The sequence below is a fragment of the Azospirillum sp. UENF 211521 genome, assembly GCF_058780535.1.
Genome location: NZ_JBSNCF010000005.1, coordinates 342898 through 453556, shown reverse-complemented (window position 1 = coordinate 453556; position 110659 = coordinate 342898). Strand labels below are relative to the sequence as shown.

Annotated in this window: 94 protein-coding genes and 1 pseudogene (1 of these 95 cut by a window edge); 37 read left to right on the top strand and 58 right to left on the bottom strand. The window is 69.0% G+C overall.

Annotated elements, in window-relative coordinates; genetic code table 11:
• A partial coding sequence (locus ACWPN5_RS31215) for an HAD-IC family P-type ATPase (protein ID WP_492299458.1) occupies nt 1-418 on the top strand: 418 nt, incomplete at its 5' end.
• 28 nt (nt 419-446) lie between these two features.
• Nucleotides 447-995 carry a signal peptidase II gene (lspA, locus tag ACWPN5_RS31210; RefSeq protein ID WP_492299457.1) on the top strand — a complete coding sequence of 183 codons (549 nt, stop codon included), beginning with the start codon at nt 447-449 and terminating at the stop codon, nt 993-995.
• A gap of 8 nt (nt 996-1003) precedes the next feature.
• Here lspA and ACWPN5_RS31205 read toward each other — a convergent pair whose 3' ends face one another.
• Nucleotides 1004-2401, bottom strand: coding sequence for an aminotransferase-like domain-containing protein (locus ACWPN5_RS31205; RefSeq protein ID WP_492299455.1), 1398 nt, complete (start codon nt 2399-2401; stop codon nt 1004-1006).
• A gap of 136 nt (nt 2402-2537) precedes the next feature.
• Between ACWPN5_RS31205 and ACWPN5_RS31200 the strand changes: the two genes are divergently transcribed.
• The 3 genes from ACWPN5_RS31200 to ACWPN5_RS31190 all read left to right on the top strand — a co-directional run bounded on the left by ACWPN5_RS31200 (nt 2538) and on the right by ACWPN5_RS31190 (nt 9224).
• Complete coding sequence (locus ACWPN5_RS31200) at nt 2538-3398, top strand: DMT family transporter (protein ID WP_492299453.1); 861 nt, start codon at nt 2538-2540, stop codon at nt 3396-3398.
• A gap of 367 nt (nt 3399-3765) precedes the next feature.
• On the top strand, nt 3766-4443 hold the full coding sequence (locus ACWPN5_RS31195; protein ID WP_145683745.1) for a hypothetical protein: 678 nt from the start codon (nt 3766-3768) through the stop codon (nt 4441-4443).
• 476 nt (nt 4444-4919) lie between these two features.
• On the top strand, nt 4920-9224 hold the full coding sequence (locus tag ACWPN5_RS31190) for a response regulator (RefSeq protein WP_492299452.1): 4305 nt from the start codon (nt 4920-4922) through the stop codon (nt 9222-9224).
• Between the two features lie 66 nt (nt 9225-9290).
• Here the strand turns inward: ACWPN5_RS31190 and ACWPN5_RS31185 are convergent, their stop codons facing one another.
• Nucleotides 9291-11660 carry a hypothetical protein gene (locus tag ACWPN5_RS31185; protein WP_492299450.1) on the bottom strand — a complete coding sequence of 790 codons (2370 nt, stop codon included), beginning with the start codon at nt 11658-11660 and terminating at the stop codon, nt 9291-9293.
• Between the two features lie 208 nt (nt 11661-11868).
• On the opposite strand from ACWPN5_RS31185, the gene ACWPN5_RS31180 reads away from it, so the two are divergent.
• Entirely contained in the window at nt 11869-12609 is a 741-nt protein-coding gene (locus ACWPN5_RS31180; RefSeq protein ID WP_492299449.1) for a GntR family transcriptional regulator, read from the top strand.
• A gap of 13 nt (nt 12610-12622) precedes the next feature.
• Here the strand turns inward: ACWPN5_RS31180 and ACWPN5_RS31175 are convergent, their stop codons facing one another.
• From ACWPN5_RS31175 to ACWPN5_RS31145, 7 genes are all read right to left on the bottom strand, one after another.
• Nucleotides 12623-13576, bottom strand: coding sequence for a glycosyl hydrolase family 18 protein (locus tag ACWPN5_RS31175; protein ID WP_200477735.1), 954 nt, complete (start codon nt 13574-13576; stop codon nt 12623-12625).
• Nucleotides 13577-13614: 38 nt separating this feature from the next.
• Nucleotides 13615-15198: an exopolysaccharide biosynthesis polyprenyl glycosylphosphotransferase gene (locus ACWPN5_RS31170; RefSeq protein ID WP_200477736.1), complete on the bottom strand. Its 1584-nt coding sequence runs from the start codon at nt 15196-15198 to the stop codon at nt 13615-13617.
• Between the two features lie 10 nt (nt 15199-15208).
• Nucleotides 15209-16042 carry a class I SAM-dependent methyltransferase gene (locus ACWPN5_RS31165; RefSeq protein WP_247888296.1) on the bottom strand — a complete coding sequence of 278 codons (834 nt, stop codon included), beginning with the start codon at nt 16040-16042 and terminating at the stop codon, nt 15209-15211.
• Between the two features lie 95 nt (nt 16043-16137).
• A complete protein-coding gene (locus ACWPN5_RS31160; RefSeq protein ID WP_186466077.1) occupies nt 16138-17475 on the bottom strand; it encodes a hypothetical protein in 1338 nt (445 codons plus the stop codon).
• On the bottom strand, nt 17472-18284 hold the full coding sequence (locus ACWPN5_RS31155; protein ID WP_145683761.1) for a WecB/TagA/CpsF family glycosyltransferase: 813 nt from the start codon (nt 18282-18284) through the stop codon (nt 17472-17474). The genes ACWPN5_RS31160 and ACWPN5_RS31155 overlap by 4 nt, the downstream gene beginning before the upstream one ends.
• Complete coding sequence (locus tag ACWPN5_RS31150) at nt 18281-19021, bottom strand: polysaccharide biosynthesis/export family protein (protein WP_247888297.1); 741 nt, start codon at nt 19019-19021, stop codon at nt 18281-18283. Before ACWPN5_RS31150 ends, ACWPN5_RS31155 begins: the two co-directional genes overlap by 4 nt.
• Nucleotides 19012-21084, bottom strand: coding sequence for a GumC family protein (locus ACWPN5_RS31145; protein ID WP_492299446.1), 2073 nt, complete (start codon nt 21082-21084; stop codon nt 19012-19014). Before ACWPN5_RS31145 ends, ACWPN5_RS31150 begins: the two co-directional genes overlap by 10 nt.
• A gap of 356 nt (nt 21085-21440) precedes the next feature.
• Here ACWPN5_RS31145 and ACWPN5_RS31140 point away from each other — a divergent pair, with 356 nt between their 5' ends.
• Nucleotides 21441-22271 carry an FkbM family methyltransferase gene (locus ACWPN5_RS31140; RefSeq protein WP_145683765.1) on the top strand — a complete coding sequence of 277 codons (831 nt, stop codon included), beginning with the start codon at nt 21441-21443 and terminating at the stop codon, nt 22269-22271.
• A 29-nt stretch (nt 22272-22300) separates the two neighbouring features.
• Here the strand turns inward: ACWPN5_RS31140 and ACWPN5_RS31135 are convergent, their stop codons facing one another.
• Entirely contained in the window at nt 22301-22681 is a 381-nt protein-coding gene (locus ACWPN5_RS31135; protein ID WP_492299444.1) for a hypothetical protein, read from the bottom strand.
• Nucleotides 22682-22779: 98 nt separating this feature from the next.
• On the opposite strand from ACWPN5_RS31135, the gene ACWPN5_RS31130 reads away from it, so the two are divergent.
• The 3 genes from ACWPN5_RS31130 (at nt 22780) to ACWPN5_RS31120 (ending at nt 24828) form a co-directional block, all read left to right on the top strand.
• On the top strand, nt 22780-24099 hold the full coding sequence (locus ACWPN5_RS31130) for an oligosaccharide flippase family protein (protein ID WP_492299442.1): 1320 nt from the start codon (nt 22780-22782) through the stop codon (nt 24097-24099).
• A 61-nt stretch (nt 24100-24160) separates the two neighbouring features.
• Nucleotides 24161-24442 (top strand): type II toxin-antitoxin system Phd/YefM family antitoxin, encoded by a 282-nt coding sequence (locus tag ACWPN5_RS31125; protein ID WP_492299440.1) that lies wholly within the window; start codon nt 24161-24163, stop codon nt 24440-24442.
• Complete coding sequence (locus ACWPN5_RS31120) at nt 24442-24828, top strand: type II toxin-antitoxin system VapC family toxin (protein WP_200477743.1); 387 nt, start codon at nt 24442-24444, stop codon at nt 24826-24828. Before ACWPN5_RS31125 ends, ACWPN5_RS31120 begins: the two co-directional genes overlap by 1 nt.
• Nucleotides 24829-25013: 185 nt before the next feature.
• Here ACWPN5_RS31120 and ACWPN5_RS31115 read toward each other — a convergent pair whose 3' ends face one another.
• Nucleotides 25014-26096: a LacI family DNA-binding transcriptional regulator gene (locus ACWPN5_RS31115; RefSeq protein ID WP_492299438.1), complete on the bottom strand. Its 1083-nt coding sequence runs from the start codon at nt 26094-26096 to the stop codon at nt 25014-25016.
• A 209-nt stretch (nt 26097-26305) separates the two neighbouring features.
• Here ACWPN5_RS31115 and ACWPN5_RS31110 point away from each other — a divergent pair, with 209 nt between their 5' ends.
• The 6 genes from ACWPN5_RS31110 (at nt 26306) to ACWPN5_RS31085 (ending at nt 34443) form a co-directional block, all read left to right on the top strand.
• On the top strand, nt 26306-28150 hold the full coding sequence (locus ACWPN5_RS31110) for a glycoside hydrolase family 2 protein (RefSeq protein ID WP_492299436.1): 1845 nt from the start codon (nt 26306-26308) through the stop codon (nt 28148-28150).
• Nucleotides 28151-28164: 14 nt separating this feature from the next.
• Nucleotides 28165-29157, top strand: a complete 993-nt coding sequence (locus tag ACWPN5_RS31105; RefSeq protein WP_492299435.1) for a TRAP transporter substrate-binding protein — start codon at nt 28165-28167, stop codon at nt 29155-29157.
• Between the two features lie 46 nt (nt 29158-29203).
• Entirely contained in the window at nt 29204-29713 is a 510-nt protein-coding gene (locus tag ACWPN5_RS31100) for a TRAP transporter small permease (RefSeq protein ID WP_492299433.1), read from the top strand.
• A gap of 31 nt (nt 29714-29744) precedes the next feature.
• Nucleotides 29745-31046 carry a TRAP transporter large permease gene (locus ACWPN5_RS31095; protein WP_492299431.1) on the top strand — a complete coding sequence of 434 codons (1302 nt, stop codon included), beginning with the start codon at nt 29745-29747 and terminating at the stop codon, nt 31044-31046.
• Nucleotides 31047-31113: 67 nt separating this feature from the next.
• Nucleotides 31114-33492 (top strand): glycoside hydrolase family 31 protein, encoded by a 2379-nt coding sequence (locus tag ACWPN5_RS31090; protein WP_492299429.1) that lies wholly within the window; start codon nt 31114-31116, stop codon nt 33490-33492.
• 276 nt (nt 33493-33768) lie between these two features.
• Nucleotides 33769-34443: a TerC family protein gene (locus ACWPN5_RS31085; RefSeq protein WP_492299427.1), complete on the top strand. Its 675-nt coding sequence runs from the start codon at nt 33769-33771 to the stop codon at nt 34441-34443.
• An 83-nt stretch (nt 34444-34526) separates the two neighbouring features.
• On the opposite strand, the gene ACWPN5_RS31080 is transcribed toward ACWPN5_RS31085, so the two are convergent.
• The 11 genes from ACWPN5_RS31080 to ACWPN5_RS31030 all read right to left on the bottom strand — a co-directional run bounded on the left by ACWPN5_RS31080 (nt 34527) and on the right by ACWPN5_RS31030 (nt 43983).
• Entirely contained in the window at nt 34527-34874 is a 348-nt protein-coding gene (locus ACWPN5_RS31080; protein WP_014199022.1) for a RidA family protein, read from the bottom strand.
• A gap of 42 nt (nt 34875-34916) precedes the next feature.
• A complete protein-coding gene (locus ACWPN5_RS31075; protein WP_137143624.1) occupies nt 34917-35696 on the bottom strand; it encodes a transporter substrate-binding domain-containing protein in 780 nt (259 codons plus the stop codon).
• 35 nt (nt 35697-35731) lie between these two features.
• On the bottom strand, nt 35732-36094 hold the full coding sequence (locus tag ACWPN5_RS31070; protein WP_492299425.1) for a RidA family protein: 363 nt from the start codon (nt 36092-36094) through the stop codon (nt 35732-35734).
• 38 nt (nt 36095-36132) lie between these two features.
• On the bottom strand, nt 36133-37260 hold the full coding sequence (locus tag ACWPN5_RS31065; protein ID WP_492299424.1) for an NAD(P)/FAD-dependent oxidoreductase: 1128 nt from the start codon (nt 37258-37260) through the stop codon (nt 36133-36135).
• A gap of 17 nt (nt 37261-37277) precedes the next feature.
• Nucleotides 37278-38696 (bottom strand): FAD/NAD(P)-dependent oxidoreductase, encoded by a 1419-nt coding sequence (locus ACWPN5_RS31060; RefSeq protein WP_492299422.1) that lies wholly within the window; start codon nt 38694-38696, stop codon nt 37278-37280.
• Nucleotides 38693-38989, bottom strand: a complete 297-nt coding sequence (locus tag ACWPN5_RS31055; RefSeq protein ID WP_035681439.1) for a (2Fe-2S)-binding protein — start codon at nt 38987-38989, stop codon at nt 38693-38695. Before ACWPN5_RS31055 ends, ACWPN5_RS31060 begins: the two co-directional genes overlap by 4 nt.
• Nucleotides 38970-40103 carry an NAD(P)/FAD-dependent oxidoreductase gene (locus ACWPN5_RS31050; protein WP_492299421.1) on the bottom strand — a complete coding sequence of 378 codons (1134 nt, stop codon included), beginning with the start codon at nt 40101-40103 and terminating at the stop codon, nt 38970-38972. The genes ACWPN5_RS31055 and ACWPN5_RS31050 overlap by 20 nt, the downstream gene beginning before the upstream one ends.
• 8 nt (nt 40104-40111) lie before the next feature.
• The gene (locus ACWPN5_RS31045; protein ID WP_040137502.1) at nt 40112-40912 is read right to left on the bottom strand and encodes an ABC transporter permease; all 801 of its coding nucleotides are present in this window, start codon (nt 40910-40912) and stop codon (nt 40112-40114) included.
• Nucleotides 40909-41841 carry an ABC transporter permease gene (locus ACWPN5_RS31040; protein WP_492299420.1) on the bottom strand — a complete coding sequence of 311 codons (933 nt, stop codon included), beginning with the start codon at nt 41839-41841 and terminating at the stop codon, nt 40909-40911. The genes ACWPN5_RS31045 and ACWPN5_RS31040 overlap by 4 nt, the downstream gene beginning before the upstream one ends.
• A complete protein-coding gene (locus ACWPN5_RS31035) occupies nt 41838-42881 on the bottom strand; it encodes an ABC transporter ATP-binding protein (protein ID WP_492299418.1) in 1044 nt (347 codons plus the stop codon). Before ACWPN5_RS31035 ends, ACWPN5_RS31040 begins: the two co-directional genes overlap by 4 nt.
• Nucleotides 42882-42948: 67 nt before the next feature.
• Nucleotides 42949-43983, bottom strand: a complete 1035-nt coding sequence (locus tag ACWPN5_RS31030) for an ABC transporter substrate-binding protein (RefSeq protein ID WP_492299416.1) — start codon at nt 43981-43983, stop codon at nt 42949-42951.
• Between the two features lie 167 nt (nt 43984-44150).
• On the opposite strand from ACWPN5_RS31030, the gene ACWPN5_RS31025 reads away from it, so the two are divergent.
• Nucleotides 44151-45056, top strand: coding sequence for a LysR substrate-binding domain-containing protein (locus tag ACWPN5_RS31025; RefSeq protein ID WP_492299414.1), 906 nt, complete (start codon nt 44151-44153; stop codon nt 45054-45056).
• 20 nt (nt 45057-45076) lie between these two features.
• On the opposite strand, the gene ACWPN5_RS31020 is transcribed toward ACWPN5_RS31025, so the two are convergent.
• The 5 genes from ACWPN5_RS31020 to ACWPN5_RS31000 form a co-directional block, all read right to left on the bottom strand.
• The gene (locus ACWPN5_RS31020; RefSeq protein ID WP_145683805.1) at nt 45077-45841 is read right to left on the bottom strand and encodes an amino acid ABC transporter ATP-binding protein; all 765 of its coding nucleotides are present in this window, start codon (nt 45839-45841) and stop codon (nt 45077-45079) included.
• Nucleotides 45842-45893: 52 nt separating this feature from the next.
• Entirely contained in the window at nt 45894-46556 is a 663-nt protein-coding gene (locus tag ACWPN5_RS31015) for an amino acid ABC transporter permease (RefSeq protein WP_137106964.1), read from the bottom strand.
• Nucleotides 46557-46664: 108 nt separating this feature from the next.
• Complete coding sequence (locus ACWPN5_RS31010; RefSeq protein WP_145683806.1) at nt 46665-47519, bottom strand: transporter substrate-binding domain-containing protein; 855 nt, start codon at nt 47517-47519, stop codon at nt 46665-46667.
• Nucleotides 47520-47664: 145 nt separating this feature from the next.
• Complete coding sequence (gene dapA / locus ACWPN5_RS31005) at nt 47665-48564, bottom strand: 4-hydroxy-tetrahydrodipicolinate synthase (RefSeq protein WP_492299411.1); 900 nt, start codon at nt 48562-48564, stop codon at nt 47665-47667.
• 393 nt (nt 48565-48957) lie between these two features.
• Nucleotides 48958-50106, bottom strand: a complete 1149-nt coding sequence (locus ACWPN5_RS31000) for an alpha-hydroxy acid oxidase (RefSeq protein WP_492299410.1) — start codon at nt 50104-50106, stop codon at nt 48958-48960.
• Between the two features lie 252 nt (nt 50107-50358).
• Between ACWPN5_RS31000 and ACWPN5_RS30995 the strand changes: the two genes are divergently transcribed.
• The 4 genes from ACWPN5_RS30995 to ACWPN5_RS30980 are packed head-to-tail and all read left to right on the top strand — an operon-like array spanning nt 50359 to nt 53150.
• Nucleotides 50359-51795: an FAD-binding oxidoreductase gene (locus ACWPN5_RS30995; protein ID WP_492299408.1), complete on the top strand. Its 1437-nt coding sequence runs from the start codon at nt 50359-50361 to the stop codon at nt 51793-51795.
• On the top strand, nt 51792-52484 hold the full coding sequence (locus ACWPN5_RS30990; RefSeq protein WP_492299406.1) for a helix-turn-helix domain-containing protein: 693 nt from the start codon (nt 51792-51794) through the stop codon (nt 52482-52484). The genes ACWPN5_RS30995 and ACWPN5_RS30990 overlap by 4 nt, the downstream gene beginning before the upstream one ends.
• 50 nt (nt 52485-52534) lie before the next feature.
• Nucleotides 52535-52789 carry a type II toxin-antitoxin system RelE family toxin gene (locus ACWPN5_RS30985; RefSeq protein ID WP_145683815.1) on the top strand — a complete coding sequence of 85 codons (255 nt, stop codon included), beginning with the start codon at nt 52535-52537 and terminating at the stop codon, nt 52787-52789.
• A complete protein-coding gene (locus tag ACWPN5_RS30980; protein WP_145683817.1) occupies nt 52782-53150 on the top strand; it encodes a helix-turn-helix domain-containing protein in 369 nt (122 codons plus the stop codon). Before ACWPN5_RS30985 ends, ACWPN5_RS30980 begins: the two co-directional genes overlap by 8 nt.
• Here ACWPN5_RS30980 and ACWPN5_RS30975 read toward each other — a convergent pair.
• The 9 genes and pseudogenes from ACWPN5_RS30975 to ACWPN5_RS30935 all read right to left on the bottom strand — a co-directional run bounded on the left by ACWPN5_RS30975 (nt 53143) and on the right by ACWPN5_RS30935 (nt 63256).
• Entirely contained in the window at nt 53143-53562 is a 420-nt protein-coding gene (locus ACWPN5_RS30975) for a TonB family protein (RefSeq protein ID WP_492299404.1), read from the bottom strand. The two genes, ACWPN5_RS30980 and ACWPN5_RS30975, sit on opposite strands and share 8 nt — an antisense overlap.
• A 494-nt stretch (nt 53563-54056) precedes the next feature.
• Nucleotides 54057-55310 carry a TonB-dependent receptor plug domain-containing protein gene (locus ACWPN5_RS30970; RefSeq protein WP_492299402.1) on the bottom strand — a complete coding sequence of 418 codons (1254 nt, stop codon included), beginning with the start codon at nt 55308-55310 and terminating at the stop codon, nt 54057-54059.
• Between the two features lie 412 nt (nt 55311-55722).
• A pseudogene (locus ACWPN5_RS30965) lies at nt 55723-56127 on the bottom strand (TonB-dependent receptor plug domain-containing protein); the annotation flags it as partial.
• Nucleotides 56128-56166: 39 nt separating this feature from the next.
• Nucleotides 56167-57600 carry a di-heme oxidoreductase family protein gene (locus ACWPN5_RS30960; RefSeq protein WP_492299400.1) on the bottom strand — a complete coding sequence of 478 codons (1434 nt, stop codon included), beginning with the start codon at nt 57598-57600 and terminating at the stop codon, nt 56167-56169.
• Between the two features lie 3 nt (nt 57601-57603).
• On the bottom strand, nt 57604-58890 hold the full coding sequence (locus ACWPN5_RS30955; protein WP_492299398.1) for an ABC transporter substrate-binding protein: 1287 nt from the start codon (nt 58888-58890) through the stop codon (nt 57604-57606).
• 364 nt (nt 58891-59254) lie between these two features.
• Entirely contained in the window at nt 59255-60469 is a 1215-nt protein-coding gene (locus ACWPN5_RS30950; protein ID WP_145683825.1) for an ABC transporter substrate-binding protein, read from the bottom strand.
• 41 nt (nt 60470-60510) lie between these two features.
• Nucleotides 60511-61290: a 3-hydroxybutyrate dehydrogenase gene (locus ACWPN5_RS30945; protein ID WP_492299396.1), complete on the bottom strand. Its 780-nt coding sequence runs from the start codon at nt 61288-61290 to the stop codon at nt 60511-60513.
• A gap of 46 nt (nt 61291-61336) precedes the next feature.
• Nucleotides 61337-62287: a 3,5-dioxohexanoate:acetyl-CoA acetone transferase gene (gene kce, locus ACWPN5_RS30940; RefSeq protein ID WP_145683829.1), complete on the bottom strand. Its 951-nt coding sequence runs from the start codon at nt 62285-62287 to the stop codon at nt 61337-61339.
• Nucleotides 62288-62344: 57 nt separating this feature from the next.
• Nucleotides 62345-63256, bottom strand: a complete 912-nt coding sequence (locus ACWPN5_RS30935) for a 3-hydroxyacyl-CoA dehydrogenase family protein (protein WP_492299395.1) — start codon at nt 63254-63256, stop codon at nt 62345-62347.
• Nucleotides 63257-63531: 275 nt separating this feature from the next.
• On the opposite strand from ACWPN5_RS30935, the gene ACWPN5_RS30930 reads away from it, so the two are divergent.
• On the top strand, nt 63532-64959 hold the full coding sequence (locus ACWPN5_RS30930; RefSeq protein ID WP_492299393.1) for a sigma-54 interaction domain-containing protein: 1428 nt from the start codon (nt 63532-63534) through the stop codon (nt 64957-64959).
• Nucleotides 64960-64987: 28 nt separating this feature from the next.
• Here the strand turns inward: ACWPN5_RS30930 and ACWPN5_RS30925 are convergent, their stop codons facing one another.
• From ACWPN5_RS30925 to ACWPN5_RS30900, 6 genes are all read right to left on the bottom strand, one after another.
• Nucleotides 64988-68131 (bottom strand): efflux RND transporter permease subunit, encoded by a 3144-nt coding sequence (locus tag ACWPN5_RS30925; RefSeq protein ID WP_492299391.1) that lies wholly within the window; start codon nt 68129-68131, stop codon nt 64988-64990.
• 6 nt (nt 68132-68137) lie between these two features.
• Entirely contained in the window at nt 68138-69280 is a 1143-nt protein-coding gene (locus ACWPN5_RS30920) for an efflux RND transporter periplasmic adaptor subunit (RefSeq protein WP_492299389.1), read from the bottom strand.
• A gap of 228 nt (nt 69281-69508) precedes the next feature.
• Entirely contained in the window at nt 69509-70042 is a 534-nt protein-coding gene (gene infC, locus ACWPN5_RS30915) for a translation initiation factor IF-3 (protein ID WP_145675403.1), read from the bottom strand.
• 92 nt (nt 70043-70134) lie between these two features.
• On the bottom strand, nt 70135-70338 hold the full coding sequence (gene rpsU / locus ACWPN5_RS30910) for a 30S ribosomal protein S21 (RefSeq protein WP_492299387.1): 204 nt from the start codon (nt 70336-70338) through the stop codon (nt 70135-70137).
• 57 nt (nt 70339-70395) lie between these two features.
• Entirely contained in the window at nt 70396-70548 is a 153-nt protein-coding gene (locus ACWPN5_RS30905; RefSeq protein ID WP_186464827.1) for a hypothetical protein, read from the bottom strand.
• Nucleotides 70549-70861: 313 nt separating this feature from the next.
• Complete coding sequence (locus tag ACWPN5_RS30900; protein WP_492299385.1) at nt 70862-72595, bottom strand: sensor histidine kinase; 1734 nt, start codon at nt 72593-72595, stop codon at nt 70862-70864.
• Nucleotides 72596-72834: 239 nt separating this feature from the next.
• Here ACWPN5_RS30900 and ACWPN5_RS30895 point away from each other — a divergent pair, with 239 nt between their 5' ends.
• Nucleotides 72835-73221, top strand: coding sequence for a response regulator (locus ACWPN5_RS30895; RefSeq protein ID WP_492299383.1), 387 nt, complete (start codon nt 72835-72837; stop codon nt 73219-73221).
• Nucleotides 73222-73251: 30 nt separating this feature from the next.
• A complete protein-coding gene (locus ACWPN5_RS30890; protein WP_492299381.1) occupies nt 73252-74319 on the top strand; it encodes a metal-dependent hydrolase in 1068 nt (355 codons plus the stop codon).
• 13 nt (nt 74320-74332) lie between these two features.
• Here the strand turns inward: ACWPN5_RS30890 and ACWPN5_RS30885 are convergent, their stop codons facing one another.
• The 7 genes from ACWPN5_RS30885 to ACWPN5_RS30855 all read right to left on the bottom strand — a co-directional run bounded on the left by ACWPN5_RS30885 (nt 74333) and on the right by ACWPN5_RS30855 (nt 81607).
• Complete coding sequence (locus tag ACWPN5_RS30885; protein WP_492299379.1) at nt 74333-75043, bottom strand: ABC transporter ATP-binding protein; 711 nt, start codon at nt 75041-75043, stop codon at nt 74333-74335.
• Entirely contained in the window at nt 75030-75788 is a 759-nt protein-coding gene (locus ACWPN5_RS30880) for an ABC transporter ATP-binding protein (protein ID WP_145683846.1), read from the bottom strand. The genes ACWPN5_RS30885 and ACWPN5_RS30880 overlap by 14 nt, the downstream gene beginning before the upstream one ends.
• Entirely contained in the window at nt 75785-76798 is a 1014-nt protein-coding gene (locus ACWPN5_RS30875; RefSeq protein WP_492299377.1) for a branched-chain amino acid ABC transporter permease, read from the bottom strand. Before ACWPN5_RS30875 ends, ACWPN5_RS30880 begins: the two co-directional genes overlap by 4 nt.
• Nucleotides 76798-77667 (bottom strand): branched-chain amino acid ABC transporter permease, encoded by an 870-nt coding sequence (locus ACWPN5_RS30870; protein WP_014198978.1) that lies wholly within the window; start codon nt 77665-77667, stop codon nt 76798-76800. Before ACWPN5_RS30870 ends, ACWPN5_RS30875 begins: the two co-directional genes overlap by 1 nt.
• A 57-nt stretch (nt 77668-77724) precedes the next feature.
• Nucleotides 77725-78921, bottom strand: coding sequence for an ABC transporter substrate-binding protein (locus ACWPN5_RS30865; protein WP_492299375.1), 1197 nt, complete (start codon nt 78919-78921; stop codon nt 77725-77727).
• Between the two features lie 279 nt (nt 78922-79200).
• Entirely contained in the window at nt 79201-80565 is a 1365-nt protein-coding gene (locus ACWPN5_RS30860; RefSeq protein ID WP_492299373.1) for an MFS transporter, read from the bottom strand.
• 94 nt (nt 80566-80659) lie between these two features.
• Complete coding sequence (locus ACWPN5_RS30855) at nt 80660-81607, bottom strand: Gfo/Idh/MocA family oxidoreductase (RefSeq protein ID WP_492299371.1); 948 nt, start codon at nt 81605-81607, stop codon at nt 80660-80662.
• 505 nt (nt 81608-82112) lie between these two features.
• Here ACWPN5_RS30855 and ACWPN5_RS30850 point away from each other — a divergent pair.
• Genes ACWPN5_RS30850 through ACWPN5_RS30825 form a run of 6 tightly spaced genes read left to right on the top strand, consistent with a single transcriptional unit; the run spans nt 82113 to nt 86706 of the window.
• Nucleotides 82113-82847, top strand: a complete 735-nt coding sequence (locus ACWPN5_RS30850) for a PIG-L deacetylase family protein (protein ID WP_492299369.1) — start codon at nt 82113-82115, stop codon at nt 82845-82847.
• Nucleotides 82847-83518, top strand: coding sequence for a 4-carboxy-4-hydroxy-2-oxoadipate aldolase/oxaloacetate decarboxylase (locus ACWPN5_RS30845; protein ID WP_492299367.1), 672 nt, complete (start codon nt 82847-82849; stop codon nt 83516-83518). Before ACWPN5_RS30850 ends, ACWPN5_RS30845 begins: the two co-directional genes overlap by 1 nt.
• Nucleotides 83511-84569 (top strand): 4-oxalomesaconate tautomerase, encoded by a 1059-nt coding sequence (locus tag ACWPN5_RS30840; RefSeq protein WP_200477076.1) that lies wholly within the window; start codon nt 83511-83513, stop codon nt 84567-84569. The genes ACWPN5_RS30845 and ACWPN5_RS30840 overlap by 8 nt, the downstream gene beginning before the upstream one ends.
• Before the next feature lie 25 nt (nt 84570-84594).
• Nucleotides 84595-85470, top strand: coding sequence for an amidohydrolase family protein (locus tag ACWPN5_RS30835; protein WP_145683863.1), 876 nt, complete (start codon nt 84595-84597; stop codon nt 85468-85470).
• 41 nt (nt 85471-85511) lie between these two features.
• Nucleotides 85512-85859 (top strand): protocatechuate 4,5-dioxygenase subunit alpha, encoded by a 348-nt coding sequence (locus tag ACWPN5_RS30830; RefSeq protein ID WP_114857163.1) that lies wholly within the window; start codon nt 85512-85514, stop codon nt 85857-85859.
• Between the two features lie 4 nt (nt 85860-85863).
• Nucleotides 85864-86706, top strand: coding sequence for a class III extradiol dioxygenase family protein (locus ACWPN5_RS30825; protein ID WP_014198968.1), 843 nt, complete (start codon nt 85864-85866; stop codon nt 86704-86706).
• Between the two features lie 118 nt (nt 86707-86824).
• Here the strand turns inward: ACWPN5_RS30825 and ACWPN5_RS30820 are convergent, their stop codons facing one another.
• The 3 genes from ACWPN5_RS30820 to ACWPN5_RS30810 all read right to left on the bottom strand — a co-directional run bounded on the left by ACWPN5_RS30820 (nt 86825) and on the right by ACWPN5_RS30810 (nt 89640).
• The gene (locus tag ACWPN5_RS30820; RefSeq protein WP_492299365.1) at nt 86825-88030 is read right to left on the bottom strand and encodes an NAD(P)/FAD-dependent oxidoreductase; all 1206 of its coding nucleotides are present in this window, start codon (nt 88028-88030) and stop codon (nt 86825-86827) included.
• A gap of 38 nt (nt 88031-88068) precedes the next feature.
• Nucleotides 88069-88392 (bottom strand): 2Fe-2S iron-sulfur cluster-binding protein, encoded by a 324-nt coding sequence (locus ACWPN5_RS30815; protein WP_145683869.1) that lies wholly within the window; start codon nt 88390-88392, stop codon nt 88069-88071.
• 84 nt (nt 88393-88476) lie between these two features.
• On the bottom strand, nt 88477-89640 hold the full coding sequence (locus ACWPN5_RS30810) for a cytochrome P450 (RefSeq protein ID WP_492299363.1): 1164 nt from the start codon (nt 89638-89640) through the stop codon (nt 88477-88479).
• Between the two features lie 183 nt (nt 89641-89823).
• Here ACWPN5_RS30810 and ACWPN5_RS30805 point away from each other — a divergent pair, with 183 nt between their 5' ends.
• Complete coding sequence (locus tag ACWPN5_RS30805; protein WP_492299361.1) at nt 89824-90741, top strand: helix-turn-helix domain-containing protein; 918 nt, start codon at nt 89824-89826, stop codon at nt 90739-90741.
• Nucleotides 90742-90754: 13 nt separating this feature from the next.
• Here ACWPN5_RS30805 and ACWPN5_RS30800 read toward each other — a convergent pair whose 3' ends face one another.
• From ACWPN5_RS30800 to ACWPN5_RS30780, 5 genes are all read right to left on the bottom strand, one after another.
• The gene (locus tag ACWPN5_RS30800; RefSeq protein ID WP_492299359.1) at nt 90755-91675 is read right to left on the bottom strand and encodes an NAD(P)-dependent oxidoreductase; all 921 of its coding nucleotides are present in this window, start codon (nt 91673-91675) and stop codon (nt 90755-90757) included.
• Between the two features lie 142 nt (nt 91676-91817).
• Nucleotides 91818-93044: a LysR family transcriptional regulator gene (locus tag ACWPN5_RS30795; protein ID WP_200477071.1), complete on the bottom strand. Its 1227-nt coding sequence runs from the start codon at nt 93042-93044 to the stop codon at nt 91818-91820.
• A gap of 114 nt (nt 93045-93158) precedes the next feature.
• Nucleotides 93159-94097, bottom strand: a complete 939-nt coding sequence (locus ACWPN5_RS30790) for a hypothetical protein (protein ID WP_492299357.1) — start codon at nt 94095-94097, stop codon at nt 93159-93161.
• A gap of 520 nt (nt 94098-94617) precedes the next feature.
• Nucleotides 94618-102723: a DUF4347 domain-containing protein gene (locus ACWPN5_RS30785; RefSeq protein WP_492299355.1), complete on the bottom strand. Its 8106-nt coding sequence runs from the start codon at nt 102721-102723 to the stop codon at nt 94618-94620.
• A 618-nt stretch (nt 102724-103341) separates the two neighbouring features.
• Entirely contained in the window at nt 103342-104094 is a 753-nt protein-coding gene (locus tag ACWPN5_RS30780) for an SDR family oxidoreductase (protein WP_145683885.1), read from the bottom strand.
• A 423-nt stretch (nt 104095-104517) separates the two neighbouring features.
• Between ACWPN5_RS30780 and ACWPN5_RS30775 the strand changes: the two genes are divergently transcribed.
• The 4 genes from ACWPN5_RS30775 to tnpC all read left to right on the top strand — a co-directional run bounded on the left by ACWPN5_RS30775 (nt 104518) and on the right by tnpC (nt 108115).
• Nucleotides 104518-105444 (top strand): LysR substrate-binding domain-containing protein, encoded by a 927-nt coding sequence (locus tag ACWPN5_RS30775; protein WP_492299352.1) that lies wholly within the window; start codon nt 104518-104520, stop codon nt 105442-105444.
• A gap of 322 nt (nt 105445-105766) precedes the next feature.
• A complete protein-coding gene (gene tnpA, locus ACWPN5_RS30770; protein ID WP_492296865.1) occupies nt 105767-106120 on the top strand; it encodes an IS66-like element accessory protein TnpA in 354 nt (117 codons plus the stop codon).
• Nucleotides 106117-106470: an IS66 family insertion sequence element accessory protein TnpB gene (gene tnpB, locus ACWPN5_RS30765; RefSeq protein ID WP_492299350.1), complete on the top strand. Its 354-nt coding sequence runs from the start codon at nt 106117-106119 to the stop codon at nt 106468-106470. The genes tnpA and tnpB overlap by 4 nt, the downstream gene beginning before the upstream one ends.
• A 70-nt stretch (nt 106471-106540) precedes the next feature.
• Entirely contained in the window at nt 106541-108115 is a 1575-nt protein-coding gene (gene tnpC / locus ACWPN5_RS30760) for an IS66 family transposase (protein WP_492298002.1), read from the top strand.
• A 397-nt stretch (nt 108116-108512) separates the two neighbouring features.
• Here the strand turns inward: tnpC and ACWPN5_RS30755 are convergent, their stop codons facing one another.
• Nucleotides 108513-109016, bottom strand: coding sequence for a hypothetical protein (locus tag ACWPN5_RS30755; protein WP_492299349.1), 504 nt, complete (start codon nt 109014-109016; stop codon nt 108513-108515).
• 627 nt (nt 109017-109643) lie between these two features.
• Here ACWPN5_RS30755 and ACWPN5_RS30750 point away from each other — a divergent pair.
• Together ACWPN5_RS30750 and ACWPN5_RS30745 are read left to right on the top strand one after the other, a co-directional pair.
• Nucleotides 109644-110102 carry an Rrf2 family transcriptional regulator gene (locus ACWPN5_RS30750; protein WP_145683892.1) on the top strand — a complete coding sequence of 153 codons (459 nt, stop codon included), beginning with the start codon at nt 109644-109646 and terminating at the stop codon, nt 110100-110102.
• A protein-coding gene (locus ACWPN5_RS30745) for a class I SAM-dependent methyltransferase (protein WP_145683894.1) crosses the window boundary here: on the top strand, nt 110095-110659 show its 5' portion. 143 nt of this gene lie beyond the right edge of the window; the window shows 565 of its 708 coding nt (coding positions 1-565); the start codon lies at nt 110095-110097; its stop codon lies beyond the right edge, outside the window. The genes ACWPN5_RS30750 and ACWPN5_RS30745 overlap by 8 nt, the downstream gene beginning before the upstream one ends.

Below are 110659 nucleotides of genomic sequence, written 5' to 3'. Positions count from 1 at the left end.
GCTGCCGGAGGACAAGCTGCGCGCGATCGCCGGCCTGAAGGGGCAGGGGGCGATCGCGATGATCGGCGACGGCATCAACGACGGCCCGGCCCTGGCCGCCGCCGACGTCGGCATCGCCATGGGCGGCGGCACCGACGTCGCGCTGGAGACCGCCGACGCCGCCCTGCTGGGCAACCGCGTCGAGGGGGTGGCCGACCTTGTCACCCTGTCGCGGGCGACGCTCGCCAACATCCACCAGAACGTCGCCTTCGCGCTCGGTCTGAAGGCGGTCTTCCTGGTGACGACGCTGTTCGGCATCACCGACCTGTGGCTGGCCATTCTGGCGGACACCGGGGCCACCATCCTCGTCACGCTCAACGCGTTGCGCCTGCTCCGCCGCAACGGCGGCGGGCTCCCGGCTCCGCAGCCGGCCGTTTGAAGGAGAAAGACGTTTGAAGGAGAGAGATATGAGTGTGCCACGGTCGGCCCGGTCGGCCGGTTCGAGGGCCGCTGGTCTGAAACTGGCGGGCACCATTGGCGCCGTGATCCTGCTGCTCGACCAGCTCACCAAATGGGCTGCGCTGGACCAGCTCCTGGACCCGCCGCGGGTGATCGAGGCCGCGCCGTTTCTCAATTTCGTGCTCGGCTTCAACACCGGGGTCAGTTTCGGCCTGCTGGAGAACGACAACCCCTACGGCCCTTGGCTGCTCTCCGGCGCCGCGCTGCTCGTCGTCGCGGTTCTCGTGGTCTGGGCGGCCCGCTCGGACAGTCGCGCCGAGGCGGCGAGCTTCGGCGCGATCGCGGGCGGGGCGATCGGCAACATCGTCGACCGTCTCCGCCAGGGCGCCGTCACCGACTTCATCGACGTGCACGCCTTCGGCTGGCACTGGCCGACCTTCAACGTCGCCGACATCGGCATCACCGGCGGCGTCGGGCTGCTGCTGCTCTCGGGGCTGTGGCCGCGCAAGACGTCCGGCGGCGATGGGGCGGACGGAAGTGACGCTGCGCGCCGCTGACCCGGAGTTCACGGTTCCGCCGCGGCCACAGCGCGCTTCAGGACCTCGAAGACGCGCGGGTCGCCCATCTGAGCGACGTTGAAGCGCAGAAAGCCGGTGGCCGACTGGCTAGCGCTAAAGACGTTGCCAGGGGCCAGCACGACCTGTTCGTCGAGCGCCGCCCGCGCGACGGCCGCCGAGTCCCGGCCCTCCGGCAGGCGGCACCAGAGATAGAAGCCGCCGCGCGGCATCAGCCAGGGCTCCAGTCCGAGGGCCGCCAGCCGGTCCGCCGTCTCGCGCCGCGCCCGCGCCAGACGGCGGCGCAGCCCGTCGAGATGCTTGCGGTAGCCGCCGTCGCCGAGGATTGCCAGGACGAGGTCGGCGGCAATCGGGCTGGGGCCGCCGAAATTGGTCGCCACCTGCAGATCGACCAGCGCTTCCACCCAATCCGGCCGCGCCGCGAGGTAGCCGCAGCGCACCGAGGCGGAGAGCGTTTTCGAAAAGCTGCCGATCCGGATGACCTGGACCAACCCGTCCAGAACGGCGAGGCGTGGCGACGGGTCCGGCTCGAAGCCGGCGAAGATGTCGTCCTCGACGATGGTGACGTCGTGGGCGGCGGCGGCGGTGAGCAGGCGGTGCGCCGTCTGCGGCGACATCGTGGCGCCGGTCGGGTTGTGCAGCGCCGCGTTGGTGATGTAGAGGCGGGGCCGGTGCTCGGCCAGCGCCGCCGCGAACCGCGCGGTGTCGGGCCCGCTGTGCGTGTAGGGCACGCCGACGATGCGGACCTGATGGGCGCGCAGCAGGGCCTGGAAGTTGAAGTAGCAGGGGTCGTCGACCAGCACCGCATCGCCCGGGCGCAGCAGGAAGCGGCAGATCAGGTCGATCGCCTGGGTCCCCGACCCGGTCAGCAGGATCTGGTCGGCCCCCGCCGCGAGTCCCTCCTCCGCGAACTGCCGGGCCAGGAGCCGGCGAAGGGGGAGCGAACCGCGTGTGCTTCCGTAATCCGCCAACAGGGTGTCGTCGGCGTGGGCGAGACGGCGCAGGGCGCGGCGCAGAGCGGCGTTGGGCATCCAGTCCGCCGGCAGCCACCCGCAGCCGGGCTTCAGCATCTCCGCGCCGGAATCGAGCGACTGGCGCGACACCCAGAAGGGATCGATGGCGCGGTCGCGGCGCGGTTCGGCCTCGGCCAGGGCCAGCGGCGGCAGGGCGCCGGACACGTAGAAGCCGGAGCCCGGACGCGAGCGGATCACACCGTCCGCGGCGAGCCGGTCGTAGGCCTCGACCACGGTGGAGGGGGACACGCCCATGGCGGCGGCGAAGCGGCGGATGGAGGGCAGGCGTTCGCCCGGCGACAGCCGGCGGTCCGCCATCCTCTGGCGGATCGCGTCCATGACCTCCGTCGTCCGTGTGCCCGTTCGGTTCGTCATCGCCCGGCCCTCGGCAAGTGTATCGCACCCGGTACCAACACAGTTCGACGGAATTGTACGGGACCGTCGCTGTCTCCGCCAGTGCCCGCCGCGCTAGGGTCCTCCCGCACTGGGCATGGGATGGAAGGGGAGGGGCATGCGGTGGACGACGGCGGGTTGGGGCAGCGGGTTGCTGGGCGTGCTCATCTTCAGCGGATCGCTGCCGGCGACGCGCGTCGCGGTCGGCGGCTTCTCGCCGCTGTTCCTGACCTCGGCGCGGGCGCTGATTGCCGCCGCGCTGGCCGGTGCCCTGCTGGCCTTGCTGCGGCAGGCCCGTCCGCGGCGCAGCGATCTCCCGCCGCTCGCGGTGGTTGCGCTCGGCGTGGTCGTCGGCTTCCCGCTGCTCACCGCGCTGGCGCTCCGCCACATCACCTCCGCGCAGTCCGTCGTCTTCATCGGCCTGCTGCCGCTGTCCACCGCCCTGTTCGGCGTGCTGCGCGGCCGGGAGCGGCCGAAGCCGGTCTTCTGGCTGTTCTCGGGCCTGGGCAGCCTCGCCGTCGTCGGCTACGCCCTGGCGCAGGGCGGCGGCGCGTCGCTCACCGGGGCGGGGCTGATGGTGGCGGCCATCCTGCTCTGCGGGCTGGGCTACGCCGAGGGCGCGGTGCTGTCGCGCCGCCTCGGCGGCTGGCAGGTGATCTCCTGGGCGCTCGTTCTGACGACGCCGGTGATGGGCGGGCTGGCGCTGGCGACCCTGCCGGACGGCTGGGCGGGCATCGAAGCTCCGGCCTGGATCGGCCTCGCCTATGTTTCCGTCTTCAGCATGCTGATCGGCTTCGTCTTCTGGTACCGCGGGCTGGCGCTCGGCGGCATCGCCGGGGTCGGTCAGCTGCAACTGCTCCAGCCCTTCTTCGGCCTGACGCTGGCCGGGCTGCTGCTGAACGAGCCGGTGGCCTGGAGCATGATCGCCGTGACCGGGGTGATCGTGCTGTGTGTTGCCGGAGCGAAGCGCTTCGCGTGAGAGGTGATTCCGCCGCCTGCCGTTTCTGGCTTCGGGTTGAATGTCTCGGCCTTGCACCGCGTTGGCGATTCCCGCGAGAGGCGCTGCGTGAGGGCTGTTGCAGCGCTGATCATCAAACATAACCTTTGGCGCGCAATCGAAACTCGGTGGCCAACGCCGAAGAGGCGATGTCTGCACAATGCCTGCGAAGTACAGCATCTCCGCTGCATGTGCAGCGAGGTCCGGGGCTGGCCGAGGTGGAGCGGCTTGGCCGAAATGCTCAGTTCACGTCGTTCGATCCCAATTCGTCTGAAATGAAGTGCGCCATCGGCCAGCGTTGGTTTGTGGCGCCAAAAAAATCTTGCAGCCGAATTGATGGAGAACAGCTATGCCTCTCACCCAACAGCAGCTCAACACTCTCGACCAGTACTGTGTTGATAATCCCGCAGGCGTGCCGTTTTTAGGGGCTTTTGCAAGTCCAAACCTCGGGATTCCCGCTAATGAGTGCGCCTGCTGGCGCTGGACAACGGCCGGTCTGTCGGGAACTGTCGGCGTCATCAACGATCCTGCCCAGGCATTCACCGCCATCGCGTTGAACACGCCTTTCAACCAGGGCTCGATCTGGGAGAATGACAACTATGCGCCGGCATATGTTCAGCAAAACCACGCCACCTACATCCAATACGTAAACAACAATTATGCCTTATTGAATGGCGTAACGTATGATAATTGGTTCGCGGATGTAACCAACACTATTGTTGAGGCGACGTGCCGTATGGGTGGCTTGACCCCTGGAGCGGGGCTGCAAACCAACGGCGAGCGATATTATGTTTACATGCATTATGATCGTATGACGAATGGTGAGATCAACGCTCCCAATTACACTCACTGGTGGATCGGAATCGATCTTGGGAATAACAGAAATGTGAATATTGAAATGTTCCCAGGTTCTACGCAAGTCACCTTTCGTTTTAATAACGCCTATGCAGCGACCGACAATGCCATTGTTGAAGTGACCGACCTTACGCAAAATCATATGGCAATTCTGAACGCCATTCTGCCATAGGATTGGTTCACTTGTTTCCTTGTTCTGGCGTCTTTGATAGGAACCGACAATGGGGCGTGCGTGATTTCATTGAGCGTAAATACTATTTAACAGTGGCATTTGCGCTCGCCACCAAGTTTCTGGAATGGATGTCTCGCTTGCCGGCTTGCCGAACATGGATTTGCCTGATCGCCGGTGCGGTTGCCGTCCGAAGATCATCGGCTGTGAAATCGGAGGCCGCGTTACGGGTTGGGCATCGTGCTCATGCCCGGCACATTGCCATGCCAAACCGGCAGTCGCCGACCCGATGACACCGTGTGGGCTCGTCCCGCACAGCCGACATTGGATTCGCCAAAGCAGTGCTATTGCTATTGGACTAACAAATCGTTTCTCGCCGCCGCCCCTCCGATCAGCTTAAAGTGGCGTCCCGCTGTGCGGCAATGGCCGCGCCCCTGTTGTAGAGGGGGTTTGGAACAGGAAGGACGGGACGCCTGCGCATGTCCAACGAGACCGACGTCTCCACCGCCCCCGAATTCCTCGCCAGCGGCGGCGAGATGGGCGCACAGATGCGCGCGTTCGACTGGGCATCGACGGTGCTTGGTCCGCCCGAGGGCTGGCCGCGCAGCCTGAAGACGGCGGTGCGGATCATGTTGACCTCCCGCCAGCCGATCTGGGTCGGCTGGGGCCGGGACCTGATCTATTTCTACAACGACGCCTACAAGTCGATCATCGGCGGCAAGCATCCCTGGGCGCTCGGGCGGCCGACGTCGGTCGTCTGGCGGGAGATCTGGGGCGACATCGGCCCGATGCTGGCAACCGCCATGACAGGGGACGAGGGCACCTACGTCGAGGGGCAGCTCCTTCTCATGGAGCGCAACGGCTATCCGGAGGAGACCTACTACACCTTCTCCTACAGCCCGGTGCCCGACGACGACGGCAGCCCCGGCGGCATCATCTGCGCCAACACCGACGACACGCAGCGGATCATCGGCGAACGGCAGCTTACCCTGCTGCGCGATCTGGCCGCCGGCACCGCCGACGCCCGGACCCTGCCGGAAGTGTGCGAGCGCAGCGCCCAAGCGTTCGCCACCAACCCGCGGGACCTGCCCTTCGCGCTGCTCTACGTGGCCGAGCCCGACGGCGCCAGCGCCACCCTCGCCGGCTCCTGCGGCATCGAGCGGGGCCATCCGGCGGCGCCGGAGACGCTGGCGGTGGACGGCACGTCGGTGTGGCCCTTCACTCCCACGCTCCACGACCCGGCGCTGATCGGTGACCTGGAGGCACGATTCGGCACCGGCCTGCCGCCTGGCGTCTGGCGACGGCCCCCCGCCCAGGCCGCGGCGATCCCGATCCCGGCCAGCGGCGAGGCGGGGCGGGCCGGCCTTCTCGTCGTCGGCCTGAACCCGTTCCGCCTGTTCGACGACGATTACCGGCGCTTCCTGGGATTGGTGGCCGGGCAGATCGCCGCGGCCATCACCAACGTCCAGACCTACGAGGCCGAGCGGCGGCGGGCCGAGATGCTGGCCGAGATCGACCGCGCCAAGACGGTGTTCTTTTCCAACGTCAGCCATGAGTTCCGCACCCCGCTGACCCTGATGCTGGGGCCGTTGGAGGAGGTGCTGCAGGCGGAACCGGAGAGGATGCGGGACCATCGCGAGGACCTGGTGGTGGTCCATCGCAACGGGCAGCGCCTGCTCAAGCTCGTCAACGCGCTTCTGGACTTCTCGCGCATCGAGGCCGGGCGGGCCCAGGCGCGCTACGAGCCGACCGACCTCGCCGGCTATACGGCGGAACTGGCGAGCGGCTTCCGTTCGGCCTGCGAGCGGGCCGGGCTGAGCCTCGTCGTCGACTGCCCGCCGCTCCCCGGTCCGGTCCATGTCGACCGCGGCATGTGGGAGACGGTCGTCCTCAACCTGCTGTCGAATGCCTTCAAGTTCACCTTCCAGGGTGCGATCGCGGTGTCGCTGAGGCCGGTCGGCGAGGGCGCCGAACTCCGGGTGAGCGATTCCGGCACGGGCATCCTCGACTCCGAGCTGCCGCGCCTGTTCGAGCGCTTCCACCGGGTCGAGGGCGCGCGCGGGCGCAGCCACGAAGGCACCGGCATCGGCCTTGCCCTGGTCCAGGAACTCGTCAAGCTGCACGGCGGCACGATCCGGGTCGAGAGCGAGATGGACCACGGCTCGGTGTTCATCATCACCGTGCCGTTCGGCACCGCCCATTTGCCGCAGGAGCGCGTCCTGTCGGCGCCGACCGGCGCCGCGGCTGGCCTGCGCACCCAGACCTACGTCGAGGAGGCGCTGCGCTGGTTGCCCGACTCGGCGGTCCCCGGAGGCGGGGCGCCGGACCCGTTCATCGGCGGGTCGGAGACGGTCGTGGCGTCGGAGACGGGCGCCTGTCCGCGCCTCCTGCTGGCCGACGACAACGCCGACATGCGCGACTATGTGAGCCGCCTGCTGAGCGGCCGCTACATCGTCGATGCGGTGCCCGACGGCCAGGCCGCGCTGGAGGCGATCCGCGCGAACCGCCCGGATCTCGTTCTGACCGACATCATGATGCCCGTTCTGGACGGCTTCGGCCTGCTGCGGGCGATCCGCGAGGACGCCGGTCTGCGCGACCTGCCGGTCATCCTGCTGTCGGCCCGCGCCGGCGAAGAGGCGAGCGTCGAGGGTCTGTCGGCCGGAGCCGACGACTATCTGGTCAAGCCCTTCTCGGCGCGCGAGTTGATCGCCCGCGTCGATACCGCCCTCGCCATGGTGCGGCTGCGCCGCGAGGCGGACAACGCGTTGCGCGAGAGCGAGGCGCGGTTCCGCAATCTCGCCGACCATGCGCCGGTGATGGTCTGGGTCACCGAAACCGACGCCTCCTGCACCTACCTCAACAAGTCCTGGTACGAGTTCACCGGACAGACCCCCGAGACGGGGTTGGGCTTCGGCTGGCTGGACGCAACTCATCCCGACGACCGTCAGGCCGCCGCGGACGTGTTCCTGGCCGCCAACGCGAGGCACGAGGCGTTCCGGCTGGAGTACCGGCTGCGACGATCCGACGGGGTCTACCGCTGGGCGATCGACGCCGCAGCACCGCGCTTCGCTCCGGACGGCGCGTTCCTCGGCTACATCGGCTCGGTGATCGACATCACCGAGCGCAAGGAGGTCGAGGACGCCCAGAGGCGGCTCAACGACGTGCTGGAGCAGCGCATCGCCTTGGCGGTCGCCGAGCGGGAGCAGGCCGAGGCGCAGCTCCGTCAGGCCCAGAAGATGGACGCGGTCGGCAAGCTGACCGGCGGGGTGGCGCACGACTTCAACAACCTGCTTCAGGTGATCTCCGGCAACCTCCAGCTCCTGACGAAGGACGTCGCGGGGAACGACCGCGCCGAACAGCGGCTGCGGAACGCGCTGAGCGGCGTCAGCCGCGGGTCGAAGCTGGTCGCCCAGCTCCTCGCCTTCGGGCGTCGCCAGCCCCTGGCCCCCCGCGTGGTCAATCTGGGCCGGCTCGTCCGCGGCCTCGACGAGATGATGCGTCGTGTGCTCGGCGAGGGCGTCGAGATCGAAACCATGATCGCGGGCGGCCTGTGGACCACCTTCGCCGACGAGAGCCAGGTCGAGAACGCGCTGCTCAATCTGGCGATCAACGCCCGCGACGCCATGAACGGCCACGGCCGGCTGACCATCGAGGCCGGCAACGCCTTTCTCGACGACCCCTACGCCGCCCGGCACGCCGAGGTGGAACCCGGCCATTACGTCATGCTGGCGGTGACGGACACCGGCTGCGGCATCCCGCCGGACGTGCTCGATCACGTCTTCGAGCCGTTCTTCACGACCAAGCCGGAAGGGCAGGGCACCGGCCTCGGCCTCAGCATGGTCTACGGATTCGTCAAGCAGTCGGGCGGGCACGTCAAGATCTACAGCGAGCCCGGCCAGGGCACCACGGTCCGCGTGTATCTGCCGCGCGCGCATCAGCCGGAGGACGTCGTGACGGTGATCGACACCGGGCCGGAGACGGGCGGCTCGGAAACCGTTCTGGTGGTCGAGGACGACGACGACGTGCGGGCGACCGTGGTCGAGATGATGTCCGATCTCGGCTACCGCGTGCTCAAGGCGCGGGACGCGCAGAGCGCGCTGGCCATCGTGGAAAGCGGGGTGCCCATCGACCTGCTGTTCACCGACGTCGTCATGCCCGGACCGCTGCGCAGCCCGGAGCTGGCGCGTCGCGCCAAGGAGCGCCTGCCGGGGATTGCCGTCCTGTTCACCTCGGGCTACACCGAGAACGCGATCGTGCATGGCGGGCGGCTCGATCTCGGCGTCGAGCTTCTGAGCAAGCCCTACACCCGCGAGGCGCTGGCCCGCAAAGTCCGGCATGTCCTGCGCAACCAGCAGCAGAGGGCGAAGGGGATGTCCGACGAACGAGGAGTGGCCTCGAAGCCGACCGCTGAAGGCGGGCCGGCAAGGGCGGAAAGCCACCAGGGCTTGCGCGTCCTCCTGGTGGAGGACGACGCCTTGATCCGCCTCGTCACGGTGGAGATGCTGACCGGGCTCGGCCACTCGGTCGTCGAAGCCGGCAACGCCGAGGAGGCGCTGTCGATCGCCGAGACGGAGCTCGTCGACGCGCTGCTGACGGACATCAGCCTGCCGGGCATGTCGGGAGAGCGGTTGGCCGCCGCGCTGCGCGAACGCCACCCGTCCCTGCCGGTCGTCTACGCGTCGGGCGCCGACCGGGCGCCCGAGGGCGGCGTCCACCTGCCGAAGCCCTACGACGACGCGGGGTTGGCCGAGGCGCTGGAGAGGGCGGTGAAGCGGCTCGGTTGATCGCCGTTCCGGGCACGACAGCCTTGCCGAGCCCCGACGCATCAGCCGGGGCGCCGGGCAGGGGGCTTACGGCGTCAGGAACAGGGCCGAGGTCCAGACCCGCGACTGGTCGCGCTGGCGCGCGGTGAGGAACAGCGCGTGCTCCCGGCCCGGGGCGAGGCCGAGGTCGGCGAGCGGGATGCGCCCGGCGAGGTCGCGGAGCAGCGGCGCCTCGGTGACGCGCTCAACCGTCACCTCCAGCTCCGTGCCGGGCAGCACGCGGGTGACCCGCCCGGCGTCCGCGTCGGCCAGCAGTGCGTCGCCGTCGATGTCCAGCACCGCTTCCGGAGCGTGCGGGTTGGGCGGGGGGCTGAGCGGGTTGCCGACCTTCACATAGGTGCCGATGGCCAGACGCACCTGGATGCGCGCCCCGGCCAGACGCGACAGCGCCAGCTCCACCCCGTCGCTGTCGCCGTGGGTGACGGTGCGGATGGCGACGGTGGTGGCGTCGCGCCGCCAGCAGCCCTGCTCCGGATGGTCGAAGCCGAAAGGCTCGACCCGCTGCACGGCGGCGCCGGTGACGGTGATCCCGCCGTCCCAATAGGCGCCGCGGTAGCGGTCCTTGATGCGGGCGCCGCCCAACCGCAGGCGGATCTTCGTCTCCGACAGGCCCAATTCGCGGTGCAGGTCGCGCTCCCAGACCAGCCGGTCGCCGTCGAACAGGCGCAGATTCTCCCACCCCCGGTCGCCGAGCAGGCGGTAGTCCAGCGCCTCGCCGTCGGCGCTCGTAACCACCTCGCCCATCCAGCGCTCGCCCAGCCGCAGGCTGGCGAAGCTGCGCTCGCCGGTCGTCGCGAAGGTCCGCCGCGCCCGCAACGCCCGGCCCACCGAGGCGCGGTCAAGCCGGTCGGCGAAGACGCCGGTCAGCCCGCCGCGCGCCCCGAACACCGCGGTCGCCGGCGCCCCGCCGCCGCAGCGCCCCTGGTGCTCGTCGCTGCTCGCCGAGGCGCCGAGCCGGTAGCCGCGGGCCAGCGCCTCCGCATAGACCCAGTGGAACTGGCCCCAGGCGGACCCGATCTCGATCAGCCGTTCCAGCTCCGGGTGGTGCCAATCGAGGTTGCAGCGCCGCCCGCCGACATGGGGGATCAGCAGATGGCCCTCCGGATCGTCCCGGTAGGCGGCGTAGAGGTCGTCGAGCGGCCAGGCGCCGGGGCGCAGCGCGCCGCGGGTCGACTCGTTCCACTCGAAGGAGCGCACCGGCTGCCCCTGCCCGTCCGCCGGAAAGCGCGGCGGACCGTCGCGCAGGAAGATCACGTTGTGGTCGCCGCCCGCCGCGGAGTTGCCGCACCATTCCGTGCCGGGGTAGCAGACGAAACGGTCCGGCTCGTTGTAGCGGTCGATCAGGCCGACCGCCTCGGTCCAGGCGCGCTCCGTCACGTTGAAGTCGTTGGCGGTGTAGCCCAGCACGTCCAGCCCGGCGACGTCACGGCCGTAGGACAGGTTGTAGGCGGTGTCGTTGGTCCCCACCGTGTCGTTGGAGTGGACGTGCAGGTCGGCGTAGACGGCGCGCGGCGCCCCGTCCTCGGCGGTGACGAAGGCTTCGGCGGGGGCGAGGCCCGGCGCCGTCGCGGCGATCCGCCATTCCCCGGCGCCGAGGTCGAGCGCCTCGCGCCGGACCAGCCAGCCGTTCGCCTGCGGGTCGGGGGCCAGCGCGACCGTCCGTGCGCTTTCGCCCTCCGGCCCGGTGCCATTCGGCCCGGTGATGGCAAGGGCAGCGTCCAGCGTGGCGTCGAGGCAGCAGTTGCCCCAGGCGTCGTCGGCGCGCAGCAGCAGCGACGCCGGGCCGGGGGCGATCAGCCGCGGCGCGACCAGCCGCAGGGCGGCGGGGACGCCCGGCACGATGTCGATGGCGCAGTCGCCCGGCACCTCCGCGTATTTCTGGCTGCCCAGCGGGTCGATGAAGACGCGGAAGCGGAAGCCCTGCTCGACGAAGGTCTGCACCCGCGTGCCCGGTCCGCCCTGGCGCCGGTCGCCCAGCCGGATCGCGATGCGGTCGCCGGGATTCAGGTAGCCGTCGATCACATCGATGATGATGGCCTTCTGGTAGGGCCGCTCGTGCCCCTTCTGGTCGAAGCGCACCTTCAGCGCCTGCACGGTCGCCGGGCTCTGCCCCGGCACCAGCGGGCCGGCCTCGTACTCGGCGGAGACGAAGTTGGCCGCCGTGGGGTCGCTGGTCTGGAACAGCGCCCAGTCCGAATAGAACTTCATCGCCAGCTTGATCCCGGCCCCGTCGGCGAGGCCCGACCCGCCGACCTCGTAGACCAGCGTCACCTCGGTCCATTCGCCGGCCACCAGCCGCTGGTGGGAGCAGGTGGTGGCGCCAAGGAAGGGGCGGGCCTTGTTCCGCTCGTAAAGGCCGGCGGGGGCGATGTGGCCGGTGGGGACGGGATCGCTCATGGGACGGGACCTCGTGCAGGGGAGGGGCGGCGCGCCGCAACGGCTAATACATTGCATAACAAGTTTGATGATACAATATAAGACATGTGGAGAGGCCCACCGGGCACCGGTGCGGTGGGATGATGATGCGGACGCTTGAGCGCAGCGGGTGCCGGTGGCATCAAGGCGGGGATGCAGTCGCCACGGGCGGGAGGGAGCGGTGGCCCCGATGAGGGACGGTTCGGTGCGGGACGGTTTGGTGCGGGAGAACGCGACGGCCCTCTACCGGCAGATCGCCGACCGCCTGCGCGAGGAGATCGCGGCGGGCCGGTTCGAACCCTCGGGCCGCCTGCCGAGCGAGAGCGAGATCGGCATCCGCTTCGCGGTCAGCCGGGTGACGGTCCGCCTCGCGCTCGACCGGTTGGAGGCGGAAGGGCTGATCGAGCGGCGCAAGGGCAAGGGCACCTTCACGGCGGGCAAGCGGGTCCGCCACCCGCTGGACCGGCTGCGCAGCTTCCACGAATCCCTGCGGCTCCAGGGGCTGAACGCCAGCATGCGTCATCTTTCGGCGGGCATGACTGCCACGCCGCCGGCCCTGACGGACCAGTTCGGCCCGCGCTGCCTGGAGGTGCGGCGCCTGCATCTGGTGGACGGCGAGCCGGTGGCGCTGGGCCGCAGCCTGCTGTCTCCGGAGTTGGCGGGTGTCGATTGGGCGGCGGTCGGGCAGAAGCCGATCTACGTCATCCTGAGGGAAGTCACCGGCCAGCCGGTGGTCGGCGCCGACATCGAGGTCAAGGCCGAGGCCGCCGGCGCGGCGATCGCCGAACCGCTCGGCGGAGCGGCGGGGATGCCGCTGCTGGTGATGATCCGGCGTTCCGTCTTCGCGGACGGCGCCTGCGCCGACCACGCCGTCTTCCACGTCCGTCCGGAGCGTTACAGCTTCGTGCTGTCCCACCGCTGGGAGGGGTAAAGCCGCGGGCTGCTCAGCGCAGCGTCTCGGCGCAGCCGTCGAGGCCCAACCCGCGGCACAGCGCCTGGGCCAGCAGGCGGCCGTCCGGATTGTCCGGCCCGACGGTGCCGGGCGGTCGCCCGAGCAGCGGGTAGAGCATCATGCCGCCCTGCGGGTCCTGCGCGACGGCCTGGGCGAGCCGCTCGGCCAGCGGCACCGTGTAGGTCGGCCCGCCGAGCTGGCTCGGCGGCACCTGGACGCCGAGGGCGAGCGGCCCTTTCCAGACCTGCCGGTAGGCTTGGTACGCCTGCCAGGGATCGAAGGTCGGGCCGGCCTCATAGGCCATGATGGAGACGAGGTCGATCGCCTCGGCCTGCGGGGAGCGCAGCAGATTGAGGATCGACCCGGTGTGGGGGCCGCGCGGCTGGGCGTCGCGGAACGCGCCCTCGCCATAGGCCCCGATGCTCCAGCCCGGCACGGTCAGCAGCAGGGGGCGGGGGAAGGCGTCGCGAAAGCGCGCGACCAGATCCAGCCAGGCGGCATCGGACAGGCAGCGCACCCGCCCCCGGACGGAGCAGCCGGGGGACACCGGCTCGAAATCCAGATCGATTCCGTCGGCGCCCAGGTCCTGAACCAGCCGCACCAGCGCGTCGAGGTTCAGAGCGTCCCAATTGGCGTAGTTGGCCCCGCCGACGGCGAGCAGAACGCGCGTGCCCGGCTGGCGCTGCTTCAACAGCGCGATGGCGTCCCTCAGCACCGTGCCGGGAAAGCCATATTGCAGGCCGGTCCCCTTGAGGTCGAGACGGCCGGGATAGGCGGCGTCCGGCCGGACGAAGGACAGGGCGACCAGATTCATGTAGCCGGGGAGCGTCGCCAGCGTCGTGGCGGCCGGGCCGGTGGCCGGGCGCTCGTACCAGCTGTCGTGATAGACGAGGAGCGGGCGTGCCGGCAGACCCTGCGCGCCCGTGCCCGCTTTCGCGTCCGCCATGCCGCCGGCCAGAAGCCCGGCGACGAGGGCCAGGGCGCCTAGAACACGTCGCGCCCGAACAGGCCGGTGGTCACGGTGCTGATGATGATCTTCGCATCGAGCCATAGCGACCAGTTCTCGATATAGTGGATGTCCATGTCGACCCCGACGCGCGCCTTTTCGACGGTGTGGATGCCGCCGCGCATGCCATTGATCTGGGCCCAGCCGGTGATCCCCGGCTTGACGCGGCTGCGCGCCGCGTATTCGCGCGCCACCTCGGCGTAGCGCTGGTTGCCGACCCGCATGTTCGGGACGTGGGCGCGCGGGCCGACCACCGACATGTCGCCGGCCAGCACGTTGATGAGCTGGGGCAGTTCGTCGATGCTCGTCCGGCGCAGGAAGCGGCCGACGCGGGTGATGCGCGGGTTGTCCCGGCTGGTGCCGATGGCGCCGTCGTCGCTGTCGTCCACCTTCATCGTGCGGAACTTCAGCATCGTGAAGGGGCGGTTGTTGAAGCCGACGCGGGTCTGCCGGAAGATGATCGGCCCCGGCGAGTCCAGGCGGACCGCGATGGCCGCGGCCAGCATGAAGGGCGAGGCGACGAGCAGGCCGAGGCCCGCGACCACGACGTCCTCGATGCGCTTCACGACGATCTGCATGCCGCGCAGCGGCTGTCGCATCACCAGCAGGGCCGGGATGTCGCCGATGTGCCTCAGGTTGGCGAGCCGCAGCCGGATGCTCTCCTCGTCCAGCGGAATCAGGATGTCGAGGGAGATCATCTGGAGTTGCATGCGCAGGCTGTGGATGCGCATCGCCGCCCGCCAGGGCAGGGCGATGACGACCATGTCGACGCGGTTGTCCGGCAGGAAGCGCTTGAAGTCCGTCAGGTCGCCGGAGACCGGAAGGCCGGCCAGCGACGCCGGCCGGCGGTCGCTGTCGCGGTCGTCGAACAGGCCGAGGATGCTGTAGTTCGCCCGGTGCTCCGGCAGGGCCAGATGCGCGATCATCCGTTCCGCCACGTCGGTCGCGCCCAGTATGACCACCCGGCGGCGCAGCACCCCGCGCTCCTCCAAAAGGCGCACGCCCCGCGCCGCCAGGATGCGGCCCGCCCCGAGACAGGCGAGCGCCATCCCGCCCCACAAGGCGAGCATGTCCGAGGGGCCGACCTCCGGCTGGAAGGCCCAGACGAGGAGGGACAGGACGGTTCCGGCGGGCAGCAGGCCCCCGACCACGTCCAGCAGCGACTTTCCCCAGTGCCGGTAGTTCTCGACACGGTAGGCGCCGATGGTGGTCATGGCGCGCAGATAGACGCCGAGCGTGATGGCCGTGAAGATGAGCGCCTGGAGGAGCAGGCGGCCGTCGTCGAACGACGCCCCGTCCGTCCGGCGGGCCCAGGCGGCCCAGGCGGCGAGACCGGCGGCCGCCAGCAGGACGCCGTCCGCCCCCTTCACCAGCCGGTTGACAAGCCCATGCGTCCAGTGCAGCCAGCCGTCCCGCGAGCCGGCGAAGTCGCCGGAAGGCGGCGCGAAATCCGGTGCTGAGTCCGGCGCAAAGTCCGGTGGCGCGTCCGCTGGCGGCGCGGCAAGGTCCGGAACGGCGCTTCGCTCGTCTGCCGGAAAACGGACCTGCACGTCGTCGCGCATGGCAGTCTCTTTACCCCTGCACGAAGCGGCGGATGATCGGCTTCAGCGCCTGTCCCAGCGGATGGGAGCGAAGCCGGCGGGTCAGGCCAGTCTGCCGGATGAACTGCATCGGCGTCCGCGGCGTGCGGAACACGGTCACGGGCTGGCCGAACAGTTCGGTGTCACGCACGAAGTGGCGCGACGGCGTCGCCCCGACCAGCATGGCGCGGTAGCGCTCCGCCCAGTCCGGCCGGGCCAGAAGCAGCTTGTTGTCGCCGATGGCGAAGGGGGCGAGGGCTCCCGGCCGGTCGGCCATGAAGCGGCACATGCCCTCGGACACGGCGGGGAATTCCGGGTTGAAGTAGTCGTCGAGGACGATCACCCCGCCCTCGCCCAGGCTGTCGTCGGCGACGCCCAGATCATGGCGCGTGATGTCGGCCGTGTGGCCGCCGTCGATGCTGAACAGGCGGACCGCGGGGCCGAGCCGGTCGGCGAGGCCGCTCCAGGACAGGGCCAGCGAGTTGCCCTTGACGACCTCGACCGACGCCGGTTCGATTCCGAAGCGGACGAGGTTGCTGCGAAAGGCCGTTTCGTCGCCTTGCCCCGACTGGTCGACGTTGAACTGCTGGTCGTCGAACAGATCGATGGCGAAGGCCCGCTCACCCGGCCGGCGCACCAGCGCCAGAAGGATGAACAGCCGTCCGTGATGAACGCCGATCTCGCCGACGCTTCCCGTCACGCCCTCGGCGCTCTGCCAGACGCCGACGGTGGCGATCAGGCTGGCGTCCAGGCGCGACAGCCAGCCGTCCACGCGGCGATGGCCGCCCTGGACATAGCGGTGCAGCGGCGATGATGGCGCTATCATGGGTTGAGATGTCATGATGACCTATTACTACCACACTATTTAAAATGGATTAAGACAGCATTGGCGTCGCTGGCACGATAATTTTCGACAAAGAGTCACAATCGGCCTTTGCGATTTCGTTGCATTTTGAAGAATTCCGGTGAGCGGTTGACTGATGCTTCCGTTGCGCCAGCCTGTTGACGGGCGGTGCGCCAGTAGAGGGCGAGCGCCATCACGCTCGCGACCTCTCCGGGCGTGAAGACGACGGAGTAGATGGTGGAGGTCGCCAGGGCGAACAGGACGTAATCGCCCAACGCCTGGGTCATGGGGTCGCCAGGGACGACGGAGCGGCGGGCGCAGCGCAGCGCCGCGACGTAGAAGGCCGCGATCAGCACCGCGCCGATGACGCCGTATTCGAAGACGATGCCGATCCAGCCGATGTCGGCGAGATAGAACTGGTTGTTGCCCAGGATGTCGGCCAGGGTCACGTTGCTGAAGCGGGTGATGGCGCCCACCCCCAGCAACCAGCGCAACGGCGTCACCTCCAGGTAGTCGAGCGCCAGGACGATGGAGTTCTGGCGGATCGAAAGCGAGGCGCCGAGCATCTGCTCGGCCCGGCTGGCGAGGTCGGCGCTGTAGATGGCGGCCAGGACGATCGTGGACAGCAGGGCCATGCCGACCGCCAGGATCCGCCACCAGCCGCGCGCCGAGGTGATCATGGCGAAGCCGACCACCAGGACCACGCTGCCCAGAGCCGTGCGCTGCTTGTAGATCAGGACCATCAGCAGCAGCCCGACCAGCAGCAGCGGGATGGTCCACCATTCCCGGTACGCGCAGAACCGCCGGGACAGGTAGAAGAGGAACAGCACGCCGAAGAACATCGGCATGAAGATGCGCGGGCCGCGCTCAACGTCGTACATCAGCAGCTTGCTCTTCAACGGGTCGGTGGCGTAGGCCTCCGGCGGGAGGACCAGCCACAGAGCGAGCATGATGACGAAGGTGCCGGCGCCAAGCGCGATCAGCGCGGTGCGCACCTGGGGCAGCGTCGGGCGGAGCAGCGTCAGAAGGGCGGCGAGGGAGAAATAATAGGCGAAGGGCCAGACCTTGACCGTGGTCGCCATCGCGTCGGTCAGCCCGTTGCCGAGCTGGACCATGGACACCGCCGGGGTGATCGCCACGAGGTAGGCGAGCAGGGCGATGCACAGCGACTTGAAGGGCAGCTCGATCTGCGCCAAGGCGTAGACGGCGAGCGGGATGGTCAGGACCGGCCAGCTTTTCGACAGGGCGTACAGCGGCGGAAGGTCGACCAGATAATGGAAGCTCTGCCCGAAGAGGGGCAGCACCGCCAGCAGCAGCATCACCGTCAGGGAGTGGGGCAGGGAACGGCGGGGCACCGCCACCCGGACGGGCGACAGGATGCGGCCGCGCTGCCGGGCTCCCAGATCGACGATCATGGGCGCGCCGCCGGCTTCGGGCGCGCCCGGCCCCGCTGCTCCGCCCACCAGGCCGACAGCGCGATGCCGAGCAGCGGCAGGGAATCCACGAAGACCCGCCGGGCGTGGCCGCGCGGATTCTGGGCCAGCCGGTACAGCCATTCCAGGGCGAAGCGGCGGAACAGCGGCGGCGCGCGCTCGACCAGTCCCGTCACGAACAGCAGCGAGCTGCCGACGCACAGCCCGACGCCGGTGGCCCGGCCGGTGTTCCGGATGGCCAGCGCCAGGCATTCCGACTGCGGCGCGCCGACCGCCAGGAAGACGAAGCGGGCCGGGTGGTCCAGCACGAAGCGGACGCAGCGCTCGACCTCCCGCGGGTCGGCGGAGAAGCCCATCGGCGGTGCGTGCCGGGCCAGCCGGGTCAGGCCGAAGCGGTCGCGCAGGCGGCGCTCCAGCTCGTCGTTGCCGCCGATCACCGTGATGGAATCGCCCGGCGTGATGACCTGCGCGAACAGGTGGGCGGTCAGGTCGCTGCCGCTGGCGCTGGGCAACGGCTTGCGGAACAGCCGCCGGGACAGGTGCCGCATGATCTGGCTGTCGCACAGCCGCAGCCACGCGCCGTCGTAGGCGGCGCGGAAGCGGGTGTCCTCGCCCTGGTGAAGCCGCACCACATGCTGCGCGTTCGGCGTCACGACGTAGGCGAAGGGCGCCTCCGGGGCCCGCGCGGCGATCGCCTGGGCGGCGCCGGCCACGTCGAGGCGGCTGATGGCGACGCCGAAGACGGAGTCCGCCGGGTGCTCCTGCGCCGGTTCGGTCTGGGGCGTCATCATGGGAAGGTCGTGATGCCTCCGGTCTGACGGCTGATGGTGTAGTTGAACGTGCGCTCGAACGGCACGACGCGGTTGATGAACTGCTCGACCCACAGGCCGGTCTCGGCGATGGAGCTGCGCGGCACGAACAGGATGTCGCCGGCGACCAGCGGCACGTCGCCGACCGCTGCCCCGGTCTCGATGAACCGGCGGGTGTCGATGGTGCGCAGCATCGGCTTGTTCTCGGGGTTGCGGCGGATCAGCACCACCTCCTCGTACCGCGCCTCGCGGTCGAAGCCGCCGGCCAGCATGATCACCTCCATCACGCCGATGCGGCCGTTCAGCAGGTAGGTGCCGGGGCGGGCGACGGCGCCACCGATGTAGGCGCGGTTCGACGGAGTCTCCTTCAGCCCGATGCTGACCTGCGGCGCGCGCATCCAGCGCCGCGCGCGCGTTTCGACCACGCTGGCCAGCTCGCCCGGCGTCAGCCCGGCGGCATCGACCTGCCCGGCCATGCGCAGCCCGGCGGAACCGTCGGGACCGATCATCACCTCCTCGTCCATGTCGGGGGCGAGCATGAACTTGACCTGGAAGCGGTCGCCCGGACCCAGACGGTAGGGCGGGGTGGAGTCCTCCCAGCGGGCAAAGCCCTCCGGCATCGCCTCCTTCGGAGTCAACGACTGGCCGGTGCACGCGCCGAGCGCCAGCAACGCCGCCAACAGGAAGCCCCGCATCGCGGCCATCCGCATCACAGCCATCGGTAGATCACCTGGGGAATGTGGAAGTGACGGCCGGTCAACACCAAGCCGACGATGTCGCCGCCGGACGCGAGGATGGAGTCGCGCATCCGGGCGGCGACCGGCGCACGGGTGTGCTCAGCGCGGGCGACCAGGATGTTCGCGTCCACCATCGGCGACAGCCGGCGGGCAAGATGGCTGTTCCCGATCGGCGGCGACAGAATCAAAATGATGTCAAAGCGTTGATTCAGCCGTTCCAGCATCTGGCGCGACTGGGCGATGGGGGTGCGCAGGCTGCCCAGCGCCGATCCCGTCGCCTGCCGCGACACCCAGAGCAGAGGCACAGCGGAGGGCAGGGTTTCGAGGTCGCCGGTGCCCTGCGGCTCGATGGTCGGCAGCCGCTCGCCGGCTCCGCCGTCCGCTTCCCCGTCCGTCTTGTCGTCGGCCCCCGCGTTGATCGCGGCCAATTGGCCGGTGCCGTCGCCGCAGAGGTCGATGACCAGGGTCCGCAGGCCCCGCCCCTTGGCGAATTCCAGGGCGAGCCCGCGCGCCACGATGGCGTCGCCGTCGCCGTCGTTGGCGGTCACGAACTGGATCAGCGCCATCGGCTGGTCGTCCAGGCCATGGTCGCGCAGCTGGGCGGCCAGATGGATCAGCTCCTGCTGGGCGCCGGGGGACGCCAGTTCGCCGTCGGTGTCGGTGAAGCTGGCGATGGCCGGAACGGCCAGATCCCGCTCGATCTCGTGCGGCAGGATGTAGACCTGGCGCAGCCACGTCGCCAGCACGCCGGCCGCCCCGCCCAGCAGGATGCCGCCGACCAGACCGGCGATGATGAAGCTCGGCGCCATGCTCGTCCCGGTCGCCGGGGCCACCGCCGGCTGCACGACGCGGACGTTGGAGAAGCGCACCTTGGCGGCCTCCTCCTCGGCGCGGGCGGCCTCGGTGCGCTGGGCGTAGTCGCGATAGATGTCCTCCATCACGCCGCGCGTGCGCTCCAGGTCGCGCAGCTCGCTTTCCGCCTTGCGCAGGCGCCCCACCTTCTCCACCGCCACCGTGTGTTGGCGGTTCAGCTCGTCGAGCTGCCGGGCCACCGCGTCCTGCTCAATCTCCAGCGTCAGCAGATGGTTGTTCAGGAAGGGGATGGATGGATTGCGGACCTCGCGCGTGGTGTTGTAGACCGGCTTGTCGCCGCCCTTCATCGACTGCCGGACCGTCCGGATCTTCCGCTCCAGCTCCTGAAGGGGCGGGTAGTCCGGCAGGAACTGCGAGGCCATCCGGTCGCGCTCCAGCTCCAGGCGGAGCAGAACGTTGCGATCGTCGTCGTTCTGGGTCTGGTTGCTCTGCTCCCGGAAGTCGAACACCCGCTCCGGCAGGGCGGCGAGCCGCTTCTTGGCCGCCGTGACCTCCGCCTGGAGGGCGGCTTGGCGCTCCTGGGTCTGCCGGCGGCGCTGCACGATGCTGTCCACCTGGTTGGCGGCCAGCAGGCTTTCTTGCCCGAGATCGACGATGTCGTATTCGGACTTCAGCGCCTGGATCTGTCCCTCAAGGCTCTTCAGCTGGTCGGAGTGGCGGGCCAGTTCGGAGGCGAGGAAGGGCGAGCGCGGGACGTCGAAGATCGCCCGGCGACGCTTCAGGTAGGCGTCGGCCAGGGCGTTGACGGTGTCCGCGGCGAGGTCCGGGTCCTCGTGGCTGAAGCTGAGGCGCACGATGTTGGAGGAGGATTGCTGCTCCACCTGAAGGCGGCGCTTGAACTTGTCGATGGCCTTTTCGAGCTGGTCCTGCGGGCTGTCGGCGGGCAGCAGGCCGAAGAGGCGCGGGTGCGCGATCTCCGGAAACAGGGTGGCCGGGCCCAGCGCGCTCAGCGTGTCCTCGATCACCCGACGGCTTTCCAGGATGCGGATCTCGCTGTCCACCGACTTCAGCCCGTCGATCGACAGGATGGAGGGCAGGGTCCCGGCCACGTCGCTGATCCCGGCGTGCGAGCGGTCGATCATCATCATGACCAGACTTTCCGCGGCGTAGCGGGTGCGCGCGTAGGTGGCGGCGGTGAGGCCGGCGATGATCGACAGGAGGGCAACGATCAAAATGATCCGCTTGTGATAAAAAGCGAGTATCAGAAGATCGCGCGGCGTAAATGCCGACACACCGCTTGAAAACAGCACGCCATGCGATTGCTGAGCCGGCGAGCCATCCAGCTGGTCAGCCGATTGACTTTGCCTGCGATTTTCCAGATGTTGGGACAGCATCTTTTATGGGTACCGTAGCGTGTGGATCGAACACTTAACCGATATGGTTTACCACGCCCGGTGTAGAGCTGTCATGGGGTGGTTGGGCTTTTGAAGCATTTTGTCTCAATTTTTAGCTATTTGCTTTTTGCCGAAACCCCTCACTTTTGGTTGGGTCCCAGGATGCCGGCCCCAGCCCCTCCGAGCCACGCGCCATGAACCACACACTGTCCTCCCTGAAAGCCGCGATCGAGCTTCGCCACCCGCGGGTGTTCCGTCGCCTGACCTGGCTTCGGGACCGGCTCGCGCCCTATTACGCCGAACCGGAGCTGCGCCTGCTTCCCGCCCTGTGCGTTCCGGGAGAAGCCGCCTACGACATCGGCGCCAACAGCGGCATTTACACCTTCTGGCTCTGCCGGGTCGCGGCCAGCGTGACCGCCTTCGAGCCGAATCCGAAGCTCGCCGGGCTGCTGGAGAGCAAGTTCGCGCCGCTGATCGCGTCCGGCCGGCTGCGGGTGGAGGGCTGCGCGCTGAGCGATGGCGACGGGTCGATCGTGCTTCATGTGCCACGCTCGTCCGCCCTGGCCTCGGTCGAGGCGGGGGCGGTGGGCGCTCATGGCGAGGAGGTGGAGGCGGTCACCGTCCCGCGCCGGACGCTGGACGGCTACGACGATCGCCCGGTCGGCTTCCTGAAGATCGATGTGGAGGGGCACGAGTCCGCGGTGGTCGGCGGCGGCCTCCGCCTGATCGGGCGCGACCGCCCGAACCTGCTGATCGAAGCGGAGGAGCGACACAATCCGGGAGCACTGGCGGCGCTGCAGGCGCGGCTGGCGCCGCTGGGCTATCGCGGTTATTTCGTCCTGGCGGGACGCCTGTGCACGCTGGACGGCTTCGACCCGGATCGTCACCAGTCCCGTTCGGCCCTCAACGCGGCGGGCACGCACCGCATCAAGGGGCGGATCTACATCAACAACTTCATCTTCGTCGCGCGCGACGGCGTGGCCGACCGGCTGCGCGCGGCGCTCGGGCAGTCAAGCGGGAGCTGACCGCGGCAGCGGCGGTATCGGCGGCGGCATCAGCGGCGGCAGTCGACCTCCGGCCAGGGCCGCTTCTGGTAGAAGGGGCGCAAGGTCAGGATCGTCGCCACCTTCCAGATGCGGCTCTGCCGCTCGGGACACAGGTTGTTGACCGCCGACGTCGGGTTGCCGCGCCACCAATCGGGAAGGTGGACCTCGACCTCGTAGGTGTTCAGGTGCAGCTCGGGTTCGCGAATCCACCAGCCATAGGGCAGACGGTCGAAATGGGTGCGGATTTCCTGGCGGATGTCGATGGCGCGCCATTCCTCCGTATCCTGCGCGGCGGCCGGGCGGCCCTGCCCGAGCAGCGCCGCGGCAAGGCACAACGCCAGCGCCGCCTGGATATTCCGGTGCCCTCGCCCTGTCGTCGCCATGGTCATCAACCGACTGTTCTCCTCGCGCGGCCCGACACGGCCGGTCGGCGCGCGTCCCGGGATTTCTTCCGCTTCCGCAACAACCCTTTATCCCACAGAGCGTGATGCGTCTCCAGACATGGCGTGCCCTCGGGCGTTACGGCATCGGCCTCGGGCTGCGCGGGGTGGAGGTCGTCGGCAAGCTCGGCCTCTATATCATAGCGGCGCGCGCGCTGGGCGCCCATGATGCCGGCCTGTTCTTCCTGTGCCTGACCTGGATCGGCTTGGCTTCGACCATGGCGCGGCTGGGGCTCGAACGGGCGATCACGCGGCACATCGCCGCCGAGCTGGCCATCGGCCAAGGCCTTGCGGCGGGCCGCGACCTGCGGACCGGCCTGATCGGCACGGGGTTCGCCGCCACCCTGGCCGCGGTGGTGGCCTATGCCCTGGCCGGACCGGCGTCCCACCTGCTGTTCGGGGCGCCGGACCTCGAAACGCCGCTGCGCCTGTCGGCCCTGGTCCTGCTGCCGCAGACCCTGACCATCACCCTCGGGTCGGCGCTCGCGGGGTTGAAGCGGGGAATCGCCGCGCAGTTCGTGCAGAACGCGCTGTGGCCTGTGCTGATGCTCGCCGCCCTCCTGGCGGGAATTTCCAGCCTCGATTCCCTGATCCTGGCTCTGGCCGGGTGCTTGACCCTCAGCGCCCTGGTCGGGACGGCCCTGCTCGTGCGCGACCGCCACCGTTTCACCGACCAGCCCGTGCCCACCGATGCCGCGGCGTCTGCCAATGACCGGGCGGAGGTTCTGCCGTCGCTCTGGCACACCGCGCGTCCCCTGTTCGTCGTCGAGCTGGTGCAGGTGTCGCTGGCGTCGCTGCCGGTGCTCGCGCTGGGCGTCTTCGTGGACGCGGCTTCGGTCGGCGCGTTCAGCGTGGCGAACCGCATCTCCATGCTGGTCTGGGTCGTCGTCATCTGCATTGGCACCTTTGCCGCGCCCAACTACGCCGAACTGCATCGCCGCGGCGAGACGCAACGGCTGCTGGCCATGAACCGCGGCGTCATGCTGACCGTCGCGGCGCTGGGCCTGCCGATGGTGTCGGTCATGATGGCCGCGCCGGAGCTGTTGCTCGATCTGATCGGGCAGGGCTTCGGCAGCGCGGCGACGGCGCTGCGCATCCTCGCCGTGGGCCAGATGATTCATTGTCTGCTGGCCTGCCAGGACATCCTGCTGGCCATGACGGGACATGGGCGGGCGCTGCGCCGGCTGAACCTGCTGCAGCTGGCGGTGTGCATTCTGCTCGGCGCCGTCCTGATTCCGGTCTTCGGCATGATCGGAGCGGCGGTGGTGACCGCCCTGACCATTGCTCAAGGAGCGATCGGGACGACGCTGGTGCGCCTCCTGCTGTTCCGGAGACCCAGGGAAGCCGCAGCGGTCGAACGCGCCTGACCAACTTGACCAAAGCGACGGCCCGACCCATATTGGTCAAGCTGGTCAAGGAGAGGAGCCCATGGGCCATATCAGCCTTTATGACGCGAAAACGCACCTGTCGGGTCTGGTCGAGCGGGCGGCGGCCGGCGAGGAATTCGTGATCGCCAAGAACGGCGTCCCCATGGCCAAGCTGGTTCCGCTGGCCAAGGTGACGGAGCCCCGCAAGCCCGCCCGTGCGATGGGCATCATCCGGATCGCGCCGGACTTCGACGAGCCCGACGCGCCGATCGAGGCGCTGTTCGCCGGTGGTGAACCGGACGATGGGCAGGATGACCGGCCGGACGACGCGGCGGACCGCTGATGGACCTGCTGCTCGACACCCACGTCTTCCTCTGGTGGGACGCCGGCGCCGACCCGATCAGCCCGGCGGTGCGGGCCATGATCGCCAATCCGCACAACCGCGTCCATGTGAGCGCAGCCTCGGTGTGGGAGATTGCGATCAAGAGCAGCAAGGGAAAGCTGGCCTTCACCGGTTCGCCGAGCGCGGCCATTGTCTTGAACGGTTTCCTGCCGCTGGCCATCGACCCGGTGCACGCCGAGCGCGCGGGTGGTTTGGAATGGGCGCATCCGGACCCGTTCGACCGCATGCTGGTGGCGCAGGCCCAAGCCCAGACCCTGACGCTGGTCCATGCCGATGGCGTGATCGCCGACTACAAGGGCGTCGCGCAGATGTGGGCGCGTCCGTAACGACTCAACAGGCTGATTGACCGCGACGAAAGCCGAAGCGTCGGGGAAACGCCTTTCCGTGTTATTTTCCATAACGCTCCTTATGGGATTTATGTGCGCCTCTAAGAGCACTCTCTCGCCGCATCCACCAATCGATTTCGTACGAACGCTCTCCGGTTCGTGGGGGTCACGGCCCCTGTTCCCGCTCAGCGCCGCAGGACGGACTCGGTTTCGCCGGGCAGGCGCCGGTTACGGATGGTGAGCTGGTGGGTCAGCAGCAGCGGGTCCGGCCGCTCCTCCCCGTTCCAGAGTCGGTGAAGCATACCCACGATGGCCGGGCCGAAATCGTCGGACGGCACGCGGACCGAGTTCAGCCAGTCGGCGATCCACGGGTTGATTGGGTTGTCGTCGAAACCGAAGAAGGCCACGTCGCTCGGCACCTCCAGCCCGGCCTCCCGTGCGCGGCGGTAGGCGCCGTAGGCCAGAAGGTCGCTCAGGCAGACGATCACCGGCGGGCGGTCCGGCCGCTCCAGCATCGTCCCCATGGCGTGGTAGCCGGCGACGATGTGGTCCAACCCCGGGCCGGTCGCGCAGGGGATCGCCGCCGTGTCGACCCCCGCCGCGGCCAGCCGGTCGAACAGGCCGAGCAGGCGCCAATGGCCGGCGGTGCGGTCCAGCGAAGCGTGGAGGACGCCGATGCGGCGCACCCCACGCTCCAGCAGCCGGTCGGCGATCTCCGCCCCGGCACCGGCGTTGTCGAGTCCGACATAGGGTGAGAACGGGTCGCCGGGGTCCGGGCGGTTCACGAAGACCAGCGTGTCGCCGGCGGCCCGCGCCTCGTCCAGCGCCGGGCTGTCCACCGCGCCCACCAGGATCATTGCGCGGACGAGTTGGGCGCGCATCTCGCGGATGTACTCGTCCTGAACGTCGGCGCGCTCATGCGTGTCGCACAGCGACATCACCAGCCCCTCCCCGCGCAGCGACCATTCGATGGACGAGGCGATGGCCGCCATGGAGGGGTTGGCGAGATTCGCGGCCAGCACGCCGACGATGCGGCTCTCCCGGCGGCGCAGCGCCCGCCCGACGCTGCCGGGCCGGTAGCCCAGCTCGCGAATCGCCGCCCTCACCCGCTCCGCCGTCTCCTCCGTCGCCTTGTTCGCGACGCCGTTGATGACGCGCGAGGCGGTGGCGACCGACACCCCGGCGCGGGCCGCCACCTGGGCGAGCGACGGGGTGAGCGACGCACGCTCCGTGCGCGAGGCGCGCTTGCGGTCGGCTGGCGGGGGCATGGCACCTCGGTCTGCGCAAGAGGGTTGGCGGTGGGCGGCGGCGTGAAAACCGGTTGCGTAGAGATGCACGCCCGCCTATTGTTTCGGCAAGGGTAATCGATTTCCCTCGGCAGTGACATCGCTATCGACACCGGCCGACGGACGAATTGCCCACCACGCCCCTCCCACGAGGCGGGCGCGGAAAAGAAGAGATGAGGGAGAGGACGCTCATGACAGCCGAAGGCGCCGACCGCGCCACGGTCGTTGACCCCTACGACCATCTGCATGACGAAGCTTACGCCGACGCCTTCGCCCGCGCGCGGGTGGGCGCCGCGGCTCTGGTGACCGTTGCCGGACGCGCCGTAGAGTCGCTGGACGGTGACTGGTGCTTTGCCATCGACCCCCATGACGAGGGACTGCGCCAGTCATGGTACGCCGACGAGCCGGTGCCGGCCGCGGACTGGACCGTTCCGCGCGATTACGACGACGGCGCGTGGCAGACCGCTCCGGTTCCCGCCTGCTGGAACATGCTGCGCCCGGAGTGGCGGCATTACGAGGGCGGCGTCTGGTACACGCGGACGCTTGACCATCAACCCGGCGAGGTCGGGGAACGCACCGTCCTGCACATCGGCGCCGCCGCCTACGAGGCGCGCGTCTTCCTCAACGGCCAGTTCCTCGGCGCGCACCGCGGCGCATCGACGCCCTTCTGCGTCGAGCTGACCGGACATTTGCGCCCCGGCCCGAACCGTCTCCAGATCCAGGTCGACAACGCGCGCCGGGCCGACCGGGTGCCGATGCGCCACACCGACTGGTTCAACTACGGCGGCCTCTACCGCTCCGTAACACTGCTGCGCCTGCCGGCGCTGTTCATCCGGGATTTCGGCGTGGCGCTGGTGCCGGGCAGCGGCTTCGGCCGCGTCGCCGTTGACGTCACGCTGTCTGACCCGGTGGACGGCACCGCCACCGTCGCCATCGACGGGCTGCTGCCGCCCTCCCCCATTCCCGTCACCGCCGGGCGCGGGCGTGTGGAGTTCGACCTCGCCCCGGAGCTGTGGTCGCCGGACTCGCCGCGCCTCTACGGCGTCACCCTGCGCTTCGGCGCCGATTCCGTGGCCGACCGCGTCGGCTTCCGCGAGATCGCCGTGGCGGGGGAGCGCATCCTCCTCAACGGGCGCGACATCACGCTGCGCGGCGTTTCGGTCCATGAGGACGATCTCACGCTCGGCAAGACCAGCGACGAGGCGGACATCCGCCGCCGGTTTGCCGACGCCAAGGCGCTGGGCTGCAACTTCTTGCGCCTCGCCCATTACCCGCACGACCCGCGGGCGGCGGCCATCGCCGACGAGGTCGGGCTGATGCTGTGGTCGGAGATTCCCGTCTACTGGGCCATCGACTTCGCCAACCCCGACACCTACGAGGACGCCGCGAACCAGCTCGCCGAGCTGATCGCCCGCGACCGCAACCGGGCCAGCACGATCCTGTGGGGCGTCGGCAACGAGAACGCCGACACCGACGCCCGCCTGTCCTTCATGGCGCGGCTGGCCGCGCTGGCCCGCCAACTGGACCCGACGCGGCTGGTGACCGCGGCCTGCCTGATCGACCGCGAGCGCTTCGCCATCGCCGACCGGCTGGCCGACCATCTCGACGTGATCGGCCTCAACGAGTATTTCGGCTGGTACGAGCCCTCCTTCGACGGGCTGCGCCGTCTGCTCGCCAACTCCGCCCCCGGAAAGCCGGTCATCATCTCCGAATTCGGCGCCGACGCGGTGGCGGGCTTGCGCGGCGGCCCGCGCCAGCTCTTCACCGAGGACTGCCAGGAGGCGGTCTACCGCGAACAACTCGCCATCCTCGCCACCGCATCCTACGTGCGCGGGATGACGCCCTGGGTCCTCTACGACTTCCGCACCGAGCGGCGGCAGACCGCCTTCCAGCGCGGCTGGAACCGCAAGGGGCTGATCGCCGAGGACAAGACCACCCGCAAGCGCGCCTTCGCCGTCCTTGCGGATCATTACCGGGCGATGGCCGACGCCGAAGCGCCCGCATCGCCGCACACCGATTCAGCCAAATCACGATAACCGGAGGAACCGTCATGTTCGCGTTGAACCGTCGTCACGCCGCCCTTCTCGCCGCGGCCGTCGCCGCCGTTGTGGGCCTCTCCCTCGCCGGGCCGGCCGCCGCCAAGACCACGCTGCGCCTCGGCCATGGGCTGGCCAAGGGTCACCCGGTGGACGTCTCGCTGGACGAGTTCGCCAAGCTGGTGCGCGAGCGCAGCAAGGGCGAACTGGACATCAAGGTGTTCCCCGCCGGCCAGCTCGGCCAGCAGCGCGAACTGATCGAGCAGATGCAGAACGGCGCGCTCGACCTCGTGCACGCCAACGCCTCGCCGCTCGCTGCCTTCGAGCCGGGCTTCGGCGTCTACGACATGCCCTTCCTGTTCCGCGACAACGACCATTTCTTCAAGGTGGTCGAGGGCGCGGTTGGCGATGAGATCCTGGCCTCCAGCCGCGCCAAGGCCTTCGTCGGCCTCGCCTACTACGACAACGGCACGCGCAGCTTCTACGCCAACAAGCCGCTGGCCAAGCCGGAGGATCTGAAGGGCCTGAAGGTCCGCGTCCAGCCCGGCCCGATCGCCACCCGCATGATCAACCTGCTGGGCGCCACCGCCACCCCGCTGGCCTGGGGCGAGGTCTACACGGCCCTGCAGTCGGGCGTCGTCGACGGGGCGGAGAACAACGTGACCGCCCTGACCCTGGCCCGCCACGGCGAGGTGATGAAGGTCTACACCCGCGACGAGCACACCCGCGTCCCCGACGTGGTGCTGGTCGCCACCGCGACGCTGGACCGCCTGAAGCCGGAGCAGCAGGAGCTTCTGCGCCAAGCCGCCCGCGACAGCGCCAAGGCCCACAACGCCCGTTGGACGGCCGAGCTGGAGAAGGCCGAGGGCGAGGCGGCGAAGATGGGCGTCAAGTTCGTCGACGCCGACAAGGCCGCCTACCGCCAGGTCGTGCAGCCCATGTACGACGACCTGAAGTCGACCCCGGCGCTGGCCACGCTCGCCGACCGCATCCAGGCGGTCAAGTAAGCCCCCGCCCCGCCCGCCCGCCGCGTCGAAACCGAGGAGCGCCCCCATGCTGGACACCATCCACCGCACGCTCGACCGCCTCGTGCTCGCCATCACGATCCCGCTGACGGTCGCCATGCTGGGCTGCGTGGTGTGGCAGGTCGTCGCCCGCTACGCGCTCAACGTCTCGACGTCGGCGACGGACGAGATCGCCCGCTTCGCCTTCATCTGGGTCAGCCTGCTCGGCTCGGCCTATGTGCTGGGCAAGCGCGGGCACATCGCCATCACCGGGCTGGTGGACCTTCTGCCGGCCAGGCCGCGGTGCGGCGTCGAGATCGCCATCGCGGCGCTGGTCGCCCTGTTCACGGTGACGATCCTGTGCGGCGGCGGCTGGCTGCTGGTGGACAAGGCGCGCACGCTCGGCCAGGTCACGCCGGCGCTCCAGCTGCCGATGTGGCTGGTCTACGCCGTGATCCCGCTCTCCGGCGTGCTGACCCTGATCTACATGGTCATCGCCCTGTTCGAGAGCCTGCGCGAAGGGCCGGGCGTGACCAGCCACGCCGTCTCGCTCGACTGACGCCCACCCCTTCCGTCGCGGAAACGCAGCCATGGACTTCTCCCCCGCCCTCGTCCTCAGCGCCGCCTTCGTCGCCCTGCTGGCCTTTGGCGTGCCCATCTCCTACGCCACCGGGCTCGCTTCGATCACGGCGCTGCTGACCATCATGCCGCCGCTGCCGGCGATCTCGGTGACGGCGCAGCGCATCGCCACCGGCCTGGACAGCTTCGCGCTGCTGGCGATCCCCTTCTTCTTCATGGCCGGGTCGATCATGAACCGGGGCGGCATCGCCCGGCGCCTGATCGACTGCGCCAAGGTCTTCGTCGGCTGGATGCCCGGACCGCTGGCGCAGATCACCATCCTCGCCAACATGATGTTCGGCTGCGTGTCGGGGTCGGCGGTGGCCGCCGCCTCGGCCATCGGCGGCACCATGCAGCCGTCGATGGACAAAGCCGGCTACGACCGCAGCTACACCGCGGCGGTCAACATCTCCTCCTGCATCACCGGGCTGCTGATCCCGCCGTCGGGCGCCTTCATCGTCTATTCGCTGGTGTCGGGCGGCACCTCCATCGCGGCGCTGTTCGTGGCCGGCTACCTGCCGGGCATCCTGCTCGGCCTGTCGGTAATGATCCCAGCCTGGATCATGGCGAAGAAGCGCGGCTACGCCCGCCTGCCCTCCCCGACCCTGTCCCAGTCCTCGCGCGCCATGCTGTCCGCCCTGCCCAGCCTCGGGCTGATCGTGGTGGTGATCGGCGGCATCGTCGGCGGCATCTTCACCGCGACCGAGGGATCGGCCATCGCCGTCGTCTACGCGCTCGCCCTGGCGCTCGCCTACCGGGAGCTGTCGCTGGACGACATCATGCAGATCCTGATCGACACCATCGTGGCGACGGCGGTGGTGGCGCTGATGGTCGGCACCTCCATGGCGATGGCCTATGTGATGTCGCTGGCCGAGATTCCGCAGATCATCGGCGACTGGGTACAGTCGGTGTCCGGCAACTGGATCATCGCCCTGCTGCTGGTCAACATCGTGCTGCTGCTGATGGGCACCTTCCTGGACATCACGCCGGGCATCCTGATTTTCACGCCGATCTTCCTGCCGGTGCTGGTGGAGCTGGGTGTGGACCCGGTGCATTTCGGGGTGATCCTGGTGTTCAACCTGTCGCTCGGCATCGTCTCGCCGCCGACCGGCAGCGCCCTGTTCATCGGCTGCGCCGTGGCGCGCGTGTCGATCGAGCAGGTGATCCGGCCGCTGATCCCCCTCTTTGCCTGGAGCACGGCGGCGCTGCTGATCGTCACCTACGTGCCCGGCCTGTCGCTCTGGCTGCCCAGCCTGTTCGGCCTCATCAAGTAAGCCGCGCCCTGCCCTCAGGAACCGGCCTTCCAATTTCAGGTCTCATGACGTCAGGAGTTCACGCGCCATGCGCACGCTGACCGGCGCCACCCTTGCCGCGCCCGCCCCGTCCCGCGACGGGGCGCAAGCCGGCCCCCAGGGGATCGCCTTCGACCTCGACCGCGGCTACCGCCTGACCCTGTTCCCGCTGGGGCCCGCGCTGGCGCGCGTCCTCATCGAGCGGCCGAACGGGCTGCGCGCCCCGCGCACCTGGTCGCTGGCGCCCGAGCTGTCGGGCCAGACCGACCCCGCGCTGGCCGACCCCATCGACGGGCGCGACCGCCGCGACCTGACCGGCTTTCCCGGCACCCCGGCGGTGGTCGAGGAAAGCGCCGACAGCGTCACCGTCACCACCCCCGGCTGGCGCGTCGTGGTCCAGCGCGCCCCCCTGGCGCTGCGCTGGTACGAGCCGGCGGCGGAGGGCGACGGCTGGCGCCTCGTCCTGGCCGACCGGCCGACCCAGCCCTACCTGTTCGACGACCGCTCCCCCCGCTTCGCCCACCATCTGGTCAGCCACGCCGGGGAGCGCTACCACGGCTTCGGCGACAAGAGCGGCGGCACCGACAAGCGCGGCCGGCGGCTCGCCATGGGGACGACCGACGCGCTCGGCTACGACGCGGAGACCAGCGACCCGCTCTACAAGCACATCCCCTTCTGCCTCAGCGTGCGGCCGGAGCGCGGCGGGGCGGCGGTCGGCGTCTTCTACGACAACCTGTCGCGCGGCCTCTTCGACCTCGGCCAGACCATCGACGCCTACCACGGCGACTTCATCCGGTTCGAGGCGTCGGACGGCGATCTCGATTGCTACGTCCTGTTCGGCCCGAGCGTCCCGCAGGTGGTGGCGAACTTCACCGCCCTGACCGGCCGCACCTCCTTCCGGCCGCGCTGGGCGATCAGCTATTCCGGCTCGACCATGCAGTACACCGACGCGCCGGACGCCGGGGTGCGGCTGCTCGGATTCCTCGACGCGCTGAAGGAACACGATCTGCCCTGCGGGTCGTTCCAGATGTCGTCCGGCTACACGATGATCGGCGACAAGCGCTACGTCTTCCACTGGAACCGCGACAAGTTCCCCGAGCCGGAGGCGGTCACCGCCAAGTTCGCCGAGGCCGGCGTCCATCTCGTCGCCAACATCAAGCCGGCGCTGCTTGACGACCACCCGAAATTCGCCGAGGTCCAGGGCTTCGGCGGCTTCGTGCGCGACAGCGACGCCCCGGACCGCCCGCAGACCACCCAGTTCTGGGGCGGCGACGGCGCCTACCTCGACTTCACCAACCCGGCGACCACGCGCTGGTGGATGGCGAACGTCACGAAGGAGTTGCTGGAGCGCGGCATCGGCTCGACCTGGAACGACAACAACGAGTTCGAGATCTGGGACGACGCGGCGGTCTGCGACGTCAACGGCCATGGCGGCACGATGGCGACGCTGCGCCCGGTGCAGACGCACCTGATGATCCGCGCCTCGCATCTGGCCCAGGTGGCCCACGCGCCGGACAAGCGCCCCTACCTGATCTCGCGCTCCGGCGGGCCGGGCCTCCAACGCTATGTGCAGACCTGGTCGGGCGACAACCGGACGAGCTGGAAGACGCTGCGCTGGAACCTGCGGATGGGGCACGGCTTCAGCCTGTCGGGCCTGTTCGACTACGGCCACGACGTCGGCGGCTTTGCCGGTCCCCGGCCGGAGCCGGAGCTGCTCATGCGCTGGATCGAGCAGGCGGTCTGGTGGCCGCGCTTCACCATCCATTCCTGGAACGACGACGGCAGCGTCACCGAGCCCTGGACCTACCCGGAGCTGCTGCCCCAGGTGAAGGCCGCGCTGGATTGGCGGGAGCGGCTGGTGCCGCTGCTCTACACGCTGCTGTGGCGGGCGCACCGCGACCACGAGCCGGTGATGCGGCCACTGTTCTACGACTTCCCCGACCAGCCCGGGGCCTACGGGGAGGAGGACAGCACCATGGTCGGCGACCGGCTGTTGGTCGCCCCGGTCCTCGACCCCGGCCGGACGGAGCTGGAGGTCTGGCTGCCGGCGGTGCCCGGCGGCTGGTACGATCTGCGCGACGGCAAGCGTTACGGCGGCGGCGGGCGCGTCACCGTGGCGGCGCCGCTGGGCGTGTCTCCGGCCTTCGTTAGGGCCGGCACGCTGCTGCCGCTCGGCCCCGCCCCGTCCTGGGCCGAGGGTCCGCTGACCGTCCGCTGCTTCCCCGGACCGGAGGGCTACGCCCCGCTGACCCTGTTCGACGACGACGGGGAAAGCGTATGCCGCGACGAGTCCGTCTGCCTGCTGACCCTCACCGGCACGGACGCGGCCGCGCTGTCGGTGAGCCGCAGCGGCGGGCGGGCGCCGCGCTGGACCTCCCTGTCCATCGAGGCGGCGGACAGCACGCCGGTCGGCAGCCTGCCTCTCTGACCGGGCCGAGCGGCACGCCCACGTCCAAGGGCGTGCCGCCCCACCCCGCACAGGATCGCATGGCCGCCCCGGCGAAACCGAAGTGGTGGAATCCGGCGTGTTGGTATAAAGACCGGCTCACCAGGCCGGGCCCCTCTGACAGTTCCCTGAACTGTGATGTCGGACTGGAGACATACAGAGTGGCCCCCGCCCGCCCCTGCCGGCAGCGTTTCTGCCGCGTGCCTGGTTCCGCCCGTGGGTGCTGCTCTCTTGCACTATGCTAGAGGAAGGCACCGCATGACCGATCTGTTCACCGCCGAAGCGCTCGCCGCGCTGCTCCAAGTCGTTGCCATCGACCTCGTTCTGGCCGGCGACAACGCCATCGTGGTCGGCATGGCCGCGGCGGCGGTGCCGCTGGCCCAGCGCCGTAAGGTCATCTTCTGGGGAATCGCCGCCGCCATGGGGCTGCGCGTGTTCTTCGCCCTCATCACCACGCAGCTCCTCGCCATCATCGGCCTGACCCTGGCGGGCGGCGTCCTTCTGCTGTGGGTGTGCTGGAAGATGTTCCGCGAACTGCGCAGCCACGGCGCCGACGAGATCGCCCCCGACGAGGCGATGGACGCGCCCGACCCCTCCTCGGGCACCGTCACCGCCGGTGTGGCGGGCAACACCGCCGTCGCGGCGGCCGGAGCGACCACCTTTGGTGCTGCCATCTGGCAGATCGTGGTGGCCGACGTGTCGATGTCGCTCGACAACGTTCTGGCGGTGGCCGGTGCGGCCAAGGAGCACCCGACCATCCTGGTGATCGGTCTGGTCCTGTCGGTCGTCCTGATGGGGGCTGCCGCCAACATGATCGCACATGTGCTGCACAAGCACCGCTGGATCGGCTGGGTCGGCCTCGCCATCATCTCCTACGTCGCGCTCGACATGATCTGGCGCGGCAGCAACGAAGTCCTCCGCCACATGGCGTAAGGCCGAACACGGTCGAGGCCATAGCCCGGGGGCGCCCACCGCACCATGACGGTGCCGGGCGCCCCCGTTCTTTTTTCCCGCCGTTAAACGGCCGCCGTCACCACGACCTCGATCAGGATCGACGGGTCGCCCAGGTCGGCGACGCCGATGGTGGCGCGGGCCGGCAGGTCGTCGCCGTTCAGCCACTCCAGCCACGCGGCGTTCATGCCGTCCTTGGCCTTCATGTCGGTGATGAAGAGCTGGGCGGACAGCAGCTTCGTCTTGTCCGTGCCGGCCATGGCGAGCACGGCGTCGAGCTTCCGGCAAATCTGGGCGGTCTGCTCCTGCATGCCGACGCTGACGTCGTCGGCGATGATGCCGCCGAGGAAGGCGATGCCGTTGCTGACGACGACGCGGTGCATGATCTTGGTCTTCTCAACGCGCTTGATCACGAGAACTCTCCCGGTTTTGGTTGATATCGGTACGGTTGTTGGTCAGGGGGTGACGGTGAAGTCGACGTACTTGGCGGCGATGCGGGCCAGCGTGCCGTCCTGCACGACCGACGCGATGGCGGCGTCGAAGGCGGCCTTGAGGTCCGCGTCCTCCTTGCGCAGGCCGACGCCCACGCCGGGGCCGAACACCTCGGCGTCGACCAAAGGCTTGCCGACGAGCTGAAGCGACTTCGAGGCGTCGGCCTTCACCCAGTCGGACGCGGTGGCGCCGGTGGTGATGGCGGCGTCGATGCGCCCGCTCTTCAGGTCGGCCAGCAGATTCGACGCGGTGTCGTAGTTCTTCAGCGAGACGGTCTTGCCGAAGTGCTTCTCGACGTAGCGGTAATGGGTGGTCGAGGTCTGGGCGCCGACCGACTTGCCGGACAGGGTGGCCTCGGTTCCATCGATGCCGCCGCCGGTGGCCGCCACGAAATAGGCCGGCACGACCATGTAGGGGACGGAGAAGGCGATGGCCTTCGCGCGCTCCGGCGTGATGTTCATCGTCGCCATGATCGCGTCGTAGCGGCGCGACAGCAGGCCGGGGATGATGCCGTCCCAATCCTGGGCGACCAGGGTGCAGCGGCGCTTCATGCGCTCGCACAGCGCGTTGGCCAGCTCCACCTCCAGCCCGCCGAGCGTGCCGTCGGGGGCGGTCATGTTGAAGGGCGGGTAGGCGCCCTCCGTCGCGATGCGCAGGGGCGGGCCGTCGGCGCGTGAATCCGAGGGGACGGCCGCCGCGAGGGCGCACAGGCCCATCGCCAGCCCGAGGGCCAGACGTTTCATGGAAAACTCCGGTTTGGTGGGTCGGTGGAAGCCGATCAGAGGGCGGCGATCACCTGGATCTCGACCAGCAGGTCGGGGTCGGCGAGCCTGGCCTCGACGGTCGCGCGGGCCGGGGCGTTGGCACCGTCCACCCAGGCGTCCCAGGCCGCGTTCATCGCCGCGAAACCGGCCATGTCGGCGAGATAGACGGTGGCGGTGAGCAGCCGGCTCTTGTCGGTGCCGGCGCGCTCCAGCAGAACGTCGATCTGGCGCAGCACGTCGCGGGTCTGCGCCGTCACGTCGTGGGTGACGCCGCCCATGGCCTCGAAATCGGCGATCTGGCCGCACAGATAGACGGTGCCGTTATGAACGACCATCTCGCTCATCCGCGGGCCGCAATCGAAACGCTGAATCGTCAAAACGTGGGTCTCCTGAAAAGGCCGCTCCGCCGGAGCGGTCAGGCGGCGGCCGCCGTGTGGCGGAATCGCTGGATGCGGAAGGCGTCGATGGGCAGGTCGCTCGCCCCGCGGGTGATCAGGTCGGCGGTGATCCGCCCGACGATGGGGCCGAGCTGGAAGCCGTGGGCGGAGAAGCCGAAGGCGTGGAACACCCCCTCCTCCGTGCCGCTGGGGCCGATCACCGGGATGTCGTCGGGCATCCGCGCCTCGATCCCCGCCCAGGCGCGGACGATGGTGGCGCTGCGCATGATCGGGAAGAGGTCCCACACCGTGCGGGCGTTGGTGCTGACCTTGGCGAAGTCCAGATCCGTCCGGTTCTCGTCGCGGTGGGCGCGGCCCAGCAACCCGCCGCCGATCAGCACGGTCCCGTTGGGAAACTGCTTGAAGGACAGGGTGCGGCCCGTCGCCCCGACCACCGGCTTCAGGAAGGGGGGCACGCGGGCGGTGATCATCAGCATGGGCGCGATGACCTCCAGCGGCACCGGCTCGCCGAGCTGGGCGGCCAGCCGGTCGGCCCAGGCCCCGGCGCAGTTGACCAGCACCGGCGCCTCGTGCGCCACGCCGTCCACCGTCTCCACCCGCCAATTGCGGCCTGAGCGGGCGACCCGCGCCACCGCCGCCCCCTCGTGGAAGCGGGCACCCAGGCTCTCCGCCTTGCGCTTGAAGGCGAAGGTCGTGCGGTAGGGGATGGCCGCCCCGTCGCGTCGCGACACCAGGGCGCCGAGGCAATGCTCCGCGATGGACGGGACGAGGCGGCGCAGCTCCGCCTGATCCACCACCTCCTCGTGCGTGAAGCCGAGTGCCGTGAGCTGGGCCGCCCGCTCCCGGCAGGACTCAAGCTCCGCCTCGGTCTCCGCGACCTTGAGCTGGCCGTGGCTTTCGAAGCCGCAATCGTCGTCCACGAGGTCGCGGATGCCGTGCCACAGCGCCATGGAGGCGACGGACAGCGGCACCTCCGCGGCGTGGCGGCCGAGCTGGCGCACCCCGCCGGCGTTCACGCCGGAGGCGTGGCGGCCGATGTGGTCCTTCTCCAGCACCAGCGCCCGGACCCCGCGCAGGGCGAGGTGCAGCGCGGTGGAGCAGCCGTGCAGGCCGCCCCCGACGATGATGACGTCCGGCTCCGCCATGGCGTCCCCCTGCCCCGTCAGTGGTGCATCACGGCGGCCACCTCGTCCTCGGCCTTGGGCAGCGAGGCGAGTTCGGCCAGCGTGATCGGCTTCACCGGCGGGCGCAGCCGGTAGTAGCCGACCTCCGCCGGGGAGACGCCGCGGGCGTCGGCGATGACCTCGACCACGGTCGGACCGCACAGCCGCCCCTGGCACGGCCCCATGCCGCAGCGCAGGAAGGACTTGGTCTGGTTCGGCCCGCTGACGCCCAGCTTCACGGCGTCGCGCACCTGCCCCGCCGTCACCTCCTCGCAGCGGCAGACGATGGTGTCGTCGGCGGGAACGCGGAACTCCTGGCCCGGCCGGTAGAGCGCGTCGAGGAAGTCGCGGCCGCGCAGCGCCCGGTCCAGCGCCTCGCGGTGCGGGGCGGCGTCGCGGTCGCGGGTGGCGCGGTCGATGGCGCCCAGCCGGTGCAGGGCGTCCAGCGCCGTCAGCCGGCCGCGGTGCTCCGCCGCCAGCGCGCCGCCGATGCCGGCCCCGTCGCCGGCGATGGAGACGCCATCCACCGACGTGGCGCCCCAGCCATCGACGTCCGGCACCCAGCAGCGCTGCGCCTCGTCCCAGGACTGGGCGCAGCCGATGGCGTTGGCGAGGTTGATGTTGGGGATCACCCCGTGATGCAGCAGGAGCGTGTCGGCCGGAAGCCGTTGCTCCGCGCCGTTCGCTTGGCGGTAGACGACCGACTGGACGCGCCCGTCGCCCTCGGCGCGCAGGGCGGAGACGTTGCCGATCACCTTGACCTTGCGCCGGACCTCCAGCAGCAGCTTCAACCCCTTGCCGACATAGCCGGAGCGGGCGAAGGCCGGCAGGAGCGGCATGGCCTGCCGCCAGTTCTCCCGCGGCGTGGTGTCGAGGATCGCGTCGATGCGCGCGCCGGCCCGCAGATACTGCCAGGCGAGCAGCCAGAGCAGCGGCCCGCTGCCGGCCATGACCACGTTGCCCGAGGCGACGAGGCCGGAGGTCTTGAGCAGGATCTGCGCCGCCCCCGCCCCCATCACGCCGGGCAGCGTCCAGCCGGGGACCGGGAAGGGCCGCTCCAGCGCGCCGGTCGCCAGGATGACGTGCCGCGCCGGCAGGATGCGGGCCGCACCGTCGCGCGACAGGCCGATGTCGAGCGTGCGCGAGACGCTCCACACCGCGGCACCGTGCAGATAGTCGGCGCCGCTGTCGCGGAACGGCCCGACCAGATCGGCGCCGTGCCAGTAGTCGGTCCCGAGGATGCTGGGATTCTTCACCGGCGAGCGGGTGATGGCGCGGTAGATCTGGCCGCCGGGGGCCGCCTGCTCGTCGAGCAGGACGGTGGACAGGCCGCGCGTGGCGGCCAGCGTGGCGGCGGCGAGGCCGGCCGGGCCGGCGCCGATCACCGCCAGATCGTAACGAGGCTTCAGGTCGGTCACCGGTCGATCTCCCGCTTGCCGTTCTGGGTCTCCACCCGCATGCCGGGGCGGACGCGGATCTGGCAGCCCTGCTGGTTTCCGGTGCCGTCGATGGTCACCAGACAGTCGAAGCACACGCCCATCATGCAGTAGGGGCCGCGCGGCGCGCCGGACACCGGGGTGGTCCGGCAGGCGCCGACCCCGTTGGCGATCAGGGCGGCGGCGACGCTGTCGCCGGACAGCGCCTCGGCCGGGCGGCCGTCGATGGTGAAGGAGACGCGCTCTCCGCCCGCGTCAGGCAACCGCTGGAACATGGAACCTCCGGGCGCTGAAGGCCGAGAATTCGTCGGGCAGGGTGCCGGCGGCGATGTGCGGCGCCAGCGCCAGCGCGTGGTTGGCGGCGAGCGTCACGCCGCTGTGGCAGGTGGCGACGAAGGCGCCGGGCATGGTGGTGGACTGCTCGTAGATCGGGAAGCCGTCCGGGGTCAGCACGCGCAGCGCCGCCCAGGTCCGCACCACGTTCAGCTTGCCGAGCAGCGGGAAGATGCGCAGCGCGCGGTCGGCGATGGTCGAGGTGACGCCGTTGCGCACCGTGGTGTCGAGCCCGACGTCCTCGAAGCTGTCGCCGATCATCACCCCGCCCTCGTCGGTCTGGCGGATGAAGCCGACCGGGAAGTTCAGGAAGGGAGCGGTCTTCTCCGTCACGATGACGTGGCCGCGCTCCGGCCGCACCGGGGCGTCCAGCCCGACCATCGGGGCCAGCCGGCGGGCGTCGTGCCCGGCGGCGATGACCACCTTGCCCGAGCGGACCTCGTCCCCCGAGGCGGTGACCATGCGGAAGCCGCCGTCGCGTTGGTCGATCCGCTCGACCCGGTGGTGCGGCAGGTAGGACACGCCGGACTGGAGCATTCCGGTGTGCAGCGCGCGCAGCAGCTTCAGCGAGTTGCAATGGCCGTCGAGCGGGCAATAGCTCGCCCCGACCACGTCCTTGCCGATGAAGGGCATCTCCTTCGCCACGGCGGCGCGGTCCATCATCTCGTAGTCGTAGCGGACGACGTTCGGCTGGTTGTGCAGGCGGCGGAGCTGGCCGGCGCGCCGCTCCATCTCCTCCTCCGACAGCAGGGGCAGGAAGCCGCCCGGCCGGCGGTAGCAGACGTCGATCCCGGTCTGCTCCCGCAGCCGCTCGGCGAAGCCGGTCCAGCTGTCGGAGGACATCTTGGTCCAGCCGGCGTAGTCCGGCAGCCCCAGCCCCTTGCCCTGCACCCAGACCAGGGCGAAGTTGCCGCGCGACGGGCGGACGGCGACGTCGCCCTCGTCGAGGACGGCGACCGTCTGCCCCTGCTGGGCGAGGCCCCAGGCGATGGCCGACCCGACCAGCCCGCCGCCGATCACGGCGACGTCGCAGTCGGACCTCGTTAACTCGGTCATGGTGACGCTCACTCCTGTCCGCGGCCGACCAGCAGCCGCTCAAGCCCGTAGAGCCGGTCGAGCACCAGCATCGCCGCCACCGTCATGAAGATCAGCGAGGCGGACACCGCGGCGACCAGCGGGTCGATGTTGTCCTGGATGTAGAGGAAAAGACGCACCGGCAGCGTGGTCGTCTCGGGCGAGGCGATGAAGACGGTCATCGTCACCTCGTCGAAGCTGTTGATGAAGGCCAGCACCCAGCCGCTCGCCACGCCCGGCAGGATCAGCGGCAGCGTCACCCGCCGGAAGGTCGTCCAGGAGGTGGCGCCGAGCGAGGCGGCGGCGTTCTCGATGGAGCGGTCCATGCCGGTGGAGGCCGCCAGGATCAGCCGCAGCGCGAAGGGCAGGATGATGACCACATGGCTCAGCACCAGCCCGGCGAAGGTGCCGCCCAGCCCGATCTGCGTGAAGAAGCGCAGGAAGGCGATGCCCAGCACGATGTGCGGCACCATCAGCGGCGACAGGAACAGCGCCGTGATCGCCTCGCGCCCGCGGAACTGGTGGCGGGCGATGGCCAGCGCCGCCGGGACCGAGAAGGCCACCGCGATGGTGGAGCTGACCGCCCCCAGCAGCAGGCTGTCGCGGAAGGCCCGCGCGAATTCCGGATTGTCGCCGATGGCCTTGAACCAGCGCAGCGACAGCCCCTCGGTCGGCAGCGACAGATAGCCCTGCGAGGTGAAGGCGACCACGCAGACGACCAGGATCGGCGCCAGCAGGAAGGCCAGGAACAGCGTGTGGAAGACCAGGGCGACGGGGCCGTTGCGGTTCATTCGAACACCTGCTTGTAGCGACGTTCGACCAGCCGGTTGCAGCCGACGATGATCACGATGTTGGCGAGCAGCAGAAGGATCGCGATGGCGGCGCCCAGCGGCCAGTTCAGCGTGTTCAGGAACTCGTCGTAGGCCAGCGTCGCCGCCACCTTCAGCCGCCGCCCGCCGATGATCGCCGGGGTGGCGAAGGCGCTGGCGGCCAGCGCGAAGACGATGATCGAGCCCGACAGGATGCCCGGCACCACCTGCGGCAGCACCACCCGGCGCAGCACCGTGAAGGGCTTGGCCCCCAGCGACAGGGCGGCGTTCTCGACCTGCGGGTCGAGCCGCTGCAGCGACGCCCAGACCGACAGCACCATGAAGGGCACCAGCACATGGGTCAGCGCGATGATGACGCCGGTCTCGGTGTACATGAACTCGATCGGCGTCGCGATCAGCCCGACCGCCATCAGCGCCGTGTTGATGATGCCGGTGGAGCCGAACAGCAGCGCCCAGCCGAGCGTGCGCGACACCACCGAGATCAGCAGCGGCCCCAGCACCACCAGCAGGCACAGGCCGCGCCAGGGCGACCGCATGCGGCGCAGGATGTAGGCCTCCGGCGCGCCGAACACGGCGCAGAGCAGGGTGACCACCACGGCGATGCGGAAGGTGCGCAGGAAGATTTCGTGGAAATAGTCGTCGGTGACGATGTCGATGTAGTTGCCGAGCTGCCAGACGTCCTGGATGCCCGTGTAGAATCCGAAGCTGTTCAGCGACAGCAGGCCGGTCATGACCAGCGGCACCAGCAGCAGCACGGCGAACAGCGCCAGCGCCGGCAGGCTGAGCAGATAGGGCGCCAGCGGGCGCCGCTCCGGCCGGTCCGGCGGGGCGGAATCGGATGCCGCGTCGGAAGAATCGATCAGGGATTTGTGAGCGTCCACGGCGGTCATGCCTCACCCGCCATCACGCGCATGTCCTCCGCCCGCCAGCCGAGCATGACCGGCTCGTTCTCCGCCGGCAGGGTCTGGCCGTCGTGCTGGCGGATCACCGTCAGGTCGCCGGCCTCCGTGCGGATTTCGAACAGCCACTGGGTGCCCTGGAAGACCCGCGCCCGGACGAGGCCCGGCACGCCGGCGCCGTCCACGAAGCGGACCTTCTCCGGCCGCACGGTCAGCAGGCCGGGGCCGTCCGGCAGTTCCGCCGCGACCGGCCACGCCGTGCCGGCGACGTCGATGCGCCGCCCGGCGCCGTCGCGGCGCACCGTGCCCTGGAGCAGGTTGGTGCGGCCGAGGAAGTTGGCGACGAAGGCGCTGGCCGGGTTGTCGTAGGCGTCCTGCGGGGCGGCGACCTGCTCGACCCGGCCCTTGTTCATGATGACCACGCGGTCGGACAGGGCCATCGCCTCCGCCTGGTCGTGGGTGACGAGGATCATGGTGGTGCCGACGCTGCGCTGGATGCGCCGCAGCTCGATCTGCATCTCCTCGCGCATCTTGGCGTCGAGGTTGGACAGCGGCTCGTCGAGCAGCAGCAGGCTCGGCTTGATGACCATGGCGCGAGCCAGCGCCACGCGCTGCTGCTGGCCGCCGGACATGCGCCGCGGGTAGCGGTCGCCGAAGGCCCCCAGTCCGACGAGCTGGAGCGCATCGCGCACCATGCGGTCGCGGTCGGCGCGCGGGATGCCGCGCATCTCCAGACCGAAGGCGACGTTCTCGGCCGCCGTCATGTGGGGGAACAGGGCGTAGCTCTGGAAGACGATGCCGAGGCCGCGCTCGTTGGGCTTCTTGGCCAGCAGGTCCGCGCCGTCCAGCGTGACGCGCCCGGCGCTGGGGTCGAGGAAGCCGGCGATCATCTGGAGCGTCGTGGTCTTGCCGCAGCCCGACGGGCCGAGCAGCGAGACCAGCTCCCCCTTCTCCACCGTCAGGGACAGGTTGTCGACGGCGACCCAGGGGCCGAACCGCTTGGTCAGCCGGTCGAGGACAAGGTAAGGCATGGCGTCGTCTCCCACCTAGGAGCCTGGGAAGTCCCGGCCCGCCGCGGGGGCGGGCCGGACGCGGCGGTCAGCGCTCAATCTCGCGGGTCCAGCGCTTGTTCCAGACCTCGCGGTTGGCGTTGATGGTGTCCCAGTCGACCACCAGCAGCTTGCCCATCTGCTCGGGGCCGTAGGGGATGCCCACCTGCTGGTCGGCGGTCAGGGTGACCGTCTTGTTCACCGGGCCGAAGCCGGCGCCGGTCGCCATCACGGTCTGCACCTCGGGCGACAGCATGTGCTGGATGAACTGCTGGGCTTCCGCCGCCTGCTTGCTGCCGGTGATGGCGCAGGCCGCCGAGGCCAGCACGATGCCGCCCTCCTTGGGGTAGACGAAGGCGGCGGGGAAGCCGGTGTCGGCCAGCGCCTTGGCGCGGCCCGAGCCCCAGACGGCGACGGTGGCCTGCCCGCTCTGGAACAGCTCCGTCATCTTGCCCGGCGACGGCTCGTAGGCGAGCACGTTCGGGTTCACCTTGTCCTTGAAGGCCTGGAAGCCGGGGTCGATGTTCTTCTCGCCGCCGCCGTCGAGCCGCGCCATCATCACCAGCGCGTGCAGGCCGTAGCTGTTGTTGATCGGCGGGACGACCAGCTTCTTGCGGAACTTGGCGTCCTCGATGTCCTTCCAGGAGGCGGGGGCGGCCCAGCCGTTCTCGTCGAAGACCTTCTTGTTGTAGACGATGCCGGTGCCGACCGCGCCGACGCTGACCGCCTTGCCCGAGGGGATCTTCGCCAGATCGTAGAGGTCGTCGTAGACCGGCGCCTTGGCGATGTCGGCGCAGAAGCCCAGCGCCACCGCCTGGTACATCGGACCGTCGTCCAGGATCACCACGTCGATCTGCTGGTTGCCCTTCTGGGCCTGGAGCTTGGCGAGGTTGTCGGTGGAGTTGCCGGCGACATACTCGACCTTCACGCCCGTCTTGCTCTCGAAGGCCGGGATGATGTCCTTGCGCATCGTCTGTTCGAAGGACCCGCCGTAGGCGGCGACATACAGGGTCTTCTGCTGCGCCTGCGCGGCGCCGCATCCCAGGGCGGCGGTTGCCATCAGGCCGTACACCAACGCTCGCATCTGTCCCTCTCCTGTTCCGGTTCCGGTTCGTTTCCCAGCGGTTGCGCGTTTTGTCGCACCCCAGGAGCGTCGCGTCCCGCTGGCATAATCGTCAAATCGAATTGTTGGCGGTGTCTATAAACGAATGTTATGCTGCAACGCATCTGACACGCTTGGACCGCCCCGGAATGCTGAATCCCCGCCAGATCGAGGCGTTCCGCGCCGTCATGCTGACCGGCGGGATCACCGCGGCGGCGGAGCTTCTGAACATCTCCCAGCCGGCGGTCAGCCGCCTGATCGCCGACCTGCAATACGCGCTGAAGCTGACGCTGTTCGAGCGGCGCGGCTCGCGCATCGCGCCGACCAGCGAGGCGATGTCGCTGTACCAGGAGGTGGAGCGGTCCTTCGTCGGGCTGGAACGGATCGAGCAGGCGGCGCGCGACCTCCAGGAGCGGCGGGCGGGCACGTTGCGGGTGGCCGCCATGCCGGCGATGGCCATCGGCTTCCTGCCGCGCTACGTCGCCCGCTTCCTTGAGGAGCGGCCGCGGGTGGACGTGTCGCTGTGGGGCAGCAGTTCCCCGCAGGTGCTCGATTGGGTGGCCGCCGGCCAGTGCGAATTGGGCTTCGGCCAGTCGGCGGTGGAGCACGCGACGGTGCTGTGCGAGCGGATGCCGCGGGTGCGGGCGGTCGCCGTGGTGCCGAGCAACCACCCGCTCGCCGCGCGCAAGCGGCTCGTCCCGGAGGATTTCGCGGGCGAGGCCTTCATCGCGCTCGGCGCCGCCACGCTGATGCGCTATTCCATCGACGCGATGTTCGCCGAGCACGGTGTCGCTCGGACCATGCGGGTGGAGACCCAGCTCACCATGATCGCCTGCGCCATGGTCGCCGCCGGGGCGGGAATCTCCATCGTCGATCCCTTCACGGCGCAGGAGTATGCGGGGCGCGGCGTCGCCATCCGCCCCTTCGAGCCGGCCATCACCTTCGAAATGGCGGTGCTGCATTCGGCGCAGCGGTCGCTGTCCACCCTCGCGCAGGATTTCCTCGGAGGGTTCCGCGACGCCGTCGCCGCCTTCCGACTGCCCGAACAGGAATAACGCCGGGTCAGCCCCCGGGTTCAGCCGCGTGTGTGGAAGTGGCTGAGGAAGGCGCGGGTGGCCTCCTGCTGCGGCCGGTCGATGACGTCGCGCGCCGGCCCCTCCTCCACGATCACGCCGTCGCGCATGAAGATCACGCGGTCGGCGACCTCGCGGGCGAAGGCGATTTCGTGGGTCACGATGATCATCGTCATGCCCTCGGCGGCGAGGTCGCGCATCACCCCCAACACCTCCGACACCAGCTCGGGGTCGAGGGCGGAGGTCGCCTCGTCGAACAGCATCACCTCCGGCTCCATGGCCAGCGCGCGGGCGATGGCGACGCGCTGCTTCTGCCCGCCGGACAGCCGGTCCGGGTAGGCGTCGGCCTTGTCGGCCAGCCCGACCTTGGCGAGCAGCCGGCGCCCGATCGCCTCGGCCTGCGCCTTCGGCATCTTCTTGGCGGAGACCGGCCCCTCCATCACGTTGCCCAGCACGGTCATGTGCGGGAACAGGTTGAAGTGCTGGAACACCATCCCGGTGTTGGAGCGGAACTTCGCCTGCGCCTTGGGCTTCGGCAGCGCCTTGCCCGTCTCGAAGTCGAAGGCGTCGTCGCCGATGCGGATGCGGCCGCCGTTGGGCACCACCAGCAGATTCAGGCAGCGCAGCAGCGTGGACTTGCCCGACCCCGAGGGGCCGATCAGCGCCACCACGGCGCCGGGGTCGACCTTCAGGGTGATGTCGCGCAGGACGACCAGCTCGCCAAACTGTTTCCTCAGCCCGGCGACTTCGATTTTGGGAATGCTCATGGAACGGGGCCTCTCGCCTTGGATCGCCGGGGGAGCATCAATGACCCGGACCTCAATGGCCGGTCTGGAGCTGCTTCTCGCCCCGCTTCACGATGGCCGTCAGGGGGACCAGCACGACGAAGTAGATCAGCGCGACGATGGTGTAGACCTCCAGCGGGCGGAAGGTGTCCGTCGCGGCGACCTGCCCCTGGTAGAGAAGATCGGGCACCGCCACCACCGAGACCAGCGAGGTGTTCTTGAACTGGATGATCGACTGGTTCATCAGCGGCGGGATCATGCGCTTGACCGCCTGGGGCAGCACGATGCGCCGCATCACCTTGGCCGGCGTCAGGCCGAGCGCCAGCCCGGCCTCCGTCTGGCCCGCCTCGATGGAGACCACGCCGCCGCGGATCACCTCCGCGTAGAAGGAGCCGCCGTAGAGCGACAGGGTGAGGACGGAGGCGGTGATCGCGTCGATCTGGATGCCGGTCAGCATCGGCAGCGCGTAGTAGAACCAGAGGAGCTGCACCAGCAGCGGCGTGCAGCGGAACAGCTCGATGTAGGCCCAGGAGATCCAGCGCAGCACCGCGAAGCGCGAGAGCTGGGCCAGCCCGCCGACCAGCCCCAGCAGCAGGCCCAGCACGACGACGGCGGCCGTCAGGCCGATGGTGACCAGCGTGCCGTTCAGGAACAGCCAGCGGTATCCCCAGAGCATCTCGAAGTTGAAGGTGTACATGGCGGGCCTGCTTGCAAAACTTCGGAACGGCGGCCGAATCCCGGTGGGGCCGGCCGCCGTGCGTCATCGGAACCCAGGTCCGTCGGCGGAAGCGAACGGACGTTCGCTTTAGAAGGTGATGCCTTCCGGGATGTCGCTCATGGCGATGTCCACCTTGGCGAGGCTGTTCACCACCGCCTCGCGGATCAGGCCCAGGCCCTGGGCGTAGACGATCCAGGTGTTCACGAAGTCGCGCAGGGTCTTGTCCGGCTCGCGCCGCACCGCCGCGTTCGAGGTGGAGCCGAAGACCGGGCGCGGCACGACGACCTTGCCCAGCGACGGGTCGCGCTTCACCGCGCGCACGCCGCCCATCCAGAAGATCGACTGGGCGTCGGCCCGGCCGCTGCGCACGGCCAGCGTCGCCTCGTCCAGCGACTTGAAGCGGATGATCTGGGCGTTCGGGCAGAGGCGGCTGGCCACCTGATCGTGGGCGGAACCGACGTCTACCGCGATCTTCACCTCCGGCTTGTTCATGTCGGCCCAGCTCTTCGGCTCGAAGCCCGGCTTGGCGATGACGACCAGGGCGCTGTTGTAGACCGGGACCGTGAAGTCGACGGCCAGGGCGCGTTTGGGCGTCGGGTTCATGCCGAACATGACGTCGATCTTGTTGGCCTGGAGATCGAGGATGGCGTTGCCCCAGGTGGTCTCGACCACCTCGATGCCGACGTCCATGTCGGCGGCGAGCGCCGAGCCGATGTCCCAGAACTGGCCCGACCACTGGCCGGTCGTCTGGTCCTTCATGATCCAGGGGGCGCCGGTCGCCACGCCGCCGATGCGCAGCTTCTTGGCCTTCAGGACGCGGTCGAAGGAGCTGCCGCCGTCCTGCGCCGCGGCCGGGGCGATGCCCGCCGCCATGGTGGCCCCGAAAGCGCCGACGGCCGCGCCGGCGCCCAGAAACCCAGCCAGTTCCCTGCGATTCACCATGTCCGTCTCCCTTGTGGTCCGTCGGGCTGTCCGACCGGACGTGTCTTCAGGCCATTCCGTGTTCGTTGACCGGCCGCTGCTGCGGCTTCGCGTTGTTGGGGCGCTCCCCGGGGGAGGTCGGGCGCCCGGCCCCTTCCCTCGGCCGTCAGGCGAGCGCGATCTCGCGCGCGTGCCGGGCGACGGCCTGGAGCTTCTCGGTGGTCTCGGTGGTCGGCGCGGTCAGCGGCAGCCGTACCCCGCCGACCGGCATGCCGGCCATCGCCATGAAGGCCTTCAGCGGGCCGGGGTTGGTTTCCAGGAAGATGGAATTCACCACCGGGTCGATCCGGGTCTGCTCGGCCAGCGCCTCGTTGAGCTTGCCGGCGCGCGCCAGTTCGAAGATGCGCAGCCAGATCCTCGGGTAGATGGTCGCCGAGGCCAGCACGCCGCCCCGCGCGCCCAGCGCGACGTGGGTGGCGAACAAAGGCTCCTCGCCGCTCAGCACCGAGATCCTGTCGCCGGCGTACTTCATCGTCTTGATGAATTCCGGCATGTCGTAGGAGGAGAACTTCATGCCGATGATGGAGCCGTCCTCCGCCATCGCCTGCACGCCCTCGGCGGTGACCGCCACGGTGGTGCGGCGGGGGATCTGGTAGAGCATGACCGGCAGGTCCACCGCGTCGCGGTAGGCGCGGAAGTAGGCGCGCATGCCCTCCTGGGTGCCGGCGGCGTAATAGGGGGTGACGGTCATCACCGCGGCGGCCCCGGCGGCGGCGAAGTCGCGCCCGGCCTCGACCGCGTCCTGGAAGCCGGTGGACAGCACGCCGGGGATCACCGGCTTGCCGCCGGCCTCCTCCACGCAGGCGGCCACGACGCGCTTGCGCTCGTCCCGCGACAGGGCGGGATACTCGCCGGTGCCGCCGATCGGCACGACGCCGGACGCCCCGGCGTCGAGCTGGTGGCGCACCAGCCGCTTCAGGCCGGCGATGTCGACGGAGCCGTCGGCCGCCAACGGCGTGACGATGGCGCTGAACAGGCCGCTGATCTCCGAATGGGTGAGTGCCATGGGGTCCTCGGATTTCTCAAGCGTGGCGTTTGAATCGTGTGGCGTTTGCAGCGGGTCGGCGCGGCCGCAGGGCGGCCTTGCCCCCGCGATGCGGGAAGCCGGATTGGGACGATCGGAAAAAAGCGTGACGAAAAGAGTTCGATGAAATCGACAAAGACCGGCGCGCCGCCGGAAATCCGTGCCTGAACCCACACCCTGCGTGACGCGTCTCATCACCATGCTGGGCCGTGCCGGAGCGAACGGAGCGATGGAAGCGTCGCTTATGGGACCTTCAGACCGGCCTCGTTCACATCCGATGACCAAGATGTCACATCATTTTTCACTTCGCTGCAACAACAAATCGTATCATGGACAAAAAAGTACGATACGATAAAAACGGCCCGTCAGCACACGTCAACGTGGCCGTTCCACGGTCCCCGCGATGTCGGCCACGGTCGGGGCGCCGAGGAAGCCCATGGTGGTGAGAAGCTCGCGCCGGACCATCTCCAGCACCGCCTGCGCCCCCGCGGCACCGCCGGTGGCCAGCCCATAGAGGACGGCGCGGCCGAGCAGCACGCCCTGGGCTCCGAGCCCCAGATAGCCGGCGGCATGGCTGCCGCGCCGCACCCCGCTGTCGGCCAGGACGGTCATCCGGTCGCCGACCCGCTCGGCGATGTCCGCGAGGCAGCGCATGGGGTGGATGGCGTGGTCCAGGTTGCGGGCGCCGTGGTTGGAAACGACGATTCCGTCCACCCCCAGCTCGGCCGCCCTCTCCGCGTCGTCGGCGCGCAGCACGCCCTTCACGATCAGCTTGCCCTTCCAGGTGTCCCGCAGGCTCCGCACGTCGTCCCACCCCACGTCCTGGGCGAGGCTGATCTCGTCCCCGACGGCGACCCGCCCCAGCGCGGTGCGGAACTCGTCGGGATAGTGGGCGTAGGTCGGCACGCCGCCGTTGCTCAGGTACTTGGCGAAGACCCCGGCGAACCAGCGCGGATGGGCGAGACAGTCCAGCCCGGCGCGCAGCGAGGGCTTGATCGGAATCCCGAAGCCGTTGCGGATGTTGTATTCGCGGTTGGGCGTCACCGCCGTGTCGACGGTCAGGACGAGGGCCTCCGCCCCGGCCCGTTCGGCGCGCCGCACCAACTCGCGGGTGCGCTCGCGGCTGCGCCAGACATAGAGTTGGAACCACAGCCGCGCCCCGGATTCCCCGGCGATCCGCTCGATCGAGGTGATGGACTGGGTGGAGACGCAGAAGGGAATGCCGACCGCGGCGGCGGCCTTGGCCAGTTCCACCTCGCCGTCGTACCAGACCAGCCCGGCCACGGCGGTGGGCGCTACCACCAGTGGCATGGGCTGGCTCACCCCGAACAGGCGGGTGGTGGTGTCGCGTTTCGACACGTCCACCAGAACGCGCGGCTTGAAGACGAGGTTGTCGAGCGCCGTTTTGCTCGTCGCGATGCCCGTTTCATCCTCGGCGCCGCGGTCGATGTACTCGAACAGGCCACGCGGAAGCCGGGACCGCGCCCGCCGCCGGGCCTCGGCGATGTTGAGCGGCGCCGTCACCGCCGTCTCCCCGCTTGGCGGGAGAGGACGCGCGGCTTGCGCGGTTCGTTGGGTATGCCCATCGGGGGTCGCTCCGGCGAAAATTATCTTTTCAGGAAGATTTTTTCGTATGCTAGACATTGTGCAACAATATCGTCAACGTCCGATCACGCCGGCCGATTGTTCGCCTCGCCGATGTCCGCCCCGGCACCCGCTCCCGCCGTTCTCCGCACCCGAAGCCACTCCGGACTCAAAGCCACAAGGACCTGCCCGATGCGTGATCCACAGGCTCTGCTGACGTCGTTGCGCACGCTCCTCGGGGAGCGCCATGTGGTCGCGCAGGCCACGGATCTGGAGCCGCTGACCCGCGACTGGCGGGGCCGCTACCAGGGCACGGCGCTGTGCGCCGTCTATCCGGCGGACACCGGGCAGGTGGCGGCGACCGTCCTGCTGGTGCGCGAGCATGGCGGCAGGATCGTCCCGCAGGGCGGCAACACCGGGATGTGCGGCGGCGCCACGCCCTTCTCCGACGACACGGTGGTGCTTCGGCTCGACCGTCTGAACCGGGTCCGTCAGGTCAGCCCGCTGGACAACACCATGACGGTGGAGGCCGGCTGCATCCTGGCCGATCTGCAGGCCCGCGCGCAGGAGGCCGGGCGCCTCTTCCCGCTCAGCCTGGGGGCGGAGGGGAGCTGCCAGATCGGCGGCAACATCGCGACCAACGCCGGCGGCACGGCCGTTCTGCGCTACGGCCCGATGCGCGACATGGTGCTGGGGCTGGAGGTGGTGCTTCCCGACGGCTCGGTGATGAACGACCTGAAGCGCCTGCGCAAGGACAACAGCGGCTACGCCGTGCGCCAGCTGTTCATCGGGGCGGAGGGCACGCTGGGGATCATCACGGCGGCGGTGCTGAAGCTGTTCCCGCAGCCGCAGACGAGCGCCACAGCCATGGCCGGCGCCGGCCATCTCGCCCAGGCGCTGGAGCTTCTGGCCTCCGTCCGCGCCCGCCTCGGCGACCGGGTCAGCGCCTACGAGGTGATGTCGCACTCGCAGATGCAGCTCGTCCTCGACCACATTCCCGGCTGCACCCTGCCCTTCGCGGAGCCGCACCCCTGGTACGTGCTGATCGAGGCGGAGGACAGCTTCGCCGCCATGGATCTCTCCTCAATTCTTGAGGATTGCCTTGCCGACGCCCTGGAGCGCGGTCTCGTCGCCGACGCCGTGATCCCCAGGAGCGGCGCGCAGCGCGAGGCGCTGTGGCGCCTGCGCCATTCGGTGTCGGAGGCGAACAAGGTCGCCGGAATCAGTGTCTCCTACGACACGGTGGTGCCGCTCGACCGGCTGGGCGACTTCGCGGCGGAGACGGAGCGTGGCGTGCGCACTGCCTTCCCGCAGGCGCGGCTGCTGTTCGTCGGCCATGTCGGCGACGGCAACCTGCACGCGGTGATCCATTTCGACCACGACGCCTTCCCGTCCCGCGACGATTTCGAGGCGACGGCGGAGCGCATCAACGAGATCGTCGACAGCGCGACGCTCGCCTGCGATGGTTCGATCAGCGCGGAGCACGGGATCGGCCTCAGCAACCGCAAACGGCTGTCCCGCTCCATCGATCCGGCGCGCTACCGGCTGATGACGCAGATCAAAGCGTTGCTGGACCCTGACCATATGATGAATCCTGGAAAGGTTCTGGTGTTCGAGGACCCTCAATGAAGCGGCCCGCCCTGACGACCAAGCATGTACGACGAATCGCGACACGACAGGCGGCGGACGACACCATGGATGTGATCGAGCGGCCCGACGCGGCCACCGCGGCGTCTTCCCAGAACGGGACGGACGGCGAGCTGGACCTCGGCGTCCGGCTGAAGAATCTGCGCAAGCGCCTTGGGCTGACGCTCCAGCAGGCGGCCGACCGCACCGGGGTGGGGCTGTCCACCCTGTCCAAGATCGAGCGGAACGAGCTGTCGCCGACGGTCACGACCCTGCTGAAAATCGCCGCCGGCTTCGAGATGGACGCCGCGGCGATCATCGGCGGGGCGACCCCGGCACTGCGCGTCGCCGGCCGCCGCTCGGTGACGCGGGCAGGCGAAGGCCGCCCCTTCCCGACCGGCACCTGCAACAACGCCTGGCTCTGCCCGGACCTGACGAACAAGGTCATGACCCCGATCATGACCACCGTCGTCGCCCGCTCGATCGACGCCTACCCGGAATGGGCCAAGTACGACGCAGAGCTGTTCCTCCACGTCGTCTCCGGCACCCTGATCGTGCACAGCCAGATCTACGAGCCGCTGCGTCTGGATGCCGGCGATTCCATGTATTACGACGCCAGCACCCCCCATCTCTGGGTGTCGGAGGGGGACGGGGACGCCCGCGTGCTCTGGGTCTACGCCAAATATCAATGACACATAACGATCCGGTTGATGGATAAATAGCGGAACGCTATATTTATGCGATGCACACGATCCGCTATACCGCGGCAGCTCTGAAGACGCTTCGCCGAATGCCGCGCAACACGGCGGAGCTGATCCGCCTGAAGCTGCAGGAGGTGGCTGCCGACCCGGCGAACGCGCGGAACGTGAAGAAGCTGAAGGGCCGGGACGGCTACCGGCTCCGCGTCGGAGACTGGCGGATCGTTTATGACCTCGAATCCGGTGCGCTGGTGCTGATCGTCATCGAAATCGGCCCGAGAGGAGGCATCTATGACTGATTCCGCGCAGATCATCCGGGATGGCAACGGCAATCCGGCCTTCGCGGTTCTGCCCATCGCCGAATATGAACGATTGCTGGAAGCCGCCGACGAGGCAACCGCGACCCGCGCCTTCGATGTCTACAAGGCCACGCAACCGGAAACCTTCCCCGATGAGGTGGCCGAGCGGCTGCTGGGGGGCGAGCATCCGGTGAAGGTCTTCCGCGACCACCGCGGCATGACACAGGCTCAGCTCGCCGAGGCCACCGGCCTCAAGCAAGCTTATGTCTCGCAGATCGAGGCCGGCACGCGGGGTGGTTCCGTGGATGTGCTCAAGCGGATCGCCGACGCCCTTCGGGTGGAACTCGACGACCTCACCTGACCGACACGGCGAACAGCACCGGCACCTCGACGGTGGCCGGCTTGGGCGGGGGTGGAAAGGGTGCGGTCCGGGCGACCGTCTCCAGCGCCGCCCGCTCCAGCACCGCGACGCCGGGGCCGGACAGGACGGCCATGGACTCGCCCGGAACGCTGCCGTTGCGCTGCACCGTGAAGCGCACCAGCACCGTCCCGCCCAGCCGCAACCGCCGCGCCTCCGCCGGCACCGCAAGGCGGGCCTGAAGGCGGCGACGCACCTCCTCCAGATAGACGCGCATGGCGTCCGCGCCACCGCTACCGACGCCGGCACCGGCACCGGCACCGGCATCCGCCACAGCGGAGCCGTTCATCCCGCTGCCCATCGCCGTTCCGGCCGCTGACCCGGCGGCGGCCACCCCGTCGCGATTCCCGGCCATGTTTGTTGCTGGGATGGCCGGTGACGGGAGAGTTGCTGAGGGAACGCGGGTGACCGCTGTCACCGGCTTCACCGCCGGCTTGCGAGCCGGAACCGGCGCATCGGAGCCCGGAACGTCGGGGGGCGACGGGTCTGGAAGCGGAACGGTCTCGACCCGTCGCGGTTCCGGGTGCGGCGCCGGTTCGGCGGCGGGAGCGGCCGGCGGCGGCTCAGCATTGGACTCTCCGCCACTGTCCGGGCCTCCCCCCGCGTCAGCCGCTGTTTCCACACCGCTTCCCAGCACGATATCGACGCTGACCGCCTCTGGAACCGGCACAGTCGGTGTCTCGACCGTGGCGATCAGCAGGCCCAGCAAGGCGGCATGGGCCAGGGCGGACAGGGCGAAAGCCCAGGGTGCCCATGGCCCATCCCCCTCCCCTTCTCCAACGATCGCCGCATCGCCGGCGCGCAGGACGTCCATGCTCAGACCCTGTGGTCAGCCCGCCGTCTTCCGGGTCAGAACTGGTAGCGCGCCCCGAGATAGAAGCTGCGCCCCTCCTCCGGATAGCCGTCCATGAGCTGGTAGTTGCGGTCGGTGATGTTGCGGACCACAGCCTCCGCCTCCACACCCTTGACGATCTCGTAGGAGACCTTGAGGTTCGCCAGCGCGTAGGCGCCGGTTCGGTAGTAGGCCGTCTGCGCGGAGTTGCTGGTCCAGCGGTTCGAGGACACCTCCAGCGACGGCACGACATGCAGCGCCTCCATGGGCTGGACATCGGCGTAGGCGAACAGCTTGTGGGTCGGCGTGCCGGTCGGCTTGGGCTCCGGGGTGCCCGCGGCGTCGAGCGTGCGGACCAGCAGCGTGTAGTTGCCGCCGATCTCCAGCCACTCGGAGAGCAGCGTGCGCGCCAACAGCTCGAAGCCGCGGTCGAAGCCCGACCCGACGTTGCGGTTCTGCGTCACCGACTGGCCGTTGTAGATCATGTTGACCGACTGGATGGCGTCGGTCAGGTCGTTGACGAACACCGCCCCTTCCAGGCGGGTGTTGCCGAAGACCTGCTCGGACGCGCCGATCTCGTAATTGATGGCGCGTTCCGGCTTCAGCCCCGGATTCGACACGGCCCCGCCGAAGCGCGAGCTGAAGCGCTCGAACAGCGTCGGGAAGCGGGTGCGGCTGGACACGCTGGCGTGGGTCTCGCCGGTGGCGCTGTAACGCCAGATCACCGCGCCCTGCCAATTGAAGGCGTCCATGTCCTTCGTCGGGTAAGTGACGAAACGGCCGGTGTTGGTGCCGTCCCAGTCCTGGGCCTTGCGCAGGTCGCGCCAGTCGTAGCTGGCGCCGGTCACCACATCCACCGCCCCGGTGGCGTGGAAGGTGTTCTCCAGCGCCACCGAGTAGGTGTCCTCGACGCTCGCCTGGGTCGGCTCGCGGAAGCGCGGCGCGTAGAGGGTCTGGAATTCTTCGTGCTCGTCGCGGCGGACATGCACGGCGCCCTTCAGCGTGTTGCGCGGGATCAGGTCGGTGCCCAGTTCCACGCCGCCGCCATAGGCGCGGTCGTCGTAGATGCTGGTGAAGGCCCGCGACGTGCTCTGCCGGACGTAGCGGCGGTCGTCGTAGGAATTGAGCTTGTTGTCGAAGGTCGAATGGAACAGCCGCGTCTCTGATGTAGGACTTGTCGCCGAGCTGCGTGCGCGAATTGAAGGACAGGTTCTGCACCGCCCATTCCGGCCATTTCCAATAGCGCATGGTCTGGCTGCTGGCTGGATCATAGGTGTGCAGCGGGGCGCCCTTGGAGCCGTTCTGCTTCAACACGTTGAAGGAATACTCGTCGGTGTCGTTGGGCGTGAAGCCGAATTTGGCGTTCACCCGCCAGTCGCGGCTCTCCGCCCCCTCGCGCCGGCCGCCATTCTCGTTGGCGGTGGGCGTGTAGTTGTCGGACAGGCGGAAGAAGTTCTGCTCGACCTTGGCGATGCCGCCCTGGACGTAGAAGCGCTCCTGCCTCGTCCCGGCGCTGGCGCTGGTCAGATAGCCGGAGAAGGCGCCCGTGGCGTCGAGGTTGATGCCGGTGCGCAACTCGCCTTCCAGCTCGCGCGTCGGCTTGCGGCTGACGAGGTTGATCGAGCCGCCGAGCCCGCCCGGCCCGTCGAGAACCGAGGCGTAGCCCTTGGCCACCTGGATCTCGGCCAGATCGCCGGTCAGGAAGCGGCCGAGGTCGAAGCGGTTGTCCGCCGGCAGGTAGAGCTGCACGCCGTCCAGATAGAGCGGCACCTGGAACCGGTCGTAGCCGCGCACGGTGACGTAGCGCTCGTTGCGCGGGCCGCGGGTGGTGGCGATGCTGACGCCCGGCAGCAGGTCGAGCGCGCGGTCCAGCCGCTCGCGGTTGAAGCGGGCGATGTCCTCCGACGACAGGACGGAGCCGCCGACCGGGGTGCCGCCGGCCGCCTGGGCCGTCGCGTTGATCTGGCCCAGCCGGTAGACGGGCTCGTCGGGCGCGGCCGTTTGAGCGGCGGATTGGGCCAAAGCAGGGGCGTTCTGCGCGGCGGCCAGCACGGCCGACGACGCAGCGGCAAGCAGCAATCGTCTCATCGGACTCCTGAGGGGAAGAGCGTCAGCGGAAGGTGTGGATCAGAGCGAAGCGAGGAAGGCCAGAAGCGCCGCGCGGTCGGCGGTGGGCAGGGCACGCACGGCGTCGGCGCTGCCCTGGGCCTCGCCGCCGTGCCACAGCACGGCCTCCAGCGGGTTGCGGGCGCGGCCGTCGTGCAGATAGGCGGGGTGGTCGGCTATCAGCGGGACGAGGCCCAGCCCCCACAGCGGCGCCGTGCGCCACTGCCGACCGCTGGCGCGGTGATCGGGCCGCCCGTCGGCCAGCCCGTCGCCCAGGTCGTGCAGCAGCAGGTCGCTGTAGGGATGGATCGTCCCTCCGCCCAACCCCGGCAGGAGAGGATGCTCCGCCGTCTCCAGGCTGGGGGCGTGGCAGCGGGCGCAGCCGGTCTCCGCAAAGACCGCCTCGCCGCGGCGCACCGCCGGGTCGTCCGCGTTGCGCCGCGGCGGCGGCTGGAGCGCCAGCGTGTAGAGATGGATGGTGTCCAGCATCGCCTCGGACAGTTCCGGCTGCGGCCCCTCATCCTTGGCGGCATAAGCGGTGCAGGCGTCCTGCGCCTCCGGACAGTTGGGCTCCGGATAGAGGCGCGTGGTGATGCCGAGGTCGCCGACGAAGGCCCCGGCGATCTGCTGGCGCACGGTCGGCTGGTTGGCCTTCAGCCCGAAGCGGCCGAGCGCCTCCACCCCGGCTTCGCGGTCCCAGACGCGGTTGGTCTGGCCGGCGACCACGCCCTCGCGCGCCTGCGCCTCGGCCAGCGCCAGGACGACGCGCTCCGGCACCGCCTCCAGCAGGCCCAGCCCGAAGACCGGCGGCCCCATGCGCGGCGAGGTCATCACATCGTCGCCGAGCGGCCCGAAGGTCAAGTCGGTGACGCGGATTTTCGGGGCGCGCAGCGGCACCTCGGTGCCGTCGGCCAGACGCTCCACCCGCTCGTGCCACGTGAAGAAGACACGCGCCTCCGCCGGGACGCCGGGCACCGACTGGTCGTTGATCTGGTCGCCGTAGGCGGGGTGCGGCTTCGGTCCGCCATGCGCGTCCTCGCCGGGCACCGACAGGCGGACCAGCATGGCGCGCAGCGCGTCGTCGGGACCCTGCGGCGGCTCGCCCCGCCCGTTCTTGATGTGGCAGGCGGCGCAGGACAGCCGGTTGTAGGTCGGCCCCAGCCCGTGGAACCCGCCTTCCCCGGCGAAGCCGTTCTGCACCAGCGCCCGCCCGCCGGCCTGAGCGCGGCCGACGCCGGTCCCGGCCTCCGGGTCCGAGCCGCCCGGCGTCCAGACATGGTTGAACAGGATGCGCCCGATGGTGAACCGGACGCGCTGCGCCTCGTCGGTCGGCGGCAGGGTCTGGTCGAAGGCGGCGCGCGTCGGGTTGGCCGGGGCAGCGGCCTGGACCGCCGCTCCCGCCGTTGCGGACAGGGCGACCGACAAGCCGAGAAGGGCGTGGAGGGTCCGGCGCACGGGTCAGGGCTCCTTGGCGGCGGCCAGCACGGCGCGGGCGGTGTCCGTGGCGGCGGCGCGGGCCTTGCCGATGCGCTCCGCCCAGTCCTGGTCGAGCGCCGGGGTGACGGTCAGGCCGGCGGCCTCGTACTCCGTCACCGGGACCGCGGTGGCGAGGGCCAGCGCCTCCTCCGCCTTCGCGGCGAGGGCGGGATCGCCCGTCCGGGCGGCGGCCCGCCGCGCCTCGTCCAGCAGAGCCAGCAACTCGCGCAGCTCGTCCTGACGGCGGGTGATCAGCGCGTCGAACAGCGCGGCGACCACCGGTTCGCGGCGGCTGCCCCGCTCCGTCCCGTAGGCGAAGTCGCCGGCCGCGGCGAAGGGGTTGCCGGTTCCCGCCGGGGCGTCCCGGTAGACCGCGGGGCGGACCGGGTGGCGTCGGATGTCCGGGTGGAAGAGAATCCGCTGCCCCTCCTCCGACAGGGCGAAGGCGACGAAGGCGGCGGCGGCCCTCGGGTGCGGGGCGGCGGCGGTCACGCCGATGTGGGCGGGCAGCCAGGCGGTGCGCTCCGGATAGAGAATCTCCACCGGCCTGCCGTCGGCCTGGGCGTTCAGCGCCTGGAAGTCGATGGTCGGGCCGGCGCCACGCCGCCCGGAGGCCACGCTGTCGCCCACCCCCGGTCCGCGGTCGGCGAGTTCGGCGCCGGCGGCGATGCGTTGCAGCAGCGTCCAGCCCGCCGCCCAGCCCTCGGCCTGGAGGATGATGTCCACCAGCACCGGGGCGAATCCCACCCGCGAGGGCACCGGAAAGGCGACGTGCCCGGCCAGCGCCGGGTCGGCGAGGTCGGCCCAGCGCCGCGGCGTCGGCAAACCGCGGTCCGCCAGATAGGCCGGATTGACCACGATCCCGTAACCGGCGACCTCGAACGCTTCGAAGCGGCCCGAGGGGTCGGACAGGCTCTGCGCCCCGATGCGGCCCGGCAGGGCCTCGCGATCGAGCCCCGGTGAAGCGATGTCCAGCGGGCGGAGCCGCCCCTCGTCGCGCAGCAACGGGAAGTTGCGCAGCGCCGGGGTCCAGTAGACGTCCACGCCGCCCTGGTCGGCGCCGCGCAGGATCGGCATCGCCTCCCGCCCGGTCTTCCAGAGAACGCGCAGGTCCGTGCCGGGATTGGCCCGCTCGAACGCCGCCTCGAAGCGGGAGACCAACTCGTCGGGGTAGCTGGTCAGGACGAGCAGGCTCGATTCCAGGGGCTCCGCATGCAGTGCACCCGGAAGGATGCCCATCGCCAGCACAACCAACGCACGCAGTCTCATCGCGGGCTCCGTCACAGGGGACCGATACAGCCGTATCCATTCGCTGTGTTTGTTTGGATACAGCGCATACCGGCGTCTGTCAACGGCGCTATATACGTTTAGTATATAACCGTGAATAAAATATGGACATGGAAACGGCGCCCGCCAGCCGGGGAGCGCGCCCGCTCCCCGGCCGGCCTCACGTTACCCCGTCACTCCCAGAGCTATCGCATTTGACCCTTATCACCCTCTCCCCTCTGGGGAGAGGGTGGCCCGGAGGGCCGGTGAGGGGGGTGCGCGTGGCGATACGTCCTGCAAAAGCGCAACCCCCTCACCCTAACCCTCTCCCCAGAGGGGAGAGGGGACTTCAAATGCAATCAACCCGTCACTTCACGAGAGGGCAACCGCTGTCCTTCGGGTTGATGTAGGCCTGCTCGCCGGGGATGGTCTTGAGGATCTTGAAGTAGTCCCAGGCCGCCTTCGACTCGCCCGGCGTCTTGATCTGCGCCAGATACATGTCGTTGAAAATCCGGCCGTTGTCGGCGATCTTCGCGTCCTTCATCATCATGTCGCTGATGGGCGTGGCACGCATCTTGGCGGCGACCTTGTCCGCGTCGTCGGTGCCGGCCTCCTGCACGGCCTTCAGGTAATGCTTGACCGCCGAATAGACGCCCGCCTGGTTCATCGACGGCTTGCGCCCGGTCCGCTCCTCGAATTTCTTCGACCAGGCGCGGGTCTCGTCGTTCATGTCCCAGTAGAAGGAGTTCGCCAGCATCAGCCCCTGCGCGGTGTCGAGGCCCAGCGCGTGGATGTCGTTGACGTTCAGCAGCAGGCCGGCCAGCGTCTGACCGCCCTGGGGAATGCCGAACTCGGCGGCCTGCTTGACCGCGTTGATGGTGTCTCCGCCGGCGTTGGCGAAGGCGACCACCTCCGCGCCCGAGGCCTGGGCCTGCAACAGGAAGGACGAGAAGTCCGAACTCGCCAGGGGATGGCGGACGCTGCCCTTGATGGTGCCGCCGAGCGTCTTGACGGTGTTGGCCGCCTCCGTTTCCAGCGAATGGCCGAAGGCGTAGTCCGCGGTGATGAAGAACCAGCTCTTCTTGCCCTGCTCGACCAGCGCGCGGGCGGTGGAGGACGCCACCGCGTGGTTGTCCCAGGTCCACAGGAAGCCGTAGGGGCTGCAATCCTTGCCCGTCAGGTCGGTGGAGCCGGGGCCGGACATCAGGAAGATGCGCTTCTTGTCCTTGGTGATGCCCTGCACGGCCAGCGCAGCGGCGGAGTTCGGCACGTCGGCGACGACGTCGACCTTCTCCACGTCGATCCACTGGCGGGCGAGGTTGGCGGCGATGTCCGCCTTGTTCTGGTGGTCGCCGACGATGATCTCGATCTTGGTGCCGTTGATGGCGTTGCCGAACTCCTCGGCGGCCAGCCGCGCGGCGACCGCCGAGCCCTCGCCGTTGATGTCGGCGTAGATGCCGGACCGGTCGGACAGCATGCCGATCTTGATGACGTTGTCCGACATCTGGGCCTGGGCTGTGCCGGACGCCAGGGCGGCGAAGGCGACTCCGGCAAGAAGGCCGGCAAGACGGGTGCTGCGCATGGTTCACTCCCTAGGGTGTTGTTTTCTTGGTGGTTTGGGTGTCAGTGGGTCGTGTAGCCGCCGTCCACGGGGATCGCGGTGCCGGTGATCGACGCGGCGGCGTCGGAGCACAGGAAGGCGATGGCGGCGGCGACCTCCTCCGGCGGGATCAGCCGGCCGGTCGGCATGCGGTCGAGGAACACCGCCTGGAGAATCCGGTCTTCCGGCAGGCCGGTGACCTGCGCCTGCTGGGCGATCTGCTTCTCGATGATCGGGGTCAGCACCGTGCCGGGGCACACCGCGTTGCAGGTGATGCCGTGCTCCGCCACCTCGATCGCCACCGACTTCGTCAGGCCGATGATGCCGTGCTTGGTCGCGACATAGGCGGGCTTGTGCGGGGCGCCGACCAAGCCGAGGACCGACGCCGTGTTGACGATGCGTCCCCAGCGGCGCTCCCGCATCGCGGGAAGGGCCGCCTTGATGGTGTGGAAGGCGGCGCTGAGGTTGACGGCGAGCAGCAGGTCCCATTTGTCGTCGGGGAACTCGTGCACCGCCGCCACATGCTGCACCCCGGCGTTGTTCACCAGGATGTCGATGGGGCCGAGCGCCGCCACCGCGTCGGCCATCAAGGCGCGGGCCTCCTCCGGCCGGCTGAGGTCGGCCCCCGAATAGACGATTTTCGTGCCGCTCTGCGCCGCGATGTCCGCGCACAGCCGGTCGATCTCCGTGCGGTCGCCGAAACCGTTGAGCATCACATGGCAGCCCCGGCGGGCGAGTTCGCGGGCGGTCGCCAGCCCGATGCCGGTGGTGGAGCCGGTGACGACGGCGTTTCTGTTTCGCATCTCTGTCCTTCTTTCAGGCGTCATGGGGTCTGAGGCGTCCTGCCGGTCAGAAGGCCACCTGATCGGCGCCTTTCAGCGCGAGCATGGCGCGCGCCTCGGCGGGGGTGGCGACCTCAAGCGACAGCTCTTCGAGAATCCGGCGGATCTTCGCCACCTGCTCCGCGCTGTTCCGGGCCAGCCGGCCCTTGCTGAGATAGAGGCTGTCCTCCAGCCCGACCCGGACGTTGCCGCCCATGACCGCGGCCATGGTCGTGAAGGGGATCTGGTGACGGCCGGCGGCGAGCACCGACCATTCGTAATCCGTCCCGAACAGCCGGTCGGCGGTCTCGCGCATGAAGACAAGGTTGCGCTGCTCCGCGCCGATGCCGCCGAGGATGCCGAAGATCGTCTGAACGAAGAAGGGCGGCTTCACCAGCCCCCGATCGACGAAGTGGGCGAGGTTGTAGAGGTGCCCGACGTCGTAGCACTCGAATTCGAAGCGCGTTCCGCAGCCCTCGCCCAGATGCTCCAGGATGGTGGCGATGTCGCGGAAGGTGTTGCGGAAGATGAAATCGTCGGTGCTGCGCAGATAGGGCTCCTCCCAGTCGTGCTTCCAGCCCTGGTAACGGTCGGCCAGCGGGAAGATGCCGAAGTTCATCGAGCCCATGTTGAGCGAGCACATCTCCGGCCGGGCCTGGAGCGGGGCGGCGAGGCGCTCCTGCACCGTCATGTTGAGCGAGCCGCCGGTGGTGATGTTGAGCACCGCGTCGGTGGACTGCTTGAGGCGCGGCAGGAACTGCATGAACACCGCCGGGTCCGGCGTCGGCTGCCCGGTCCGGGGATCGCGGGCGTGCAGGTGGAGGATCGCCGCCCCGGCCTCGGCGGCGCCGACGCCCTGCTCGACGATCTCATCGGGCGTCACCGGCAGCGCGTCCGACATGGTCGGGGTGTGGATCGACCCCGTCAATGCGCAGCTGATGATGACCTTCTTCTGTGGTGCCTTCTGTGGTGCGGCCATGGAACGTTCCCTGTGTGGGTTCAATTCGAAAGGAAAGGGGCGGTGAACGGCGCGCGGTCATCCGCGCTCGACGCCGTCCAGCCGCTGGAGGTGGGCCGCCAGACGGGCGTGGGTCTCGGTCCGCTGCGCCTCCGTCCAGCTCCGGAAACCGGCGCCAGACTTCATGCCCAGCCGCCCGGATGCGACGAGGTCGCGCAGCAGGGGCAACGGTTCCGGCGTCCGGTCGAGGTCGGGCAGGACATGCTCGTGCACCGCCAGGGTCAGGTCGGTGCCGACGAGGTCGGCGTTCTCCAGCGGCCCCAGCACGGCAAGGCGGCGGCCGAAGCTGGCCTTGACCACGGCGTCCACCGTCTCGGCGTCGCACACGCCGTTCTGGACGAGCGCGATGGCCTCGCGCCAGAGCGCGTGCTGCAAACGGTTGCCGATGAAACCGGGAACGTCCTTGCGGACATGCACCGGCGTCTTGCCGATCGCGGCCAGCAGCCCGATCATTCCGGCGACCGTCGCGTCGGCGGTGTCGGCGGTCTGGATGACCTCGACGAGCGGGATCTGGTACGGCGGGTTCCACCAGTGGGTGCCCAAGGCGCGGGACTTGTCGCGGAGCGGCTCCATGATCCGGGTGATCGGGATCACCGACGTGTTGCTCGCCAGAAGCGCATGGGGCGGAGCGGCGGCCTCGACCGCCAGGAAGATCCGCTGCTTGAGGGGCAGATCCTCCGGAACCGCTTCGATGACGACGTCCGCGTCGCCGACGGCGTCCTCCAGGGAGTCGCAGGGCCGGATCCGCTCCGCGGCGGCGGCGTCCATTCCCAGAGTTTCAAGGTTGCCGCGGACCCGCCCGACGATCCCGGCCCGGCGATCGGGATCGGGCTCATGGATGGCGACCGGGTGCCCGGCGACGGCGAACGCCTGGGCAATCCCATGCCCCATCAGCCCGGCACCGATGATTCCAACACGCTGCTGCGTCATGCCTTTGCCGCTTCCCCCCTGCCTGATGGCGCTGCGACGGCCGTTCGGCCAATTGTTCGCTGCACCCATATTTTCTTGGAGCAATCAAAGCAAGGGGCGTGCCAATGATGGGAAGCGTTGCCAGGAAACGGGTTGGGCCAAGCAGGTGGGCGGATTGCCTGGGGATCGGATCACCCGTCCGCTGAAGCCCCGGCAATCAGGGGTTCCGTCGTGTGCTGAATTTTGACAAACAGTGTTCAGAATATTGACAAAAGCGACGCGGCGGGAGGCGGGCCATGGCGGCGGGACCAGATGAACACTTCGCGGCGGCGCGCGCCCTGATGGTGATGATCGACGAGATGATCGACGGCGCCATCCTCGTCGACAAGGACGCGCGAATCGTCTGGTCCAATGATAAGCACGTCTGGTTCGATGACAAGCGCAAGGCGCTGCTGGGCATCCGCTCCCTGGCCGAGGTGGTGGGGCAGCCCGTCGAGCGGGTCATCCCGCACAGCCAGATGCGCGACGTGGTGGAGACCGGCCGCTCCTTCCCGCTCGACATCATGCGCTACGGCGAGCACACGCTGCTGGTCAGCCGCCTGCCCCTGCGCGACGAACAGGGGGAGATCATCGGCGCCCTCGCCTTCGCCCTGAAGAACAGCCTGACCTACCTCCGCCCCATCGCCGAGCGCTTCAACAAGCTGCAATCGCGCCTCGCGCGCATGGAACAGGAGCTTGCCGCCAGCCGGGCGCCGAAATACTCGGTCGAGAACCTCGTCGGCTTCAGCCCGGCGATGCTCCAGGTGAAGCGGCTGGTGCGCAAGGCGGGCCAGATCAACTCGGCGGTGCTGGTGCTGGGCGAGACGGGGACCGGAAAGGAGCTGGTCGCGCAGGCGATCCACGCCGCCTCGGACCGCGCCGACCGTCCCTTCGTCGGCGTCAACGTCGCGGCGGTGCCTGAGAACCTGTTGGAGGCGGAGTTCTTCGGCGTCGCGCCGGGCGCCTACACCGGCGCGGGGCGCCAGCCGCGGCCCGGAAAATTCCAGCTCGCGCACGGTGGCACGCTGTTCCTCGACGAGATCGGCGACATGCCGCTGCCGCTTCAGGCCAAGCTGCTGCGCGTGCTTCAGGAGCGCGAGGTCGAGCCGCTCGGGTCCAACCAGGTCATCAAGGTCGATGTCCGCATCATCGCCGCGACCAGCCGGCCGTTGCCGGAGATGATGCGGAACGGCACCTTCCGCTCGGACCTCTATTACCGGCTCAACGTCTTCCCGATCCAGCTGCCGGCGCTGCGCGACCACAAGGAGGATCTGGAAATCCTCGCGTCGCTGTTCTCGGAACGGATGGCGGTCAGCCTCGACCAGCCGATGCGCGACCTCACCCCTGGGGCGCTCGACGCGCTGCGCGGACACGACTGGCCGGGCAACGTTCGTGAACTGGCCAACGTCATCGAGCAGGTCTATGTGCGCACCGAAGGCGAACGCATCCTGTCCGACGACTTCGCCGACATCCTTCCCGGAGCCGCCACCCGGCCAACCGCACTGCCGGCGCGCAAGCGTCCCCTCGCCGACAGCATGGACGAGCTGGAACGCTCGCTCATCCTCGCCGCGCTCGAAGACGCGCAGGGCAACAAGCTCGAAGCCGCGCGGAGCCTCGGCCTGTCGCGCACCAACCTCTACGCGAAGCTGCGCAAGCACGGCATCACGGCGGACTCCGACGCGTAGGCGCCGCACCGCCCCCCTTGTGGCAGGCTCACTCCGCCGGAGAGGTCTTCGCAGGCACGTCCACCGGGCCGCGGTGCGGGACGAGCCGTTCGGTCAGGCGCTGGAAGGCGACGAACAGGACCGGCACGAAGATGATGCCGACCAGCGTCGCCGCGGTCATGCCGCTGAAGACCGTCGTGCCGATCGACCGCCGGCTCGCCGCGCCGGCGCCGGTGGCGACGAGCAGCGGCACCGCCCCCAGGATGAAGGCCAGCGCCGTCATCAGCACCGCGCGGAAGCGCTGGCGGGCGCCCATCACCGCGGAATCGAGGATGGGGTGGCCGGCGGCGCGCTGCTCCCGCGCGAATTCGACGATCAGGATGGCGTTCTTGGCGGCGAGGCCGACCAGCAGGACGAGGCCGATCTGCGCGTAGACGTCGTTGGCGATGCCGGCGACGCTCAGGCCGATGCCCGCCCCCAGCGCCGCGATGGCCACCGACAGCAGAACGGCCAGCGGGATCAGCCAGTTCTCGTACTGCGCCACCAGGAACAGATAGCCGAACATCACCGCCAGCCCGAAGATGATGACCGTCTGGTTGCCGATGCGGCTCTCCTGATAGGACAGGCCGGTCCATTCCGTGGCGTAGCCCGCCGGCAGGGTGCGGCCCGCCACCTCCTGCATCGCCGCCAGAGCCTGTCCGGAGCTGCCGCTGGGGGCCGGGTTGCCGTTGACCGAGGCGGAGAGGAACTGGTCGTAGCGGACGAGGCTGTCGGGGGCGAGCGTGTTGCGGATGGTCACGATGCTGCGCAGCGGCACCATGTCCCCCGACGAACTCCGCACATAGAGCTGGTCGATGGCCGCCACCTCGTCGCGGTGCTCCGCGGCGTCCTGCACCTGGACCTGGAAGACCCGGCCGTAGAGGTTGAAATCGTTGACGTACTGTGAGCCGAGATGGGCCTGCAGCGTGGTGAAGACGTCGCCCGGCGAGACGCCGAGCAGCGCCGCCTTGGTGCGGTCGAGGTCGACGAACAGGTGCGGCACGTCAGGGCTGAAGGTGCTGAAGACCGCCGACAGCCGGGCGTCCTGGTTGGCGGCGACCAGCAGGCCGCGCAGCACCGCGCCCAGCTGCTGCGCGGATTGCCCGCCCAGCGCCTGGACCTGAAGCTGGAAGCCGCCGGTGCTGCCGAGGCCGGGGATGGAGGGCGGGTTGAAGGCGGCGATGGTCGCCTGCGGCACCGCCGCGAGCTGCGGCCGCAGCCGGCCCAGCAGCGCGTCCACCGTCTCGTCGGCCCCCCGTTCCCCCCAGGGCTTCAGCACGGCGATCTGCAGACCGACGTTGGAAGCGGCCCCGCTGAGGATGCTGTAGCCGGCGATGGAGATCACGTGGGCGACACCCGGCGTTGCGCGCAGGCGCTCGTTGACGTCGTTCATCACCGCCTCCGTCCGGCTCAGCGACGCGGCGCTCGGCAACTGAACGTTGACGAAGAAGTACCCCTGGTCCTCCGACGGCAGGAAGGCGGTGGGCAGGCTTCGCAGCAGCAGGACGGCCCCGGCGGTCAGCAGGGCGAAGACGGCGATCCCGATCACCAGCTTGCGCGACAGCCAGCCGACGAGGCCGCCGTAACGGTCGCGCACCCCGTCCAGCCCGCGGTTGAAGGCGGCCAGCGGGCGCCAGGGCGGGGTCGGCGGGCGCAGCAGCAGACCGCACAGCGCCGGGGTCAGCGTCAGCGACACCATGCCGGAAATCAGGAAGGACGTGGTGATGGTGACCGCGAACTGCCGGTAGAGCTGGCCGGTGATGCCCGGCAGGAAGGCCACCGGCACGAACACCGCGGCCAGCACCAGGGTGGAGGCGACGATGGCGCCGGTCACCTGCTCCATGGCGATGCGGCTGGCCGAGGGGGCGGGCTGGTCGGGATGCTCCTCCATCACCCGGCGGACATTCTCGACCACCACGATGGCGTCGTCGACGACCAGCCCGATCGCCAGCACCAGCGCGAACAGGGTGATGGTGTTGGCGCTGTAGCCCAGCACCAGCAGCACCGCGAAGACGCCGATGATCGACACCGGGATCGCCAGGGTCGGGATCAGCGTCGCCCGCCAGTCCTGCAGGAAGACGTAGATGACCACCACCACCAGCAGGAAGGTGATGCCCAGCGTCAGCACGATCTCCTCGATCGTCGCGCTGACGAAGCTGGTGGTGTCGAAGACGACGGCGTAGTCCAGCCCCTCCGGGAAACGGCCGGACAGCCGCTCCAGCTCGGCCCGCACCGCCTTGGCCACGTCCAGCGCGTTGGCGTCCGGCGACTGGTAGACGACCAGGGTCGCCGCCGGGTTGCCGTCCAGCTTGGCGGTGGAACTGTAGCTCTGCGCCCCCAGCTCCACCCGACCGATGTCGCCCAGCCGCACCACGCCGCCGTCCGCGTTGGTGCGCACGATGATGTTGGCGAACTGCTTGGGATCGTCCAACCGGCCGCGGGCGAGGATGGTCAATTGCTGTTGCTGCCCGTCGGGGACGGGTGGAGCGCCGATCTGCCCCGCCGAGGCCTGGAGATTCTGGTTCTGGATCGCCGCGACCACGTCCGCCGCGGTGATGCCCAGCGCCGTCATGCGGTTTGGGTCCATCCAGACGCGCATGGCGTAGGTCAGCGCCCCCATCACCTGCGCGTCGCCGACGCCGGGCACCCGCGCGATGGCGTCGCGCAGATTGATGCTGGCGTAGTTGGAGATGAAGATCGGGTCGAACTGGCCGCCGGGCGAGAAGACGTTGACGGCCATCAGCATGTTCGACGACTGCTTGCGCACCGTGACGCCCTGGCGCGACACCTCCGACGGCAGGGTCGGCGTGGCGAGCGACAGGCGGTTCTGCACGTTGATCTGCGCCAGATCCGGGTCGGTGCCCTGCGCGAAGGTGACCGACAGCGTGTAGGCGCCGGTGTCGGTGCTGGTCGAGGACATGTAGAGCATGCCCTCCACCCCGTTCACCTGCGCCTCGATCGGGGCGGCGACGCTGTCGGCGACGACCTGGGCGTTGGCGCCGGGATAGGTGGCGGAGACCTGCACCGAGGGCGGGGTAATCGGCGGGAACTGCGCCACCGGGATGGCCAGGATGGCCAGCGCCCCCGCGATGGTCACGACCAGCGCGATGACGATGGCGAGGTTCGGGCGCCGGATGAACAGGCCGGAGAACATGGGCGCTTATCCTCGCGGCTGTTCGGCGGTCTGCGGCGCTCGCTCGGGCTGCACGGCCATGCCGGGGCGGACCTTCTGGGCGCCGCCGACGATGACGGTCTCGCCGGCCTGCACGCCCTTGGGCACGGCGATCACCTGGTCGAGCTGCGGTCCGGGCTCGATGGGGCGGCGCTGCGCCCGGTTCTGCTGGTCGAGCACCAGGACGTAGCTGCCCTGCTGGTCCTGCTGGATGGCCGACACGGGGACCACCGGCTGCCGCTCGGTCTGCGCCGGGCGGATCAGAACGGTGACGTACTGGCCGGGCAGCAGGAGCGCCTTCGGGTTCGCGAAATCGGCGTAGACGGGGATCGTCCCGGTCTGCGGGTCGATGCGGTTGCTGGCGAAGGACACCTTGCCCGTCTGCCCGTACTCGGAGCCGTCGGCCAGCCGCAGGGCCGGCACGAAGCGGTTCACCGCGTCGGCGGAGGCGAGGTCGGGGTCGGCGCGCCGAACCTCCAGAAGGTCGCGGTCGCTGACCGAGAAGACGACCCGGATGGGATCGAGCTGGACGACGGTGGCGAGCGGGCCGCTGGATGGGCTAACGAGGTCGCCCACCGTCATCGCGGTGGCGCCGATCCGCCCCTCGATGGGCGAGGTGATCCGCGTGTAGCCGAGGTTCAGCTCCGCCTGCCGCAGCTTGGCCTGCGTCTGCATGATGTCGGCTTCCGCGGTCTCCTGCCCCGCCTGGGCCTGATCGACGTCGGCCTGCGAAATATTGCCGCGGGTCCGCAGTTCCTGCGCGCGCTGGAAGGCGCGCTGGGCCTCGCGCAGGGTCGCCTGGGCGCGGGCGAGGTCGGCCTTGGCGCTGTCCACGGCGGCTTGGTAGGGGGCCGGCTCGATGACGTAGAGCAGGGTGTCCTTGGTGACGTTCCGCCCTTCCTGGAAGGCCACCTGCTCGATGAAGCCCTCGACACGGGCACGGGCCTCGAAGTCCTGGATCGCCTGGACGCGGCCGATGAATTCGCTGGTCGGGGTGACCTCGCGGTCGCGCACCACCTCGGTCGTGACCGTGGGAGGCGGCGCGTTCGCCGGCTGCTGGGCCAGGACCCCACCCGACAAGAGCAGGGCGGGCAGGCACGAGGCGACGAGGCTGTGGCGAAGGCGCAGCATCGAGAGGACTCCCGGTCAGCCGTGCCCTGGTAAACACGGGCCGGTGCCAATCGGGTACAGCGATGCCGGTGAATAATTGGGGTGATGCCGGGGCCTTTGGCGAAAGGCGCCGGGGGCACCGCTCCATCGTCGCGACAGGCGCGGGAACGGATGCTGGAAACGCATGGGGACCGCCCCACGAAGGGCGGTCCCCATGCCGTCAAACAGACTGTCGAACGCGTCGGCCGGTCAGCGCGGGGCGATGACCATGACCATCATGCGCCCTTCCATCCGGGGCATCTGCTCAACCTTGGCGATGTCCTCGAACTGGTCGCGCACGCGGATCAGCACGTTCATTCCGATGTCCTGGTGCGCCATTTCGCGCCCGCGGAACCGCATGGTCATCTTGACCTTGTCGCCCTCTTCGAGGAAGCGCCGCGCCGCCCGCATCTTCACGTCATAGTCGTGATCATCGATGTTCGGCCGGAGCTTCAGCTCCTTGATCTCGATGATCTTCTGCTTCTTGCGCGCCTCGTTGGCCTTCTTCTGCTCCTCGAACCGGAACCGGCCGTAGTCGAGGATCTTGCAGACAGGCGGCTCCGCCTGGGGGGCCACCTCAACGAGGTCGAGTTCAGCCTCGACCGCAGCGTCGAAGGCGTCGCGCAGCGAGACCACGCCGATCATCTCACCATTGGCACCGACGAGGCGAACCGTGCGTGCCGTGATTTCCCGATTGATGCGCGGGCCTTCGCGGACCGGGTCCGCATCGTAGAGTTTAGCTATGTCCTGTCTCCAACGGTCTGTCCGGCGAGGAACCGGAATGGGTGCTGACGGCCCTGACGCCGTCCCTCAAATTAAGGCATCTGTGGCCACGGTCAATAGCCCTCGCGCAGCAAACGCTTGCGCAGCAGCTTTCGCCGCCGCCGGACCAATTCCGCCGCCTGCCGTGCCCGGCGCTCCGAGGGCTTCTCGTAACGCCGATGCAGCTTCATCTCACGAAAAAGCCCTTCGCGCTGCATTTTTCTTTTCAGGACGCGCAAAGCGCCCCCGACATCGTTGTCGCGAACCTGGACGAGCATAGGGTGGCTGTCCTCCCAACCGCTTGTGTGGAAAAGGTTTTTCGACGAAATCGCTGCTCAGCCCAAGGTGTCGAGAACGATCTTGCGGATCTCGCGCGGCGTCAGGCGGGGCCAGCCCGGCGCCCACGCCGGCTCGACCACGGGAACGGGTCGTTGATGCTGGGGCTGGGCGGCCTGGACCGTCCCGGTCGAAGGAAGCTTGATGGTCATGCGAATCCCCTTGCCGGCAAGGACGAAGCCCGCCGGCCTTTGTTGTTTTGTGTTGAAATCCGGGGTGTGCCGCGCTCAAAGCGCACGCAGCCCCTCGGTCGACACCTTGTCCTGCCCGTCATCGGGAAGGCATCAAATACACTTTGGGAAAAAGCGGCCCAGAGCGGATGGCCGGGGCTGCAGACAACGAACCCCTGAGCAATCTTGATCTGTCCCAGATGGGAGGGTCCGCCGGCTTTTACAAGCGAAGACTGAGCGGTAACGTCCGGATTTCCAAAAATGATTTGGGCACACACCCGACGCCGGGATCACATCAGGCGTGAACGGCGACGGGACGATTCGCGTCGGCGGTGAACGGAACGCTGACGGTGGCCGTGCAACCCGACCGGGCCTCGAAGGTTATGGTGCCGCCGACCTGCCGGACCAGCGCGTCGACCAGCGTCGTGCCGATTCCCCCCTTGGGCGGCATGTCCGGGCAGCCGATGCCGTCGTCGGCCACCGTCATGGTCAGACGGTCGCCCGCTTGCCGCAGCCGGACCGTCACCGTCCCGCGGTTCCCCTCCGGAAAGGCGTGCTTCAGCGCGTTGACGACGAGTTCGTTGGCGATCAGGCCGAGCGGTGTGGCGAGTTCGATGGAGCAGGACACGTCGTCCGTGTCGGGGTGGATGGTGATCGCCTCGTTCGGGAGAAGCTCCTGAAGCGCATCGCAGAGCTGGCGCAGGTGCGTTCCGAAATCAACGTTCATCAGGTCGCCGGAGGTGTAGAGCTGCTCGTGCAGGCGCCCCATCGAGGTGACGCGCCCCGCCAGCGCCTCGATGCGGCCCCGCGACAGGTCTCCCTTGGGCAGACGGCGCATCTCCACCATCATCAGGCCATAGATCACCTGCAGGTTGTTCTTCACGCGGTGATGGACCTCGCGAAGCAGCACCGTCTTCTCGGCGACGGTGCCGCGCAGCCGCCGGTCCGCCTCCTGCAGGTCGCTCACGTAGGTGTGCAGCGCCCCGGACAGCGTGGCGGCCTCCGTGTAGCGGCCGGCCAGCGGCAGGACGGGCATCGCGCCGTCCGGCCCAGCGGCTTCGACCGCCCTGGACATGGCGCGCAGGGGCGCCGACAGCCACGTCGCCAGGACATGGCCGACGAGGACCGCCAGCAGGCTGGCGGCGATTCCCCAGGCGATCACCCGGTTCCGCAGCTCAGCGACCGGCGCCATCGCCTGATCGACCGGCTGGCGGAGCACGACGCTCCAGCCCAGCCCGGGATAATCCCGGTAGCCCTTCGTCCGCGCCACGCTCGTCAGGAAGCGGCGCCCGTCCGGCCAGGATTCGACCCACGCGCGCCGCCCCGGCGCCGACGCGAAGGCCAGCGGCTTGCCCACCAGGGGTTTGGGTCCGAGAATCACCGTGCCGTCGGCGGAGAGTATCATCGCCTCGACCTCGGCGTCCTCGGAAATCTGGCCGAGCACGGAGCGTTCGACCTCCGACGCCCAATCCCAGCTCAGATGGGCGGCGACGACGCCGGTCAGCGCCCCCTGCTCGTCGCGCACCGGCGCCGCCAGATCGACGAAACGCGGAACCTCCATCCGGTTGGCGTAGAGAAGCTTGCCCAGAACCACCGCGTCGTGCACATCGCCGACATAGGGCCGGTCGAACCCCTGCTTCCACCATCCGCGCGCGCTCACGTCCATGCCTTCATAGACACGGCCCGTCGCCGCCTCCAGAAGGCCGGTCGGCCGGATGAAGCCGATCCAGGCATAGTCCGGATAGCTGTCCTGAAGCTTCTGGAGGACGGCGCGCCGCGAATCGCGGGAAGCGTCGGTCGCACGGATGGTTTCGAGGCTCGTCACGACGAGAAGATCGCGGTAGCGCTCGAACATGCCGCGGTCGAGCTTGTCGGCGACCTGCCCGGCGTAGAGGTGCAGCTGCTCACCGATCACGCGCTGGAGCCGCTCCCCGGCTTCGACCTGCAGAATCGCGGCGGTGCCGGCCGTGAAGGCCAGCCCGACACCCCCCAGGCACGCGATCAGCATCGTCCTCAGGCCGATTTTCAAGGTCGCGGGTCTTCCTTTGGTGAAGGCTTCGCCCGGCGCCACCATGCCGGTTCCCAGCAGGAAGAATGCACACATCCCCGCGGAACGAACAAGGGCTAGAAGCCCCCCGAAATGGCCGGGGAAACAACCATAGCCCGTTCAGCTTTGTTTTTCATCGCGTCGCCGGTTACAATCGTACCTGGAGCTGGACCACATCGTCCCGCACCCAGGACTGTGTTTTCTCTGTACGGTGAGCCGCCATGACCGAACCCCGCCACATCCTGCTGGTCGACGATGAAGCCATCGCGATCATGGCGCTGGAGCATGGCCTGATGGACGAAGGGTTCCGGGTCACCACGGCCTTCAATGGCCAGGAGGCCCTGAGGCTCTGGCAGGATGAGTCCTTCGACGCCCTGGTCACCGACCTCAGGATGCCGGTGATGGCCGGCGACGAACTGATCCGCAACCTGCGGAGCGAGGAGCCCGGCCTGCCGGTGGTGGTGGTCAGCGGCTACGCCACCGGTGAGATTTCCGAAAAGCTGAAGGTGAGCTTTACGGACCCCATCGCGATCATGCCCAAGCCGGTGCGCGTCGAGGAGATTTCGGACGCGCTGAAGCGGATGCTGGCGATCGCCCCCGGCGCCTGACCCCGGCGCGTCACGGCACAACCGAGGACCATGGACACCGTCACCCAAATGCTTCTCGGGGCCACGGTCGCGCAGGCCGGCTTCCGCCGCCGGCTGGGCCGCCGCGCGCTGGCCGTCGGCGCGGGCATCGCCCTGATCCCCGACCTCGACGTCGCCGCCGGCTGGATCGGCGGCCCCTTCGCCAACTGGGTCCATCACCGCGGCCTGACCCATTCGATCCTGTTCGGCCCGGTCGCCGGCCTGCTGCTCGGCTGGCTGGTCTGGCGCTGGCAGCGCCGGCGCCATGGTCCGGACAGCCCGTCGGGCGACGGCGAGGCGCGGCGCGCCTGGATCTGGCTGGCCATTCTGGCGCTGATGACCCACCCGGTGATCGACGTCTTCACGTCCTACGGCACGCAGTGGCTCTATCCGCTCACCACCACGCGCTTCGCGATCAACGCGATGCCGATCATCGACCCGATCTACAGCCTGATCTTGGTATTCTCGCTGGTGGCCGGCGTCGCGCTCCGCAAGCGGGCGGCCCTGGCGCAGGACATCGCGGGCGCGGCGCTGATCCTCGTGACGGCCTACACGCTCGGCGGCTGGGCCATCAACGACCGCGTCGAGGCGATCGCCAAGGCACAGGTCGGCGTGACCACGGAGGTGACGGCCTACCCGACCCTGTTCCAGCCGGTGCTGCGCCGGGTGGTGGCCGAAACGCCGGACGCGGTGCTGGTCGGCTTCCACTCCGTGCTGAGCGACGGGGAAATCCAGTGGGAGCGGTTCGAACGGCACCGCTCGCCGGCCATCGCGGCGGTCGCGGCGACTCCGGAGGCCGAGGTCTTCCGCTGGTTCTCGATGGACAATCTGATCTGGCGCCAACAGCCGCTGGATGCCGAGCGCACGCTGGTCCAGGCGCTCGACCACCGCTACGGCATGCCCGGCGTCTCGGCGCTGGGCTTCTGGGGCATTCGGGCGGTCGTCGATCCGGCGGGGAGGCTGGTGGGTCCGGTGGAGACCTTCCAGACCCCCCGTGACGCCTCCCGTGCGGCGTGGCAGGACCTGTGGGTGCGCATCGTCGGCACGGGTCCGGCGGACCGGACGGTTCGCGCCGACTGATCCCACGGCCCCCTTATCCGGCGAGCGCCACCCCGAGGTGCCGCTCCATGAGGGCGTGGTCGTCCCGCAGAGCGGCCGCCGCCCCCTCATGCACCACCTGCCCGCGTTCGAGGATCACCGCGCTCTGCGCGAAGTCCAGGGCGCGGTCCACCTGCTGCTCCACCAGGATCAGGGTGACGGTCAGCTGCGCCAGCGCCTGCATCAGCTGGTCGCAAATCACCGGAGCCAAGCCCTCCAGCGGCTCATCCAGCAGCAGCACCGTTGGCCGGCCGAGCAGCGCGCGGGCGACTGACAGCATCTGCTGCTCGCCGCCGGAGAGCGCGCCCCCGCCGTTGCCCCGCCGTTCCTTCAGGCGGGGGAACAGCGCGTAGGCCTCCTCCAGGGCGGAGCGCGGCCGGCCCTTCAGCCCGGTGACCAGATTCTCCTCCACCGTCAGCGAGCGGAAGATGTCGCGGGTCTGCGGCACATAGCCCAGCCCGGCCGCCGCCCGTGCGGAGGAGTTAAGGCCGGTCAGTTCGACGCCGTCCAGCCGGATGCTGCCGGCGTGCCGTGTCGTCTGCCCGACCAGGGTGGCCAGCGTCGTCGTCTTGCCCATGCCGTTGCGGCCCAGCAGGGCCAGCCGTCCGCCCGCCGGCACGGTGAAGGAGAGGTCTTCGACGATGCGGGTCTCGCCGTAGCCGGCGGTCAGGCCGGTGATCTCCAGCGTTCCTTCAGTGCGGCGCATTGGCCCGGCTCCCCAGATAAACCTCGCGGACGCGCGGATCGGTGGTGATCTCCTGCGCCGTGCCGCTGCACAGCAGGCGGCCCTGCGCCAGCACGACGATGCGCTTGGCGAAGCGGAAGACCAGATCCATGTCGTGCTCGATCATCAGCACGGCCAGATCGGCCGGCAGGCGGTCCAGCGCGTCGAGGATGCGGTGGCTTTCCGAATGCGGCACGCCGGCCGCCGGCTCGTCGAGGATCAGGAGTTTCGGTTTCAACGCGAGCGCCAGCGCGATCTCCAGAAGACGCTGCTGCCCGTAGGCCAGCGCTCCGACGGCGGTGTCCGCCACCGGGACCAGCCCCATGCCGTCGAGCAGGCCAGCCACCTCGTCGGCCAGACCCGGCGTGCGCCTGACCGAGGCGAAGAGGCGGAAGGTCTTCCGCTCGCGCTCCAGAACGGCCAGCTCCAGATGCTCGCGCACCGTCATCGACCGGAACAGCCGCGCCACCTGGAAGGAGCGGATCAGCCCGAGGCGCACCCGTGCCTGGGCCGACAGGCGGGTGACGTCCTGCCCGGCCAGCCGGATGGTGCCGGAACTGGGCGCCAGCACGCCAGTCACCAGATTGACGAAGGTCGTCTTGCCCGCCCCGTTCGGCCCGATCAGCGCGCAGCGCTCGCCCGGATGGAGCGCCAGCGTGATGTCGGCCGACACCTGCAAGCCGTCGAAGTTCTTGCTCAGCCCCTGGACGTCGAGAAGCGCGGTCATGCCCGGTTCCCCTTGATGAGACGGTCGGCGAGCGAGGCGATCCCCCCCGGCAGGAACAGCACCGTGCCCATCAGGAACAGGCCGATGAACAGCATCCAGTGGAAGGGATCGATCGCGGCCATCACGTGATGGATCGTCATGAAGGCCACCGTGCCGATGACGGCACCGACGAGCCGCCCGGCGCCGCCGAGCACCAGCATGACCAGCGCCTCCGCCGACCAGGAGAAGCTGACGCTGTCCAGCCCGACGATGCCGCTGGTCACCGCGGTCAGCGCCCCGGCCACCCCGGCGAACACCCCGGCGACGGCGTAGAGCGTGACCAGATAGCGGCGCGGCGAACCGCCCAGCGCGGCGACGCGCAGCGGGTCCTCCTTGACGCCCCGGCAGGCCAGCCCGAAGGGCGAGCGGACGATGCGCCGCGCCACCAGGAAGCCGACCAGAAGCACCGCCAGCGCGAACAGGTAGGAGGTGCGCCCGAACATGTCGAAGCGGAACAGGCCGAACAGCGGGCTGGGCTCGATGCCCGACAGGCCGTCGCTGCCCCCGGTGAGATCGCGCGCCTTATTGACAACCTCCTGGACGATCTGCACCACGGCGATGGTCAGCATCAGCAACGTCAGGCCGCGCGCGTGCAGGATCAGCGCGCCGGTGACCAGGGCGACCAGACCGCCGGCCAGACCGCCGACGGCGAGCAGGACGAGCGGGTCGCTCACCAGATGCACGGCGGCGATGCCGGCGGCGTAGGCCCCGGTGCCGAACATCGCCGCGTGCCCCAGCGTGGCGATGCCGCCGAAGCCGAGCACGAGGTCGAGCGACAGGACGTAGAGCGCCGTCGCGGCGATCCGCGTCATCAGGCCGAGGTCGTTGGGAAACAGCCAGAAGGCGGCCAGCCCGGCGGCGGCGAGCAGCGGAACCGCGGCCCCGCCGAGCGCCCGGCGGAACCAGGGCTCGCGCGCCGCGACCGGCGGAGACGGATCGATGGCCACCGCGCCCGTGTGACGTCCGCTCATCAGGCCGCCCTCCCCTGGAAGAAGCCGTGCGGCCAGCGGAACAGGATCAGGATCAGCGCGGCGTAGAAGAAGAACTCGCCGAAGCTGGGAATCAGGTATTTGCCCGCGGTGTCGACGATGCCGAGCGCCAGGGCGGCGGCGGCCGAGCCGAGGATGTTGCCCGCCCCGCCGACGGCGACCACCGCCAGGAACAGGACGATGTAGCGGATGGCGTAATAGGGCTCCAACGGCAGCAGCTCCGCCCCCAGCACACCGCCCAGCGCCGCCAGCCCGGTGCCGAGAGCGAAGGTCGCGGTGTAGAGGCGCTCCGTCCGGATGCCCAGCGCCGCGGCCATGTTCGGGTCGTCCACGGCGGCGCGCAGCTTGATGCCGAAATCGGTGCGCTCCAGCAGCCACCACAGCCCCAGCACGGTCGCCGCCCCCATGGCGATGACGAAGGCGCGGTGCACCGGGATCGACTTCGGCCCGATCGCCACGGTGCCGAGCAGCGCGTCCGGCAGCGGGATGCGCTTCAGCGTGGGGCCGAACAGGTAGTTGATCCCGGCGACGATGACGAAGGTCAGGCCGATGGTCAGCAGCACCTGGGCCAGCTCGTTGGCGGAGCCGTAGATGCGCCGGTACAGCAGCTTCTCCAGCGGCAGCGTGGCGAGCACGGTGAACAGGATCGCCGCCACCAGTCCCACGGCGTAGGGCAGGCCCAGCCCCTGCGCGGCGTAGGAGGCAACGTAGCCGGCGACCATGGCGAAGGCGCCGTGCGCGAGGTTGACCACGCGCATCAGGCCGAGCGTGACCGACAGGCCGACCGAGATGATGAACAGGATCATCCCGTAGGCGACCCCATCCACCACGATGCCGAAAAGCGTTTCCATCAGGAACTCCAGCGCGGACGGGCCCCTCCCCTTGGAGGAAGGGGCCGTCGATGGACCTTACTTGCCGGCCTTGAAGCCGTAGTCGGGCTGGTCGGGGAAGCCGGCGACCTCGGTGTTCTGCAATTTGCCGTCCTTGCGCTCGGTCACGCGCAGGTAGATGGTCTGGGTGACGTGGCGGGACTCGGGGTCGATCCGCACCGGCCCGCGCGGGCTTTCCCAGGCCATGCCCTTGACCGCCGCCACCGCCTTCGCCCCGTCGCTCTTGCCGCCCGTCGCCTCGACCATGCGGTAGATGACGTGCGCGCCGTCATAGGCGCCGACCGAGGTGAAGGTGACGATGTCGGACGAGCCGAACAGCTCCTTGTGCTTGGCGAGGAACTGACGGTTCAGGTCGGACTCGTGGGCCTGGCTGTAGTTGAAGGTCGTGGTGATGCCGACCGCCGCGTCGCCGAGCACCGGCAGGTCCGGTTCCTGCGTGATGTCGCCGGGGCCGAAGAACTTGATCCCCGCGGCCTTCAGGCCGGTGTCGCTGAAGGCACGGGCGAAGCCCAGCGTCGTCGGGCCGGCGGGCAGGAAGGCGTAGATGGCCTCCGCCCCGGAATCCTTGATGCGCTGCATGAAGGGGGCGAAGTCGGTGGACTTCAGCGGCATGCGGATGCTGTCGACCACCTTGCCGCCGGCCTTCTCGAAGGTCTGCTTGAAGGCGGTCTCCCCGTCGATGCCGGGGCCGTAGTCGCTGACCGCGGTGGCCACCTTGCGGATGCCCTGCTTGGCGACATGCTCGGCCAGCGGCACGGTGTTCTGCCACAGGGTGAAGGAGGTGCGGACGTAGCGCGGCGACTTCTCGGTGATGGCGGAGGTCGCGGCGTTGAAGATCACGCAGGGGATGTTCGCCTCGTCGATCAGCGGGGCGACGGCCAGCGCGTCCGGCGTGAAGAAGAAGCCGGCGAGATAGCCGACCTTCTCCTTGACCACCAGCTCCTGGGCCAGGGCCTTGCTCTGCGCCGGGTTGGCCTGGTCGAGGTCCTTGTAGACGAACTCCACCGTGTTGCCGGCGACCGTCTTGCCATGCTGGGCCTGATAGACCTCGATGGCCTGCTTGAAGGTCTGGCCGACCGTGGCGAAGGGGCCGGAGAACGGCGCGATCACCCCGACCTTGATCGTGTCGGCCCAGGCCGAACCGGCGCCGCCATCAACCGCGAGGGCGCACAGGAAGGCCGTGCCCAGCAGGGCCTTGCGAAATGTTCCGGACATGTTTCCTCCTCGTTTTGAAAGCCCCCGTGCTTTTTCGTCGTTGATTGGGGGGCATTGCTTCGGGGCGTCTTGGCGTTCGCCGGGGCCGGACGCGCAGGCCGCCGATACCGTCACCACAGCAGGGATATCAGTGATCGCAGCGCTGCGCTCATTCGTTGGATGAAGGCCCCATTCGTTTTTTGAATAACGTCCGGGGCGGTATTGCAATGCAGCATGGCCATCTAAACCGGAGATCGGGGTTGCCGGGCCGCCAATCCCATGGTTGGCCTATAGTAAAACTCAATGCCCCAGGGCTTCGACGGTCCGGCCTGTGCCGCTCGACCGGTCCTCGGGATGGACGAACTGCTTGACCAGCAGGGCCAGAGCGGCGACCAGACCCGGAACGGCGACGATGGCGAAGATGCTGGTGAAGTCGAGCTGTTGGCGGGCCAGCTCGGCCACCAGGAACGAGCCGCCGATCCCGCCGAAGCGGCCCAGCCCCAGCATCCACGCCACGCCGGTGGCCCGCCCGTGGGTCGGGTAGAAGCTGGCGGCCAGCGACGGCAGCGAGGTCTGGGCGGTGTTCATGATGGTGCCCGCCGCGAAGACCGTGACCACCAGCAGCCCGACGTTCCCGGCCACCTGCCCGATGGCGTAGACGGCGCCGTAGGTCAGCACGAAGCCGAAGGCGATGATCCGGTTGGCGTTGAAGCGGTCCATCAGCCAGCCCGACAGCACGGCCCCGACGCCGCCCAGCGGGAACAGCGCGGCGATCAGCGCGGCGTCGCGCGGCGCCAGCCCGGCGTCCTTGAACAGGATCGGCATCCAGTTGATCAGCGCGTAGAAGATCACCAGCCCCATGAAGTAGGCGACCCACAGCATCACCGAGCCAACCAGATAGCCGCGGGACAGCACGACCGCGATGCCGTTCCGCGTCTTGGTCGCCGGGGCCTTCTCGGTCATCACGAAGCTGGCCGCCCCGGCCGCCGTCTCGGAAATGCGGCGCAGCACGGCGCGGATGCGCTCCACCGGGTGGTTGTGGGCGACCATGTAGCGGACCGATTCCGGCAGCAGGACCAGCAGCGCCGCCGCCAGGACCAGCGGCGCGATCCCGCCCAGCACCAGCACGCTGCGCCAGCCCCACAGCGGGATCATCCAGGCGGCGAGGAAGCCGCCGAAGGCCGCGCCGAGCGGAAAGCCGCAGAACATGGCGTTGGTGACCATGGCGCGCCGCCCCTCGGGGCAATATTCGCTCATCAGCGTGACGGCGTTGGGCATCGCCGCCCCCAGCCCGAGCCCGGTGACGAAGCGCAGCATGACGAGCTGGTCCAGGTTGCCCGAGAAGGCGGAGGCCAGACAGGCGGTGCCGATGACCAGCACCGAGCCGATCAGGATCGCCTTCCGGCCGAAGCGGTCGGCCAGGGGCCCGGCGGACAGGGCGCCGAAGGCCAGCCCGAACAGCGCCGCGCTCAGCACCGGCGCCAGCGCCGGCCGCGCGATGCCCCATTCCGTCGTCAGCGACGGGGCGATGTAGCCGATGGCCGCCGTGTCGAAGCCGTCCAGCAGGACGATGAAGAAGCACAGCGCGAACACCAGCCACTGGTATCGCGAAAAGGGGTGCTCGTTGAGAAAGGCTTGGACGTCGACGCTGCGCGCGGTTGGCATGGGTTTCCTCCTCGGGGGGACTCGTCACGGGGCGTTTCTTGTTTTGCGTCCCGTCGTCTTGGTTTTAGGAACTGCGGCCTCACGCGTTCCCCGGTCAGGCGTTCAGCGATTTTTCCAGCCGGTCGAGCGTCCGCATGGCCGGCAGGCACTGCGCCACGCTGGCGTTGGGTTCGCGCCCCTCGCGGATGGCGGCGAAGAACTCGCGGTCGATCAGCTCGATGCCGTTGGTCGACACGGTGAGGCCGCTGAGGTCGATCTTGTTGTCCTTGCCGTCGTACAGATCGTCGTAGCGGGCGATGTAGGTCCCATGATCGCAGATGTAGCGGAAGAAGGTCCCCAGCGGCCCGTCGTTGTTGAAGGACAGCGACAGGGTGCAGATCGCCCCGGACGGCACCTTCATGCCGATGCTCATGTCCATGGCGATGCCGAGCTGCGGGTGAGTCGGCCCCTGCAGGGCGTGCATCTGGCTGGCGACCTCGCCGGTCTGGTACTGGAACAGGTCCACCGTGTGGCAGGCGTGGTGCCACAGCAGATGGTCGGTCCAGGTCCGCGGCTTGCCCAGCGCGTTCATGTTGGAGCGGCGGAAGAAGTAGGTCTGCACGTCCATCTGCTGGATCGTCAGCTCGCCGGCCTGGACCCGGTTGCGGATCCACTGGTGGCTGGGGTTGAAGCGCCGCGTGTGCCCGGCCATGGCGACCAGCCCGCTGGCCCGCTGCGCCGCGACCAGCCGCTCCGCGTCGGCCAGACTGTCGGCCATGGGGATTTCCACCAGCACATGCTTGCCGGCCTCCAGGCACTGGATCGCCTGGGTGGCGTGCACCGGCGTCGGGGTGGCGAGGATCACCGCCTCCACGTCGGTCCGCTCCAGGCTCTCGGCCAGATCCTTGGTCCAATGCGGAATGCCGCGCGCCTTGGCGAAGCCCTCGATGTCGTCCGGTTCGCCGCCGACCACCGACACCACCTCGACGCCGTCGATGGCGGCGACCGCCTCCAGATGCTTCACGCCGAAGGCGCCCGCGGCCCCCGCCACACAAATCCTCATCGCGTCCTCTCCCGAAATCCCTTGCTCGGGCTGGCAAGCCTCCCGCAACAGCGGGTCCGGCTCCTCGCCCCTTAATCCCTCATGATCGAATGGGTATCATTCCGCCGGCCGCCGAGGAAATTCGTTCGGCGAAGAGCCCATTTGTTTTTTGAATAGCAGAGAGGTGAAGCGGGCTTCCAGCGCCCTCGCTTAGGTCACCCCGACCCGGCCGCTCCATTGCGCCGCAGCGCGGCAGAAAGCACAGCCCCGTATGTCCTACTCCCATGATTCGACATGAGATTACGCAAGACCGGACATCTTCGTGCACGCCCTGGGTTGCTTCCCGCGCCGGAGATCCCGCCACACGACCCGCAGGGAGATTGCTCCTATAGCAAAACCAAATGGTAAGGACGGGAGTTCGAAATAGGATTTGCCGGCGGGCCGGCGGATGATGGGCCATCGGAATCGGACTGCCCACACCAAGGCTGCCCACAATCAGACTGCCCACATTGGGGAGCGGACATTCATGGCACAGAACAAAAGAGCGCTGGTGCTCAGCGCCCACTCGGCGGATTTCGTGTGGCGCGCCGGCGGCGCCATCGCGCTGCATCAGAAGAAGGGCTACGAGGTCACCATCGTCTGCCTGTCCTACGGCGAGCGCGGCGAGTCCGCCAAGCTGTGGAAGCAGGATGGCTGCACGCTGGACCATGTGAAGACGGAGCGCCGCAAGGAGGCCGAGGCCGCCGCCAAGGCGCTGAACGCCCACGACATCCAGTTCTTCGACCTGGGCGACTACCCGCTGGAGATCGACCGCGAGGCCAAGTTCCGTCTGGTCGAGGTGATCCGCAAGGTGCAGCCGGCCTTCCTGATGAGCCACTCGCACTACGATCCCTACAACACCGACCATTCCTACGCGACCAAGGTCCTGATGGAATGCCGGATGATCGCCCAGGCCTGGGGGCACAATCCAGGCCAGAAGGTGCTTGGCGCCCCGCAGCTCTACCTGTTCGAGCCGCACCAGACCGAGCAGATGGGCTGGAAGCCGGACGTCTTCCTCGACATCACCGAGGTGTGGGACAACAAGCGCGCCGCCATCGAATGCATGGCCGGGCAGGAGCATCTCTGGGACTATTACACCAACCTGGCGCAGAACCGCGGCAACCACTTCCGCCGCAACTCCGGCGGGCAGGCCGGCGGGCGCAACGCCCGCTACGCCGAGGGCTTCCAATCGGTCTATCCCCGCACCGTGGATGAGCTGTGATGAACGTCGTCGTCCAAACCATCGAGCGGGCCGACCCGGCGGTGATCGCCGGTCTCGCCGACTGCGGCGTCGCCACTGTGCACGAGGCGCAGGGCCGCAAGGGCCTGCTGGCCTCCGCCCTGCGCCCGATCTATCCGGGCGCCCAACTCGCCGCCTCGGCGGTGACCGTGCTGGCCCCGCCGGCCGACAACTGGATGCTCCACGTCGCTATCGAGCAGGTGAAGCCCGGCGACATCCTGGTGCTCGCCACCACCTCGCCGTCGGACGCCGGCTATTTCGGCGACCTCCTGGCGACCTCGGCCCAGGCGCGCGGCTGCGCGGGTCTGGTCATCGACGCCGGGGTGCGCGACGTCCGGACACTGACCGACATGGGCTTCCCGGTCTGGTCCCGCGCGGTCTGCGCCCAGGGCACGGTGAAGGAGACGCTGGGCTCGGTCAACGTGCCGGTGGTCTGCGCGGGCGCGCTGGTGAATCCCGGCGACGTGATCGTCGCGGACGACGACGGCGTCTGCGTGGTCCGCCGCGAGGAGGCCGCCGACGTGCTGGCGAAGGCGCAGGACCGGCTGGCCAAGGAGGAGGAGAAGCGGGCGCGGCTCGCCGCCGGCGAACTCGGCCTCGACATCTACGGCATGCGCGGCCCGCTCACCGCGAAGGGGCTGCGCTATGTCTGACGGCGTGCGCTGCCTGTGGATGCGCGGCGGGACCTCCAAGGGCGGGTATTTCCTGGCCGACGACCTGCCGCCCGGCACGGCGGCGCGCGACGCCTTCCTGCTGCGGGTGATGGGCTCGCCCGACCCGCGCCAGATCGACGGGATGGGCGGTGCCGACCCGCTGACCTCCAAGGTGGCGGTGGTGCGCCGGTCGGAGCGGCCGGGCGTCGACGTGGACTACCTGTTCCTCCAGGTGTTCGTGGACAAGGCCATCGTCACCGACGCGCAGAACTGCGGCAACATCCTGGCCGGCGTCGGCCCCTTCGCCATCGAGCGCGGCCTCGTCCCCGCCCGCGACGGCGTGACGCCGGTGACCATCCACATGGAGAACACCGGGCAGGTGGCGGTGGCCTCCGTGCCGACGCCGGGCGGGGCGGTCACCTACCGGGGCGAGGCGCGCATCGACGGCGTGCCCGGTACGGCGGCGGCGATTCCCATCGAATTCCGCGACACCGCCGGCTCCTCCTGCGGGGCGCTGCTGCCGACGGGGAACGTGGTGGACGTCATCGACGGCGTTCCGGTCACCTGCATCGACAACGGCATGCCGGTGGTGGTGCTGCGCGCCGCCGACCTCGGCGTGCGCGGCGACGAGACGCGGGAGGAATTGGACGCCGACGCGGCGCTGAAGGCGCGACTGGAATCGATCCGGCTGCAGGCCGGGCCGCGGATGAATCTGGGCGACGTGACGGACAAGTCGGTGCCGAAGATGACCCTGGTCAGCGCGCCGGCCAACGGCGGGGCGGTGTCCACCCGGACCTTCATCCCGCACCGCTGCCACGCCTCCATCGGCGTGCTCGGCGCGGTCAGCGTCGCCACCGCCTGCGCGCTGGAGGGCTCTCCCGCCGCGTCGCTCGCCGTGGTCCCCGACGGCGCCACCCGGACACTGAGCGTCGAGCACCCGACCGGCGAGATGACCGTGGTCCTCGACCTCGACGGGTCCGGAACGGTGACCCGCGCCGCCCTGCTGCGCACCGCCCGCAAGCTGTTCGACGGCACCGTCTACGCCGACTGATCTCTTTCCCAGAAGGGAGCCTTCCATGGACGCCGACTACCGTCCCTTCCACCCGAATCCGAGCAAGCCGGCCTACACGCCGCCGCCCGGCGCGGTGGACGCCCACTGCCACGTCTTCGGCCCGGCCGACCGCTTCCCCTACGCGCCGGAGCGCAAATACACCCCCTGCGACGCGCCGAAGGAAAAACTGTTCGCCCTGCGCGACGAGCTGGGCTTCGCGCGCAACGTCATCGTCCAGGCGACCTGCCACGGCAAGGACAACCGGGCGCTGGTCGACGCGCTGAGGGCCTCCAACGGTCTGGCGCGCGGAGTCGCCTCGGTCGGCCCGTCGATCACCGAGGGTGAACTGGCCGAGCTGCACGAGGCCGGGGTGCGCGGCGTGCGCTTCAACTTCGTCAAGCGTCTGGTGGACACCACGCCCAAGGAGGTCTTCCTCGGCATCGCCGACAAGATCGCCAAGTTCGGCTGGCACATCGTGGTCTATTTCGAGGCGCCGGACCTGGACGACCTCACGCCCTTCCTGCGCGAGCTGCCGACCACCATCGTCGTGGATCATATGGGCCGCCCGGACATCGCCAAGGGCGTGGACCACCCGCAGTTCCAGAAATTCGTCGCCCTGATGGCCGAGAACCCCAAGGTCTGGAGCAAGGTCAGCTGCCCCGAGCGGCTGAGCGTCCAGGGTCCGCCGTCCTACGACGACGTGGTGCCCTTCGCCCGCCTGCTGGTCGACCGCTTCACCGACCGCGTGCTGTGGGGCACCGACTGGCCGCACCCGAACATGACCTCGCACATGCCCGACGACGGGCATCTGGTCGACGTCATCCCCCGCATCGCCACCGACGAGGCCAAGCGGACGGCGCTTCTCGTCGACAACCCGATGCGGCTTTACTGGTCCGAATAAGCCCAAAAACGAGCGACAGAAACGAAAAGGAGGAAACACCCGTGACCGCACCCCACGAGCCGATCCCCGGCACCACCATCTTCGACGGCCGGATGGCCATGAAGGGCTATCCGCTCAACAAGATGTGCTACTCGTTCAACGAGGCGGCGGCCCGGCAGGAGTTCCTGGCCGACGAGGACGCCTACTGCGCCAAGTTCGGCCTGACCGACGAGCAGAAGACGGCCATCCGGGAGCGCAACGCGCTGGCCCTGCTCGCGGCCGGCGGCAACATCTACTACCTCGCCAAGTTCATCGGCATGCTCGGCCTGAACGTCCAGGACATCGGCGCGCAGCAGACCGGCATGACGGTCGAGGAATTCAAGGCGAAGCTCAAGGCGGCGGGGAACTGAGACCATGGCCAAGATCGTCGGTGGCGTCACCACCTCCCACATTCCCGCGATCGGCAACGCCATCGCCAACGAACTCTTCGAGGACCCCTATTGGAAGCCGTTCTTCGACGGCTATCCCAAGGCCCGCGAGTGGCTGGCCGAGGTCAAGCCGGACGTAGCCATCGTGGTCTACAACGACCACGGGCTGAACTTCTTCCTCGACAAGATGCCGACCTTCTCCATCGGCGCGGCCCCGGAGTACCAGAACAAGGACGAGGGCTGGGGCCTGAAGCCGTTGCCGCCCTACCCCGGCGACCCGGAGCTGTCCTGGCACATCATCGAATCGCTGGTGAACGACGAATTCGACATCTGCTCCTGCCAGGAGATGGCGGTGGACCACGGCTTCACCGTGCCGATGGCCCTGCTGTGGCCCGACCAGACCCAGCGGCCCGTCCGCACCATCCCGGTGGCGGTGAACACGGTGCAGCACCCGCTGCCGACCCCGGCGCGCTGCCTGAAGTTGGGCGAGGCCATCGGCCGCGCGGTGGCGTCCTACCCCAAGGATCTGAAGGTGGTCGTGCTGGGCACCGGTGGCCTGTCGCACCAGCTCGACGGCGAGCGGGCGGGTTTCATCAACAAGGACTTCGACCTGATGTGCCTTGAAAAGATCGTCGACGAGCCGGAGGCGCTGGCGAAATACTCCATCCACGATCTGGTTCGGCTGGCCGGCGCCCAGGGGGCGGAGCTGATCCTCTGGCTGATCATGCGCGGCGCGCTGGGCCGGAAGGTCTCGAAGGTCCACAGCAACTACCACATCCCGATCTCCAACACCGGGGCCGGCCTGCTGGTCCTGGAAAGCGCGGCCTGATCGGGCATCCCGTTGGTTCCCGTCCGCCGCCGCGTTCCCCGGCGGACGGGGATCATGCAGAACAGGCCGGTGCAGCGCGCGCTGCACCGGCCTGTTTCTTTGCGTCACGATCCAACGATCACCGCGTCAGGGAAGCCAGCGGGAAGGTCTCGTCGGCGGCTTGGTCCGGCGTCAGCGCGGCCTTGCGGTCCAGCAGCTTGCGGCCGACCATGTGGTCCGCCGGGCGGTTGACGGAGTCGATGGCGACCAGGGCGCCCTCCCGGAAATAGAAGGCCGAGAAGCGGCGGTCCTCCGGCGCGCCGCGCAGCACCATCCGGTCATGGTCGGCCGACAGGCCGACGATCTGCAGCTTCACGTCATATTGATCGGACCAGAACCAGGGCGCCGCCGTGAAGGGACGCTCCCGCCCCAGCAGCGCGGCGGCGGCCGACTTGCCCTGCTCGACGGCGTTCTGCACCGACTCCAGCCGCAGCAGGGTCCCCATGCCGGTGCGCCGGGCCGTGCAGTCGCCGACCGCAACGATGGACGGATCGTCGGTGCGGGCGCAATCGTCCACCAGGACGCCGCCGTCGCACGCCAGCCCGCAGCCCTCGGCCAACGCCGTGTCGGGGACGATTCCGACACCGACCACCACCAGATCCGCCGGGTGCGAGCGCCCGTCGGCGGTGCGCACGGCGGTGACGCGGCCCCCCTGCCCGTCCAGCCCGATCACCTTGGCCCCCAGCTCGACCATCACGCCCTGCCCGCGGTGCAGGTCGGCGTAGAAGCCGGCCAGGAACGGCGTCGCCGAGCGGGCGAGCAGCCGGTCGGCCGCCTCCAGGATGGTCACCTCCAGGCCGCGCTTGCGCGCCGCCGCCGCGACCTCCAGCCCGATGTAGCCGCCGCCGATCACCACCACCCGCGCCGCCCGGTCGAGCGCCGCGCGAATCCGCCGCGCGTCGTCCAGCGACCGCAGGCCCAGAACGCCGTCCAACCCGTCACCGGTGATCGGCAGACGGCGCACCCGCGCACCCGTGGCGAGCGCCAGCCCGCGATAGTCCAGGCGGCGCCCGTCCTCCAGGCGTACGTGGCGGGCGGAGCGGTCGATGGCGGCGACGCGGGTGCCGGTCAGCAGGGCGATGCGCTGCCGTTCGAAGACTTCGGCGCCGCGGATGGCGAGTTGCGCCTCCTCCATCGTGCCGGCGAGAATCGCCTTGGACAGCGGCGGCCGGTGATAGGGGGCCGACGCCTCCTCCCCGATCAGCGTGACGGGACCGTCATAGCCCTCGGCGCGCAGGGATTCGGCGACCTGCAAACCGCCCTGCCCCGCCCCGACGATGACCATTCCCGCGTCCGTGGGCTCCGCTTGCGCCGGGCCGCCCATCAGCTCTGGGTCTCCGGCAGGCGCACGACGATGCCGTCCAGCGCGTCGCTCACCCGGATCTGGCAGGACAGGCGGCTGTTGCTGCGCCGCTCCGACGCCGTGCAGCCGAGCATTTCCTCCTCCGTCTCGCTGGGCGGCGGCAGGGAGTCGACGAGCGCCTCGTCCACGTAGCAGTGGCAGGTCGCGCAGGCGCAGGAACCGCCGCATTCGCCCTCGATGCCGGCGACGCCGCTTTGCACCGCGCCCTGCATCAGGGTCCAGCCCGTCGGAATGTCCACGACCTGCTCCAGGCCGTCGTGCTCGATGAAGGTGACCTTCGCCATGACCGAAACTTCCTTTTAAAAAAGCGTGTTCCGGGACGACGGCGCGGCCGAAGTCTCCCCCGGCCGCGCCGTCGTCCCAGATGTTCAGCCGACCGCCAGTTCGAGGCGGGTCGGGCTGCGGAAGGTGGTGGAGGGCATCCAGGGCAGTTGGTCCTGCACCCGGACGAACTCCGGCACGCGCTTCAGGAACTCCTCGCAGGCGACGCGGGCGGCCAGACGGGCGAAGGCCGTGCCGAGGCAGGCGTGGACGCCGCCGCCGAAGCCGAGATGCCCCTTCGGCTTGCGGTCGATGTCGTAGAGGTGGGCGTTGGCGAAGCGCCGCTCGTCGCGGTTCCCCGACCCGAAGGCGAGGCAGACGAAATCGCCGGCGCGCATCGTCTGGCCGTGCAGCTCGACGTCCTTCTGCAGGCAGCGGCGGAAGCGCTGGGCCGAGGTGTTGAAGCGCAGCGATTCCTCGATGGCGTCGGGGATCAGCGCCGGGTTGGCGGCGAGCCGGCGGCGCGCGTCGGCATGGTCGGCAAGGTTCAGGGCGAACATCGCGAGGAAGCCCGACAGGGATTCGATGCCGGCCATGATCAGCGTGGTGATGGTCATCTGCACCTCGCGGTCGGCCAGCTTCTCCCCGGCGACCTCGGCCTGGATCAGGGCGGTGATGAGGTCGTCGCCGGGCTCGCGCTTGCGCAGTTCGACCAGCTCCTTGGCGTATTCGCTCATCCACTGGAAGGCGGCGAGATGCTCCGGCCCCTTCTGCCGGGTGCGGGGATCGGACTGCACCATCAGCACGGCCTTGTCGCGCACCATCCGCTCGTTGTCGCGCGGCAGGTTGAACAGGCCGAACAGCACGTCCACCGTGACCTTGCTGGAGACGTCGCTGACGAAGTCGAAGGTCTTCTCCCCCTGCACGGCGTCCAGCGCCCGGTTGGCCGAGGCGCGCACCGGCTCGGTCAGCCCCTCCACCGCCTTCTTGGTGAAGGCGAACTGGACGATGCTGCGCAGGCGGTCGTGGCGGGGCGGATCGGTGGTGCCCAGCGTGTTGCCGGCGCGGTTGGGCATCTCGTCCATCAGGTTGCCCTTGGCCGAAGAATAGGTTTCCCAGTCGTTCAGCGCGGTGACGATATCGTCGTAGCGCGACAGCACCCACATGTTGGCTTCCTCGCTCCAGAAGCAGGGATGCTCGTCGCGCAAGGTCTTGTAGAAAGGAAACGGGTCGGCATCGACGGCTGGGGAGTAGGGATCGAAACGGAACATCGGGCGCAGTCCTCCGACACCCGCCGCGGCGGGCGGCCAATTGGCGGTTTTTGGTTTGGATTGACGCGAACCGTTCAGGTCGCGAACAATTGCATCCTAAACGGGTTTCCCCTTTCCGCGGAATGGACGAAGCCGAAGGAAAATTGTACTTTTCCGACAAACGAAGGCACGAGGGAGGACGGCATGGAGCAGCCTGCGGACGGGACGGCGCACACACGGTCCGGCGCGGTGCCGTTGTTCGCGCTCTACGGCGAGGAGGCCCGGCTCACCGACGCCGAATTCATCCACATCGAGGACATCGAAAGCCGCAGCCGCCTCTACGACTGGGGCATCGGCTCCCACACCCACCGCGGGCTGTTCCAGCTGGTGGCGGTGCTCGACGGCGGGGCGCGCGTGCAGATCGACGACCGGGTGGCGGAGGTCGCGGCGCCCTGCGTGATCGTCGTTCCGCCGGCGGTGGTGCATTCCTTCCAGTTCCAGCCGGGCAGCCACGGCTATGTGCTGACGGTGGCCGAGGTGATGCTGTTCGACGGGGCCAGCGCGCAGAGCCGGCCGCTGTTCGAGGCGCTGTTCCTGCGCCCCTGCCTGATCGATTTCACCGACGCCCCGGCGGCGGCGGGGCGCGTCGCCGCGCTGCTCGATCAACTGATGACGGAGTTCCGCTGGCCGCAGCTCGGCCGGTCGGCGATGTGCGAGTGGCTGCTGCGCGGCGTCCTGCTGCTGCTGGAGCGCCAGCGCGCGGCGGCGGCCGGCGCCGACCCGGCGGAGCGCGTGCGCACCGCGCTGTTCGCCCGCTTCCGCGCGCTGGTCGAGGACCATTTCACCGAACATTGGACGATCCCGCGCTACGCGGACGCGCTGGGGATCACGGAATCGCGGCTGAACCGCCTGTGCCGGCATCTCGCCGGCCGCTCCGCCTTCGAGGTGGTGCAGGACCGCCTGCTGCTCGAAGCGAAGCGCCGTCTGGTCTACATCGCCGCACCGGTGGCGATGATCGCCTACGAGCTGGGCTTCCAGGACCCCGGCTATTTCAACCGCGTCTTCAAGAGGCTGACCGGGAAGACGCCGGCCGCCTTCCGGCGCGCGGCGCGGGCCGGGTAACGGGGGCTGCTTCTCAGCGCTCGACCGGATCGAGCCGCGCCAGGATGGCGTCGGCGAGCGCCCGGTAATCGCCCTCCCCGATGGCGCGGGCGTCCAGTTTGAGGTCGCCGACGCGCTGCTGCCAGTCGACGGCGGCGCGGGCCATGCCGCCGGCCAAACCCAGTTCATCGACGGTGCGCGCGACCTCGCGCATCTCGGCGGCGCGGCGGACGCCGTGTGTCATGACGCGCTCCTGCATGTAGGCGGCGCGCTCCTTGAAGCCGAAACCGGGATAGGTGACGTCCAGGGACTCCAGCACCACCTTGTCCACCCCGGCCTTGCGCCCGGCCAGAACGCATTCGAGGAACAGCGCCTCCAGCCCCTTCATCATGACGCTGCGGATCATCTTGATCGAGGAGGCGGTGCCGACCGGTCCCGCCGCCTCTTTGGCGTTCATCTCCAGGGCCGACAGGGCGGCCAGGGCCTCGGCGGCGTGCGGGCCGGCGACCAGAAGCGGCGTCTTGTGGAGCTTCGGATGGGCCGGCGCCATCACCGCCAGATCGACGTAGCGCCCGCCCGCCGCCTCGACCGCCTGCGCCGCCTCCCGTTTGGTGCCGGGCGCGCAGGAGTTGCCGTCGAAGAACAGCGCGCCGGGCGCGAGATGGGCGGCGGCGTCGCGGGCGGCGGCCTGCGCCTGATCGGCGGTGACCAGCGAGAAGACCAGCGCGGCCCCGGCCAAGGCGTCCTCTGCCCGCTCGGCGCCGGTCACACCCGCCGCCACATAGTCCGCCCATTTGCGGGCGCGCACCACCGCGTCGGCGGACCCGGTCTTGACGTCGAAGGCGGCGACCGTGTCGGCCAGCCCGGCGCCCCGCCAGCCGGAGCAGAAGGCCGACGCCGCCTCCCCGAACCCGATGAAGGCCACCTTGGCCGTCCGCCGATCCTGCACCGTCATCGCCGCCTCCGTCCGTGCGCCGGGAGTCAACCTCCCCTCGACTGGGCAGGACTAACACGCCGACACACCCCCGGCGCCATTCAATGACGGACCATCCTATCCAATTTTTGAATAGCGTCTCGACGGTGTTTTGAATGGCCGGTCACGGGCGGGGAACCGGCGAGACGGCCTGCGTCCCGGCCGCGCGCAGCAGGTCGAGGAAATGCGCCTGCGTCGCGGTCGGGCGCCACCCCCGGCGCACGGTGAGGCCGATGGTGCGCTCGGTGTTGGCCAGCTCCACCGGGAGGATGACCAGCAGGCCCAGCTCGTGCTCATGTCGGATCTGGTGCGCCGAGATCAGCGTCAACCGGTCGCTGCCCAGCAGCAGGCCGCGCACCAGGATCTGGGAGCTGGTCTCGACCAGCCCGCGCGGCGGGGCGTCGGCGAACAGCGCCTCGAACCGGTCGCGGGTCGGCGTGCCACGGCGCGGAACCACCCATTGGCACCCCGCCAGCTCCTCCAGCGTCAGCCTGGGTCGGCGGGACAGCGGATGGAAGGCGCGCGCCACCACGACCAGCGGGTCCTCGAACAAGGGCTCCTGCACGACGTCGTCGATGGGCAGCGGGTCGCGCAGCGCGCCGATCAGCACGTCGATCTCGCCGTGGCGCAGCCCGTGCAACAGGTCGTCGTACGGGCCGTCGAGCACGTCGAACTGGACGTCCGGACGCTCGCGCACCAGCGCGTTGACGGCGGTCGGCAGGATGAAGGGGCGCGACAGCGGCATGCTGCCGACGACGATGCGGGCGGTGTCGCCGCCCAGCCCCTCGCCGACCTCCGCGAAGCCCTGCTCCAGCTCCGTGATCGCCAGTTTCACGTGCTGGACCAGCGCCTTGGCGGCGGGGGTCAGCGCGATGCCGGCGGCGGTCCGCGCGAACAGCGCCATGCCCGCCAGCCGCTCCAGATCGCGGGCGGCGCGGTGCAAGGTGGGTTGCGAGATGCCGACGGTGCGCGCCGCGAGGCTGAAATTGCCGGCGTCGGCGACCGCGGCCAGCGCCCGGATCTGCGCCGCGGTCAGCAACTGGTCGAAATCCGCCACACCGCGCAGGCCGCCCTTGCGCCCGCCGATGCGGACGGCCTCGCGCGTGCCGGTGCGCAGGCGGTCCAGCGCGCGCTCTACCCGGTCGAGGAACAGCACGCCCATGGCGGACACCGCCATGCCGTCCGGCCGCCGCTCGAACAGGGGGGTGCCGACCTCCTCCTCCAGCTTGGCGATGGCCTGGGTGATGGCGGGCTGGGACAGATGCACATGCTCCGCCGCCTGACTGATGCTGCCGCGCCGCGCCACCTCGCGGAAGGCCCGCAAATGCCGGATGTTGGGAATGCCGTTCATCGGACCGTCCTGCTCCACAGCACCGCTGCCGAAGCGGCCATAGCAAAACTCAATGGCTCCAGCTTATCGTCGGGGCACCGCTCCGTAAAGAGGCCGGGGCGTGGAGAGTGTTGGTTACACCGCCGCCGCGCGCTTGACCGCCTCGATCATCCCCTGAAAGCCCTGGGGCGAGCGGTACGGCCCCTGGGGATCGGCCGCCTGGGCGAAACAGGCGCGGAGCCGGTCCCAGTCCGGCGTCGGGCACATCTCCTCGAACCAGGGGCCATGGCTCCGCCATGGGGCGAGCGCCGCCGCGACGTCGGCCGGCAGAACACGCCCGCCGTCGCGTTCCTGCTCCAGGAAGGCCAGGGCCGACCGGCAGCCGCCGGCCATGTTCTCGGCGAAGACCCCGAGGCTGTCCGGGTGCAGGCGGGGGCGTCCGTCCGGGTCGATGTAGAGGATGGGAAAGACCGGCGCGAGCCGCGGAAACAGCGTGTTCGCCCACAGGGTGCCGCCCCAGTAGACCTGGGCGATCCGGGCGAAATGGGTCACCTCGACGACGGCTTCGAGCCCGCTCGCCTCCAGCGGCAAAATCTCGACCTTGGGCTTGGTGACGGTCACGGTGTCGTTGGCCGCGTCGACATACAGCGCGCCGATCTGCATGGCGTTCTGGAAGTAGCTGCCGCGCAGCGCCCCCCAGATCGGCGACAGATGGCCGCCCTCGCGGACGAAGGCCGCCAGGGCCTGCGTGACCGGCGTGTCCGGCGCGGCGATCCGGCGGCGCAACCGCTCGAAGACGGCGTCGCTGATCTCGCGGCAGAACCCCTTGGGGTAAGGATTGCGGCGCTTCGGGAAGGTCAGCCGGCCCTCGTCCCGATCCTGGTCGACGCCGTGGCGCAGCTCCAGCATCAGCGATTCCAGGGCCGCAAGATGGGGGCCGAGCCAACGCTCCGTCAGGGCGCGCATCCCCTCGTCGGGCGGAACCAGCCGGCGGTGGGCCTGCCAGAGCCGCAACTGGCGGTCCAACGGGGTCTCGGTGCCAATCGGCGGACGGACGGAAGCGGTGTGGCTCACGGGTGGGCGGTCTCCGGGAAAGCGGCAACCGTCCATTCGGTCCGCAGGGCCAACTCGGGCGGACCGGAGCGCGGCATCCCTGATCTGGTCCGCGCCCGGTCCTATCCCGGTCAAGGTAACGCCGTTGCCGGGCCGCAGGTCAAGCAACCATCGTGCTCGACCGCCCCCCGCCGTCAGGTGGGTTCCGGCAGGTTTCGCACCATCCTGCCGGCGGTACGGCGGGGCCGTAGAGGATCGCCTCCGTGCCAGAGGTGACCGATGCGCTGCCCGCACTGCCACTCGCCCAAGACCAACGAGCGGTACCGACCGACGTGGCCTTCTCCGGTGCGTTCCACCTCGGAAATCAGGTGCCGCAACGCCGCGCCGTCCTCGCCCGTCACCTCCACCATGACCCGCCGCTTCATCGTGCCCCCGGCTCGCCGCAACACGAGCCCGCCGTATCATTCTCCCCCAGGTTTGCGACGGTCTCCGGCTTACAGGTGGACGACCCCCGGGGTGCGGGGGCCGCGCAACCGTCCGATCAGGCAAACCAGCGCGCGACATCCCCGGTCTGGCCCTGGATGGTGACGCTGCTGCCGGGCCGCAGGTCAAGCACCGTGCTGCCGCCGACGACCCGCGCCGAGGCGATCACACCAGCAAGATTGATCGAGGCGTCGGTCAGGGCCAACCGGTCGGTGCCCGCGGTGAAGTCCATCACCACCGATCCGCCGCCCCCGGTGCCGAGCGCGAAGAGATCGCTTCCGGCTCCGCCCCACACGGTGTCGGCCCCGTCGATGAGGAAGATCACGTCGTTGCCCTCCCCGCCGTCGATGAGATCCGCACCGGCCCCGCCGAAGAGAGTGTCGTTGCCGGCCCCGCCGAACAGCGTGTCGTTGCCCTCCCCGCCGTCCGCGATGTCGTTGCCGGCATCCAGCGACAGCAGGTCCGCACCGGCCCCGCCGAAGAGGGTATCGTCGCCATCGCCGCCGAACAGGGTGTCGCTGCCGTCGCCGCCGTCCGCAATGTCGTTGCCGGCCTCCAGCGACAGGATGTCGTCCCCCTCCTGACCGAAGGCGACGTCGTTGCCGGCCCCGCCGAAGACGGTGTCGTTGCCGTCCTCGCCGAACAGCAGGTCGTTGCCGGCTCCGCCGGACAGGATGTCACGGCCATCACCGCCGATCACCCAGTCGTCGCCGTCCTCGCCGAACAGCAGGTCGTCGCCGGTGCCGCCGAACACATAGTCGTCGCCGGTGCCGCCGCCGACCGTGTCGTTGCCGGCACCGCCGATCACCGTGTCGTTGTCCTCGCCGCCATGCACCAGGTCGTCGCCGTCGTCGCCGGACAGCAGGTCGTTGCCGGTGGTGGAGGCGATGGTGTCGTTGCCGCCGCCGCCCGACAGCGTGTCGTCACCGGGGCCCATCCGCATGAACTGGGCGCTGGAGTCGCCGTAGGCCGCGTTGTTGCCCGCGCCGCCGCCGATCCGCGCCTCGCCCAGGATCACCGCGACGCTGACGTTGTCCAGGTTGACCTCGGTGCGTCCCGCGGCCTGCCGGGTGTCCAGCACGACCGCCGCGACGCCGTCGCCCTGGTCCGCCGTGCCGCGGATGGTCACCGGACCGGTGGTCGCGCCGCCGGAGCTGGCGGTCACCACGATCTGGCGCACCGTGACCGGCGTCGCAGAGCCGAGAGCGCTGGTGGCCGCCGGCATCCGCGAGGCGAGCTGCTGCAGCGCGGCCTTTTCGGTCTCGTCGGCGCCGGCGGCGAGCGTCAGCAGGCTGCTGCTGAGCGTCTGGCCGGCCACCGCGCTGCTCTGCTGCGCCGCCGGGCCGCTGGCGACCAGCCGGGTGCCCGCCGACACGCTGGCCGTCAGCATGGGTTCGCCGTCGTCCTCGGTCTGGTCGGTCAGCACCACCTCGGCGAACCCGCCGGCCTGTTCCGACACCGCCTCGACGTCCACCCGCTCGTTGCCGTCGCCGTCCACACCGCTTTCGTTGGTGACGTTGGTGCCGGATCCGGTCTCCACCGTGCGGAAGCGCTGGATCACGTCGAGCGGAACGGAACGGTGCCCATCGGCGTCCACCGCCACCAGGATCAGGTCGGTCAGCGCGTTGTTCGGCAGCGGCACGTCGATCGTGAAGGCCGTCTCCGCCGCCCCGAGTTGGACCGAGGTCAGCAGCGTGTCCTCCGGATCGAGAACGCCGTCGTTGTCCAGATCGCGCCACACCTCCACCTTCGAGCCGGCGTCGGCGGTGCCGGTGACCCGCGCCGTGGGGTCGCCGGTGGTGCTGTCGTCGCGGGTCGCCGTGGCAAGCGCGATGGACGGCGGATCGTCGTCGGCGTTGCTCAGCGCCACGTCCGCCGGATCGAGCCCGGCGTAGCGGCCGTCGGTGCTGATGATCGCGCCGAGCACCAGGTCGTAGGCCTGCGCGCCATCGTTCACGCTGTCGTCCAGGCCGGTGACCGTGACCGTCTGCGGGGTGTCCCAATTGGCCGTGGTGAAGGTCAGGCTGCCGACCGAAACCTGCGCCTCGCCGGGTTTCGAGACGGACAGCGGAATGGTCACGTCGCCGCGCGGCCGGGCCGCCAGGACGATGGCGACGGTGACGCCGCCGCCGGCCTCGCTGGTCACCGGCCCGGACGGGGTGGCGATGACGCCCGCAGCGCCCAGCGTGTCGATGGAGAAGGCGGGCGAGGACGCCGTGGCCGCGGGCGCGTTGCCCGCCGCGTCGGTCCAGCCGGTGCCGAGCGTGACGGTGCGGCCCGTCGCCTCCACGTCCAGGTCCGGAGTCAGCGTGGCGGTGTAGACCAGCCCGTTGGAGCCCGCCTGGAGCGTCAGGTTGGACAGGGTGGCGTCGCTCACCGACAGGTCGTCGAGCGCGAAGCCGACCGGAGCCTCCGTGAAGGTGATGGTGAGGGTCGTGGGCGCGCTCTCGTCCAGGCTGGTGCCGCTCAGCGTCAGGGTGGCGGACGGGGCGACGGTGTCCACCGTGACGGTGAAGGGCGACGAGGCCGTGGACACGTTGCCCGCGGCGTCGGTGGCTGTGGCGGTGAAGCTGTGCGTGCCCGTCGGCAGAACCGTGCCGGTGTAGTCGAAGGTCCAGGCGCCGGACCCGTTGGTGTTCGCCGTGCCGATGGAGTTCCCTCCCAGCTTGACGGTCACCAGGGCGTTGGCCTCCGCCGTGCCGCTCAGCACCAGAGTGGTGTCGTTGGTCAGGTGGTCGCTGGACGAGCTTCCGCTGTCGCTGGAGAAGCCGGTGATGGCCGGCACGGCGGGGGGCGCGTTGTCCACCGTGGCGTTGGTCGTGTCCGCCCGCGTGGTGACGTTGCCCGCATTGTCGGTCACGGTGACCGAGACGTTGCGGTTGGCCGCCTCCAGCGAACCGGTGGTGATGGTGTGGGTGGCCGTCCACACGCCGTTGCTGTTGGTCGCCGTGACCGCGGAGCCGCCGCCGAACTGGCTGAAGTCCACCGTTACGCCGGCCAGTGTGTCGGTGTTGTTGTCGCCGCTCAGCGTGTTGTTCCACGTCATCGTGACGGTGTCGCCGGCCTTGTAGGCGCCGCCCGGGCCCGAACCCCCGGAGATGGAGATCGCCGCGTCCGTCACCGTGGGGGCGACGTTGTCCACACTGGCGTTCGTGCCGTCCGCCCGCGTGGTCGTGTTGCCGGCGTCATCGGTAACGGAAACCGAAACATTGCGGCCCGTGGCATCGATGGAGCCCGCGGTGATCGTGTAGGTTGCCGTCCAGACGCCGTTGCTGCTGGTCGCGGCAACCGCGGAGCCGCCGCCGAACTGGCTGAAGTCCACCGTCACGCCGGCCAGCGTGTCGGTGTTGTTGTCGCCGGCGAGCGTGTTGTCCCAGGTTGCGGTGACTGTGTCGCCGGTCTTGAAAGAACCGCCGGTTCCGGTCCCGCCGGAGATCGAGATGTTCGCATCGGTGACGGTGGGGGCGACGTTGTCCAGCGTGGCGTTGGTCGTGTCGGCCCGCGTGGTCGTGTTGCCGGCATCGTCGGTGACGGTCACGGAGACGTTGCGGTCCGTCGCGTCGACGGAACCGCCAGTGATGGTGTATGTGGCGGTCCAGACACCGTTGCTGTTGGTCGCCGCGACCGCGCTGCCGCCGCCGAACTGGCTGAAGTCCACCGTCACGCCCGCCAGCGTGTCGGTGTTGTTGTCGCCGGCGAGCGTGTTGTTCCACGTCATCGTGACGGTATCGCCGGCCTTGAAGGCACCGCCGGTTCCGGTCCCACCGGAGATGGAAATGTTCGCATCGGTGACGGTGAGGCCGACGTTGTCCACCGTGGCGTTGGTCGTGTCGGTCCCCGTGGCCGTGTTGCCGGCGTCGTCGATGACGGTCACCGAGACGTTGCGGCTGGCGGCGTCGATGGAGCCGGCCGTGATCGTGTAGCTCGCCGTCCAGACGTCGTCGGTCTGGCTCGCCACGACCGCGCTGCCGCCGCCGAAGGCGGAGAAGTCGAACGTCACGCTGGTCAGGGAATCGGTGTTGTTGTCACCCTCGACAAACCTGTTGTCCCAGGTCGCGGTGACGGTGTCGCCGATCTTGTAGACCCCGCCGGTTCCGGTCGCGCCGGAGATCGCGATGAAGCTGTCCCTCGCCCACGGTTCCCGGTCGTCCACGACGGCGTTGCTGCTGTCGATGCCGGTCTTCGTGTTGCCGGCGTTGTCGGTGGCGGTGACGGACACATTGCGGCCCGTGGCGTCGATGGAACCGCTGACAATCGTGTGGGTGGCGGTCCACACGCCGTTGCTGTTGGTCGCGGCAACCGCGGAGCCGCCGCCGAATTGGCTGAAGTCCACCGTCACGCCCGCCAGCGTGTCGGTGTTGCCGTCGCCGGTGCCGTTCCACACCACGGTGACGGTGTCGCCGATCTTGAACGCCCCGCCGATCCCGGTCGCGCCGGAGATCGAAATGTTCGCGTCGGTGACGGTGGGCGCGATGTTGTCCACCGTGGCGTTGCTGGAGTCCGCCGTCGTCGTCACGTTGCCGGCATCGTCGGTGACGGTCACCGAGACGTTGCGGTTGGTGGCGTCGATGGAGCCGCCGGTGATGGTGTGGGTCGCGGTCCAGACGCCGCCGTTGTTGACGCCGGCCACCGCGCTGCCGCCGCCGAAGGCGGAGAAATCGAACGTCACACCGGACAGCGTGTCGGTGTTGTTGTCGCCGTTGAGGAGCGTGTCGTCCCAGGTCGCGGTGACGGTGTTGCCGATCTTGAAGGCACCGCCGGTTCCCGTCGCGCCGGAGACCGAAATGTGGCCATCGGTCACCGTGGGGGCCTGATTGTCCACCGTGGCGTTGGTCGTGTCGGCCGTCGTCGTCGTGCCGGCCCCCGCCAGCGAGGCGGAGACCGAGACGTTGCGGCTCGCGGCGTCGATGGAGCCGGAGGTGATGGTGTGGGTCGCGGTCCAGACGCCGTTGCTGTTGGTCGCCGCGACCGCCGAACCGCCGCCGAACTGGCTGAAGTCCATCGTCACGCCGGACACGGTGTCGGTGTTGTTGTCGCCGTCGATCGTGTTGTCCCAGGTCGCCGTGACGGTGTCGCCGATCTTGTAGGCGCCACCGGTGCCGCTGCCGCCGGAGATCGCGATGTTGCCGTCCGTCACCGTGGGCGCGGCGACCTCCAGCGTGGCGTTGGTGGTGTCCGCCACCGTCTTCACGTTGCCGGCATTGTCGGTGGCGGTGACCGACACATTGAGATTCGCCGTGCCGCCGGGCGCGGCGGTGATGGTGTAAGTGGCGGTCCAGACGCCGTTGCTGTTGGTCGCCGCAACCGCCGCGCCGCCGCCGAACTGGCTGAAATCCACTGTCACGCCGGCCAGCGTGTCGGTGTTGTTGTCGCCGCTGACGCTGTTGTCCCACGTCGCCGTGACGGTGTCGCCGATCTTGTAGGCCCCGCTGGTGCCGGTCCCGCCGGAGATCGACAGATTCGCGTCGGTCACCGTGGGCGCTCGGTTGTCCACCGTGGCGTTGGCGGTATCGGCGGTGGTGGTCTTGTTGCCGGCGTTGTCGGTGACGGACACGGAAACATTGCGACTGGTGGCGTCGATGGAGCCGGCCGTCATGGTGTAGGTCGCGGTCCACACGCCGTTGCTGTTGGTCGCCGCAACCGCCGAACCACCGCCGAACTGGCTGAAGTCCATCGTCACGCCGGTCAGCGTGTCGGTGTTGTTGTCGCCGGCGAGCGTGTTGTCCCAGGTCGCGGTGACCGTATCGCCGATCTTGTAGGCCCCTCCGGTGCCGGTACCGCCGGAGATGGCGATGTTGGCGTCCGTCACCGTGGGCGCCACGTTGTCCAGCTTGTGGTTGGCGGTGTCGGCCAGCGTCTTGCTGTTGCCGGCGTTGTCGGTGACCGTGATCGAGACGTTGCGGCCGGTGGTGTCGAAGCTGCCGGCGACGATGGTGTAGGTCGCCTGCCAGACGCCGCCGCTGTTCGTCATGGCAACCGCGGAACCGCCGCCGAACTGGCTGAAATCCGCCGTCACGCCGGCGACCGTGTCGGTGTTGTCGCTTCCGTCGCCGCTGCCGCTGTTGTCCCAGATCGCCGTCACCGTGCTGCCGATGCGCAGCGTGCTGTTCGTGCCGACCAGCGACGCCTGGCCAGCCATGTTGCCCAGCGTCAGCGTGGGCGCCACGTTGTCCACCGCGGCGTTGGTGCCGTCGGCTTGCGTGGTGCTGCCCGAGGCTGTGGTCGCGGTGACCGACACATTGCGGTTGGTGGCGTCGATGGAACCGGCCGCGATGGTGTAGGTGGCGGTCCAGACGCCGTTGCTGTTGGTGGCCGCGACCGCCGAACCACCGCCGAACTGGCTGAAGTCCATCGTCACGCCGGTGACGGCGGCGGTGTTGTTGTCGCCCTGCGCCGTGTTGTTCCAAGTCGCGGTGACGGTGTCGCCGATCTTGTACGCGCCACCAGTGCCGGTACCGCCGGAGATGGCGATGTTCCCGTCCGTGACGGTCGGGCCGGTCTGGGCGGCCCCCATCCGGATGTCGGCGAAGGAGCCGGTGTCGGTGACCGAGAAGGTCGTCAGGGTGGGCGCGTTGGTGAAGGTGATGACGACGTCGCTCCCTCCCCCGAAGGTTCCGTTCTTGTCCCAGTCCACCGTCAGCGTCTTGGTGCCGCTGTCGTATTGAAGATGGCTGGAGGAGAGGGCCTTGGCGGCGCCGCCAGTCAGCCGGATGACATCGCCGCTTTCCAGCGTCTTGATGACGTCGCCGTTGGGGTCGAGGAAAATGTCGTCCCCGGCGCCGCCGTCGAGCACGTCGGTGCCAGCCTCGCCATTCAGGGTGTCGTTGCCGGCCCCGCCGTTGAGCGTGTCGTCGCCGTTTCCGCCTTTGAGCGAGTCGGCCTGCGCCGTGCCGGTGAGCACATCGGCCCCGCCGCCGCCATTCATCGTGAGGCCGCCCGAAAGCGTCACGGCGGATGCGTCGATTTTCAGCCCGGTGAGGGTGGTCTGGCTGCTGTATCCGCCGGTGATGGCAACGGTGAGGGTGTTGTTCGAATCCGTCAGGGTGCCGGGAAGAACCAGCGTGTCGCCAAGCGTCGTGCTGTAGAAGCGGATGATGTCGTTGCCGTCCCCGGTGTCGATGACTTCGCCGGCGCCGAGTTCGGACCCGCTGGTGTAGCCGATGACGTCGTTCCCGGCTCCGCCGACGATGGAATCATTTCCAGCCCCGCCGACGATGGTGTCGTTTCCATCGCCGCCCTGGATCGTGTCGTCGCCATCGCCGGCCTGGATCGTGTCGTTGCCGGCATCGCCGTTGAGCACGTCGTTGCCGGCACCGCCCACAAGGCTGTCGTTGCCGTCACCCCCGTTCACGGTGTCGTCGCCGACCTCGCCGTACAGCTTGTCGTCGCCCGCACCGCCGTCCAGGCTGTCGTTCCCATTGCCACCCATCAGGCTGTCGTTGCCGTCACCGCCGACGATGGTGTCGTTGCCGTTGCCGCCGTTGATGGTGTCGGCGCCGTCGCCGCCGAGGAGGCTGTCGTTGCCGTCGTTGCCATTGATCACGTCGTTGCCGGCAGTGCCGGTCAGCGTGTCGTTGTTGGCGCCGCCGGTGAGGGTATCCAGCGCATAGGCGTAGCTTTGAAACGCCAGGGAAGAGGTTTCCAGACTTCCGATTCCGGCTTCCAGGGTCCAGTTCGCCCCGATGGCGAAGCTGCCCGTCCGGTCGGTGGAAGCGGCGACGTCGGCTCCGGTCGCTTCGGCCAAGGCGGCGATGAAGGACGCGCCGTTTCCGCCCGCCACATCGCAGCCGTAGAGCAGCAGGTCGCCCCCGTCCGCCAGCGCGTCGCCCAGGACGGCCAGTTCGGCGGAGCGGTCCGCCACGGCAGCGATGTCAAGAACGAGCGTTCCCAGCCGGAGTTGCCCCTCGGCGCCATGGCTCAACACATGGATGGCGTCGTAGCCCTCCTTGCCCGCCGCCCAAGCCGCCATCTGCGCCAGCCCGTCCGCCGCGCCGTCCAGGAGCACGACGTCGATCCCGGCCGCCACGCCCGCCGCGAGAGTCTGCCAGTCGGCAAGGCCGGTATCGATGAACACAACCTCCTTGCGCCCGCCGTCGGCGCCGGGATCGGCCGGACGCGGAATCGATCCGGCGACGGCGGCGGCGATGAGGTTGGTCGTGTCCATATCTGCGCCCTTGCTTGTTTCCATCGCTTAGGGCAACCGGCCTATCGCATTCACTCTAAGATTGTTTCGCAATAGAAAGATTGCCTATCAAATCCTATCTATCATAATGCATATTGCGTGTTCAATCGACGGAGCGTTATGTCAAAAGTTGCAGTTTGTTGTCACAATGCAGCAAAATTCCACATACCCCTGTAGGCGGCTTGGAACAGGACACAGCTCCAGCCCTCGCCTGGGCTCACCGTGTCGCTCGGCCTGCTTCTGCTGGTCGGCAGCGGGTCGCAATTCCCAACTTTTGCCACGCCATGAACGGCGCCTGCCCGCCACCCCCCACCGGCCGAAAGGAGAGAAGTTGATGGGGTGAGGATCAGGCGGTGATTGCACCGCGGCTGTAGCGCGCGGACCGGGGCCAGCCATCAGGGCGAGGTAGAGAATCTGCGCACGATGATCGGCCAGCCGATGGCGAAGCGCGATTTTTTCCGCAAGGCCTCCGGTCGATGAGCATCGGCCGGAGGCGAGTTGATCGAGCCGGCGGACCGGATCAGGTTGGCGGCATGACACAAACCTGAACCAAGCTTATTCCAGCCGGCAAACTGTCCGCCAAACGGGGACCACTTCAGGTCAGATGTTCTGGCCGCCGGAAACCTCGATGCGCTGGGCGGTGACCCAGCGGTTGTCGGGACCGAGCAGGCTCGCCACCGCCGGGCCGATGTCGTCGGGCACCCCGACGCGGCCCAGCGCGGTCATCGTCGCGAAAGCCTCGTTGTAGGCCGGGGTGTCGCGCACCGCACCGCCGAGAAAGTCGGTCTCGATGGCTCCGGGCGCCACCGTGTTGGCGGTGATGCCGCGGGCGCCGAGTTCCTTGGCCAGATAGAGCGTCAGGATCTCGACGGCACCCTTGGCCGCCGAATAGGCCGAGAAGCCAGGATAGGACACCCGGGTCAGGCCGGAGGAGAAATTCACGATCCGGCCGCCATCGGCCAGCAGCGGCAGCAGGGCCTGGGTCAGGAAGAAGACGCCCTTCACATGGACGCTGAAGAGCATGTCGAACTGCGCCTCGCTGGTCTCGGCGAAGGCGGCCATCTCGCCATGGCCAGCGTTGTTGACCAGATGGTCGAAGCGGTCGCGGCCCCAGCCTTCCAGTGTGGAACGGACGCGCCCGGTGAAGTCGGGGAAGCCGGAGGTGTCGGCGGTGTCAAGCTGCAACGCCGCCGCCCGCCGCCCAAGGCCCCGGATTTCCGCCAAAACGGCCTCGGCCTCGGCGGCCTTGCTGCGGTAGGTGAGGATCACATCGCCGCCGTGCCGGGCGATGCTGAGGGCGGTGTTGCGGCCGAGGCCGCGGCTGCCGCCGGTCACGATCGAGATGGTGGACATTGCATGTCTCCCGTTGCTGAATGTGTGTGAGTGCGTGGGGGCAGCGCCGCTGCTGAACCGTCTCCGCCGCGGTGCAGACGGATCAGCGCCCAGCCGCAGGCGCTCTCGAGGAAGAAGGCCGCTGCGACGCCGAGCAGGGCCACCGCGCTGTTGAACAGCGCCTTTCCGCTAAGCGGCAGCCGGACCCGGCGGCGACCGCATCACGGAAGCCGCGCCATTGGGCGATCGCCAGATTGCAGCGGGCAATGGTTCCGTTTGCAGGGCGGCGCAGGCGTTGGTCAGGAGCGCCGGGCCGGCAACGATTGCGTGTCTGTACCCCGTTGATACCCGGCCGCTTGCCCGCTGGGAACGACTTCGTTTATGTATTGTCCATACCTTTCAGGCATGGCCCTGGCGGGATGACACCGGGAGGCGTCGCACAGGATGGAACTCCGTCACCTCCGCTACTTCGTCGCCGTGGCCGAGGAGGGGAGCCTCACGGTCGCCGCCGAACGGCGTCTGCACACGGCGCAACCGTCGCTGAGCCGCCAGCTGCGCGACCTGGAGCAGGAGGTCGGTGCCCAGCTTCTGGTGCGAAGCTCCCGAGGCGTCGAGCTGACGCCGGCCGGGCGTGTCTTCCTGGATCATGCACGGCTGACCTTGCGGGCGGCGGCCGACGCGGTCGCCGCGGCGCGGCGGGTCGTCCGGCCGCCCAAGCCCAGCTTCGCGGTGGGTTTCCTGACCGGCCAGGAAGTCGAATGGCTGTCGCACGTCACCAACGTGCTTCGCGGTCAGCTGAAGGACATCGACTTCCGGGTCTCCAGCGACTTCTCGCCCGACATCGGCGAGGCCATCCAGCGGGGCGAGATCGATCTCGGCTTCTGCCGGCTCGAACCGCAGCCGGACGTCTCCTACAAGGTCATCGGGCATGAGCCGATCCTGGTCATCCTGCCGCGGAACCATCCCCTGGCCGTCTGCTCCGCCATCGACGTGCGCAACATCGATCCGGACTCCTTCATCGGATACACCGACACACCACATGTGCTGCGCGGCATCGTGGACCGCTATCTGCGGGAGCGTGGCGTGATCGTGTCGCCGGTCCACACGCTGGACGGCATCGCCACCGGGATCTCGCTGGTGGCGTCCACCGGTGGGATCACGCTGCTGCCGGCCTATGTGGACCCCTTGCTGCCGCGTTCGCTGGTCAGCCGGCCGCTCACCGGCAACGCGCCTGTGATCGAGATCGCCGCCGGCTATCGAGCGGACAATCCCTCGCCCATCCTGCAGGCCTTCCTGAAGAACATCGACCAGATCATCGCGTCGAGAGCAAAACTTGCCGAACGCTTAGCCCACGAAACGTTTCAGGCGTGAGCGTGACCATGCGGGCGGCTGGCATGAGGTTAAGCAGCTGAGTTTGTGTATGATCCTGGCGCTGAAGCCGTCCCACGACGGATCGACGGTGTCCACGCCCGCCATGGTCCAAAATGCCGGAGTTTTGTCCGGCTTGTCACCGGTTGCCGGCAAGCCGGTTCACACCGCCTTCGATGGCGGCCACCTCACCGTAAGCGGTGTTCTGGCCCCACCTTCCGGCGGGATCAGGGCAGAGCGAATCTCCCGGATCGCATGATCGGGAGAACGGTTTGTGTCTACGCTCGACCTTACGCTTGACCAGGAGCCCGTGCGGGTGCGCCGGATGGAGTTGATCACGGGCGATGTGGGCCGCCGGACCTGGTCGCCGGAGGAGAAGGAACGGATTCTGGCCGAGGCGGCGGTGCCTGGGGCCGTGGTCTCCGAAGTGGCCCGGCGTCACGGATTGCGGCCCCAGCAGGTGTTCGGCTGGCGTCGGGAGGCGCGTGCCGCCAACCGCTTCCAGGAAGAGGGCTTGGTGTTCGCGCCGGTGGTGCTGGACACCACGCCGCCCCCGGCCGCGCCGAAGGGACTCCCGGCCATCGAGGTGCAGATCGGCGATGCGATGGTGCGCGTGCCGGCCGGCATGGACGGCGCCACCGTCAAGGCGGTGCTGCGCGCGGTGAGGGCGTCGCGGTGATCGGCATTGAGGGCGCGGTGCGGGTTCTTGTCGCCGCCAAGCCGGTCGATTTCCGCAAGGGTATGGATGGGTTGGCCGCCCTGGTGCAGCAGCAACTGGGGGCGGATCCCTTCAGCGGGGTCATCTACGTCTTCCGCTCCAAGCGAGCCGACCGGGTGAAACTCCTGCACTGGGACGGCACCGGCTTGGTTCTCATCGCGAAGAAATTGGAGGCCGGCCGGTTCCGCTGGCCGGCGATCCGCGACGGCGTGATCCGGCTGACCCCGGCTCAGCTCTCGGCGCTCGTCGAGGGTCTGGACTGGACCCGGGTGCGGGGCGTGCGGGTGCCTCGGCCGACGTCCGCCGGCTGAGCTGCGACACAGCGACTCGCTTGCCGCTTCGGAGGCGAGGACTGCGCAAGCCGCCGCTATACTGGTGGACGTGACGACCGCGCCTGAAACCCTTCCCAGCGATCCGGACGAACTGCGTGCCCTGCTGTTGGCCGAACGGCTCCGGCATGCCGCGGAGTTGACGGCGGCCCGCTCCTCGGCCGAGGAGGAGATCGCCCGGCTGCGCCAGATCATCCGGGAATTGCAGCGCCATCGCTTCGGCCGCCGGGCCGAACCGCTCGATCCGGATCAGCTCGCCTTGGCCTTGGAGGACCTGGAGCAGACGCTGGCTGCCAAGGAGGCCGAGCCCACCGGCTGTGCTGCAGCCAAGCCGGCCCCTTCGCCGCTACGGCGTCGGATGAACCGCGGCAACCTGCCGACCGATCTGCCGCGCGAAGAGATCCTCATCGATGTCGCCGACAAGACCTGCCCGTGTTGTGGCGGCACGCTGCATCCCATCGGCGAGGATGTCTCGCAGCGTCTGGATCTCATCCCAGCCCGCTTCCGGGTGCTGGTGACCCGCCGGCCGAAATACGCCTGCCGCCAGTGCGAGGAGGGCGTCGTGCAAGCCCCGGCGCCGGCGCGCATCGTGGACGCCGGCATCCCCACCGAGGCGCTGATCGCCCACGTGCTGGTGTCCAAATTTGCCGATCACCTGCCGCTCTACCGCCAGGCTCAGATCTACGCGCGCCAGGGTGTCGATCTCGACCGCTCCACCCTGGCCGACTGGGTTGGGCGGGCGGCGTGGTACCTGCGGCCCCTGCACGACCGGCTGCTGGCCAACCTGAAAGCCTCGGGCAAGCTGTTCGCTGACGAGACGACGGCGCCCGTGCTCGACCCCGGACGGGGCAGCACGAAGACCGGCCAGCTCTGGGCCTACGCGCGCGACGATCGCCCCTGGAACGGACCGGAGCCGCCGGCGGTGGCCTACGTCTATGCTCCCGATCGCAAGGCGGAACGCCCCGTGATGCATCTGCAGGGGTTCACCGGCGTGCTCCAGGTCGACGGCTATGCCGGCTATCGCAAGCTGGCCGAGGGCGGAGCCGTGCGCCTCGCGTTCTGCTGGGCGCACGTCCGCCGCGGCTTCTATGATCTCCAGACCGGCGCCTCGGCACCGATCGCCAGCGAAGCCTTGCGGCGCATCGCCCAGCTGTACGCGGTGGAGGCCGAGCTCCGCAGCCGTGACGCCGAGGCGCGCCGCCGAGAGCGCCAGGCCCGCTCGACGCCGCTGATTGCCGAACTGAAGACGTGGCTGGAAAAGCAGCTGGCGACGGTGTCGCGCAAATCGACGTTGGCCGAGGCGATCCGCTATGCGCTCAGCCGCTGGGAGGGGCTGACGCTGTTCCTCGACGACGGCCGGGTGGAGATCGACAGCAACAGCGTGGAGCGCAGCATCCGCCCGCTGGCTCTCACGCGCAAGAATGCTCTGTTCGCCGGCAGCGACGGCGGCGGCGAGCACTGGGCGACCATCGCGTCGCTGGGGGAAACCTGCAAGCTCAGCGGTGTCGATCCGCAGGCCTGGTTCGCCGATGTCCTGACCAAACTCGCCAGCGGCCAACCGATCACCAAGCTCGATGAGCTGCTGCCCTGGGTCTATGCCCGGCAGGCGGAACCCGCCGTGGCCTGAGAACACCGCTTACACCTCACCTGCGAGGCCAGCATCCTTCTGCTGCCGGAGATCGACCGGCGGCTCGGGATCTGCGGGCGGTTTGGCGGACAGCAACGAAGACAGACGCGCTCCCGAGCGCATCCAGCACGCACCGAGGGCACGATACAAAAGTGCGCAACGTGTCCGGGATGGGGGAACGCGGCATGAACGTGAACTCCGTCGCGCTCCAGCGCTCCTTTCTGCGCCTTTTCGCGACAGCATCAGGGTGTACGAAGCCACCCCGTTCCGCTTCAGCTTGAGTCAGCTTCTGCCCTGAAGCGGACGTCTGACGTTGGCCTACGGCGTGTCCGCCGTCCTTGCCAAACGCATCTTCACGGGCTGAAGGGGATGGCCGGCATCCGTGATCGGCAATTCGCTATCGACCAACTTGGCGGGTCTTCAACAGCAAGGCGAGACTGCTTGCCGCCAAAAGCACTGAACCGCCAAGAAGCGCGAGTCGCGGCCAAAGGCTTCCATGACCAACAAACACAGCAGCCACACCGATAAGCGCCAAAATGACACAAACTACAAAGAAAAACCAAATAAAATTTCTACGAGATCCATAAACAAAATCACGCCACAATTTTTGCCATAACTCAGAAAACGTCATTCTCTCATCTGAAATTTGATTATTTCTCACCGGAAAATACGAAATGGCATATGCCACCGCCATCATTACGGAAATTAGAAAAATCTTTATAAAAATTTGAGAGCTTGCTTTTAATATCAAAAACACCGCAGGAGAAATAATCACCAGCTCCCAGAACAATATTGACTTTATTTTTCTTTCTTCTTTCTCGCTTGACAGAATGCGCCCGCGCCCGAGTGCCCCAAACGGGTAATATATCCGATCCCCGGTGGCGCCGGTCTTGAAAACCATTTCAGTCTTATTGTCAAAGCAGCCCATTGAGATGCCCACCCCCACCGCATCAAGAACGTTTTATGGTAGAACAACTCCGAAAATTTAAGCATCAAAAAAGAACAAGCGATGCGAACATCAGCTTTGAAGATGTTCATTTCCGATATTAATACCGAATGGTTGAGCGATCTTAGAGCCAGGGCACGATCTCAAACAGCACCGCGATGCCCTCCCAAGTGCACCGTGACGCTTCGCGCCCACGATCACAGTGTGAGGCGAGGTCGGCATGAACTGACCGACATGCTGTCGGGATTCGCGCCTTTTCACGACACTCGCCCGCGGCCTCGTGCCGGCCGCGGCCGGTCAATTTGTCATCGGCCGACAGCAAGCCCAGCCGATGCAACGCGCCACATCTGCCCCGACCCGTCGCGCATCGACCGCCCGTGCATCGACCGCCCGGCCAGATGCGTCCGGGACTGGCTCCGGTCGTGGCTTATCCACACCCGCTCCATCGCCGGCGACAGCTTCAGCAGCGCCGACACACCGTTCGCATCAGAATCAGCATCGTGTCGTGCAGGACGAGGCGCACGAGGAAGCTCCAGTCAACGCCGCTTGACGCGCTCCTTATCATGTAACATCATATGATACATGATTCGTGATACTCGTTTATCCGGTGTTCTCCATGTGCTGCTGCACATGGCCGAGCACGAGGGGCCGGTCACGTCCGAGGTGTTGGCGCGGGCGATGCAAACCAACGCCGTTGTCATTCGCCGGACCATGGCAGGGCTGAAGAAGCGGGGCTATGTCCGATCCGAGAAGGGGCATGGCGGCGGCTGGAGTCTGGCGTGCGACCTGAACACCGTGACCCTGGGTGATGTCTACGAGGCACTGGGCCGCCCGCCATTGTTCGCGATCGGCAATCGGAGCGAGGCGCCACAGTGCCTGGTGGAGCAGGCGGTCAACGCTGCATTGGACCAAGCCTTCCACCAAGCGCAGGAGCTTCTCCTCGCCTCCTTCCAGGGTGTGACGCTGGCGGCACTCAGCGCCGACTTCCACCGGCGCCTTGAGCGTCATCCGTCCAAACAGACCGGAACCGACCATGCCTGACGACAGCGCGAATGGCGCGAACCACTTCCTGAAGTCCTTCTCCGATCCGGACGCGGTTGCCCGCTACCCCGAGGGGCCGAAGCGCTTCGTTCCCGGGTTGGACGGGCTGCACCGGATGACCGGCGTGCTCCTGGCGGAAAAAGCGCCGCGCGCTGCGCGTGTGCTTGTGCTGGGGGCCGGCGGCGGCCTCGAACTCAAGGCCCTGGCCGACGCTCATCCCCACTGGCGCTTCGTCGGCGTCGATCCGGCTGCGGAAATGCTGCGGCTTGCGGAGCGCACGCTCGGGCCGCACATGGGCAGGGTCGAGCTTGTCGAGGGCTATATCGACGACGCTCCCGAAGGGCCGTTCGATGCGGCGACCTGCCTGCTGACGCTGCACTTCCTGCCGGCGCCGGAACGCGAGAGGACGGTCCGCCAGATCCATCGGCGGCTCGTCCCTGGTGCGCCGTTCGTAGCCGCGCACGGCAGTTTCCCGCAACGGCCGGCCGAACGCGGACTCTGGCTGGATCGCTACGCCGCCTATGCCGTTGCTTCGGGAACTGATCCCGAACAGGCAA

Coding starts and splice junctions, on each gene's coding strand:
- ACWPN5_RS30755 (WP_492299349.1), bottom strand. CDS start 109,016: ATGGTTTTCAAGACCGGCGCCACCGGGGATCGGATATATTACCCGTTT.
- ACWPN5_RS31035 (WP_492299418.1), bottom strand. CDS start 42,881: ATGCCTTACCTTGTCCTCGACCGGCTGACCAAGCGGTTCGGCCCCTGG.
- ACWPN5_RS31050 (WP_492299421.1), bottom strand. CDS start 40,103: ATGACCGAGTTAACGAGGTCCGACTGCGACGTCGCCGTGATCGGCGGC.
- ACWPN5_RS31185 (WP_492299450.1), bottom strand. CDS start 11,660: ATGAGCGATCCCGTCCCCACCGGCCACATCGCCCCCGCCGGCCTTTAC.
- ACWPN5_RS30920 (WP_492299389.1), bottom strand. CDS start 69,280: ATGCTGCGCCTTCGCCACAGCCTCGTCGCCTCGTGCCTGCCCGCCCTG.
- ACWPN5_RS30820 (WP_492299365.1), bottom strand. CDS start 88,030: ATGGTCATCGTCGGGGCGGGGCAGGGCGGTTTGCAGGTCGCCGAATCC.
- ACWPN5_RS31045 (WP_040137502.1), bottom strand. CDS start 40,912: ATGAACCGCAACGGCCCCGTCGCCCTGGTCTTCCACACGCTGTTCCTG.
- ACWPN5_RS30970 (WP_492299402.1), bottom strand. CDS start 55,310: ATGATCCAGCCAGCAGCCAGACCATGCGCTATTGGAAATGGCCGGAAT.
- ACWPN5_RS30810 (WP_492299363.1), bottom strand. CDS start 89,640: ATGTTCCGTTTCGATCCCTACTCCCCAGCCGTCGATGCCGACCCGTTT.
- ACWPN5_RS30880 (WP_145683846.1), bottom strand. CDS start 75,788: ATGACCGCGCTTCTCGACGTCCAGGGGCTGAGCAAGAACTTCGACGGC.
- ACWPN5_RS31195 (WP_145683745.1), top strand. CDS start 3,766: ATGCCTCTCACCCAACAGCAGCTCAACACTCTCGACCAGTACTGTGTT.
- ACWPN5_RS30850 (WP_492299369.1), top strand. CDS start 82,113: ATGGCACAGAACAAAAGAGCGCTGGTGCTCAGCGCCCACTCGGCGGAT.
- ACWPN5_RS31130 (WP_492299442.1), top strand. CDS start 22,780: ATGCGTCTCCAGACATGGCGTGCCCTCGGGCGTTACGGCATCGGCCTC.
- ACWPN5_RS30950 (WP_145683825.1), bottom strand. CDS start 60,469: ATGCGCAGCACCCGTCTTGCCGGCCTTCTTGCCGGAGTCGCCTTCGCC.
- rpsU (WP_492299387.1), bottom strand. CDS start 70,338: ATGCTCGTCCAGGTTCGCGACAACGATGTCGGGGGCGCTTTGCGCGTC.
- ACWPN5_RS31135 (WP_492299444.1), bottom strand. CDS start 22,681: ATGACCATGGCGACGACAGGGCGAGGGCACCGGAATATCCAGGCGGCG.
- ACWPN5_RS30785 (WP_492299355.1), bottom strand. CDS start 102,723: ATGGACACGACCAACCTCATCGCCGCCGCCGTCGCCGGATCGATTCCG.
- ACWPN5_RS30805 (WP_492299361.1), top strand. CDS start 89,824: ATGGAGCAGCCTGCGGACGGGACGGCGCACACACGGTCCGGCGCGGTG.
- ACWPN5_RS30930 (WP_492299393.1), top strand. CDS start 63,532: ATGGCGGCGGGACCAGATGAACACTTCGCGGCGGCGCGCGCCCTGATG.
- ACWPN5_RS31180 (WP_492299449.1), top strand. CDS start 11,869: ATGAGGGACGGTTCGGTGCGGGACGGTTTGGTGCGGGAGAACGCGACG.
- ACWPN5_RS30780 (WP_145683885.1), bottom strand. CDS start 104,094: ATGTCCACCATCTCGATCGTGACCGGCGGCAGCCGCGGCCTCGGCCGC.
- ACWPN5_RS30955 (WP_492299398.1), bottom strand. CDS start 58,890: ATGAGACTGCGTGCGTTGGTTGTGCTGGCGATGGGCATCCTTCCGGGT.
- ACWPN5_RS30925 (WP_492299391.1), bottom strand. CDS start 68,131: ATGTTCTCCGGCCTGTTCATCCGGCGCCCGAACCTCGCCATCGTCATC.
- ACWPN5_RS30855 (WP_492299371.1), bottom strand. CDS start 81,607: ATGAGGATTTGTGTGGCGGGGGCCGCGGGCGCCTTCGGCGTGAAGCAT.
- ACWPN5_RS30775 (WP_492299352.1), top strand. CDS start 104,518: ATGGAACTCCGTCACCTCCGCTACTTCGTCGCCGTGGCCGAGGAGGGG.
- ACWPN5_RS30905 (WP_186464827.1), bottom strand. CDS start 70,548: ATGACCATCAAGCTTCCTTCGACCGGGACGGTCCAGGCCGCCCAGCCC.
- ACWPN5_RS30945 (WP_492299396.1), bottom strand. CDS start 61,290: ATGCGAAACAGAAACGCCGTCGTCACCGGCTCCACCACCGGCATCGGG.
- ACWPN5_RS31100 (WP_492299433.1), top strand. CDS start 29,204: ATGCTGGACACCATCCACCGCACGCTCGACCGCCTCGTGCTCGCCATC.
- ACWPN5_RS30865 (WP_492299375.1), bottom strand. CDS start 78,921: ATGTCCGGAACATTTCGCAAGGCCCTGCTGGGCACGGCCTTCCTGTGC.
- ACWPN5_RS31140 (WP_145683765.1), top strand. CDS start 21,441: ATGAACCACACACTGTCCTCCCTGAAAGCCGCGATCGAGCTTCGCCAC.
- ACWPN5_RS30815 (WP_145683869.1), bottom strand. CDS start 88,392: ATGGCGAAGGTCACCTTCATCGAGCACGACGGCCTGGAGCAGGTCGTG.
- ACWPN5_RS30860 (WP_492299373.1), bottom strand. CDS start 80,565: ATGCCAACCGCGCGCAGCGTCGACGTCCAAGCCTTTCTCAACGAGCAC.
- ACWPN5_RS31090 (WP_492299429.1), top strand. CDS start 31,114: ATGCGCACGCTGACCGGCGCCACCCTTGCCGCGCCCGCCCCGTCCCGC.
- ACWPN5_RS31015 (WP_137106964.1), bottom strand. CDS start 46,556: ATGTACACCTTCAACTTCGAGATGCTCTGGGGATACCGCTGGCTGTTC.
- ACWPN5_RS31075 (WP_137143624.1), bottom strand. CDS start 35,696: ATGAAACGTCTGGCCCTCGGGCTGGCGATGGGCCTGTGCGCCCTCGCG.
- ACWPN5_RS31115 (WP_492299438.1), bottom strand. CDS start 26,096: ATGCCCCCGCCAGCCGACCGCAAGCGCGCCTCGCGCACGGAGCGTGCG.
- ACWPN5_RS30885 (WP_492299379.1), bottom strand. CDS start 75,043: ATGCGCCGCACTGAAGGAACGCTGGAGATCACCGGCCTGACCGCCGGC.
- ACWPN5_RS31175 (WP_200477735.1), bottom strand. CDS start 13,576: ATGGCGGACGCGAAAGCGGGCACGGGCGCGCAGGGTCTGCCGGCACGC.
- ACWPN5_RS31095 (WP_492299431.1), top strand. CDS start 29,745: ATGGACTTCTCCCCCGCCCTCGTCCTCAGCGCCGCCTTCGTCGCCCTG.
- ACWPN5_RS31055 (WP_035681439.1), bottom strand. CDS start 38,989: ATGTTCCAGCGGTTGCCTGACGCGGGCGGAGAGCGCGTCTCCTTCACC.
- ACWPN5_RS31020 (WP_145683805.1), bottom strand. CDS start 45,841: ATGAGCATTCCCAAAATCGAAGTCGCCGGGCTGAGGAAACAGTTTGGC.
- ACWPN5_RS31155 (WP_145683761.1), bottom strand. CDS start 18,284: ATGATGACGCCCCAGACCGAACCGGCGCAGGAGCACCCGGCGGACTCC.
- ACWPN5_RS30840 (WP_200477076.1), top strand. CDS start 83,511: ATGTCTGACGGCGTGCGCTGCCTGTGGATGCGCGGCGGGACCTCCAAG.
- ACWPN5_RS31010 (WP_145683806.1), bottom strand. CDS start 47,519: ATGGTGAATCGCAGGGAACTGGCTGGGTTTCTGGGCGCCGGCGCGGCC.
- ACWPN5_RS30995 (WP_492299408.1), top strand. CDS start 50,359: ATGCGTGATCCACAGGCTCTGCTGACGTCGTTGCGCACGCTCCTCGGG.
- ACWPN5_RS30890 (WP_492299381.1), top strand. CDS start 73,252: ATGGACACCGTCACCCAAATGCTTCTCGGGGCCACGGTCGCGCAGGCC.
- ACWPN5_RS31085 (WP_492299427.1), top strand. CDS start 33,769: ATGACCGATCTGTTCACCGCCGAAGCGCTCGCCGCGCTGCTCCAAGTC.
- tnpA (WP_492296865.1), top strand. CDS start 105,767: ATGGAGTTGATCACGGGCGATGTGGGCCGCCGGACCTGGTCGCCGGAG.
- ACWPN5_RS31125 (WP_492299440.1), top strand. CDS start 24,161: ATGGGCCATATCAGCCTTTATGACGCGAAAACGCACCTGTCGGGTCTG.
- ACWPN5_RS31150 (WP_247888297.1), bottom strand. CDS start 19,021: ATGGCTGTGATGCGGATGGCCGCGATGCGGGGCTTCCTGTTGGCGGCG.
- ACWPN5_RS31160 (WP_186466077.1), bottom strand. CDS start 17,475: ATGATCGTCGATCTGGGAGCCCGGCAGCGCGGCCGCATCCTGTCGCCC.
- kce (WP_145683829.1), bottom strand. CDS start 62,287: ATGGCCGCACCACAGAAGGCACCACAGAAGAAGGTCATCATCAGCTGC.
- ACWPN5_RS31205 (WP_492299455.1), bottom strand. CDS start 2,401: ATGACGAACCGAACGGGCACACGGACGACGGAGGTCATGGACGCGATC.
- ACWPN5_RS31110 (WP_492299436.1), top strand. CDS start 26,306: ATGACAGCCGAAGGCGCCGACCGCGCCACGGTCGTTGACCCCTACGAC.
- ACWPN5_RS30985 (WP_145683815.1), top strand. CDS start 52,535: ATGCACACGATCCGCTATACCGCGGCAGCTCTGAAGACGCTTCGCCGA.
- dapA (WP_492299411.1), bottom strand. CDS start 48,564: ATGGCACTCACCCATTCGGAGATCAGCGGCCTGTTCAGCGCCATCGTC.
- ACWPN5_RS31025 (WP_492299414.1), top strand. CDS start 44,151: ATGCTGAATCCCCGCCAGATCGAGGCGTTCCGCGCCGTCATGCTGACC.
- ACWPN5_RS30975 (WP_492299404.1), bottom strand. CDS start 53,562: ATGGCCGGGAATCGCGACGGGGTGGCCGCCGCCGGGTCAGCGGCCGGA.
- ACWPN5_RS30800 (WP_492299359.1), bottom strand. CDS start 91,675: ATGACGGTGCAGGATCGGCGGACGGCCAAGGTGGCCTTCATCGGGTTC.
- ACWPN5_RS31105 (WP_492299435.1), top strand. CDS start 28,165: ATGTTCGCGTTGAACCGTCGTCACGCCGCCCTTCTCGCCGCGGCCGTC.
- ACWPN5_RS31165 (WP_247888296.1), bottom strand. CDS start 16,042: ATGATAGCGCCATCATCGCCGCTGCACCGCTATGTCCAGGGCGGCCAT.
- ACWPN5_RS31040 (WP_492299420.1), bottom strand. CDS start 41,841: ATGACCGCCGTGGACGCTCACAAATCCCTGATCGATTCTTCCGACGCG.
- ACWPN5_RS31200 (WP_492299453.1), top strand. CDS start 2,538: ATGCGGTGGACGACGGCGGGTTGGGGCAGCGGGTTGCTGGGCGTGCTC.
- ACWPN5_RS31065 (WP_492299424.1), bottom strand. CDS start 37,260: ATGGCGGAGCCGGACGTCATCATCGTCGGGGGCGGCCTGCACGGCTGC.
- ACWPN5_RS30875 (WP_492299377.1), bottom strand. CDS start 76,798: ATGAGCGGACGTCACACGGGCGCGGTGGCCATCGATCCGTCTCCGCCG.
- ACWPN5_RS30750 (WP_145683892.1), top strand. CDS start 109,644: ATGATTCGTGATACTCGTTTATCCGGTGTTCTCCATGTGCTGCTGCAC.
- lspA (WP_492299457.1), top strand. CDS start 447: ATGAGTGTGCCACGGTCGGCCCGGTCGGCCGGTTCGAGGGCCGCTGGT.
- ACWPN5_RS30835 (WP_145683863.1), top strand. CDS start 84,595: ATGGACGCCGACTACCGTCCCTTCCACCCGAATCCGAGCAAGCCGGCC.
- ACWPN5_RS31170 (WP_200477736.1), bottom strand. CDS start 15,198: ATGCGCGACGACGTGCAGGTCCGTTTTCCGGCAGACGAGCGAAGCGCC.
- ACWPN5_RS30935 (WP_492299395.1), bottom strand. CDS start 63,256: ATGACGCAGCAGCGTGTTGGAATCATCGGTGCCGGGCTGATGGGGCAT.
- ACWPN5_RS30895 (WP_492299383.1), top strand. CDS start 72,835: ATGACCGAACCCCGCCACATCCTGCTGGTCGACGATGAAGCCATCGCG.
- ACWPN5_RS30980 (WP_145683817.1), top strand. CDS start 52,782: ATGACTGATTCCGCGCAGATCATCCGGGATGGCAACGGCAATCCGGCC.
- ACWPN5_RS30825 (WP_014198968.1), top strand. CDS start 85,864: ATGGCCAAGATCGTCGGTGGCGTCACCACCTCCCACATTCCCGCGATC.
- ACWPN5_RS30990 (WP_492299406.1), top strand. CDS start 51,792: ATGAAGCGGCCCGCCCTGACGACCAAGCATGTACGACGAATCGCGACA.
- ACWPN5_RS31120 (WP_200477743.1), top strand. CDS start 24,442: ATGGACCTGCTGCTCGACACCCACGTCTTCCTCTGGTGGGACGCCGGC.
- ACWPN5_RS30845 (WP_492299367.1), top strand. CDS start 82,847: ATGAACGTCGTCGTCCAAACCATCGAGCGGGCCGACCCGGCGGTGATC.
- ACWPN5_RS31030 (WP_492299416.1), bottom strand. CDS start 43,983: ATGCGAGCGTTGGTGTACGGCCTGATGGCAACCGCCGCCCTGGGATGC.
- ACWPN5_RS30795 (WP_200477071.1), bottom strand. CDS start 93,044: ATGAACGGCATTCCCAACATCCGGCATTTGCGGGCCTTCCGCGAGGTG.
- ACWPN5_RS30870 (WP_014198978.1), bottom strand. CDS start 77,667: ATGGAAACGCTTTTCGGCATCGTGGTGGATGGGGTCGCCTACGGGATG.
- ACWPN5_RS31190 (WP_492299452.1), top strand. CDS start 4,920: ATGTCCAACGAGACCGACGTCTCCACCGCCCCCGAATTCCTCGCCAGC.